This is a genomic window from Cupriavidus sp. BIC8F, from assembly GCF_032465815.1.
Taxonomy (GTDB): Bacteria; Pseudomonadota; Gammaproteobacteria; order Burkholderiales; family Burkholderiaceae; genus Cupriavidus; species Cupriavidus necator.
The window spans coordinates 2144735-2258475 of record NZ_CP136094.1; the positions used below are offsets into that span (position 1 = coordinate 2144735).

Consider the following 113741-nt stretch of genomic DNA (forward strand, 5'->3'; position numbering starts at 1 on the left):
TCTTCAGGGGCCGGGTCATGGACTGTGCTCCTGCGGGCGAATGGCTAGTGGTTAGGCGTATGCGGTTGAGTGGCCTTGCTGAAAGAAATAAGGCTGCAGAGGCGCAACTATCGCGGTGTGTGCACAGGCCACGCCGTCTCGGGAGGGGATCATGTCGGGTCCATTCGAAGTCAGGCTGCTTTCTCTGGTTGTGCCCTGCTACAACGAGTCACAGAGCATCGGGAACTTCTTCGACTGTGTCATTCCAGTGCTCGAGTCCATTGATGCGCTCCGCTTCGAGATTGTGCTGGTCAATGACGGCAGCTCGGACGATACGCTAGACAAGCTCATTACCTTTTCGCACCGGGACGCACGTGTGCGGGTTGTGGACCTGACGCGGAACTTCGGCAAGGAAGCGGCCCTGACGGCCGGTCTCGATGAGGCCTTGGGCGATGCCGTGATTCCCATCGACGCCGACTTGCAGGACCCGCCCTCGCTGATCCCCGAACTGGTCATGCGATGGCGTGAAGGGGCGGAGGTGGTACTCGCGCAACGCAGCAGCCGAGCGTGCGATTCATGGCTAAAGCGTGTGACCGCGGACGCCTACTACCGCATCCATAACAAACTGTCCGACCAGAAACTGCCGGTGAACGTAGGGGATTTCCGCCTGATGGACCGGGTGGTGATCAACGCGCTCAAGCAGATGCCGGAACGGCGCCGCTTCATGAAAGGCTTATTTGCCTGGGTGGGCTTCAATACGGTGATTGTTCCATACGAACGCGAGCCGCGCATCGCGGGCGAGTCGAAGTTCTCCGGGTGGCGCCTCTGGAACCTCGCGCTGGAGGGGATTACCAGCTTCAGCACATTACCCCTCAGGAGTTGGACCTATCTCGGCTCTGCGATTGCGCTCCTGGCCTTCCTGTACGGAACATTCATCGTGCTGCGTACGATGGTATTCGGGGTGGATGTCCCAGGCTATGCCTCCGTGCTATCTCTGCTGCTGTTCTTTGGCGGGGTGCAACTGATCGGCCTGGGCGTGGTGGGTGAGTACATCGGACGTATCTATGACGAAGCGAAGGGACGTCCGATCTACTTGGTTAAGCGCCGGTACCAGGAGACGCGCCCGCAGGGCGGCGTATCGGGCGGCAGGAAGGTAGTCCGGCTTGCCAGTGCGAAGCGTGGATAAGCTGAATGACACGGGATGTCGACCATGGACAAAGCTGAATTCGACAGGTACTCAGACGAGTACACGGCCTTGCACGCTGCGGATATCGCTGCGTCAGAGGAGTCGCCGTCGTTCTTCGCAAGTTACCAGATCGCTGACGCCCTGCAATTGGTCGAGCGACGGCATACTCAGCGTGCTCATATCACCAGTCTGCTGACCGGCTCGTATCTTCGCGAGAGTATCCGCCAAGGTACGCAACTATCTTGCCCGAGTCGGCTTGCTGTTCAACACGCTCCGGAGCGGATTCCAAGTCAAACGGCGCCAGACAATGGCTCGAAAGCGGGAAGTGTCATGGTCACGCTGAATCTGATTGTGCCTTGCTTCAATGAAGAGGCCGTACTGCCAGAGACGGGAAGGCGGTTGCTGATGCTGATGGACCGGCTGGCAGAGGAACAGATGGTGCAAGCGGACAGTAGCATCACTTTCATTGACGATGGCTCCCACGACCGAACTTGGGCCATCATCGAGGCGTTGAACGCGCAGGACGTGCGGGTGCGCGGCATCAAACTGTCACGCAACCGGGGACACCAGAACGCGTTGCTTGCCGGTTTGCTCACTGCTCCCGGGGACGTGCTGTTGAGCCTTGACGCCGATCTGCAAGATGATCTCGACGCCATTCCGGCAATGCTGAAGGCGCATTGCGAAGGAGCAGAGATTGTGTTCGGCGTGCGGTCGCGACGTGATGCCGACTCGTTTTTTAAGCGCGTCACAGCGCAGGGCTACTATCGATTGCTGCGCCACTTCGGTGTGGACGTGCTCCCAGACCATGCTGACTTTCGGTTGATGAGCCGGCGCGCACTAGAGGCGCTGCGGGATTTTCGAGAGGTCAACCTGTTTCTTCGAGGCATCATTCCACTGCTGGGCTTTCGCACAGCCATCGTCGAGTATGCGCGGCATGCCCGCTTTGCCGGAACCAGCAAGTATCCACTGAACAAGATGGTATGTCTGGCATGCGATGGCATCGCATCGTTCTCATCGAAGCCCTTGCTATGGAGCACCCACGTCGGCGCCGCTCTCGCGGGATTCTCTCTGGCAGTAGGAATGTGGGCGCTGTTTGTCCGGCTATTCACAAACACGGCGGTGCCGGGTTGGACATCGACGGTGGTTCCCATGTATTTCCTCGGTGGGCTGCAGATGCTCTTCCTGGGGGTCATTGGCGGATACGTATCAAAGATCTACTCGGAAACTAAGCAACGGCCGAGATTCATCATCGAGAAGACCCTGTAGTCGTAAGAAATGAGTCCACGAGGATGCCATGAGCGAGATCTCGGCCAGTTCAAACTCCATCAGATCCTCCGACGTGGACTGGAAACTGACTGCATTCCGTGCGCTGTTCGTTGGAGTGGTCATGTATGCGGGCTTGATGAATTGGCTCGCACCTCATCCGCCGATGATCGATCTGCCGCAGCATGCGGGGCAGGTCGCGGCGCTGCATGATCTGCTGACGGGCGAATCGCCTTGGGCGGATGTCTTCAGCATCAACCTGTTCACCCCCTACCTTGCGGGCTACGGCCTGGCATTGCTGTTGTCATTTGTCATGCCGGTCGCTGCAGCGCTGAAATTGCTGATTACGGTCGCTTTCTACGCCTTCGTATACCTGTGTGTGTGTTTGCGCAGGCAGGTCGGGGCCGACGAGCGACTTGACTGGCTCTACGTGCCGGGCTTTTTCGGGTTTGCTTATACCTGGGGTTTCGTCACCTTCCTGGTGGCGGCACCAGTCGGGCTCCTGGCAATACTGCTGGCATACCGGTACGCCGGTGAGCCCACGTGCAAGACTGGCACGCGATTGTTCATGGTCAGCGTTGTCCTGTTCTTCTCACATGGCCTGACATTCCTGTTTGCCAGCGCCATTGGCGTGGCATTTCTCGTCTGCAAGTTGAAGCGGGTGGGACGCGTGTTCATGGCCTCTTTGCCTTATGGCCTGGTGGGGGTGGTTTGCCTGCTTTACGTGTGGCATATCCGGAGCATTGAGGCGGAATATGTCTACTCGTCGCCGGAGGTGATATGGGGATGGGACATGAGGCGTTTGCTGCTGTTCTTCCTTGCGCCCTGGGGCGGGTGGTGGGAGGACAGATTCTTCCTGATAGGCGGTCTGCTGATGCTCAGCGTGCCCTGGTTCTTGGGGGGGCGCGTCAATGCTCAGGAACCAGCTGCCTGCATTCCGATGCTTGTTGCACTGGCGGTATGGGTATTTGTGCCACACCACGCGGGTAGAACTACTTTCCTCTATGAGCGTTTTGCATTGTTCATTCTGCCGTTCTACGCGCTGATGTTCCATCACTCACAGGCCGCAGCAAGGCACACGCCGTCCGTGCTGCGCCGGTCGACGATGTGGCAAGCTTTGCTTGCCCTGGCCTGTGTGGCGTATCTAGGCGCGCATACGGCACGCATCGTGGGTTTTGCAACGGAGAGTAAAGATTTTGATGTGCTGCTGGCCGCCGCAGCGCCCGGGAAGAAGGCGCTTACGCTGATGTTCGATGCGAACAGCACCGCGGCTGGTAATCGTGGTGCCTACCTGCACTTCCCAGCCTGGTATCAGGCAGAAAGAAGGGGCCTAGTCGATTTCAGCTTTGCATGGTTTCCACCGCAAGTTGTCCGGTATCGGCCCAGCCGGCTTCCTGCTGTAAGTCCATCCAACCCTCGCGAATTTACTTGGACAAGAAATCGGGGGCAGGAATATCGCTACTACTTCGTTCGCCACACGGAGCCACTGCCGACGACGTTGTTTGAGAATGACCGCTGCCAGGTGTCGCTGCTCAAATCGATGGGCGTGTGGTCCCTGTATGAGAACACCGGATGTCAATAGATGTCGGCTTTTTTGTTTTGCCTGGCGAGTCTGAACTTTATCGTTTCGGATAATTCCATCTGAGCCGCGCTCCGGTGTCATAAGTCATGCATTCGCAACAGAAGGTCTGTGGTGTCGACAATAGATTAAGTCTAGTTATCCATAATTTAAGCGAGCGGGATATTTCATTGTTATGAATAAGATAAATGCCTTGCGCAAATACGACGAAGTCTTTTATCGCTACCAACGCGAAGGGGCTATTTTATCGGCTCGCAACGTGCTGCCTGTGATTAACGCGGAGCTGTCTCCAGCAAGCGTTGTCGATATTGGGTGTGGTGCAGGTGCGTGGCTGAATATACATAGTAAATTGGGTGTCTCAGAAGTTATCGGGATAGATGGCGACTATGTTGATCGATCTGTTTTGCTGTTTGATCATTGTAATTTTATTCCAATGGATATTTCTCAACCGTTTGATATCGGTAGAAATTTCGACCTAGTTCAATGCCTTGAAGTTGCAGAGCATTTGCCTTTGGAGTGTAGTGAAGTTCTGGTTGGGAATTTAGTGCGCCATGGGAAGAAGATCCTATTTTCTGCGGCGGCACCTGGACAAGGTGGGGAGAATCACATAAATGAGCAGCGGTACGATTATTGGCGTGATCTTTTCGCGAGGCGGGAATATTTTCTATTCGACTTTATCAGACCTCGTGTTGCTGGGAACAGTGAGGTGGAACCATGGTATCGATATAACATGCTGTTCTTTGTTCATGTCAGTGAGATCGAGGGTCTCCCTTCTTCGGTGAGGGATTATCGAGTGGAGGGCAACTGTTCCGTGCCAGATATATCTCCTTTGTCTTATCGGATTCGAAAATTCATTCTGAGGCGGCTACCGGTGGGCATTAAAACTAGGTTGGCAGTGTTAAAGAGTCGGCATGTGGTAAGGAAATTAAGATTCCATACGGATGAATCATGAAAGCATTTCTTTACTTCCCGCCACTAGTCGGCTCGATTCTTGCGGCAATGGGTCAAGTGGCATTTAAATTCGGTGCCACAGGCAAGCATTATTTATCGGACTACTTGAATGGTTGGATCTTGCTTGGCCTACTTTTTTATGGTGCCGGTACGGCACTCTGGATTTTTGCTCTCGGTAGGGCCAACTTGACGGTCGTTTACCCGTTTACGGCGCTTACCTTCGTTCTTGTTTATCTTGTGGGGGTTTTTGCACTTGGCGAGCCAACATCGCCACTGCAACTATTCGGCGTGGCCATTATTTTGATTGGTCTTTACGTTATAATGGCAAATTGAAATTATCTGGGGCGCGTTTATTTATTGGCACCCAAAATCATCTCACTGTTCAAAACAAGGCTTTGTCCAGGAATTGTGAGTTTGGGTCACCGGAGCTCAGCCTGCGCCGTGATAAGGCAGCATTCTTGCTGTGAATTTAAATAGCACCCGGCGATTTCTGCACGAACTGGAAGCAACTGGAGCAATCATGGAGGTAACGTAGTGGCTGAAGTATCTGGTGTGGTGTTATACACGGTGTGCCGGCCAGCACGCTGGCCGCAATATGAGTGAATGCTATTCGAGCCTCGAAAGGCGGAATGCACGGGCCGACCTGGCGGTCGGCGCGGGGAAGGCTGCAATTATTGTGGGAAGCGAGCGAAAGGTACACCCTACAGCCGTGCCATGGCGTTGCCGTTGGCATGATTGAAAGGGGAAGTGTGGCAGATACCGCAGGGTCGTTGAACGTACCTCCGCCTGTCTCACTGCCTTCGGGAAGCTTCGCATCCGTTTCGAGCGTCGAATCGACACTCACGTTGCACTGCTCACTTTCGCACGCGCCGTTATCTTCTCTCGATTCGTTGAGCGGTTTTGCCAGGTGGTTTTAACGATACGTCCACCAGCGGTGCAGAACAAAGGTGGTAGGTGGAACCAATAGCAGGATCCAGGCAAGTCCGATCCAGTAGCTGGCTCCGAGTCTTTGCAACGTCCAGGAAATCGAGATCGTTAGCATCAGCCCGAAAAGCGATATGGAGAGAAAGCGCACGAAGTTGCCGCGGTGTGGGCGCGAAGAGAAGCTCCACAGGGTGTTGAGCAGATAGGAGCAGGCTGTCGCGCACACAAAGGCCACGCAGTTTGCCGTGACCGGTGAGGTCGCCAGCGTGGTGACCAGCGTCGCGGTGATGGCGACATGCACGCCCGTCGAGGTGGCGCCCGATACCAGGAATCGCGTGAATCGACGAAGCTCGGGTGCGGTGCTGCCGGCGTTCACGATGCGCGCAAGATGGTCATCAATGAAATGCCGAACGGCAGCGAGCCGCGTGCCAGCCAGTGGCGCTCCGTGCTGAACAGCCGGTGCAACGCCAGGTTGACGGGTGGGGGCGGGAGACCAGCTCCAATTGCCTTCTGGTTGCCGCTCAGCCGGTCGCTGATGCGGGCAGCGACCGCGAGCGGAAACAGCAGCGTATTGAAATAGGACATCCGTTCCACGCGCATGCCGCACCGGGTGGCCAGCGCATGCAGAGACCGCTTGCTATAGCGGCGCTGGTGATGCAGGAAGACATCGTGGGAGCTCCATAGCCATTGATAGGCAGGCACGGTGATCAGTACGGCGCCGCCGGCCTTCAGCATCTTGGCCGTACAGTCCAGTGACCCGGCATCGTCGGCGATATGTTCAAGGCAATCGAGCAGGCAAATCAGGTCGAAGCTGCGCTCCGCGAACGGCATGTCGTCAGGGCACCTGCCACTGCGGATGTCGTAGGCCCCCAGGGTCTTCTCCCGCGCCAGCCGCAGGGCGGTGCCATCCATCTCCACGGCGCTGACGTTGCCGAACCGCGAGAGCATCTCAAGGTTTCCGCCGGTGCCCGCGCCGATCTCCAGGATGGACGCGTCGCGCGGCAGCGCCAGGCCGGACAGGATCGTGCCGACGATTTCGCGCCGCCCCCGGAACCACCAGTGGCAGGCTTCGGTTTCGGCCATTTCAAGGTAGGCATCAGGTGACATCGGTCGGTTCCTCCGCGATGGATCGGCTAGCCCTGCACGCAGATCAACCCCAGATCCCCCTTCTTCACCTGCAGCTTGTAATCCCGCATCAACCTGAACAACGTCACCCGCGAAATCCCCAGCTCTGCCGCCACATCAATCAACCGCTCATGATGCCGCTGCAGCGCCTCGACGATCGCGGTCTGCTCGGCCGCTTCGCGGATGGCCGCGAGCGTGAGCGGGCGGTCGTCGGCGGGGATGGCCAGCTCCAGGTCGTCGGGCTGGATCACGCCGTCTTCGCACATGGCGGCGGCGTGGCGGATGCGGTTGATAAGTTCGCGCACGTTGCCGGGCCAGTTGTGGTGCTGGATCGCGCGCAGCGCCATCGGCGAGAAGCCGCGGATGCGTGCCGGCGACTGCTTGCGCACGTTGTCCAGCACGTGTTCGGCGATCAGCAGGATGTCGCTGCCGCGTTCGCGCAGCGGTGGCTGGCGCACGCGCAGCACGCACAGCCGGTGGTAGAGGTCGCCGCGGAAGCGTTCGGCGGCGATCGCGGCCTCCAGGTCGACGTGGGTGGCGGAGATGAGGCGCACATCCACCTCCACCGATTCGGTGCCGCCCAGCCGCTCGATGCGGCCGGTTTCCAGGAAGCGCAGCAGGCTGGTCTGGCTTTCGATCGGCATGTCGCCGATTTCATCGAGGAACAGGGTACCGCCCTGCGCCATCTCGATACGGCCAGGCTTGCGCTTGGTCGCGCCGGTGAAGGCGCCGCGCTCATAGCCGAACAGCTCTGACATCAGCAGCGTGGGCGGGATCGCCGCGCAGTTGACCGCAACGAAGGGGCGCGAGGCCCGCTCCGAGGCGCGGTGGATGGCATGAGCGGCCAGTTCCTTGCCGGTGCCGGACTCGCCGGAGATCAGCACGGGCGTGTCCCACCGCGACACCTTTTCGATACCGCGGAAGAGCGATTGCATGGCCGGGCAGCTGCCGATCATGCCGTCCGGGCGTGCGGTGCCGGGGCGGGCATGCTGCGCGCCCGGGCGCAGTTGCGCCATGCCGAGCGCGTGGCCGAGCGATTCCGCCAGGCGAGAGTGCTCGATCGGTGCGGTGTAATAGTCGACGAAGTACAGGCCCAGCAGCCGGCGCGCGGATTCGGTCAGGGACTCCTGGCCGGTGATGATGCCGATCCAGCCGATATGCGGCAGCGAGAGCCAGGGCTCGAACGATTCCAGGTCGGCGTCGCTGAAGCCGCCTTGCAGGTCGAGCATCGCCGCAAGCGGCTGGTTGCCCGGGGGCAGCGCGTGGAGGTCTTGCAGGTTGGAGGCGAAGCTGATCTTCCAGCCACGCTGTGCGAGCATCCTGCAGAGCATGGCGTCGTGGTGCTGCGACAGGTACAGCAGCGGGCGGTTGGTGTACGCGCTCATAAAATTTCCCCGGATCTTTTGTTTTTACAAAGCCGGCGGCCTGCTGTCGCGGGTCACTGGTTTCGTTGGCGCTAAGGCTTGCGCCTGCCGCAACATGTCAATGCCGCGGCCTGGCGCTCTCCCAAAATTGCTGCCTGCGGCGCTGCGTTGCGCGGGCCGGTGAACCCGTTTTCGCCGCCGCCGTGACCTTACCCCCCTGGTATCGGTCACGGCGGCTGCCGCTTCGCTTCGCCTGCAAGGCAGACAGTTGCTTCACCCCGTTTCTTGTCCGGATGCGCCGGCTCGGCCGATGCGTCCGTTGTTGTCTGCGTGCCGCCCCGTTTAGCCGTGGCGTGCCGCATAGTCCAGGTACCACGGGCCGCTTTTCGTCCGCTTGCGGCCCGTGTTCCTGAACGACCTCCGCTAATCTTGTCGACGACCCCTGCAACCTGGCCAGCCGATGCAGGCCAGTTCCTGCCGCGTGGCCCACGCTTACAGCGCCAGTGCGAATCCCGCCCTGGGATGCGGGGTCGTCCTGAAACTGATCTTCGGCGAACGCGTGCCAGTGTGTTGCCGCTTCGGTTTCAGACGTCCCCCTGTTCCGGGCTTCTGTTCGCGCGGACATATGTGCGACGAACGTGCCAGATATGGCTAACTCTTTGATAACAAAAGGAAAGGGGAATTTTCAGCTGGCATTTGCCAGCTCTTGGCGATCAATAATGTTCCGCGCCTGATACATGTGGCCGGATTTTTATGCTGCGATGCAGCATTAGACGAATTGATGATGAGATGCATGAATCACAGTGCACGACGGAGAAGTGCCGGAAAGCATACTTTTTGCCGGCAATGCCCATCCGAAGGAGGGAAGGCGAAAATTCAAACGGACAGGCGTCAGGGCTCGGATGCAGCACGCGAGTGAAGCTGCCAGGTAGTTTCATTTCCGTTACAACGATTTGAACTCTGTACATCGGTAGCCACCCCGGTGCGCCGCGGTTGGCCTCAGCCTTTTGGCGCTGCGCGCGCCGTGCGGGCGCGCTTGGGTGGAGGGAATCGACACGTTGACAAGCGTTTGCACGATGCCGGCCAGGGCCGGCCCGGCCGTTTCTCATCTCTTTGGATGGGCCGGGTAGATTTTTCACGGCTGCTGGCACGGTGTGCCGATTGGTTGCATTGGTGAAACTCGGGCAGTTCCGGCAAGGCCGCGGCGCACGCGTATGGCGGGTCATCGGACGGCTTGCGCCATTCGCCAAGCCCTTGATTTCACTGGCCTAGACGAAAATGATTCGTATTGCCAACATCCGCGCTTCAAACGATTTCATGCATGAAACCGCTCGGCGGGCGTGCCGCCGTCGGCGGCAGGGTGGACGTGGCCGGCTTCCTGCCGGACCTGCTCCTGCAGCCATGCATGGAACTGCTGGATGGCCTTCTCGCGCGGATTGCCTTCGCGCCAGGTGACCCAGTAGTGGAGGCTGGACGGGATGCGGGCGGGCCCGATCTGCACCAGTTCGCCGCTGGCCAGGTAATCGTGCGCCAGCTGGGCGCGCGCAGTGGCTACGCCCAGCCCGGCGACGGCGGATTGCAGCATCAGGCCGGCGTCCTGGAAGATCGGGCCGCGTTCGGGCTCGTCGCCTGGCAGGCCGGCGGCTTCGAGCCAGTCGCGCCAGGGGCGCAGCGCAAAGCGCAGCATCGGCATGCGCGGCACGTCGGCCAGTGTGAAGCCGGGGTAGCGCGCCAGCAGCGCCGGGCTGGCCACCGCGATCACATGGTCCTCGATCAGGTTGTGGCATTCAAAGCCGGGCAGGTCGATGCGCTGGTGCCAGATGCCGACATCGACGCTGTACGGGTCGGGCGGCGTGATTTCCGCATGCAGGCGCAGGTGCAGGTCCAGCGACGGCACCTGGGCGTGCAGGCTGGGCAGGCGCCGGATCAGCCAGGCATTGGCCAGGTCGGCCATCACGCTGACCTGCAGCCGGACTACCGGCGGCCCGGCGCTGTTGCCGGCCTCGCGCAGCGCGCTCTCGATGCTGTCGAGCGCGGCGCGCACCTGTTCGGCCAGCCGCGCGCCCACGCTGGTGGGAGTCATCTGGCTGCCGGTGCGCTGGAACAGCTTGGTGCCCAGGCTGGTCTCCAGCGCACGGATATGGTGGCTGATGGCGCTGTGCGTCAGGGCCAGTTCCTCGGCCGCGCGCGAGAAACTGCGGTGGCGCGTGGCGGCCTCGAGCGCACGCAGCGCTTGCAGCGGCGGCAGGTGGACGGGGCGTTGGGCGGGTTTGGCGGGGGAATTGGCCATGGCCGTCAAATTCTACTCACAATTGCCGCGGGTATCTTTCGTTGGCTTTGAATTGCCAGGGGAACGACAATTCGGGCCATCATGACGACTACGACTTCAAACTTGTCTTCTGCGCCCTCGCAAGCGCGACTTGCCTCTGGCGCTGCTGCCGGCGCCCGCTGGCGCGTGCTGGCGGTATTCTCGCTGGGCTTCCTGGTGTCCTATCTGTTCCGCGGCGTCAACCTGGGCTTTGCGCCGCACCTGACGCGCGAACTCGGGCTCAATGCCGGCGACCTGGGCCTGCTCACCAGCTTCTACTTCCTTGGCTTTGCCTGCGCCCAGCTGCCGGCGGGCATCCTGCTGGACCGCTACGGCCCGCGCCGCACCGAGGCGGTGATGCTGCTGGTGGCCGTGGCCGGTTCGATGGTGTTCGCGCTGGCGCCCGGCATGGCCGGGCTGGCCGCCGGCCGGCTGCTGATCGGGGTGGGCGTGTCGGTGTGCCTGGGCGCCACCATCCAGGCGCTGTCGATATGGTTCCCGCTGTCGCGCATGCCATTGCTCAACGGCGTGGTGATGGCCATCGGCGGCCTGGGCGCGGTGCTGGTGGGCGCGCCGCTGTCGTGGCTGCTGTCAGTGACTGACTGGCGCACGGTCAGCATGGGGCTGACCTGCATATCGCTGGCGATGGCGGTGCTGCTGTGGTTCGGCGTGCCCGACAAGCCGCGCGCCGGCAAGGAAAGCCTGCGCGAACAACTGCGCGGCACGCGCCAGATCCTGGCCAGCGAACGATTCTGGCGCGTGGTGCCGCTGACACTGCTCAACCAAGGCGTGTTCATGGCGGTGCAGACGCTATGGGTGGGTGCCTTCCTGCGCGACGTGTCCGGCTTCAATTCGGCCAGCAGCGCACAACTGGTCTCGGTGATCGGCTTTGCGATGATGGCCGGCTGCGTCGGCGCGGGCTGGGCCGCGCGCCACCTGGAGCGTATCGGCGTGAGCCTGTATGCCTTTGCCGGCACTGGCATGACCGCCTTTATCGTGGTCCAGCTGCTGCTGATGGCGCAGGTCCCGCTGCCGCCAGTGCTGCTGTGGGTGGCTTATGGCGTGTTTGGCTCCAGCGGCATCCTGACCTATGCGGTGCTGGCGCGCAGCTTCCCGGATGCGCTGATCGGAAGGGCTACCACTGCGCTGACGCTGACGGTGTTCCTGTCCACCTTTGCCTGCCAGGTAGGTGTTGGTTTCGTGCTGGACCTGTGGCCTGCCACCGGCGGCCATTACCCAAAGGCGGCGCACCTGACGGCATGGGCCGGGCTGGTGGCGCTGCAGGCGCTGGCGGCAGTGTGGTATGCAATGGGCGGGCGGCGCGCGCGCCGCGAGGCGGCTGCTGTCCGCTGAGTTGGAGCGTTCCGGCTAGAGCATGACCGGACGGTCGTCCAGCTCGTTCGGGTTGGGCCCGCCGTCGGACGGGAAGTGCGTGGCCAGCAGTGCATGGATGCGCGCCACCGTGGCCAGCACCGGCCGTACCGACAGGTCCTGCCTGAGTCCCCGCGCCAGTTCGTCGCACAGCTCGCGCCAGGTGGCGGGCCCTACGCAGGCGTCGATGCCGCGGTCGGCCAGCAGCTCGACCGCATGGTCGGCCAGGTTGATATAGAGCAGCACGCCGGTATGGTCCGCGGTGTTCCAGACCTCGAGCGCGCCAAACAGGAAGCGGGCGCGCTCGCGCGGCGTGACGCCGGCCCAGGCATGGCCCACCGGCAGGCTGGCTTCGATCACCACGCGGATCTCGCCGCGGTGGCTGGCTTCGCCGGCATGCACGGCTTCATGCAGCTGTTGCTGGGCTTCGGCCGGAAAGTGCTTGCGGGCTGCGCCGGCCGTGGTGGCGATATGGTGCAGGGCACGTCGGAGATTCGGCATTGTCGTCGTTCCTTGCGCTGTCACCAGTTGCCCGAGGCGCCGCCGCCGTCGAAGCCGCCGCCGCCGCCACCACCAAAGCCGCCGCCGCTGTCACCGCCGCCTCCGCCAAAGCCGCCGCTGCGCCGGCCCCAGTCCTGCCCCACGGTGTAGCCACCCAGGCCGCCCAACCCGCCGGCGACCACGTCGCGCCCGCGCCGGGTGGTGACGATCTGCGGGCCGCGCCGGCGCAGGATGGCACTCAGGAAGAAGAACACGATGATCGCCAGCGGCAGCAGTGCCGGCAGCCACTCGGCCAGCCCGGACGATTGCTGCGCCTTGCGCTGCGGTGCCGCCAGGCCTTCCTTGTCGATGGTGGCCTGGATGGCCGAGATCCCCGCTGCCAGCCCGCCGTAGAAGTCGTTCTGGCGGAAGTGGGGGGCCATCACGTCCTGCAGGATGCGCTTGGACATGGCATCGGTCAGCGACCCCTGCACGCCGCGCCCGACCTCCAGCCGCATCTTGCGCAGCCCGGGCGGGTTGTCCTTGGCGATCAGCACGATCACGCCGTCGTCGATGCCCTTGCGCCCGGCGCGCCAGGCGTCGGCCACGCGGATGCTGTAGGCATCGATCGGCTCGGGATCGGTGGTGGGCACCATCAGCACGAAGATCTGGCTGCCGCGCTGCTGCTCGTATTCCGCCAGCACGTTCTCGAGCGCGACGCGCTGCTGCGGCGTCAGCGTGCCGGTCAGGTCGGTGACCCGCTGGGTCAGCGGCGGCACCGCGACGAAGCCGTCTGCCGCCAGCGCCGGGCCGGCCAGCAATGCCGCCAGCCATAGCAGGGCGGCCGCCAGCCAGGCGTGCCGCCAGGGCGTGCGCAGGGTGTGGCCCATGGTGTGGCCCGCCTCAGAACTTGACTGCGGGCGGCGTGGAGATGGCTTTCTCGTTGTCCACCGTGAACGACGGCTTGACCGGGTATTTGAAGACCATCGCCGTCAGGTTGGTCGGGAAGCTGCGCGCCAGCACGTTGTACTGCTGCACGGCGGCGATGTAGCGCTGGCGGGCCACGGTGATGCGGTTCTCGGTGCCCTCAAGCTGCGATTGCAGGTCGCGGAACGAGGCGTCGGCCTTCAGTTGCGGGTAGTTCTCGGACACCGCCAGCAGGCGCGACAGCGCGCCGGACAGCTCGCCCTGGGCCTGCTGGAAGCGCTTGAAGGCTTCGGGGTCGTTCAGGGTTTCGGGCGAGACCTGGATGCTGGTGGCGGCGGCGCGCGCCTTGGTTACGGCCTCAAGGGTCTCACGCTCGTGCGTGGCGTAGCCCTTGACCGTGTTGACCAGGTTGGGGATCAGGTCGGCGCGGCGCTGGTACTGGTTGATGACTTCGCCCCAGGCTGCCTTGACCGCCTCGTCCTTGGCCTGGAAGTCGTTGTAGCCGCAGGCGGACAGCAGGCTGGCCATGACCGCCAGCAGCAGCCAGCGCAAGACAGGCACCGGCGAGCTGCTGGACAAGGAGGGGGACGAAGAAGCGCGCATCGGAGACTCCGCAGGTTGGACGAAAACCCAAGTGTAGCGCACCGCCCTTGTCGCCAGAGGGGCAGGCGGCGCACGGGGGCGCCGCCTGCCTGGCATGGCCTCAGCCCGCCGCGAACGCCTTGCGCGCGGCGTCGAGCGTGGCCGCCAGGATGGCGTCGTCGTGCTGCGCCGAGACAAAGCCGGCCTCGAAGGCCGATGGCGCCAGGTAGACGCCGTGATCCAGCATGGCGTGGAAGAAGCGGTTGAAGCGCGCGGTGTCGCTCCTGGTCACTTCGGCGAAGCTGCCCGGCACGCCGTCGCGGAAGTAGATCCCGAACATGCCGCCGATGGCATCCGCCGCGAACGGCACGCCCGCGGCCTTGGCGGCCTCGGCCAGGCCGTCGGCCAGCTTGCGGGTCTGGGTGGCCAGGCGCTCATAGAAACCGGGTGCCTGGATCAGCTTGAGCGTGGCCAGGCCCGCGGCCACCGCCAGCGGGTTGCCCGAGAGCGTGCCGGCCTGGTAGACGCCGCCCAGCGGCGCCAGCTTGGCCATGATGTCGCGGCGCCCGCCGAAGGCCGCCGCCGGCATGCCGCCGCCGATCACCTTGCCCAGGCAGGTCAGGTCGGGCCGGATGCCGTAGTGCGCCTGCGCGCCGCCCAGCGCCACGCGGAAGCCGGTCATGACCTCGTCCAGGATCAGCACCGCGCCGTCGCGGGTGCACAGTTCGCGCATGGCCTTCAGGAAGGCATCGGTGGCGCGCACCAGGTTCATGTTGCCGGCCACCGGCTCGACGATCACCGCGGCGATCTCGCCGGCATGCCTGGCGAAGGCCTGTTCCAGCTGCTCGACGTTGTTGTACTCCAGCACCATGGTGTGGCGCGTCACGTCGGCCGGCACGCCGGCCGACGACGGCGCGTTCTGGGTGGTGTCGGCAAAGGTCAGCAGGCCGGAGCCGGCCTTGACCAGCAGGCTGTCGGCGTGGCCGTGGTAGCAGCCTTCGAACTTGATGATCAGGTCGCGGCCGGTGAAGCCGCGCGCCAGCCGCAGTGCGCTCATGGTGGCTTCGGTGCCGGAGGAGACCAGCCGCACCTGCTCGATCGACGGCACCAGCTTGCAGATTTCCTCGGCCATGGTGATCTCGGCCTCGGTCGGGGCGCCGAACGAGAAGCTGTGCGCGGCGGTTTCCTGTACCGCACGCACCACTTCGGGGTGGGCGTGGCCCAGGATCATCGGGCCCCAGGAGCCGATGTAGTCGATATAGCGTTGCCCGTCGGCGTCCCACATATAGGCGCCTTCGGCGCGCGTGATGAAGCGCGGCGTGCCGCCCACCGAGCGGAAGGCGCGCACGGGCGAGTTGACGCCCCCGGGAATGGTCTGCTGGGCGCGGTCGAAGAGCTGCTGATTACGGGACATGGCGTTGAGGTGAGGACAAGGACTGCAGGGATCGTGTGCGGCGGGCCCGGGACTTATCGTTGACATGCGGCAAAAACAGCGGAAATTCGCTGCAATTGCCCGCCAATCAGGCGCTAACAGGGCGCTAACATGCGCGAACACGGCGGATCTGGCACGATTCTGGCGGCCGCCGGCTGGCGCCGGCGGCACGGTTTCGGTACCATCTGCGCTGGATTTTAATGGAGAGTGGCCAGAGCCTGTTATGGAATACAAGACTTGGATGTGCCTGATCTGCGGCTGGATCTACGATGAAGCCGCAGGCGCGCCGGAAGACGGCATCGCCCCCGGAACCCGGTGGGAAGACGTGCCCATCAACTGGACCTGCCCGGAATGCGGTGCGCGCAAGGAAGATTTCGAGATGGTCGCCATCTGAGGCGGCGTCCCCAGAAGAACAATTACCGGGCGCGCGTCGCGCCAATGCGACAGAACGCCGGCCGACCGCGGCCGGACCGGATTGACGGCCCCCCGGCGTCTTGTCACACTCTGTTGCAAAATGACTGCCCGTCCCTCTGCCACTGGCGGGGAGGACGGTAGGCAGGTGCGGGTTCCACGCACCGCCGCTGCCGGGCACAGCCCGGCCTTGGAAGGGAAACAAGAATTGTCGGGGGTCCGTCGGGGCGCGCATGGGGTCGCGCTGCTCCGCACGGGTGTTCTCTAGTGCTTGCCGGCGCTCCGCAAGGGGCAGCTGGTCGCGGGAACAACAATGCGGGTCGCTCAAACAGAAGAAAACCAGCGGGTCAATACCGCCGGCGCCCAGGGTGTGGCGCCTGGCATTTCCATTCCGGACATCACGGCACCGCCGCGCCGCAAGGTGCTGGTCATCGATGATTCCAGCACCATCCGCCGCACCGCGGAGATCTTCCTGTCGCAGGCGGGATACCAGGTGGTGCTGGCCGAAGACGGCTTCGAGGCGCTGGCCAAGGTGGGCGAGCTGCACCCGGACCTGGTCTTCTGCGACATCCTGATGCCCCGCCTGGACGGATACCAGACCTGCTCCCTGATCAAGAAGAGTCCGCGCTTTCACGCCATCCCCGTGATCATGCTGTCCTCGCGCGACGGCGTGTTCGACCGCTCGCGCGGCCGCCTGGTCGGGGCGCACGACCATCTAGCCAAGCCTTTTACCCGCGAAGCGCTGCTGCACGCCGTGCAGGCCTGCCTGCCATGCCAGGCCGCGGGCCACGTGCTGCCTGCCTGAAGCGCATGCACGCGACGCCATGTACGAATCGAAGGAAAACCTCATGACTGCCATCAACAAGATCCTGATCGTCGACGACTCCCCCACCGAAGCCCTGTTCATGTCCGACCTGCTCGGCAAGCGCGGCTTCAAGGTCTCGGTTGCCAGCAACAGCGACCAGGCCTTCGCGCGCCTGCAGGCCGAGAGCTTCGACCTGATCCTGATGGACGTGGTGATGCCCGGCCAGAACGGCTACCAGGCCACCCGCGCGATCAAGCGCGACGACCGCTTCAAGGACATCCCCGTGATCATGTGCACCAGCAAGGGCCTGGACACCGACCGCATCTGGGGCATGCGCCAGGGCGCGTCTGACTACATCGTCAAGCCCGTCGACGGCGAAGAGCTGCTGGGCAAGATCGCCGCGCTGGCGCACTGAGCTGCCAGCGCAGGCCGTACGGGAAGCCACCGCCACCTGTTCCGGGGACCGCCAGATGAACGCGCCACGCCAAGACCTTCGCGCCCGCCAGACTCGCCTGCAGGACTACCAGGCCATGCTGGCCCGGCGCCTGCGCGAGGCGCGCAGCCTGCCCGCGGCCGACAGCTACCTGGCGCTGCAGGTGGGCGCGTGCAACTGGCTGCTGCCGCTGGCCGATACCGGCGAGGTGCTCGACATGCGCCCGCCCAGCCCGGTGCCGCTGACGCAGCCGTGGTACAGCGGCCTGGTCAATGCGCGCGGCAGCCTGCTGGGCGTGATCGATTTCAGCCTGTTCCGCGGCGGCGCGCCGACGCCGCTGCAGCCCGGCAGCAAGATCGTGGTGCTGTCGCGCCAGGTGGAGCGCGCCTGCGCGATCCTGGCCACGCGCGTGACGGGCTTGCGCCATGCCGCCGACCTGAGCCTGCCGCACGGCGATGCGCCACCACCGGCCGGCACGCCGGCATGGGAAGGGCAACGCTTTGCCGACCGCGACGGGCGTGACTGGCAGGTGCTGGACGTGCGCGCGCTGCTGGACGCGCCGGCCTTCCTGCAGGTGGGACGGGTTGCGGCCTGAGGCCCGCCGCCAATTACAAGATACAAGAATGACGCGCAGGCCACGGCCTGCGGCACCCGGCACGAGCCGCCGGGCATGACAACGAAAAAAATGGAAGAGGGTGCCATGGGTTTCAAGAAATTCAGCCTGGGCCGGCGCACGCCGGCAGCCGAAGCAGCCACCGGCCTGGCGGGCGGGCCCGGCATGGCCTATGCCGGCGGCCCGGAACCCGCACCGGCACCCCCATCCGCCGACGGCCTGGGCGCCACGCCAATGGAGCATGTCACGCGCTGGCTTGGGCGCATGCCGTTCTCGTCCCAGCAGCGGCTGCTGACGGTGGGCGTGGTGGTGTCGCTGGTGGCACTGCTTGGCTCGGTGTACCTGGACAACCGCATCGCCAACAACGCCGCCGCGCAGATCGAGATCGCCGGCGACATGCTGATGCACTCGCAGCGCCTGGGCAAGGCCGTGCCGGTGGCACTGCTGGGCAATGCGCAGGCCTTCACGCAGCTGCGTCAGTCGAAAGACGCGCTGGCAGGCGACCTGAAGGCGCTGCAGGAAGGCAGCGACGAGAAGCGCGTGCGCGCCACCTCCGGCGCGGCCGAACCGCTGCTCGAGTCCGCGATGCAATCGTGGAAGCGCTCCGAGAAAAGCGCCGCCGACGTGCTGGCGCAGCAGCCGGTGCTGAACACCATTGGCCAGACGCTGCAGATCTTCAACGCCTCCAACCCTGAGCTGCTGGAATCCGCCGAACAGGTCGCGGCAATCAAGCTGCAGTCCGGCGCCAACGCGCGCGAGGTGGCGGCCTCGGCGCAGCTGGTGATGCTGACGCAGCGCCTGGGCAAGAACCTGAACGAGTTCCTGGCCGGCGAAGGCGTCAACCCCGAAACCGCATTCCTGCTGGGCAAGGACACCAACACCTTCCGCGAAACGCTGGACGGCCTGCTCAACGGCAGCGAGGCGCTGCGCCTGTCGGCGGCCGCCGACGAAGAGACGCGCGGCTACCTGAAGCAGCTGTCGCAGCGCTTTGAAGCGGTGCAGAAGACCACGCAGACCATCCTGCAGAACCTGCCGGGCCTGATTGCCGCCAAGCGCGCGCAGCAGCAGATCTTCAACGACAACGAGGCGCTGCGCGGCGAGCTCTCGGCGCTGCAGCGCGCCTACGCGCAGTCGGCGCGCGTCCGCCCGCTGACGCTGGGCGCGACCGTGGTGTCGGCGGCCATGACGCTGCTGTGCCTGGTGGGCCTGGCGGCACTGTATCTGCGCGATTCACGTATGCGCGCGCTGGAAGCAGAGGCGCGCGAGCGCGAGGCTGAGTCCCGCCGCCTGGACGAAAAGCGCAACAACGACAACACCCAGAAGGCGATTCTGCAGCTGATGAACGAGCTGCAGGACATCGCCGACGGCGACCTGACGCGCCAGGCCACGGTGACCGAGGACATCACCGGCGCCATTGCCGACTCGGTCAACTACACCGTGGAAGAACTGCGCGAGCTGGTCGGCCGGGTGCAGCAGACCGCCGGCGAGGTGACGCAGGCGTCGGGGCAGGTGCAGTCCACCTCGACCCAGCTGGTGTCGACCACCGAAGAGCAGTCGCGCCAGATCCGCCAGACCGGCGAATCGGTGGTGGACATGGCCGACCGCATCACGCAGGTGTCGCGCGGCGCGGCCGAGTCCGCCAACGTGGCGCGCGCCTCGCTGTCTGCCGCGGAGCAGGGCCAGCAGGCGGTGCAGAACGCCATCGCCGGCATGAACGACATCCGCGAGCAGATCCAGGAAACCTCCAAGCGCATCAAGCGCCTGGGCGAGTCGTCGCAGGAGATCGGTGAAATCGTCGAGCTGATCTCGGACATTACCGAGCAGACCAACGTGCTGGCACTGAACGCCGCCATCCAGGCCGCGTCCGCGGGCGAAGCCGGGCGCGGCTTCTCGGTGGTGGCCGAAGAAGTGCAGCGGCTGGCCGAGCGCTCCGGCGAGGCCACCAAGCAGATCGGCGCGCTGATCCGCACCATCCAGACCGATACCCAGGACGCGGTGCACGCCATGGAGCGCAGCACGCAGGGCGTGGTGGAGGGGGCGCGGCTGTCGGACAACGCCGGTGCCGCACTGGTCGAGATCGGGCGCGTGTCGCGCCAGCTGGCCGAGCTGATCGAGCAGATCTCGCAGTCCACCTCGCACGAGGCCGACCTGGCCACCACCGTGGCCCGCCATATCGCGCGCATCCTGCAGGTTACCGAGCAGACCACCACCGGCACGCGCCAGACCGCGCAGTCGGTGCGCCAGCTGACGCTGCTGACCGAAGAGCTGCGCAACTCCGTGTCGCGATTCAAGATCGCCTGAGTGGCCGGATGACGCCTGCGACCGCTTCCGCGCACCGCGGCCTTACCGGGCTTAGCGGCCACGCGCTTCATGCCAACTCCGCGCCTGCCGCCTGTTGCGGCAGGTTGCCCGCGGCCGCCATCCGGGCGCCGCACTGGAAGCCGTCATGTCCCTGAATTTCCCTGTCCCGCGCGATGGCGCCACAGCCGGCGCACCGGCTGACGCCGGCGCCGTGCCCGAGCCGGCTCCGGCGCCGCCGTCCGCGAGCATGCCTGCTGTTTCCGATCCAGGCGCTCCCGCGCGCGACCTGTCCGGCCTGGCGTGGCTTGCGCCCAGCCTGCGCAGCGCGCTGGAAGACGCCGCCGCCGAGCTTGGCCACTATGTCGACGAGGTCCGCCAGGCGCCCGAAGCGCTGGGCGCGCGCGACACCACCTCGCTGCGGCTGGCCGGCCAGCACCTGCACCAGGCCGCCGGCGCGGTGCATATCGTCGGGCTGCGCGGCACCGATCCGTATTGCCAGGCCCTGCGCCGCCTGCTCGAAGCCATCGACGCCGGCACCGTTGCCGCCGGCCCCGAGGCGCTGGCGGTATTCCGCGCCGGCGTGCAGGCGCTGGCCGAGTATGTCGACGACCTGATGGCCGGCGACGATGAAGCGCCGCTGCGCCTGTTCCAGCCCTATGCGGGCGTGCTGGCGCACCTGGGCGAAGAGCGCGTGCATCCGGCCGACCTGTGGCTCGATGAGCTGCAGATGCTGCCCGGCATGCTGCTGCCGGCGCGAGGTCCGGCGGCGGTCATGCGTGCGCGCCAGCAGTTTGAATCGGCCTTGCTCAAGGCATTGCGCCTGCCTGCGCCGTGCACCGACGCGGCGCTGCTGCGCGAAGCCTGGCTGCCGCTGTGCGCGGCGCTGGACGAGGTGCGCGCTAATGAGCAGGAGGCGCGCCGCGCGGCGGATCATCCGGATCGCGGGGTCTGGCATGTGCTGGGGCTGGTGTTCCGCGCGCTGGGCCTTGGCCTGTTGCCTTCCGATCTGCTGGCCAAGCGCTTTGCCGGCCGCGCCAACCTGTTGCTGCGCCAGTACCTGCAGGGCCATGTGCGCGTGCCGCAGGCGCTGCTCAACGACGCGGTGTTCCTGCTGGTTTGCACCGGCCTGGCCCGCGACGGGGCCGGTGACGGCGACGGCGTGGCTGCGCTGCGTGCCGATATTGCGCGCACGCTCGCGGCATTCCGCCTCGATCCCGCGCACGCGCTCGCCAATGCGGACTTCCGCCAGCGCTATTACGGCTGGCTCGACCCGATCGACACGCGCAACCTGCAGCAGGCCGCCGCCGGGATTGAGCACGCCGCCGCCGGCGAACCCACCGGCTGGGAAACCGCGCTGGCCGCGCTGGCCGAAGCCGCGCAGCCGCTTGGGCAGCCGGCGCTGCAGCGCTGCCTGGCACAGGCGGCCATGCACGGCGGGCAGCATCACCGTGGCGAGGCACTCGGCGCCTCCGGCATCGCGATGTTCCTGGCGCGCGCGCTGGCGCTGCCGTGGCGCGTGCACGGGCAATCCGCCCATCCGGCGGCGGCGCGTTTTGCCGCGCAGTGCGAGGCGCTGGCGACGTGCCTGGCCGATCCCGCCGCGAGCGCGCCCGCGTGGCTTGCGGGCATGGTCGACGAGGCGCGCGCCCAGGCGCTGCGCAGCGAGGCCGTGACGCAGCTGCGGGCGCAGCTGGACAGCGGCGAATCGTGGCTGGACAGCTTCGACCGCAACGCGGCCCGCGCCGAAGGCGCCGGCCATCTGCGCGATGCGTGCCAGGCCTTTGCCGCGCTTGGCGCCACGCTGGCGCACTTGCAGTCGTCCGCCGCGCTGCCTGCAGCGCTGGTGGACGATGCCGCGCAGGCCGCCGCCGCGGTGCATTCCGTCAATGCGCGGCTGGCCGATCCGGGCGAACTCGCCGATGCCAGTGCGCGCGCCGCGCTGCTGGGCGAAGTCGCGGCAGAGCTGGGCGCGGTCCATGCCTTCGCCGATGGGCTGGAATTCGGCCGCGTGCGGCGGGCCGATACGCTTGCCGAGGCCGGCGAGCCCGATGCGCCGCGCGCCGCGCAGCATCCGCTCGCCGCCGCGCGCGCCGCCGCGGCCGAGGCGATCCAGGCCGGCCCCGTACCCGATGCGCCGCCAGTGCAGCGCCTGCGTGCCGCGCTGCAGGCGCTGGCCGACCAGGCCACCATCGACGACGATGCCGCGCTGCGCCGCCAGGCCGCCGACGCCACCATGCAATGCAATGCCTGGCTGGCCGGCAGCGATGATGCGGCCGGCAGGCTGGCACTGGCACTGGCCGAGCCGGCGGGGGCTGCGGCACCCGCAGCCGCGCAGCCTGCGGCGCAAGGCCTGCCGGCTGCCGGCGACAAGGCGGCGCTGGACGCCGAACTGCTCGACATCTTCCTGAACGAAGCCGACGAGGTGCTGGGCGGCATCGCCGGCGACCTCGGCTCGGGCGTTGAGGCGCTGCACGAGGCCGATACGCTCAGCCGCGTGCGGCGCGCCTTCCATACGCTCAAGGGCTCCAGCCGCATGGTCGGCCTGCATCGCTATGGCGAAGCGGCCTGGGCGGTCGAGCAGGTCATGAACCTGTGGATTGCCGAAGCGCGCGAGCCGGTGCCCGCGCTGCTGTCGCTGCTGCGCCGCGCGCATGCCGAGCTGTCGGCGTGGGTGGCACAGCTGCATCGCGATGCGGCGACCTGGCACGACATCGCGCCGCTGGTGGCAGCCGCCGAGGCGGTGCGCGACCCGGGCGGCGCGCAGGCCGCGGACGAACTGCCAGTGTTGTTCGGAGCGCCTGCAGAAGCGCCGCCCGAGCCGGCCGCCGAGGCCGCCGATCACACCGGCGCCGATGCCGTCGGGCACGGCGACGACAATGTGATCCCGTTCCGCCTGTCCGGTGGCCTGTCGGACGAGGACGACCACTACAAGGTCATCGGGCCGGTGCGCATCGGCCTGGCGCTCTACAACGTCTACCTGCAGGAGGCCGACGACCTGCTGCGCCAGTTCGCCACCGACATCTCGGAGTGGCGGCATGAAGGCCATCCGTGCCCGAGCGAGCTGGGGCTGCGCGTCGCCCACACGCTGCAGGGCAGTGCGTCCACCGTCGGCCTGGAACCCGTGCGTGAGATCGCCGAGGCGCTGGAGGCCCTGCTGCTGCAGCTGGGCTCGCACCCGGTGTCGATGCACCCGGGCGATTTCCGCCTGCTGGAGCAGGCGGTCGAGCGCCTGCGCGGCATGCTGCACCAGTTTGCCGCGGGCGTCTGGCCGGATGCCGATGCCGGCCTGCACCGCAGCCTGGTTGAGTTCGGCGAGCGCGCGCTGCTGCGTCCGCGCGTGGCGGTGCCCGCGCCGCAGGCGCCGGCCGAGCCGGATGGCTCGGTGGCGCAGCTGCTGGGCCAGTTGCCGCCCGCGCAGGAAGACCAGCCGGAGCCGCCGGCATTGCCCGGGCCGGAGGCCGCACAGCCGCCGGCCACGCCGCATGACGCGGTCGTGATCGCGCTGCCGACCTCGCACCGGGCACCCGTTGCGCCGGTATCGGACGAGGGCGGCGCCCCGGATCCCGCGCTGGTCCAGATCTTCCTGGAAGAGGCGCAAGGCACGCTGCCCGAGCTGGGCAAGCTGCTGCGTGGCTGGGAAGCAGCGCCGGAAGACTCGCGCCACGGCGGCCTGGTGCTGCGCGCGCTGCATACGCTCAAGGGCAGTGCGCGCATGGCGGGTGCCATGGCACTGGGCCAGGCCGCGCATGAAATGGAGACGCTGCTCGACGCCAGCCTGCGCGGGCAGGGCCAGCAGGCCGTCGCGCCGAAGCTGTTCGAGCGGCTCTATGCCTGGTACGACCGCATCCTGGCGCATGTCGAGGCGCTGCCGTCCGGCCGCCTGCTGCCCGCGGACGATCCGGACGTGGTCAACGGCCTGGCCGACGCGCCGGAGGAAGTGCAGGCCGATGAGCCGCTGCCGCAGGCTGATGCCGTCGTTGACGCGGTGCCCGCAGCCAACCTGCCCGCCATGCCGGGGCCGGCAGACGTGATGGTGGCGATGCCGCCGGCCGTGCCCGCCGAGCCGCAACGCGCGCTGGTGCGCGTGCAGGCGCGCGCGCTCGACACGCTGATCAACGAAGCCGGCGAAGTCGGCGCCACGCGCGCACGCCTGGACAGCGAACTGGAGGCGATGCGCGCCTACCTGGGCGAACTGAACGACAACGTCGCGCGCCTGCGCGGGCAGTTGCGCGAAATCGAGATCCAGGCTGAGTCGCAGATGGCGTCGCGCATTGCCGACGCGCAGCACAAGCAGGAATTCGACCCGCTTGAGTTCGACCGCTTCACGCGCTTCCAGGAGCTGACGCGGATGATGGCCGAATCGGTCAACGACGTGGCCACCGTCGAGCAGAACCTGCAGCGCGGCTTTGACCGCGCCGCCGGCGACCTGGCCGCGCAGGCGCGCCTGACGCGCGGCATGCAGCGCGGGCTGATGCAGGCGCGCATGGTGCAGTTCGACGCGCTGGCCGAGCGCCTCTATCGCGTGGCACGCCAGGCCGCGGCCGAGACCGGCAAGGAAGTGCGCCTTCTGATCAAGGGCGGCACGGTGGAAATCGACCGCTCGGTGCTGGACCGCATGGCCGGCCCGATCGAGCACCTGATCCGCAACGCGGTGGTGCACGGCATCGAAGCCGCTGCGCCGCGCCGCGCCGCGGGCAAGGCCGCCACCGGCGCGCTGACGCTGGAGGTGCAGCAGGAAGGCAACGAGGTGGTGCTGCATTTCGTCGATGACGGCGGCGGGCTGGACCTGACGCGCATCCGCGCGCGCGCGGTCGAGCGCGGCCTGATGGCGCCGGACGACGACGCCAGCGAGGCGCGCCTGACCGAGCTGATCTTCGCGCCGGGCTTTTCCACGGCCGACGCGGTGTCGGAACTGGCCGGCCGCGGCGTGGGCATGGACGTGGTGCGCGCCGAGACCGTGGCACTGGGCGGACGCATCACGCTGGAATCGAAGCCCGGGCAGGGCACCACCTTCACCGTGCACCTGCCGCTGACCACGGCAATCACGCAGGTGCTGGTGATCTCGCTGGGCGCGCGGCGCTATGCCGTGCCCAGCGGCATGATCGACCAGGTCCAGCAACTGCGCGCCCCGGCGCTGCTGGATGCCTACAACCAGGGTCGCCTCACGGTGGCTGGCGCCGAGGTGCCGTTCTTCTACTTCGGCGCGCTGCTGGAAGAAGGCAACGCGGTCGCGGCCGGGCGCAAGTATTCGCCGGTGGTGCTGGTGCGCAGCGGCGCCGAGCGCGTGGCGGTGCATGTGGACGATGTGGTCGGCAACCGCGAAGTGGTGGTCAAGCATATCGGCCCGCACCTGGCACGGCTGGAAGGCATTGCCGGCGCGACCACGCTGGGCGATGGCGAGATCGTGCTGATCTACAACCCGGTGGTGCTGGCGCAGCGCTTTGTGCGCGAACGCGGCCAGCCGGTGCCGCAGGCCTTGCCGCAGACGCCGGCGCTACCTGCCGTGCAGGCGCAGATGGGCGCGGTCGCGGAACTGGCGAGCGACGGCACCACCGAGCCGGTGCGCGGCCTGGCCGTGCAGCCGACCGTGATGGTGGTGGATGACTCGCTGACCGTGCGCAAGGCCACCCAGCGCCTGCTGGGCCGCGCCGGCTACCAGGTGGTGCTGGCGCGCGACGGCGTGGATGCGCTCAAGCAGCTGCAGGATGTCATGCCGGACGCGATGCTGGTCGACATCGAGATGCCGCACATGGACGGCTTCGACCTGACGCGCAACGTGCGCTCCGACGCGCGCACCGCGCATATGCCGCTGGTGATGATCACCTCGCGCACGGCCGACAAGCACCGCCGCTATGCCGAGGAGATCGGCGTCAACGTGTACCTGGGCAAGCCTTACAACGAGGATGAGCTGCTGGGCACGCTGCATCGGTTGCTGGGTGAGCGGGCGGCCGGTACGGCGGGGTCGGTGGGGCAGATGCTGGGGGATGGGCCCACAGGCTGAGGGAGCACGCAGTCGGCATGCAAAGGGCAGCGGCTCTCTCAAGGGCCTGCCATGCAAAAAGGCTCGACATCGCAAGATGCCGAGCCTTTTTTCCTCCTCCACGGGCGCGCCGCACGGCGCGCCGTCCCGGCTGATTACCAGCGCATCTGCGCGTTCTTGCCGCCGGTGCTGACCGTCGCGGTCTTGGTCCTGCCCTGGTAAGTCGCCCGCACGTTGTACGTGCCCGACGGCGCCTTCAGCAGGCAGCGCGGACCGTCGGCGATAAAGCTGGCGACTTCCTTGCCGCCGCGCATCAGCTTGACGTCCACGTCGGACAGGTACTCGCCGCGCGCACCCTGCGTGAACAGCAGGCTCATGTTGTACTTGCGCGCCTCCGATTGCAGCGCGACCTGCTCGTCTTCGGCGACACCGCCGCAGATATAGGCGACCGAGCCGGCTGTACGCTGGACCATGGCATCACGCGGCGGCGGCGGGGGCGGCGTGGTCAGCGGCGGGCGTGGCTGCGCGGGCGCTGCCATCGGCGGTGGCGCCGGCGCGGCTGGTGGCGTGCCGGTGGGCGCAGGTGCCGGGGATGCCATCGGCGGCGGTGCTGCCGTGGCAGGCGCCGCTATGCCAGGTGCGGGCTGTGTGGCAGGGGGTATGGTGTCGGCCGGCGGCGCGGGCGGCATCGTGGCACCCGGGGTCGGGGCCATGGTGCTGCCCGGGGCAGCGGGCGCCAGGGCGGCAGGCGCAGGGCTGGCGTCCACCACCGGCGCCTGCGCATGGCTGGCAGCCGGCACCAGGGCCAGCAGCGCGACCACGCCGGCGCTGAGCGCGATCACCAGGCGCTTGACGCGCGAGCGGCGTGCCAGGCGCGCATCGACAATTTCCAGCGAACGGGTAGGGGCAAACGGGAGCAGTTGCGGCATCGTGGCCTCCTTGGGCGAGCTTCGGAATCAGATGCCCCGGAGGACCCCGTGGGATCACTTCGGGTCTCTCCTTTCCATCCTAGGGCCCAAGGGCGAGCGACAGTGCCGGGCTTGGTCCTACATCCGCGTCAGCCGACGGCGCATTGTGGCCCGCAGGCGGCGTGCGAGCGACTTCGCAGGTGCCGGAAGAAAAACGGCCCTTCCCGCAGGGGAAGGGCCGTTGACGGCGTGTGATCCTGGCGGACGGGTTATTTCTGGCTCACCAGCCGCTTGGGCACCGACAGCGTCAGCGCCGCGCCCACCACCAGGCATGCGGCCAGCAGGTACATGCCCGAATCGGTACTGTGGGTCAGGTCCTTGAGCCAGCCCACCGCATAGGGGCTGAGGAAGCCAGCAAGGTTGCCCAGCGAGTTGATCAGCGCGATCCCCGCGGCCGCGCCAGTGCCGGCCAGAAAGGAAGTCGGCAGGCTCCAGAACAGCGGCAGCGTGGTCAGGATGCCGATGGTGGCCAGCGTCAGCGCCACCATTGCCAGCGTGGTGTCGCTATGCCATTGCACAGACAGCAGCAGGCCCAGCGAACCGGCCAGCGCGGGCAGCGCGATATGCCAGCGGCGCTCGCCGCTGCGGTCTGCGCTGTAGGCCACCAGCACCATGCCGACCACCGCGCAGCCATAGGGGATGGCGGTCAGCAGGCCGATATCGAGCGCGCCCTTGACGCCGGTCTGCTTGATGATGGTCGGCAGCCAGAAGCTGACGCCGTACAGGCCCATCACGAAGCAGAAGTAGATCGCGCTCATCAGCCAGACGCGCGGGCTGGACATCACGGTGCGGATCGGCGGGTCTTCCTTGTGCGCATCCTCGCTGGCGATATTGCGCTCCAGCAGCGCTTTCTCTTCCGGCGACAGCCACTTGGCGTGGGCGATGCGGTCGTCCAGGTAGGCCAGCACCCACAGGCCCACCAGGATCGACGGAATGCCCTCAAGCAGGAACATCCACTGCCAGCCGGACCAGCCGTTGTGGCCGTGGAAGGACTGCATGATCCAGCCCGACAGCGGCCCGCCGATCACGCCTGCCAGCGCGACCGCGGTCATGAAGTAGGTGGTGGTGCGCCCGCGCCGGTTGGCCGGGTACCAGTAGGTCAGGTACAGGATGATGCCGGGGAAGAAGCCCGCCTCGGCAATGCCCAGCAGGAAGCGCAGCACGTAGAACATGGTCGGCGTGGTGACGAACATCATCGCCGCCGAGATCGCGCCCCAGGTGATCATGATGCGCGCGATCCAGATGCGCGCGCCCACCTTGTGCAGGATCACGTTGCTGGGCACTTCGAACAGGAAGTAGCCGATAAAGAAAATGCCGGCGCCCAAGCCATAGATGGTCTCGCTGAACTGCAGGTCGTTGAGCATTTGCAGCTTGGCAAAGCCTACGTTGACGCGGTCCAGGTAGGCCACCACGTAGCACAGCAGGAGGAAGGGCACCAGGCGCCAGCTGACCTTGCGGTAGGTGGCGTCTTCAAAGGCGGCGTCGCTGACGCCGGGGTTCACTGCGGTCGTTGTCATGCTGTCTCCTGAGGATCTGGCGTTTCTGTGTGACGCGTTTTACAGCTGCGGTACGACTAAGGGGGAAGGCCGGCGCCGGCTCAGACGCAGCGGCCGCCGTCCACTTCGATGCAGGTGCCGGTGATAAAGGCGGCTTCGTCCGAGGCCAGGTACAGGCAGGCGTTGGCCACGTCCTGCGGGGTCGACATGCGGCCCATCGGGATGGTGGCAAGGAACCTGGCGCGGTTCTCGGGCGTATCGGGCATGCCCATGAATTCTTCGAGCAGTGCGGTGGCGCCGATCACCGGGTTGACGCAGTTGACGCGGATATTGTCCTTGCCGAGTTCCGCGGCCATGGCCTTGCTGGCGGTGATCACCGCGCCCTTGCTGCCGTTGTACCAGACCAGGCCCGGGCGCGGCCGGATGCCGGCGGTGGAGGCGATATTGACGAACACGCCGCCGCCGTGCTGGCGGAAGTGCGGGATAAAGGCGCGCGCCGACCAGTAGATGCTCTTGACGTTGACGACGTAGACGCGGTCGAACTCCTCCTCGGTAACTTCGAGGATGGGCTTGTTGCGATGGGTCGTGCCAGCGTTATTGACCACGATATGCACGTCGCCGAAGGTGGCCAGCGCGGCTTCGCGCATGGCCTCGGTGTCGGCTTCGCGCGAGACGTCGGCGCGCACCGCGCGGGCCCGGCCGCCGGCGTCGCGGATCGCTGCGGCGACGCGTTCGGCGGCTTCCTCGCGCAGGTCGGCGACCACCACGTTGGCGCCTTCGCGCGCAAAGGTGTGGGCAATGCCTTCGCCGAACCCGGAACCGCCGCCGGTGACGATCGCTACCTTGTTGTCCAGTCTCATGGCTTGTCTCCTGGTGTTGTGCTTATGTTCTGGTGATCCGTGCTGCGAGGGGCTCAATGCCAAGTCCACTGAATCACTGAAATTGGTCGGTGCCTGCCATGTCATGCGGGCGCATCGCGTCGTTGCAAATGCTCGCAATAGCCGTGCTATTGCTGCGCTTTGCCCTTGCAGGGCGCACATGCGCTTGCAAGCGCATGTCGCTACGCAGGCGGATTGCAATGCAATCCGAAACCCCTGCTTCGCCCTAGCGCTGCATCCCGCATGACATGTCCTTCACCTCCCATTTCAATGATTCAGTGGACTAATGCGAAAACGGCCCCTGGCCGCGCAGCGCATTGGCAACCATCATCAGTGCCAGCAGGAAGGGCAGTGCCACATACAGGCACCAGTGCACGCGGTCGCCGACGACGTCGCCCCACTTGCGCTTGAAGACCTGCAGCCGCGGCATGCCGGAAGGATTGGTGGCGCGCTTGTTCCGCACATGCCATGCCATCCAGAAAAAGAAGATGGCAAAGGCGACGGACAGGAAATTGATGTTACCCATGTTGGATGGCGATGGTTTTCAGGGTGGTAAATCCGTACAGGGCCTCGAAGCCCTTCTCGCGGCCGTAGCCGGACTGGCCGGTGCCGCCGAAGGGCAGCTCCACGCCGCCGCCGGCACCGTAGTTGTTGATAAAGACCTGGCCCGCGCGCAGCTTGTGCGCCAGGCGCAGCTGGCGCCCGCCGTCGCGCGTCCAGACCCCGGCGACCAGCCCGTAGGGCGTGCCGTTGGCCAGTGCGATGGCCTCGGCCTCGGTGTCGAACGGCATCGCCGCCAGCAGCGGGCCGAACACTTCTTCCTGCGCCAGCCGGTGCGCCGGCGGCACGTCGCGGAACAGCATCGGCACCTGGTAGTAGCCGGCCTCCGGTGCCTCGGCCACGATCTGGCCCTGCGCCATCACCGACACGCCCGCGTGCTGCGCATCGGAAACGAAATCCCACACGCGCTGCTGCTGCTTGCGGCTGATCAGCGGCCCGCATTCCAGGTCGAGCTCGGACGGGCCCACGCGCAGCGACTCGAACACCGACGCCAGCCGGTCGAGCAGCGCGTCATAGACTGGCCGTTCCACCAGCAGGCGGCTGCCCGCCGAGCAGGTCTGGCCAGCATTTTGCACGATGCCGTTGACCACCACCGGCACCAGCGTATCCAGGTCGGCATCGGCAAAGACGATCTGCGGCGACTTGCCGCCCAGCTCCAGCGTGACCGGCACGTGGTTCTCGGCGGCCAGCTGGGCCACCTGCTTGCCGGTCTGGGGCGAGCCGGTGAACGAGATATGGTTGATGCCCGGGTGGCGCGCCAGCGCGGCGCCGGCTTCATGGCCGTAGCCGGTGATGATATTGAGCGCGCCTTCGGGCAGGCCGGCCTCGGCGGCGATCTCGGCCACGCGCAGCAGCGACAGGCAGGCGTCCTCGGCCGGCTTGACCACGCAGGCGTTGCCGGTGGCCAGCGCCGCGCCCACGCTGCGCCCGAAGATCTGCAGCGGGTAGTTCCACGGGATGATGTGGCCGGTCACGCCGTGCGGCTCGCGCACCGTCAGCACGGTGTAGCCGGGGTTGTAGGGGATGGTCTGGCCGTGCAGCTTGTCGACCGCGCCGGCGTAGAACTCGAAATAGCGGGCCACGGCGCGGGCATCGGCGCGCGCCTGGCGCAGCGGCTTGCCGGTGTCGCGGGCCTCGAGCGCGGCCAGCTCGTCCTCGTGGGCGATCAGCGCCACGGCGACGCGGTTGAGCAGGCGCACCCGCTCGGCTGGCGCCATCTGGCCCCAGGCGCCTTCGGCGGCCTGGCGGGCCGCATGGACGGCGACGTTGATATCGGTGGCGTTGCCGCGTGCGATCTCGGCGAACGGCTCGCCGTTGGACGGATCGAAGACCTTGATGCGCAGGCCGTTGTCGGGCGCGATCAGGCGGTTGGCGACGAAGTGCTGGGCGTGCATGGGTGGCTCCGGGGCAGCGGGTGCAACAGGGGGGCAGCGTGGCGGCTGCGCTATTCAGTGACGGCTGAAGAATGCGCCATTATCGCCGACACCGGCCAGCGTGCAATGCGCCGTGCCTGGCCCAGCTGTCAGCCTGCGGTCAGGCATGAGCCGCTATAATGCCCGCCATCCAACAACACCGCGCAGGCATCTGGAGAACCGCATGAGCTTCAACCTCGTAACCCCGGGCAAGGACATCCCCAACGATTTCAACGTCATCATCGAGATCTCGGCCCAGAGCGATCCGGTGAAGTACGAGGCCGACAAGGAAACCGGCCTGCTGTTCGTCGACCGCTTTATCGGCACCGGCATGCGCTATCCGGCCAACTACGGCTATATCCCGCAGACGCTGTCGGGCGACGGCGACCCGGTGGACGTGCTGGTGCTGTCGCCGTTCCCGATCCTGGCGGGCGCCGTGGTGCGCTGCCGTGCACTCGGCATGCTGAAGATGACCGACGAGTCGGGCGTGGACGCCAAGCTGGTCGCCGTGCCGCTGGACAAGCTGTCGCCGGCCACCGCCTACATGAAGGGCCTGTCGGACGTGCCGCAGAACCAGCTGGACCAGATCAAGCACTTCTTTGAGCACTACAAGGCACTGGAAGCCGGCAAGTGGGTCAAGGTCGAAGGCTGGGCCGGCATCGAGGAAGCCCACAAGGAAATCACCGACGGCGTGGCCAACTACAAGAAGTAAGCTGAACCGCCGCTGAAGAAGCCCCGCTGCGGCGGGGTTTTTTGTTGCCGCGCGCTTGACGCACGGCAGTACCCGCGCAAGTGCCTTGCGCTACGCTGTGCGGGTGCTGACAAGAGGAGTCCCCATGCATTCCATCACCGAAATCCAGGCATTGCCGCGGGCCTTGTCGCCGTCGCGCCGCTATGACCGGCTGGCCGTGTGCTTCCACTGGGCGGTGTTCCTGCTGGTGGCGCTGGCCTATGCCGCGATCGAACTGAAGGGCAACTTCGCCAAGGGCACGCCGCCACGCGCGCTGGCGATGACGGTCCATGAATGGGCAGGCGCGCTGGTGCTGGTGCTGGCGGTGCCGCGCCTGCTGTGGCGCCTGGTGCGCGGGGCGCCCGCGCCGGAGCCGGGCGCGCGCTGGATGCAGCTGGCCGGCGAGGCCATGCACTGGGTGCTTTACCTGTATATCCTGGCCCAGCCGCTGCTGGGGCTGCTGGCGATGAACGCCGGCGGCCACCTGCTGGCGCTGCCTTCGCTGGGGATGGAAGTGCCAGCGCTGGTGGCAGCCGACCCGGCGCTGAAGGACACCGTCAAGGCAATCCACGAGACCCTGGGCACCGCCTTCTACCTGGTGATCGGGCTGCATGCGATGGCGTCGCTGTTCCACCACTACATGCTGGGCGACAACACACTGCGGCGGATGTGGCGTTGATCGCTGCGCGGAGTCTTCAGGCGCGGGCGAACGGGTTGCGTTCGCCCAGCTCGTCCAGGTAGGCGTCGATGCCCTGGCGCTCGCGTTCCAGGAAGCGCTCGACGGCATCGGCAAAGGCGGGATGCGCCAGCCAGTGGGCCGAGCGCGTGGCCACCGGCAGGAAGCCGCGCGCCATCTTGTGCTCGCCCTGGGCGCCGCCTTCGAAGGTTCCTATGCCCTGCTCGATGCAGAATTCCAGCGGCTGGTAGTACGCAGTCTCGAAGTGCAGGCAGGCGTGGTGCTCCAGCGCGCCCCAGTAGCGCCCGTAGAGCGTGCTGACTTCAGGCGTATCGTCATAGACCAGCAGCGAGCTGGCGATGGGCTGGCCCTCGCGCTCGGCGATCACCAGCAGCAGGTGCTGCGGCATGGCGGCGCCGATGCGCCGGAAGAAGTCCAGGTTCAGGTAGGGCGTGGAATGATGCTCGCGGTAGGTCTGGCGATAGCACCGGTTGAAGAACTTCCACGCGTCGCCGTCGATCTGCGCGCCACGCAGGCGCCGGAAGGTGATGCCGGCCTGCGCGACCTGGCGGCGCTCGGCGCGGATGTTCTTGCGCTTTTTCTGCGACAGCGTGGCGAGGAAGTCGTCGAAGCTGCCGTAGCCGTCATTGGTCCAGTGGAATTGCACGCCGTGCCGCATCAGCATGCCGGCCTGCTGCATCAGGGCGGCCTCGGCCTCGTCGGGAAACAGGATGTGCAGCGACGACATCTGGCTTTCAGCGGCGAGCGCCAGCGCCATCTGCAGCAGCAGGCGGCGCGCATGGACGTCTTCGGCCAGCAGCCGCGCGCCGCGCACCGGCGTGAAGGGAATTGCCGCCAGCCATTTGGGGTAGTACTCGAGCCCGTTGCGAGCATAGGCGTCGGCCCAGGCCCAGTCGAAGACATACTCGCCATAGGAATGTGCCTTGGCGTAGAGCGGCATGGCCGCGGCCAGCCGTTCCGGGTGGCCGTCCTTGGCCGGCGCCCACAACGTCAGGTAGCGCGGGTTCCACCCGGTTTCGGCGCAGGCGCTGCCGCTGGCGTGCAGGGCGTGCAGGAAGGCATGCTTCAGGAACGGCGTGGCGTCGGCGTGGTGCGCCACCAGGGCGTCCCAGGCGGCGGCATCGATCTCGCCCAGGTCGGAGATGATCTCGGTACGGTATTCGTGCGCAGGGTCGCCTGCCGCCTTGCGCTTGTGCTGTGCCGGCTGGCGCTGGTCCTTGCCCTCGCCGGGCACGCATGATTCAGACTGCATTGCACCAGTTCCCGTCTGTGGATCGATCGAGTCTACCGGAAACGATGCGGCGGTGCCGCGCGGCAGGCGCGGGGCGGCCGTCGTAAAATGGAGCATCCTCGTCACCAGTGCTGCCGAGGCATCCCCGGATGCTTCAGGCGGCCCGCCTGCGCGCGGCATGGTCCGTCCGATAACCAAGGCCCGATATGAAGAACCCGTTTTTCAACCTGTATTCCCACGGCTTTGCGCGTGTCGCGGTGGGCGTGCCCGTCTGCCGGGTGGCCGACCCGGCCTTCAACGCGGCCGAAACCATTGCCCTGGCGGCGCAGGCGGCACAGCAGGGCGCCGTGCTGGTGGCGTTCCCGGAGCTGGGCATCTCTGCCTATACCTGCGACGACCTGTTCCACCAGCGCGCGCTGCTGGACGCCTGCGAGGCGGCGCTGGCCACCATCGTCGAGGCCTCGCGCAAGCTGCCGGCGGCGCTGATCGTCGGCATGCCGCTGCGGGTCGAGCACCAGTTGTTCAACTGCGCCGTGGTGGTAGCGCGCGGGCGTATCCAGGGCGTGGTGCCCAAGTCCTACCTGCCGAACTACTCGGAGTTCTACGAGGCGCGCCAGTTCAGCGCCGCCGACAACGCCGCGGTCGAGTCGATCCGGCTGCTGGGCCAGGACGTGCCGTTTGGCGCCGGGCTGCTGTTCGATGTCGAGGACATCCCCGACTTCCGCTTCCACGCGGAAATCTGCGAAGACGTCTGGGTGCCGATCCCGCCGTCGTCGTTCGCGGCGCTGGCCGGGGCCACGGTGCTGGTCAACCTGTCGGCCTCGAATATCGTGGTCGGCAAGGCCGGCTACCGGCACCAGCTGGTCTCGCAGCAGTCGGCGCGATGCCTGGCGGCCTACCTGTACACCTCGGCCGGCAAGGGCGAGTCCTCCACCGACCTGGCCTGGGACGGCCAGGCGCTGATTTGCGAGAACGGCGAGCTGCTGGCCGAATCCGAGCGCTTTGCCGATACCTCGCACCTGCTCTGCGCCGATATCGACGTCGAGCGGCTGTCGCGCGAGCGCATGCACCAGGTGACCTTCGGCCACTCGGTGCGGCGGCACAAGGCAGAAGTGGACAAGTTCCGCGTGGTGCGCTTCCCGCTCGACCTGACGCCGGAAAAGTCGCTGCCGCTGGCGCGCAACGTGGCGCGCTTCCCGTACGTGCCGGCCGATCCGCGCCAGCGCGACGAACGCTGCATGGAGGTCTACAACATCCAGGTGCAGGCGCTGGTGCAGCGCCTGTCGGCGAGCAAGATCAGCAAGGTGGTGATCGGCGTGTCGGGCGGGCTGGATTCCACCCACGCGCTGCTGGTCTGCGCCAAGGCGATGGACCGCCTGGGGCTGCCGCGCGCCAATATCCTGGCCTACACCATGCCGGGCTTTGCCACCAGCGACCGCACGCTGCTGCAGGCGCGCCAGCTGATGCAGGTGGTGGGCTGCACCGCGACCGAGATCGATATCCGCCCGTCGTGCCTGGCCATGCTGAAGGACCTGGGCCACCCGTACGCCGCCGGCGAAAAGGTCTATGACGTGACCTTCGAGAACGTGCAGGCCGGCGAGCGCACCAACCACCTGTTCCGGTTGGCCAACTTCCACCATGCCATCGTGATCGGCACCGGCGATCTGAGCGAACTGGCGCTGGGCTGGTGCACCTATGGCGTGGGCGACCACATGTCGCACTACAACGTCAACGCCAGCGTGCCCAAGACGCTGATCTCGCACCTGGTGCGCTGGGTGGCCGAGACCGGGCAGGTGGGCGAGGGCGGTTCCGACGTGCTGCTGGCCGTGCTCGACACCGACATCAGCCCCGAGCTGGTTCCGGGCGACAGCAATCACGGCCCCGAGCAGAAGACCGAGAGCACCATCGGCCCGTATGAACTGCAGGACTTCAACCTCTACTACACGCTGCGCTTCGGCTTCACGCCGTCCAAGATCGCCTTCCTGGCGCTGCACGCCTGGGGCGACCGCGAGCGCGGCGCCTGGCCCAATGGCCCGCATGTGGTGCGCAACCAGTACGGGCTGCCGGAGATCAAGCGCAACCTGGCGATCTTCCTGGACCGCTTCTTCCGCACCAGCCAGTTCAAGCGCTCATGCATCCCGAACGCGCCCAAGGTGGGCTCGGGCGGATCGCTGTCGCCGCGGGGTGACTGGCGTGCGCCGAGCGATTCAGAGTCGGTGGTGTGGCTGGCGGACCTGGAGAAGGTGCCGGATTGAGCGCGGCGCCGGTCGTGCCCCGGCGCTTGGGTGGCGGCTTGTGCACAGTTTCTCCAGTGACTGTCCACAGGTTTATCCACAGGGCCGGGGCGTGCCCGGATGCGCGCTAGCCAACGCTGCGGCCGCGCTGGCTGTGGGGTAGGCGGAAATGCAAGCGGCCAAGGGCTGGTAAAATGCCAGCCGGAGAGCGCCGCGACCGCGGCGATGCGCCGCCAGGCGTGTGAACAAACGATAAACAGGGGCCAGTCATGAAGCAGATTACCGCCATCATCAAACCGTTCAAGCTCGACGAGGTGCGTGAAGCCCTGGCCGACGTCGGCGTGACCGGGCTGACGGTGACCGAAGTGAAGGGATTTGGCCGCCAGAAAGGGCATACCGAGCTCTACCGTGGCGCCGAGTACGTGGTCGACTTCCTGCCCAAGATCAAGATCGAAGTGGTGGTGGCCGAGAACCAGCTGGACACCGTGCTGGACGCCATCGTCAAGGCCGCCCACACCGGCAAGATCGGCGACGGCAAGATCTTCGTCACCGAGATCGAGCGCGTGATCCGCATCCGCACCGGCGAGCAGGACGAAGCCGCGGTCTGAGCCACGGGCCTGGACAGAAAAACGCCGCCTTGCAAGGCGGCGTTTTTGTTGGCGGGGCGGCGTTCAGCTGGGCAGCTTCCACCCGTAGCGCACCGACACCAGCCGCATGGCGATGATCGCCACTGCCCCGGTCAGCAGCGCCGCTTCCTGCTGCACCGCCAGCCAGCTCATGCCGACATAGATCCAGCAGCCGATAAAGGAGCAGGTGGCATAGGGCGAGCGGTCGCGCAGGATCATCGGCACCTCATTGCACAACACGTCGCGCACCACGCCGCCGAACACGGCCGAGATGATGCCCATCATCACCGCCACGGTGGGCGTCATCTGCGCCACCAGCGCCAGCGAGGCGCCGGTCACCGAGAACAGCCCCAGCCCGATCGCATCGGCCACGATCATGGCCCGGTCCGAGGCCACGCGGCTGACCACGCGCAGCACGAACGAGGCGCCGAATGACATCACGAAGATCAGCAGCACGTAGCCTTCGTGGTCGACCCAGTAGAACGGGCGCCGGTCCAGCAGCACGTCGCGCACGGTGCCGCCGCCAAAGGCGGTGGCAAACGCCACCACGAAGGTGCCGACCACGTCCAGGCGCTGCTTGCGCGCGTCGACCACGCCCGAAACCGCAAAGGCGAGCACGCCGATCACCTCCATGATGTGGAGGATCAGGGGCAGCCGCCCCATCAGCAAATCAAGCGGAACGTGCATCCGTGGCGAGGCGTCAGGTGCGCGGCTGGCGCAGCAGCACCATCAGTGCGCCGGCGCCGCCTTCGGCCTCGCGCGCCTGCGCGAAGGCGAGCACTTCCTCCTTCTGCGCCAGCCAGCTGCGCACCTTGCCCTTGAGCACCGGCAGCTTGTCGGGCGAGCCCAGGCCCTTGCCGTGGATCACGCGCACGCAGCGCACGCCGTTGCGCACCGAGCGGCGCAGGAACTCGGCCAGCGCCTCGCGCGCCTCGTCGCTGCGCAGGCCGTGCAGGTCGACCTTGTCCTGCGGCACCCATTCGCCGCGGCGCAGCTTGCGGATCACGTCCATACCGATGCCGGGCCGGCGGAACGACAGGGTCTCGTCGGTTTCCAGCAGGCTTTCCACGTCGAAATCATCGGACAGCGAGGCCGCCAGCACGGCTTCGTCGTTGCGGCGCGACTGCACGGGCACCGGGGCGGGCTTGCTGGCGGGCACGGGGGCGCGGTTGCGGTCGCGCAGCTGGCTGACCTGGCCCACGCTGGTGCGGAAGACGTCGGCCTCCTCGCGGGCGCGCTGGGCGGCCTGCTCGGCGGCCACGCGCTCGGCTTCGCGGCGCTCGGTATCGGCCTTGAGGGTGTCGCGCAGCCTGGCAAGGTCGTTCAGGCCGAATCGTTGGGGCGGTCGGTCGGGTTTGCGGGCGCCGTGCGTCATTGAGAATCTCCGGGGGCTCGGCGCCGATTATATCGACTGGCGGGGCGGCAGGAGGGTGGCACGAGATGCCGAGGGGACGCGCCGGCGGGCCGTGGCGGCCCGGCCGGCGGAGGGGGCTGTGCTTACTTCAGGGCTTCGACAAAGCGCTGGGCGTCCAGCGCAGCCATGCAGCCCGTGCCGGCGCTGGTGATGGCCTGGCGGTAGACATGGTCCTGCACGTCGCCGGCGGCAAACACGCCCGGCACGCTGGTGGCGGTGGCGTCGCCCTGCAGGCCCGACTTGGTCACCAGGTAGCCGTTTTCCATGGCCAGCTGGCCTTCGAACAGGTCGGTGTTGGGCTTGTGGCCGATGGCGATGAACACGCCCGCCAGCTTCAGGTCCTCGGCCTGGCCGGTCTTGGTGCCGCGGATGCGGATGCCGGTCACGCCGGATTCATCGCCCAGCACCTCGTCCAGCACGCTGTCGTAGCGGATCACCACGCGGCCTTCCTTTTCACGCTGCAGCAGGCGGTCGACCAGGATCGGCTCGGCGCGGAAGCTGTCGCGGCGGTGGATCACGGTGACCTTGCTGGCGATGTGCGACAGGTACAGCGCCTCTTCCACGGCGGTGTTGCCGCCGCCGACCACGGCCACTTCCTGGTTCTTGTAGAAGAAGCCGTCGCAGGTGGCGCAGGCCGACACGCCGCGGCCCATGAAGGACTCTTCGGACGGCAGGCCCAGGTACTGCGCCGAGGCGCCGGTTGCGATGATCAGCGCGTCGCACGTATATTCACCGGCGTCGCCGATCAGGCGGAACGGGCGGGCCGGCTGGCCGTTGTCGTCCACCAGCTTGGCGGTGTGGATGTGATCGAAGATGATTTCGGTCTTGAATTCCTCGGCATGCGCCAGCATGCGCTGCATCAGTTCAGGACCCTGGACGCCCTTGGCATCGCCCGGCCAGTTCTCGACGTCCGTGGTGGTCATCAGCTGGCCGCCCTGTGCCAGGCCGGTGATCAGCACCGGTTCCAGGTTGGCGCGGGCCGCGTAGACCGCGGCGGAATAGCCGGCGGGACCAGAACCGAGAATCAGCACTTTTGCGTGTTTTGCCATGATGCGTTCCTGTGGCCGGTGCGGCATGCTGCCCACCGGCATTGCTCGAAAGCGACATTATAAGAGGAGCCGCATTTGCTCACTGTTGCAAATTCCAATGAGTGCGATAGTCTCGGGCCACGTTAAAATGGCCGCCACGATGACCGTCAGTCACCCGGTGAGTGACCACTGACCGATGCCGGCATCGGCCCTGAATGCACCCGATCAGCATCCGGAATCACCTTACACGCGAGTCTTAACCAGGCATGGCCCGAGCTACCACGACCACCCGCACCGATCCCTCAGCCTTGCCATCCCGCATCGGCAAACTGCTGGGCGAGGTCCGCTGGTTCCTGCTGCTGGCCGTCACGCTGGGCTTCCTGTGCGTGCTGGCCAGCTACAGCAAGACCGATCCCGGCTGGTCGCATGCCAACCAGGTGGCCGATATCCACAACCTGGGTGGCCGCGTCGGCGCCTGGGTGGCCGACGTGCTGTTCTTTATCTTCGGCTTTTCCGCCTACTGGCTGGCGGTGCTGCTGGTGCGCCGCTGCTGGCGCGGCTGGCGCACGCTGACCGCCGAGCTGCCCGAGCGCGCTGACCACGGCCTGCACCGCCAGGGCGTGACCGTCAGCTGGATCGGCTTTGGGCTGACCCTGTTCTCCAGCATGGGCCTGGAGGCGATCCGCATGTACCCGCTGCGCGCCGCGCTGCCGCGCGCGCCGGGCGGGGTGCTGGGCGACCTGCTGGGCGGCTGGCTGCAGGTGGCGCTGGGTTTCACCGGCGCGACCCTGCTGCTGTTGCTGCTGCTGGCGATCGGGCTGTCACTGTTTTTCCATTTCTCCTGGCTGACCGTGGCCGAGCATGTCGGCGGCTTTGTCGAGACCCTGTTCCTGGGCCTCAAGGCCCGCCGCGAGAGCAAGCAGGACCGCATCATCGGCGAGGCCGCCAAGACCGAGCGCAAGGAAACCGTCGAGGTGCAGCGCGTGCGCATCGAAGAGGCGGCGCCGGTGCAGATCGTGCGCCCGCAGGCGGTGCCCAAGCATGAGCGCGTCGAGCGCGAGAAGCAGCAGCCGCTGTTTGCCGATATCCAGGACTCGGACCTGCCGCCGCTGTCGCTGCTGGACCCGATCCCCCCGCACCAGGAAACCGTCAGCGCCGAGACCCTGGAATTCACCTCGCGCCTGATCGAGAAGAAGCTCAAGGACTTCGGCGTCGAGGTCAAGGTGGTGGCGGCCTACCCGGGCCCGGTCATTACGCGGTATGAGATCGAGCCGGCCACCGGCGTCAAGGGCAGCCAGGTGGTGAACCTGGCGCGCGACCTGGCGCGCTCGCTGTCGCTGGTGTCGATCCGCGTGGTCGAGACCATCCCGGGCAAGAACTACATGGGGCTGGAACTGCCCAACCCGAAGCGCCAGACCGTGCGCCTGTCGGAAATCCTTGGCTCACAGGTCTACAACGAGAGCTCGTCCAGCCTGACCATGGCGCTGGGCAAGGACATCGCCGGCAAGCCGATGGTGGCCGACCTGGCCCGCATGCCGCACTGCATGGTGGCCGGCACCACCGGCTCGGGCAAGTCGGTCGGTATCAACGCGATGATCCTGTCGCTGCTGTACAAGGCCAAGGCGGAAAGCGTACGCCTGATCCTGATCGACCCGAAGATGCTCGAAATGAGCGTCTACGAGGGCATCCCGCACCTGCTGTGCCCGGTGGTGACCGACATGCGCCAGGCCGGCAATGCCCTGAACTGGGCGGTCGGCGAGATGGAGCGCCGCTACAAGCTGATGAGCAAGCTGGGGGTGCGCAACCTGGCCGGCTACAACAAGAAGATCGACGAGGCCGCGGCCCGCGAAGAGAAGATCCCCAACCCGTTCAGCCTGACCCCGGACGCCCCGGAGCCGCTGGACCGGCTGCCCACCATCGTCATCGTCATCGACGAGCTGGCCGACCTGATGATGGTGGTCGGCAAGAAGGTGGAAGAGCTGATCGCCCGCATTGCGCAGAAAGCGCGCGCGGCCGGCCTGCACCTGGTGCTGGCCACCCAGCGCCCGTCGGTGGATGTGATCACGGGCCTGATCAAGGCCAACGTGCCGACCCGGATCGCGTTCCAGGTCAGCAGCAAGATCGACTCGCGCACCATCCTCGACCAGCAGGGCGCCGAAGCGCTGCTGGGCATGGGCGACATGCTCTACCTGGCGCCGGGTACCGGCCTGCCGGTGCGCGTGCACGGCGCCTTTGTCTCGGACGAGGAAGTCCACCGCGTGGTGGAAAAGCTCAAGGAATCCGGTGAAGCCAACTACATCGAGGGCATCCTCGAAGGCGGCCTGACCGATGACGCCGGCGGTGGCGACGGGTTTGGCGGCGGTGCCGGCATTGGCGGTGGCGGCGGCGAGGCCGATCCACTGTACGACCAGGCAGTCGAGGTGGTGCTGAAGAACCGGCGCGCGTCGATCTCGCTGGTGCAGCGCCACCTGCGCATCGGCTACAACCGTGCCGCGCGGCTGCTCGAAGACATGGAAAAGGCCGGGATGGTCTCGGCCATGTCGGGTAACGGCAACCGCGACATCCTGGTGCAGGGCGCGGGTGCCGCCCGCGAAGATGACTGAGCGCCGCTCGCGCAGCCCTCGTAATATCCGGTTACCCGCCGGCGTGCGGCGCGCGGAATCCCCGGGCCGCCGGCGGCTCTAAAAGGACAGGTTGCCCGTGCCCGACGGCGCAGGCAACGCACCTTACAACTACCAGGACCCGAACCATGCGAAACCGCATCCTCGTGTCGGCTTGCGCCGCGCTGGCGATGTTTGCCCTCCAGGCGCCGGCCCATGCCGCCGCCACCGACCAGTTGCAGAGTTTTGTCACCGGCGTGAAGAGCGCGCGCGGCGAGTTCACGCAGCGCCAGGTCAAGGGGCAGGGCCCCAATGGCAAGGTGACCGGCACCTCCAGCGGCACCTTTGTGTTCTCGCGCCCGGGCAAGTTCACCTGGCGCTATACCAAGCCCTACGACCAGCTGCTGCAGGCCGACGGCCAGACCCTGTACATCTACGACAAGGACCTGAACCAGGTCACCGAGCGCAAGCTCGACGGTGCGCTCGGCTCTAGCCCGGCGGCGATCCTGTTCGGCAGCAATGACCTGGAAAAGAACTTCGTGGTCAAGAACGGCCCGACGCGCGATGGCGTAGAGTGGCTGGAGCTGACGCCCAAGGCCAAGGACACGCAGTTCGAGCGCATCGGCATCGGCTTCAAGGCCGGCAATCTTGAAGCCATGGAGCTGCGCGACGCATTCGGCAACACCACCCTGCTGACCTTCACGGGCATGCAGAAAAACCCGCCGCTGGCGGCCGATGCATTCCGGTTCACGGTGCCCAAGGGCGCCGATGTGATGAAGCAGTGAGGCCCGCCATGAACGATCCGCAGGAAGGTCCCGCAGTCACCATCCGTTCCCGGCGCCGCGAGCGCGCCGTGCTGCTGGCCAGTGCCGGCGCGCTGCTGTTGGCGGCATGCGCCAGCAGCGGCGGCGGCGCCAGCAAGTTCGATGTCGATTCCTTCTTGCGCGCATCGGACTCGGCGTTGCCCGAAGTGCTGGGCAATGGGGCCTTCCTCAAGGCCACGCGCGTGCCTGCCACCGACTGCGCGGTGATGCTGCAATCGGCCAGCACCGGCGTACTGGAAGACCTGCCGCCGAGCAGCAGCGCGCGCGGCCCGGCCTGGCTGTTGCACCCGAAGGACAAGCCCGGCGAGGTGTGGCTGGTGGTCAGCGAGTCCGGCGGCGAGCGCACCTGCCACGGCCCGTTGCCGGCCGACGCCATGCAGGCGCTGACCGCCCGGGCCAAGGGCTGAACCTGAGGCGCCGCCGTCAGTGCGGTTTGATGGCGATCTTCAGCACGCCGTCGCGCTGGTTGGCGAACAGGTCGTAGGCCGCGACGATGTCGTCCAGCTTGTACTGGTGCGTCACCAGCGCTCCCAGGTCGACGCGGCCCGACTCGATCACATTGATCAGCCGCCGCATGCGTTCCTTGCCGCCGGGGCACAGCGCGGTGTTGATCTTGTGGTCGCCCAGCCCCGCGGCGAAGGCCGACAGCGGAATGGTCAGGTCGCTTGAATAGACCCCCAGGCTGGACAGCGTGCCGCCGGGCTTGAGCACGCGCAGCGACTGCTCGAAGGTTGCCTGCGTGCCCAGCGCCTCGATCGAGGCGTCGACGCCGCGCCCGCCGGTCAGCTTCATGACCTCGTCCACCACGTCGCAGTTGCGGAAGTTCAGGGCCACGTCCGCGCCCATCTTGCGCGCGATCTCCAGCCGGTGGTCGTTGCCGTCGATGGCGATGATGGTGGTGGCGCCGCACAGCCGCGCACCGGCGGTCGCGCATAGCCCGATCGGGCCCTGCGCGAACACGGCCACGGTGTCGCCGATGCGGATATTGGCGTTTTCCGCGCCCTTGAAGCCGGTGGACATGATGTCAGGGCACATCAGCACCTGCTCGTCGGTGAGGCCATCCGGGATCGGCGCCAGGTTGGCCTGGGCGTCGGGCACCAGCACGTATTCCGCCTGGGTACCGTCGATCATGTTGCCGAAGCGCCAGCCCGCGGTCGCCTTGTAGCCGTGGCAGCCACACTGCCCGCTGGCCATCAGGTAGCTGCCATCCTGCGAGGCCACGCCGTCCTGCGCCGTGTAGGAGTTGAAGTTGGGGCAGATTGCGCCGGCGATCACGCGCTGGCCTTCGCGGTATCCACTCACCGCGCTGCCGAGCTTTTCGATGATGCCGACGGGCTCATGGCCCACGGTCAGGCCCTTTGCCACCGGGTACTCACCCTTGAGGATGTGCACGTCGGTGCCGCAGATGGTGGTGGTGGTGATACGCACCAGGGCATCGTTGGGGCCGATATCCGGGATGGGCTTGTCTGCCAGTTCGATCCGGCCAGGCTCGACAAAAACGGCGGCTTTCATCATTGCGGTCATGCGTTGCTCCCAGGGAAGGCGCAGGGGGATGCGCGGTGGGTGGAGTGGTGCGGGACGTTGCCGGCCCGCTTACTCACTGATAGCACGCATGGGTTATCGCCCGGTTTATCCAGATCAAGCCGACGCCACACGGAAAATGTGCACAATAGATGGCAATGCGACAAAAGTTTCGTGTCGGCGTGCAAGGAAGCTGAACGCCGCGGGGCGCCGCGTGTCCCAGCATCCTCATACTCGCCATACCCATCAGGAGAACGACATGATTGCGATGCGAACCATCCGCCGTTGGACGCGCCAGGCCGCCACACTGGCGGCGGGCGGGGCCCTGCTGGCGGCTTGCGCGGCGCAGCCGCCGGCGCCCGCGCCGACCGGCCCGCAAGGCGCGCGTGGCACGCCCGAGGGCTGTGCCGCCGACAAGCTGGCCGACGATGCCCTCGTCGGCAAGACCGAGGCCGAGGTCATCGGCCTGCTGCAGGGCTGCGCGTGGCGCCTGGGCGAGCGCGACGGCCAGCAGTTCCCCGGCACCATGGACTACAACCCGCAGCGCCGCACCCTGGGCGTCAAGGCCGGCAAGGTAGTCTGGGTGCGCCGAGGGTGAGGCCGGGCGCGCATCCTGCTGGCATTGTCCTGTCAACGGCCGTCAACATGACGGAATTGTAATTTGACGGCCTGAACAAGAATCAATATTGTTTCCCGTTGACCGGAATCCAATAACCGGGCGGCCCCGGGGTCCCCGGCGGCTGCCCAAACCATGCTGGGGAGCCATCCGCGTGAAGACCACTATCCGAACCTTACTGCCGCGCGCTGCGGCGCTGGCCCTGCTGACCCTGCCGCTCGCCGCGGCGGCGCAAGAAAAGGTGCTCAACCTCTACACCGCGCGGCACTACCAGACGGACGAAGCGCTGTACGCCAACTTCACCAAGCAGACCGGCATCAAGATCAACCGCATCGAAGGCCAGGAAGACCCGCTGCTGGAGCGCATCCGCAATGAAGGCGCCAACAGCCCGGCGGACGTGTTCATCACGGTGGATATCGGCCGCCTGTGGCGCGCCCAGCAGGCTGGCGTGTTTGCGCCGGTAAAGTCGAAGGTGCTGGAATCGCGCATCCCGGCCAACTACCGGGACGCCAATGGCGAATGGTTCGGCTTCTCGGCGCGCGGCCGCGTGATCGCCTACAACAAGACCGCAGTCAAGGCCGGCGATATCGCCAGCTATGAAGACCTGGCCGATCCCAAGTGGAAGGGCAAGGTCTGCACGCGTTCCAGCGGCCATGTCTACAACCTGTCGCTGGTTTCCAGCCTGATCGCCCATGATGGCGAGGCACGCACCGAGCAATGGGCGCGCGGCGTGGCCGCCAACCTGGCGCGCGTGCCCAAGGGCGGCGACACCGACCAGCTCAAGGCGGTTGCCGCTGGCGAGTGCGATGTGGCCATCGCCAACACCTACTACATCGCGCGCCTGCTGAAGTCGACCAAGCCGGAAGACAAGGCCGTGGCCGACAAGCTGGGCGTGCTGTGGCCGAACCAGTCGAGCCAGGGCGTGCACATGAATGTCTCGGGCGGCGGCATGCTCAAGCATGCGCCCAACAAGGAAGCGGCGGTCAAGTTCCTGGAGTACCTGGCCAGCGACGAAGCGCAGCGCTACTTTGCCGACGGCAATAACGAATGGCCGGTGGTGCAGGGCGTGAAGGTCAGCAACCCGGCGCTGGAAGCGCTGGGCACGTTCAAGTCCGACACCATCAACGTGGCCGAACTGGGCAAGTACCAGCCGCAGGCACAGAAGCTGGTGGACCGCGCCGGCTTCAAGTAAGCCGCCACGGCCTTTGCAGCAGGGCGGTTCCTGCTACAGCAGGAACCGCTTGTTCCCCGTCACCTGCGTGGGCTCCAGCTTGCGGAACGTCAGCTTCACGCTGCTGTTGAGCCGCCGCCCCGCCTGGCGCCGCACCAGTGCCCGGTGCAGCAGGCCCTTGTGGCCGACCGTGCCTTCGGCATAGGTCTGGTCCGGCGTCCCGCCCAGCGTCATCGCGGCCAGTGCCTGGTTGCGCTGCGCCGCACTCTTTTCCAGCAGCTTGTCCAATGCCATGCGTGCGCGCACCTGCGCCGCCAGCGCTGTGTCGCCGGGATTGGCGCGGGCGCGCTCGGCGTCCCACGGCAGCTGCACCTTGCCGGCAAGGCGGCGCAGCGCGGCGCGCAGTTCGGCGCCATCCATCCGGGTTTCCTGCACGATCCAGACGGCGTCATGGCGCAGCACCGCTTCAGCATCGGCCATGCGGCGCACCAGCGCGGGCTGCAGTTCGGGCGACGAGAACTGCCGCGCGCGGCGGATCGCGTTGAGCGCGATGCGGCGCACCTGCGGGTTGGCATGATCGAACAGGTCAGCGATGACGCGTGCGGCCGTGTCGGCCGAATCGACCATCTCCGCCAGTTGCCCGGCCAGCGAGACTTCTTCCACGCCGCTCAGCTTGTTGCGGCTGAGCCGGTTCAACTTGAACAGCAGGATGTGATATCGCAGCATAGGTTCTTGCGCGGCAGGCATGCCGCTGTTCGCTCCCGGGCGAACGCCGGGCCATAAAAGGCTATCGGCGCGCGGCAGCGCGACTTTAGGGCAAGAAGCGTGGCGGGCTCAGCACTGTGCTTCGCGCCGGATCGTGCGCGACAGCACGATCACCGGCAGCAGGCCCACGGCGACGATCACCAGCGAGGCGGTGGCGGCCTCGGCCAGGCGCTCGTCGGCGGCGAGGTTGTAGGCCTGCACGGCCAGCGTATCGAAGTTGAACGGGCGCATCACGAAGGTGGCCGGCAGCTCCTTCATCACGTCGACAAAGACGATCAGTGCCGCGGTCAGCAGGCTGCCGCGCAGCATCGGGAAATGCACGCGCCGCAGCGTGGCGCCGGGGCCGTGGCCCAGGCTGCGCGCGGCGGCGTCCATGCTGGGCGTGATCTTGCCCAGCCCGGCATTGACGGTCTGCAGCGCCACGCCCAGGAAGCGCACCAGCAACGCATAGACCAGCGCGGCGATGCCGCCGGTCAGCAGCAGCCCGGCCGAGAGCCCGAACTGCTGCTGCAGCCAGGCCGACAGCGCGTTGTCGAGTCGCGCCACCGGCACCAGCACGCCCACGGCAATGACCGAGCCCGGCAGCGCATAACCCATGCCGCACAGCCGCGTCAGGCCGCGCATCAGCCAGCTGCGCTTGCCGTTGGCCGCGCGCGCGGCGTAGCCCACCGCCAGCGCGACCGCCACCGCGGCCAGCGCGGTGGCACTGGCCAGCAGGAAGCTGTTGCGCACCAGCCCGACAAAGCGCGGGCCGAACTGCGCATCGCCGTCGGTGAAGGCCATGCGGCACAGCATCAGCGCGGGAACCAGGAAGCCCAGCAGCACCGGCACCATGCAAACGGCCAGCGCCAGCCAGCCGCGCGCGCCGTCCAGCGCCCAGGCCGCGGCGCGGCGCTGGTTGCCGTAGACCTGGGCGCGGCCGCGGCTGGCGCGCTCCATCAGCAGGATGGCGGCGACGAACAGCAGCATGCATGCCGACAGCTGCGCCGCGGCGTTCTTGTCGCCAAGCGAAAACCAGGCGCGGAAGATGCCGGTGGAGAAAGTCGGGATGGCAAAGTAGGCGACGGTGCCGAAGTCGGCCAGCGTTTCCATCATCGCCAGCGCGGTGCCGGCAACGATGCCGGGGCGCGCCAGCGGCAGCACCACGCGCCAGAGCCGGCTCCAGGTGCCGTGGCCGAGCAGGCGCGCGGCCTCCAGCGTGTTCTGGGTCTGCTGCAGGAAGGCGGCGCGCGCGGTCAGGTAGACGTAGGGGTACAGCACCAGCGAGAACAGCGCGATGGCTCCGCCCAGCGAGCGGATATCGGGGAACCAGTACTCGCGCGCCTTCCAGCCGGTCAGCTCGCGCAGCCAGCCCTGCACCGGCCCGGCAAACTGCAGCGCATCGGTGTAGGCATAGGCGATGACGTAGGCGGGCATCGCCATCGGCAGGACCAGCGCCCATTCCATCACGGAGTGGCCCGGGAAACGGTAGGTCGATACCAGCCAGGCGGTGGTCACCCCCAGCAGCAATACCCCCACGGCGACGCCGCACAGCAGCCAGACGGTATTGAGCACGTATTCCGCCAGCACCGTGTCGATCAGGTGGCGCCAGGTGTCGCCGGCGGGCAGCAGCACGGCCGAGGCGATTACCAGCACCGGCACGGCGATCAGCAGCGCCATTGCCAGGGTGGCCAGGGTCAGGGGATGGAAGCGGCGGCGGCTGGACAGGAGCATGCGTCGGAAAGTGGGCGGAAGCGCCGCGCACAGCGTGCGGGCTGCCGCATTTTAGCAATGTGGGGCACCCTTTCACCCCGAAAGGCGGTCCCGGCCCCGGCTGCGTCCCTATAATGCGCACATGCGAACCGATTCCTATTCACGCTTGCCCGGCGCCCAGGCCCGCAGCCGGCCGGTGACCCGCGCAGGCGCTGCTGACGTCACTGGCGCTGGCGCCGCTGTCATCGAGGTCGACCATATCCGTCACGCCTTCGGCCGCCATGCGGTGGTCAAGGGACTGTCGTTCTCGGTGGCGCGCGGCAATATCGCCTGCCTGCTGGGTCCCAGCGGCTGCGGCAAGACCACGGTGCTGCGCGCCATCGCCGGTTTCGAGCCGCTGCAGGATGGCCGCATCGTGCTGGACGGGCAGGTCGTGTCGTCGTCCGGGGCGATGCTGGCGCCGGAGCAGCGCCGCATCGGCATGGTGTTCCAGGACTATGCGCTGTTCCCGCACCTGGACGTGGCGACCAATGTGGGTTTCGGCCTAGTGCGGGCCAGCCGCGCCGGACGCGCGGCGCGCGTGGACGAGGTGCTGCAGCTGGTCGGCCTGGCCGGTGCGGGCCACAAGTATCCGCATGAGCTGTCCGGCGGCCAGCAGCAGCGCGTGGCGCTGGCCCGCGCGCTGGCACCGCGCCCGGAACTGCTGCTGCTCGACGAGCCGTTCTCCAACCTCGACGTCGACCTGCGCGAACGCCTGAGCCTGGAGGTGCGCGCAATCCTGAAGGCGCAGGGCGCCACCGCGATCCTGGTCACGCACGACCAGCACGAGGCCTTTGCCATGGCCGACGAGATCGGCGTCATGCACGACGGGGTGATCGAGCAGTGGGGCAGCGCGCACAACCTGTACCACCGGCCGACATCGCGCTTTGTCGCGGGCTTTATCGGGCAGGGCGTGCTGATGGCGGGGCGGCTGCGCGGGCCTGCGGAGATTGAACTGGAACTGGGCCTGCTGCGCCCCGCGGCGCCGCTGGCGTTGCCCGCGGGCGCCGCCGTCGACGTGCTGGTGCGCCCCGACGACATCATCCACGACGACGCCAGCCCGATGCGCGCCGAGGTGGTCCACAAGGCCTTCCGCGGCGCCGAGATCCTGTACACGCTGCGCCTGGCCAGCGGCGGCCGCGTGCTGGCGCTGGTGCCGTCCCACCACAACCATGCCGTGGGCGAGCGCATCGGCATCCGTGTCGAGATCGAGGATGTGGTGGCATTTGCCGCCTAGCCTGCCACGCAGGGGCAGGGCGCCGATGGTCTACACTGTGGCGTTCTGCATTCACAAGGCTTGAATACCGTGGCGGACACGCTGTTTTCCGATACTCCCGACCGTTCCCGGCAACCGCTGGCCGAGCGCCTGCGCCCGCGCACCATCGACGAGGTGATCGGGCAACAGCACCTGCTGGGTGCGGGCAAGCCGCTGCGCGTGGCGTTCGAGTCCGGCGAGCCGCATTCGATGATCCTGTGGGGCCCGCCGGGCGTAGGCAAGACCACGCTGGCGCGGCTCATGGCCAGTGCCTTCGACGCCGAGTTCATCGCGCTGTCGGCGGTGCTGTCGGGGGTCAAGGACATCCGCGAGGCGGTCGAGCGCGCCGAGCAGTTCCGCGCGCACGGGCGGCGCACGCTGGTGTTCGTCGACGAAGTCCACCGCTTCAACAAGAGCCAGCAGGATGCCTTCCTGCCGCATGTGGAAAGCGGGCTCTTCACCTTTATCGGCGCCACCACCGAGAACCCCTCGTTCGAGGTCAACGGCGCCTTGCTGTCGCGCGCGGCGGTCTATGTGCTCAAGAGCCTGGACGATGCCGAGCTGACGCAGTTGGCGCTGCGCGCCAGCGAAGAACTCGGCGGACAGGCGGGCGGCCTGAGCTGGCAGGACGAAGCGCTGCAACTGATCGTGGCCTCGGCCGATGGCGACGGGCGCAAGCTGCTGAACAATATCGAGATCGTGGCGCGCGCCGCGCGCACCGCCGGCGCCGCGCAGATCGATACCGCGCTTCTGGGCAGCGCGCTGTCAGAAAACCTGCGCCGCTTCGACAAGGGCGGCGACGCCTTCTACGACCAGATCAGCGCGCTGCACAAGTCTGTGCGCGGCTCGGACCCCGACGCGGCGCTGTACTGGTTCTGCCGCATGATCGACGGCGGCGCCGACCCGCGCTACCTGGCGCGGCGCATCGTGCGCATGGCGTGGGAGGATATCGGCCTGGCCGATCCCCGTGCCGCCCGCATCACGCTGGACGCGGCCGAGACCTATGAGCGCCTGGGGTCGCCCGAGGGCGAACTGGCGCTGGGCCAGGCCCTGATCTACCTGGCCGTGGCGCCCAAGTCCAACGCTGGCTACAACGCCTACAACGCGGCGCGCGCCTTCGTCGGCAAGGACAAGTCGCGCGCGGTGCCGGTGCACCTGCGCAACGCGCCGACCAAGTTGATGAAGGAGCTTGGCCACGGCCACGCCTACCGCTACGCGCACGACGAGCCCGAGGCCTACGCCGCCGGCGAGCACTACTTCCCGGACGACCTGAAGGCCCAGGGCTGGTACCAGCCGGTGCCGCGCGGGCTGGAGGGCAAGATCGCCGAGAAGCTGCGCCACCTGCGCGAGCTGGATGCCGCCTGGCATCGCGAGCAGCGCGTGGCCAAGGCAAAGGACGGCGGCAAGGGCGGGGAGTGAGCGGTGGCGTGAGCCGGCAACACGGCGGCGGCCTGGCCTCGCCCGGTTCGCGCCGGACGGGGCCGGTGCAGTAAAATGGCGGGTCCGCCGGCATGTCGCTGGCCCAGCACTTCACCTTAGCAACATGCTCGACATCCAGCTGTTCCGCAAAGACATCGACGCCGTGGCGCAACGCCTTGCCACGCGCGGCTACCAACTCGACGTTGCGGCGTTCCAGGCACTTGAGGCCGAACGCAAGCAACTGCAGACCCAGACCGAGGAACTGCAGGCCCGCCGCAACAGCCTGTCCAAGCAGATCGGCATGCTCAAGGGCAAGGGCGAGGACGCCTCGGCCGTGATGGCGGAAGTGGGCGGCATCGGCGACACGCTCAAGGCCTCGGCCGCGCGGCTGGACGAGATCCAGGCGCACCTGGCTGAACTGATGCTGGCTATCCCCAACCTGCCGCATGAAAGCGTGCCGGTGGGCAATGACGAAACCCAGAACGTCGAAGTGCGCCGCGTGGGCGAGCCGCGCCAGTTCGATTTCGCCGTGCGCGACCACGTCGACGTGGGCGAGAAGCTCGGCCTGGATTTCGACACCGCGGTCAAGGTCACCGGTTCGCGCTTCTCGATGCTGCGCGGCGGCCTGGCGCGCATGAACCGCGCGCTGGTGCAGCTGATGCTCGACACCCATACGCAGGAACACGGCTACACCGAGATGTACGTGCCGTACATGGTCAATGCCGCGTCGATGCGGGGCACCGGCCAGTTGCCCAAGTTCGAGGAAGACCTGTTCAAGGTGCCGCGCAAGGTCGGCAGCGAGGAAGGCGAGCGCATCGAGAACTTCTACCTGATCCCGACCGCCGAGGTGCCGCTGACCAATATCGTGCGCGACGCCATCGTCGCCGGCGAGAAGCTGCCGCTGCGCTTTGTCGCGCATACGCCGTGCTTCCGCTCGGAAGCCGGCTCGTACGGCAAGGACACGCGCGGCATGATCCGCCAGCACCAGTTCGACAAGGTCGAGCTGGTGCAGGTGGTGCCGGCCGGGCAGTCGTTCGATGCGCTGGAGCAACTGACCGGCCACGCCGAGGCGATCCTGAAGAAGCTGGATCTGCCGTTCCGCACCATCGTGCTGTGCACCGGCGACATGGGCTTCGGCAGCACCAAGACCTATGACCTGGAAGTGTGGATCCCCGCGCAGAACACCTACCGCGAGATCAGCTCGTGCTCGAACATGGGCGACTTCCAGGCGCGCCGCATGCAGGCGCGCATGCGCACGGGGCAGGGCAAGCCGGAGCTGGTGCACACCCTCAATGGCTCCGGCCTGGCCGTGGGCCGCACGCTGGTGGCGATCCTTGAGAACTACCAGAACGCAGACGGCTCGGTCACGGTGCCGGCCGCGCTGCAGCCGTACATGGGCGGCATCACCCTCCTGAAGCCGGAGCTGTAAAGCGAGCTGAAAAAATCCGCTGCCAGCCTCTTGCATCGGCTGGCTGGACATGGCTATAATCTCGGTTTCGCCACACGGCAACAAGTTACCGGAGAGGTGGCAGAGTGGTCGAATGTACCTGACTCGAAATCAGGCGTACCGGCGACGGTACCGTGGGTTCGAATCCCACCCTCTCCGCCAAAACAAGAAGCTGCCCGGCTCGACCACCGGACAGGCAAAAACAGTGTAGTAAAACTCAGGCCGACGCCCACGAAAGTGCGCGTCGGTTTTGTTTTTTCCGCGGCCGGTTTTTCATGCGGCGGGCATGGGCCGCCGCACTGACCTGCGTACCGGACGCGCTGCCGGGTGCACTATCATGGCGATCCGCAACGCAGGATGCCGCACCATGACACAGCCACCCGCCAGCCAACCCCCAGCACCGGTCTTCCACGGCGATCCAGCCGAACTGCCGGCCGACCCCAACCTGGTCGCCGGCATGCCGTACCTGCATTACAAGGGCGGCGCCTACACGGCGGTCGGCATCGGCCGCCTCGAGGCCGATCTCGCGCCGGTGGTGGTCTATCGCGCGATGCGCGATCCCTCATTGCTGTGGGTGCGCCGTGCCGATGTGTTCAGCGAACCGGTGGCCACGCCGCAGGGCGAGGTGCCGCGCTTTGCGCCCGCCTGGCCCGCGGCGCTGGCTTGCCTGGACTTCCTGCCGCGCCAGGCGGTGCTCGATGTGCTGGCGCTGCACGACACGCCGTACCGGTACTACCACGACCGCCGCCATATCCTGGAGATGTTCGAGACCGCCCACGCGCGCGGCATTGCGCTGGACCGCGCGCAGGCGCTGGCGGTGCTGTGCCACGACGCGGTCTATGTGGCGGGGTGCGAGCACAACGAGGCGGCGTCGGCGGCGCTGATCGAAACAGTGGCGCCCGGCGAGGACCGCGCGGTGCTGGACCGTGCCGCGCAGATCGTGCTCGATACGCGCGGCCATGGCCCGAGCATTGCCGGCGCCGAGACCGTGCTCGATCTCGACCTGCTCAGGCTGGCCGCGACGCCGGAAAGATTCGATGCCCATAGCCTGGAGGTGTTCGCCGAGAACCGCGCCTTACTGGCCGCGCGCACCGGTCTGCAGGGGGAGGCGCTGGAGACGGAATTCATGCGCCGCCGCGCGGCGTTCCTGGGCAAGCTGGCGCAGCGCCCGCAACTTTTCCTGAGCGAAGCTTTTGCCGACTGCGAGGCGCCGGCTCGCGCCAATATCGCCCGCATCGTCGGCGCGGCGGGCGCGTCCCGTGATTGACGTGCCGGCACGCGCGGGCGCCTTCGCCGAGGCCTGGCTCACGCCGGGCACGGCGCTGGGGCTGCTGGCGCTGTTCACGCTGGTGACGGTGCTGCTGCTGAGCCTGGTGCCGCTGCTGGTCGTGCTGTTGCGGCCGGTGGTGCGCTGGCTGGACCGGTGGCGCGTGAGGGGGGGCGGCGCACTGTCCGCGCGCGTGGCCGCACAGCCGCGCCGGCTGACCACGCTCACGCTGCGCGTGCTCGAGCGCGACATGGCCGAGCTGCTGGTGGTGCTGCTGGCCGGCGCCGTGCTGCTGGCCTGCGGCAGCGCCCTGTTCTGGCTGGCCGGTGAGGTCGCCGAAAGCGGGGGCGTGGTGCGCATCGACCAGATCGTGTTTGCGTGGCTGCGCGCCTTGCGCACCGACTGGCTCGATATCGCGATGGTGGCCGTGACCGAACTGGGCGGCGCGCGCATTTCCGTGGCGGTGGGCGTGGCGGTGTTCGCGTGGCTGTGCTGGCGGCGCGCCTGGACGGTGGCGCTGTACTGGGCCGCCGCGCTGCTGGGTGCGCGCGCCTGCGTGATGGCGCTCAAGCTGGGCATGGCGCGCGTGCGCCCGGCCAGCATCTACAGCGGCCTGGAATCGTATTCCTTCCCGAGCGGCCACGCCACCAGCAGCATGGTCACCTATGGCTTCCTGGCCTTCCTGATGTGCCTGCGCCAGCCGTGGCGCGTGCGCGTCCCGGTGCTGGCGCTGACCGTGGTGGCGGTGGCGGCGATCGGGGTGTCGCGGCTGTACCTGGGCATGCACTGGCTGTCGGATGTCGCCGCAGGCTATGCGCTGGGGCTGGCATGGATCGCGCTGCTCGGTACGGCTTACCGCACGCTGCATGTGCCGGCGCCGAGGGAGTCGGTGGCGCCATGGCGGCTGGGCGTGGTGGCCGCGGCAGCGGTGGTGGTGGCGTTCAGCTATGTGGCATGGTTCCGGCTGCCGGAGACGCTGGAGCGCTACCGGCAGGCCGGCGATCCTAAGCCAGCGGCGCTGGCGCTTCAGTCTCCGGCGCTTGCGGCAGGCGCGACACCAGCAGCTGGTCGATCTTGTGATGGTCGATGTCCAGCACTTCGAAGCGATAGCCAGCCACGGTGATCGACTCGGACTTCTTCGGGATGCGCTTGAGCGCGTAGATCACCAGCCCGGCCGCGGTGTCGACATAGTCTTCTCCGGGCAGGGTGTCGAGATCGAGCGCCTTCTTCAGGTCCACCAGCGGCGTGAGGCCGTCGACCAGCCAGGAGCTGTCGTCGCGCCGCACGATCTGCTCGTCCTCGCTGGAATACAGGATGTTTCCCATCAGCGCGCCGACGATATCGTCCAGCGTGACGATGCCTACCACCAGCCCGTACTCGTTCATCACCACGGCAAAGTTCTGGTGCATCTCACGGAAGCGCGTGAGTGCCTCGGACAGGGTCAGGGTGTCGGGGATCACCAGCACGTTCTTGTCGTGGTGGCGGCCGATATTGCCGATTGCGGCGGCGCTTTCATCGGCCAGCAGCAGTTGCAGGATGTCCTTGGAATCGATATAGCCCTGCACGTCGTCGAGGTCGTGCCCGCACACGGGGTATTGCGCGTGCGGCTGGCTGACCAGCTTGCGGCGCACGCTGTCGGCGGCTTCGTCGAGACTCAGGTAGACCACGTCGTCGCGCGGCGTCATGATCGCGGTAATGCTTTTGAACTCGAGCTCGAACACGTTCTCGATCAGGTGGAGCTCGTGCTTGTGCAGCACGCCCGCCTCGGCACCGGCATCGACCATCGCGGCGATGTCCTCGGTGGTGATCTGGTCGACCGGCTTGGTCGGCAGGCGCAGCAGCCGCAGCGTGGCATCGGCGGCGGCGTTGAAGATCCACACCAGCGGCTTGAGCACGCGCAGCAGCGTCAGCATCGGGTCGATCACCGCCACCGCGCACCGCTCGGGGAAGGTCATGGCGATGCGCTTGGGGATCAGGTCGGCAAACTGGATGAACAGCAGCGTCACGATCAGGAACGAGCCGATATTGGCCGCGCGCTGGGCGTGGACCACCTGCATATAGGGCGACAGCGTCTCCAGCAGCAGGTCCGACACATGCTTCTCGCCGAGGATACCGGCCAGGATGGCCACGCTGTTGACCCCGATCTGCACGATCGTGAAGAAATTCCCGGGCTCTTCCTTGAGCCGCAGCACGCGCGTGGCGCGGCCGTCGCCGCGCTCCGACAGGACTTGCAGCTTGGTGCGGCGGGCGGCGGTCAGCGCGATCTCGGAGACCGAGAAAAAGGCGCTGACAAGGACAAGGGCGATCAGGATCAGGACGAACATAGGCGGTTTGGCGCATGCAGCTTGTGCCTGCAGGCGGCTTGATGATGGTGCACGGCGCGCGCGGCTGTCAATCAGGCATCAGGCAGACCTCGATCGCGGCTCCGGGGCGCGGCGTCAAAGCTGGCGGCCGGGGCTTCCAGCCGCTGCGGCAGCGTCGCGGCCAGTTCCCCGGCGGCCAGCGCAAACTGCGCGCGCAGGTCGTCGGCCAGGCTGGAGCCGGCGCGGTGGCTGGCGCGCAGCATCTGGATCTCGAACGGCAGCACCGGCGCCACGTCATGCAGCGCGACCCGCTCCGGGCTGGCGCTGAGCGCGGTGTACTGGTCCAGCAGGGTCACGCCCAGCCCGGCATCGACCAGGGCCAGCGCCAGCGAATAGGTCTGCACTTCCAGCGTCGAGCGCGGCTCCAGCGCGTGCCGGGCCAGGGTCTGGCGCACCAGCAGCCCGAGCGAGCTGTTGTCGTCATAGCCGATGAAAGCGCGCTCCATCAGCCGCTGCATCGGCACCACCTGGCGGCGCCCGCCGGCAGGCAGCGGCTGGCCGCGCGGCACTGCCAGCAGCATGCGGCCGCTGGCCACGGGCTCGCTGGAGATGGCCTCGTGGCCCGGCGGCGCAAAGGCAAAGCCCAGGTCGATCTGGTTGGCGAGCAGCGCCCCGACGATCTCGTCGGTATGGTGGGTCAGCACCTGCACCTGCGTGTCCGGGTGGCGCGCGCAGAAGCGCCGCACCGCCGGCACCAGCAGCGGGTTGGCCAGGCTGGGGGTGGCGGCCACGCGCAGCCGCCCGGCGCCCTTGTGGCGCAGGCTTTCCGAGACCCGGCGCACGCGCTCGATCTCGCCATATAGCCTTTCGACATCGCCATAGAGCGCATTGGCCTCGGGCGTGGCCTGCAGCCGGCCGCGCACCCGTTCGAACAGGCGGAAGCCGAGCGAGGCCTCGGCATGCTGCAGCACGCGCGTGACCACCGGCTGGGACACGTGCAGCAGGCGCGCGGCCTCGCTGACGGTGCCGGTCAGCATCACGGCGCGGAAGACTTCAATCTGGCGCAAGCGCATGGCAATCCGGGAAGCGGGCAGGCATCCATAGCCTGATGACATATTCTGGCACGTATTCGCATTGGGCAATCCGCGCCGCCTGCGCTACGCTTTGCCGGATCGGGATGAAGCAATCAAGGGATGGCAATGCAGGTAGTGATCGTGGGCGCCGGCGTGGTCGGCATGACGACGGCATGGCGCCTGGCCGAGGACGGCCACCAGGTGACGGTGCTGGAGCGCCACGACGGGCCGGCCGAAGAGACCAGCTTTGCCAATGGCGGGCAGCTCAGCTACAGCTATGTGGCGCCGCTGGCCGGGCCGGGCGTGATGTCCAAGGTGCCGGGCTGGCTGCTGCGGCGCGATTCGCCGATGCGCTTCCGGCCCGCTGCCGACCCGGCGCAGTGGCGCTGGCTGGCAGCCTTCATGGGCGCCTGCAATGCCGCCACCAGCGAAGCCACCACGCGCAAGCTGCTGCGGCTGGGGTTCTATTCACGCGACCTGATGCAGGCCTTCGTGGCCCGGCACCAGCATGATGATGTGGGCGCCGGCTTCGATTTTGCGCGGCGCGGCAAACTGGTTGTGCACCGCGATGCGGCGGCGTTCGGAGCGGCCTGCCGGCTGCTGGACTACCAGGCCAGCCTGGGTTGCGAGCAGCAGGCGCTGGACCGCGATGCCTGCGTGGCGCTGGAGCCCGCGCTGGCCGGCATCCGCAACGAGATTGCCGGCGCCATCTACACGCCGAGCGAGGAAGTGGGCGACTGCCACCGCTTCTGCCTGTCGCTGGCACGGTTGCTGCAAGACGGGGCGCACGCCGGCGTGTCGATGCGCTTCGGCACCGTCGTGCAAGAGCTGGTGCAGCAGGGCGGGCGCGTGACCGGCGTGCGTACCGCCAGCGGCGTGGTGCCGGCCGACGTGGTGATCGTGGCTGGCGGCATCGGCAGCGTGCCGCTGCTGCGGCCGCTGGGCGTGCGGCCGATGCTGTGGCCGCTCAAGGGCTACAGCATCACGGTGCCGCTGGCCAGCAGCGCGCACGCGCCGCATATCAGCGTGACGGACTTTGCCAACAAGATCGTCTACGCGCGCATCGGCAATACCCTGCGGGTGGCGGGCATGGCCGACCTGGTGCGCGGCGGCACCCGCATCGACCCGGAGCGGGTCGGCACGCTGGTGGCACAGACACGCGCGCTGTTCGAGGGCATCATGCCCGAGCTGCCGCTGGCGCAACTGCAGCCGTGGGCCGGGCTGCGCCCGGCCACACCGGACGGCCTGCCGCTGGTGGGGCCGTCGCGGGTGTCCGGCCTGTGGCTGAACCTGGGTCACGGCGCGCTCGGTTTTACGCTGGCGATGGGCAGCGCCGGCCTGCTGGCCGACCGGCTGGCAGGGCGCCGTCCGGCCATCGAAGCAGAGGATTTTGATGCTGCGCGCGCATAGCGCCGCAGGCAAGTGTTGGTTCATGCCGTACCCGTGCGTCCGCAATCCACGACGCCGTTCACGAAACATGCCTCAATGACCAAGCCCCACTACAAGGAGCGCCACATGAAATCACTGCACCCCCACCGATCCGCCACCCGCCACGCGCTTGCGGCCGCCACGCTGCTGCTGGCCGCCGGCGCCGCCCATGCCGCCGATGGCGACACGCTGAAGAAGATCAAGGACAGCGGCGTGATCTCGCTTGGCTATCGCGAATCGTCGATCCCGTTCTCATACACCGACGGCAAGGAGGTCATGGGCTATTCGCACGAGATCCTGCTGCAGATCGTCGACAAGGTGAAGAGCGAACTGAAGATGCCCAGCCTGCAGGTGCGCCTGACTCCGATCACCTCGCAGAACCGCATCCCGCTGGTGCAGAACGGCACCATCGACATCGAATGCGGCAGCACCACCAACAACCTGGAGCGGCAGAAGCAGGTGGCGTTCTCCAACAGCCTGTTCGTCTACGGCATCAAGATGCTGACCAAAAAGGATTCGGGCGTGAAGGAGTTCACCGACCTGAAGGAGCGCAACGTGGTCACCACCGCCGGCACCACCGGCGAGCGCCTGCTGGTCAAGATGAACGGCGAGAAGGCCATGAACATGAACCTGATCAGCACCAAGGACCACGGCCAGTCCTTCCTGATCCTGGAGACCGGCCGCGCCGCTGCCTTCGTCATGGATGAGCCGCTGCTGTATGGCGAGCGCACCAAGGCCAAGAGCGCGGGCGACTGGGTGGTGGTCGGCGCGCCGCTGCAGACCGAGAACTACGCCTGCATGTTCCGCAAGGACGATCCCTCGTTCAAGAAGCTGGCCGACGGCGTGATCGCAGACCTGCAGACCAGCGGCCGTGCCGAGAAGCTGTACAACAAGTGGTTCATGTCGCCGATCCCGCCGCGCGGCATCAACATGAACTACCCGCTGTCGGCCGACATGAAGGCGCTGTTCGCGGCGCCCAACGACAAGGCCTACCAGTAAGGGCAGGGCGCCACCGCCGGGTCGGCGTCAGGCCCGGCGGTTATTTAGCCATAATGAATCAATATTTAGCGTTCGATAGTGTTTGCGGTAGTGTTGAGCCCGATATAGGCTCATAGCAGCACAACTGGCCGGCGGCCCTCACAAGCGGCCTCCGGCGCTGTCTGCCCCCCCACACTGCTTATCCGCATCCACTGGAGAACATATGCGATCGATTCGTACTGGCTGGCTCAAATCCCTGCTGGCTGCCTCGCTGCTTGCCGGCGCCGGGCTGGCGTCCACCGCGGCGCAGGCCGCCGACCTGCTCGATACCGTCAAGCAGGCCGGCGTGCTCAAGATCGGCCTGGAGGGCACGTATCCGCCGTTCGGCTTCCGCGGCGCGAAGAACGAGCTGGAAGGGTTTGACGTGGACGTGGCGCGTGCGGTGGCGGGCAAACTGGGCGTGAAGCCGGAGTTCGTCACCACCGAATGGAGCGGCATCATTGCCGGCCTGCAGGCGGGCAAGTTCGACGTGATCGTCAACCAGGTCAACGTCACGCCTCAGCGCCAGCAAGTGCTGGACTTCTCCACGCCCTACGTCTACTCGGATGCGCAGCTGATCCAGCGCAAGGACGACAACCGCCAGTTCAAGTCGCTGGAAGACCTGAAGGGCCACAAGCTCGGCGTCAGCCTGGGCAGCAATTTCAACGACCTGGCCAAGTCGGTGCCGGGCATCGAGGTCAAGACCTATCCCGGCGCGCCTGAGTACCTGCGCGACCTGGCGGCACAGCGTGTCGACGCCGCGCTGAACGACCGGCTGATGGTCGCCTACCTGGTCAAGACCGCCAACCTGCCGCTGCGGCAGGGCGCAATCGTGGCGGGTGCCACCACGCAGGTGGCCATCCCGTTCCGCAAGGACAACCCCAAGTTCGCGCAGGCCATCAACCACGCGCTGGACGACCTGGGCAAGGACGGCACGCTTGGCAAGCTCTCGGTGAAGTGGTTCGGCACCGACGTGACCAGGCCCGCCGGTAAGCCAATCAAGTAAGCCAGTCAGGTAAGCCGGCCAGCAAGCCGGGCGGTATCATGTCGCGGCGCCGCGGCCTGCATGGCCGCCGCGCCGCTTTCTTTTTCATTCTTCTGCCGCCGCCACGCCCATGTCCGCTCTCCAGCTTGTCACCGATTCCCTGCCCGTGCTGCTGCAGGGCACGCTGCTGACCATCAAGTTCGCGTTATGGTCGATGGTGTTCGGGCTGATGCTGGGCACGGTGGTGGCGCTGATGGGCATCAGCCATAGCCGCGTGCTCAAGGCGGTGGCGCGCACCTACGTCAGCATCATGCGCGGCACGCCGCTGCTGGTGCAGATCTTTGTCGTCTACTACGGGCTGCCGGGCGTCGGCATCGCGCTGGAGCCCACGCCCGCGGGCGTGCTGACGCTGAGCCTGAACGTCGGCGCCTACCTGTCCGAGAGCATGCGCGGGGCCATCCTGGGCGTGTCGCGCGGGCAATGGCTGGCGGCGTACAGCCTGGGCCTGACGCCGGTGCAGGCACTGCGCTACGTGATCGGCCCGCAGGCGCTGCGGCTGGCGGTGCCGAGCCTGTCCAACAGCCTGATCAGCCTGATCAAGGACACCTCGCTGGTATCGGTCATCACCGTGACCGAGCTGCTGCGCACGGCGCAGGAGGTGATCGCGGCCACCTACCAGCCGTTGCCGCTGTACCTGGCAGTGGCGGCGATCTACTGGGTGCTGAGCACGGGGCTGTCGGGCGTGCAGCATATGCTGGAGCGGCGCTTGTCGCTGCCCGGGCGCCACTGATCGGTGCCACAAAGTAAAAGGCCAGCTCCGCGGAGCTGGCCTTTTTTATCGCCGGGCCGGTCAGCCCTGCGCGATGCGGCTGGCGATATGCCCCAGCGCCTCTTCCACCTGGTCCACCAGGACCAGGCACAGGTCGCCCGGCTGCAGGTGCGACAGCGCGGTATCGATGGCGAGGAACTCGCCACGGATCTCCTCGACCTGGCCGGCGCGTTGCGCGCCTTGCAGGCCCTCGCGCAGCAGCGCCAGCACCTCGCCGTCGGCGCGGCCGCGCTGGCACTGGTCCTGGTACAGGATGACTTCATCGAACACGCCGCCCAGGATCTGGGTCTGGCGGCGGATGTCGTCGTCGCGGCGGTCGCCCGCGCCGCTGATCACCACCACGCGCCGCTTGGCGGGGATGGTCTCGACAGCGTTGCACAGCGCCAGGATGGCATCCGGGTTGTGGCCGTAGTCGGCGATCAGCGTGGCGCCGCGGTAGTCGAACACGTTGAAGCGTCCCGGGGCGGTTTGCGCGTCGTTGACGAAGGTGGCCAGGCCGCGGCGGATGATCGACCAGTCGATGCCCAGCGCCCACGCGGCCGCGATCGACGACATCGCGTTATCGACCTGGAAGCCGATGGTGCCGTTGCGCGTCAGCGGGATCTCGGCCAGTGCGATGCGCACTACGGTATCGCCTTCGGATACGACGATGTCGGCGCCGTCCACGAACACCACGCGCTTGCCCTGCGCGCGGTGCGTGGCCATGGCCGGCTGGTTGGGATCGTGCGCGAAGAAGGTGACGCTGCCGGGGCAGGCGTCGGCCATGCGCACCACCATCGGGTCGGCCGCGTTCAGGACCGCCATGCCGTGCGGCGCGACGTTCTGCACGATCACGCTCTTGAGCACCGCCAGGTCTTCCACCGAGTTGATGAAGGACAGGCCCAGGTGGTCGCCCTCGCCCACGTTGGTCACCACCGCCACGTCGCAGCGGTCGAATGCCAGGCCTTCGCGCAGCAGGCCGCCGCGCGCGGTTTCAAACACGGCGGCGTCCACGTCCGGGTGCAGCAGCACGTTGCGCGCGCTGCGCGGGCCGCTGCAGTCGCCGGTGTCGATGCGCTCGCCGTGGACATATACGCCGTCGGTGCCGGTCATGCCCATGCGCAGGCCGCTGGTGGCCATGATGTGGGTGATCAGCCGGACCGTGGTGGTCTTGCCGTTGGTGCCGGACACGGCCACCACCGGGATGCGGCCATCGTCGCCATCGGAGAACATGGTCGAGACAATGGCTTCGCCGACCGCGCGGCCCTTGCCGTACGACGGCTGCAGGTGCATGCGCAGGCCCGGCGCGGCGTTGACTTCGACGATGCCGCCGGCCTGTTCCTCGAACGGCTTGAGCATGGTCTCGCACACGGCGTCGACGCCGGCGATGTCCAGGCCCACCATCTGCGCCGCCGCCACGGCGCGCGCGGCGATGTCCGGGTGGACGTCGTCGGTCACGTCGGTGGCGCTGCCGCCGGTGGACAGGTTGGCATTGTTGCGCAACACCACGCGCGTGCCGTTGGCCGGCACGGAATCGGCGGTCAGGTTCTGCTTGGCCAGCGTGGCCAGCGCGATATCGTCAAAGCGGATCTTGGTCAGCGAGGTCGCATGGCCTTCGCCGCGGCGCGGGTCGCGGTTCACTTCCTCGACCAGCTGGCGCACGGTATGCACGCCGTCGCCGATGACCTGCGGCGGGTCGCGGCGCGCCGCCGCCACCAGTTGCTTGCCGACCACCAGCAGGCGGAAGTCATGGCCCGGGATATAGCGTTCGACGATCACATCCGAGCTGATGTCCGAGGCGACCTCATAGGCCGTCATCACTTCCTTGCGGGTGCGGATGCGTACCGCCACGCCCTTGCCCTGGTTGCCGTCGCGCGGCTTGACCACCACCGGGGCGTCGATTTCCTGCGCGGCGGCCCAGGCCTCTTCGGCGCTGCGCACCGAGCGGCCCAGCGGCACCGGCACGCCGGCGGCGTGCAGCAGGGTCTTGGTCAGGTCCTTGTCCTGCGCGATCGATTCGGCCACGGCGCTGGTGCGGTCGGTCTCGGCGGCCTGGATGCGGCGCTGCTTGCTGCCCCAGCCGAACTGCACCATCGAGCCCTGCGTCAGGCGCCGGTAGGGGATGCCGCGCGCCATGGCGGCGTAGACGATGGAGCCGGTGCTCGGCCCCAGGCGCACGTCCTCGTCCAGCTCGCGCAGGCGGTGCAGCGCGTCGGCCAGGTCGAACGGGGTGTCGTTGCGTGCGGCGCGGCACAGGGCCTCGGCCAGCTCGAATGCAAGCCGGCCGACTTCTTCCTCGCTGTATTGCACGATCACCTGGTAGGTGCCGGGCTCGACCGTCTGCGCGGTGCGGCTGAAGGTGACCGGGCAGCCGGCGGCGGCCTGCAGGCGCAGCGCCGTCACTTCCAGCACGTGGGCCAGCGACAGCTCGCCCGATTCCTCGTCCGGGCGCAGCGGCCCGATCTCAGGAAAACGGGCGCGCAGCCGGTCTTCAAAACCGGGCAGCGCCGACAGCATGTTGGTGGCATCCTGGCAAGCCACGATCGCCTCGATGGCGGTGTGGCGGCACCACAGGTTCGGGCCCCGCAGGGCCCGGATACGTGAGACTTCCATAGAACGGTTTCCGTGTCTTCTATGCGCGGTTGAGCTTGGGGCCGCGTCAGGCGCGGCGCGCAGGCTGGCCCATCCAGTGGTGCACCAGGTCGACGGTGGCGCCGGTGGCGGCCTCGTCGCACTGCAGTACCAGCAGGTCGCCCGGCACCAGCTGGCTCAGGGCGGTTTCAATGGCGCTGGCACGCGTGCCCTCGTCGATGATCTTGGTCACGCGCCGGCCTTCGTACAGGCCCTGCTTGAGCAGCGCGCGCGCCTCGGCATCGGGCAGGGCGCGCTTGACGCTGCGGTCCTCGCACAGGAACACGCGGTCGAAATGCTGGCCCAGGACCTTGCCCTGGCGCACCAGGTCTTCGTCGCGGCGTTGCACGCCGGCGCCGTAGACCACCATGCGGCGCTCGGCCGGGAAGCGCTCCAGCGCGGTCGCCAGTGCTTCCAGCGCGGGCGCGTTGTGGGCGTCGTCGACCACCACGGTAGCGCCGTTGCGCTCGAACAGCGTGAAGCGGCCCGGCACGTCGACCTGGCCGACATCGAAGGTCACCACGCCGGCGCGGATCAGGTCGTTGGAAATGCCCAGCGCCCAGCCCGCGGCCACGGCCGCCAGCACGTTCTCGACCTGGAACGCGACGCGTCCGGCATAGGTCAGCGGCACCGCGGCCACGTCCACCAGCGCGGTTTCGCTGCTGCCGGTGGCCAGCACGATCTTGCCTTCGCGCAGGTACACCGCGCGCTTGCCGGCGGCGCGGTGCGACACGATCGCGGGCAGCTCCGGCGTCAGGCCGAAGAAGATCACGTCGCCGTCGCACAGCCCGGCCATCTCCACCAGGCGTTCGTCGCGCGCGTTGAGCACGGCCGCGCCGGTCTCCAGCACCACGTCGACCTGCGTGCGCAGCACGTTGTACATGCGGTCCTCGTCCTCGACGTAGTAGTCGCCGAGGTGGTCGGGCTGGTCGAAATTGGTGACCACGCCGACCTGGCAGCGGTCATAGACCAGGCCTTCGGAGAGGATGCTGCCGCTGTCGTTCTCGAACACGGCGGCCTCGACCGCGCGGTTCATCAGGATGCGATGGCCAGATTCCCAGTTGGCGCGGTCGCCGCTTTCCACCTGGCGGCGGTCCAGGAACAGCCCGTCGCTGCAGGCCAGGCCGGTATGCTTGCCCGACAGCTGCAGCAGGCGCGCCACCAGGCGCGCCACCACGGTCTTGCCGTTGGTGCCGGTCACGCCCACCACCGGGATGCGGCCCTGGTCGTCATCGGACTCAGGGAACAGGTGGTTGACGATGGCGCGGCCCACCGGGCGCGGCGTGCCTTCGGCCGGCTTGATATGCATCAGCAGGCCGGGGCCGGCGTTGACTTCGACGATGGCGCCGCGTTGCTCGGCCAGCGGGCGCGAGATGTCCTCGGCCACCAGGTCCACGCCGGCGATGTCCAGCCCGACCACGCGCGCGGCCAGCGCCGCATGCGCGGCGACGCTCGGGTGCACGCGGTCGGTGACGTCGAAGGCGACGTTGCCGTTGCGCTGGATCAGCACCGAGCGGCCTTCGGGCGGGACCGTGCTGGCGTCCATGCCCTGGCGCTTCAGTTCCAGGCGCGCGGCCGAGTCCAGCCGCACACGGTTCAGCGGATGGTCCTCGGTGGTGCCGCGGCGCGGATCGGAATTGATCTGCAGTTCGATCAGCTCGTCGATGGTCGACTTGCCGTCGCCGACCACGCTGGCGGTTTCGCCCATGGCGGCGGCCACCAGGCGGCCGCCCACCACCAGCAGGCGGTGCTCGTTGCCGGGGATGAAGCGCTCGACGATGACGCCGTTGCCTTCGTCGATGGCCACGCCGTAGGCGGTCTCGACTTCCTCGCGGGTCATCAGGTTGGTGAACACGCCGCGGCCGTGGTTGCCGTCATAGGGCTTGACCACCACCGGCACGCCGATGTCCTCGGCGGCATCCCAGGCGTCCGCCGGGGAATCGACCATGCGGCCCTCAGGGACCGGCACGCCGCAGGACTCCAGCAGGCTCTTGGTCAGGTCCTTGTCGCGCGAAATGCTTTCGCCGATGGCGCTGGTGCGGTCAGTCTCGGCGGTCCAGATGCGGCGCTGGCGCGCGCCGTAGCCCAGTTGCACCAGGTTGCCGTCCGACAGGCGGATTGCCGGGATGTCGCGGTCGTCCGCGGCATCGACGATGCAGGCGGTGCTGGGGCCCAGGCAATGCTCGTCCACCAGGCGGCGCAGGTTGTCCACGGCGGCGGGGACGTCGAAGGGACGGTCCTCGATCGCGGCCATGACCAGATCGCGGGCGGTGAACAGGGCGACGCGGGTGACTTCCTCGTGCCAGGCACGCACGATCACCTTGTAGACGCCGCGCACCGGGGTCTCGCGCGCCTTGCCGAAGCCGCCGGGCATGCCTGCCAGGTTCTGCAACTCAAGCGTCACGTGTTCCAGGATATGGCCGGGCCAGGTGCCTTCCTTCAGGCGCTGCAGGAAGCCGCCGCGCTCGCCGATACTGCAGCGATGCTCGATCAGCGATGGCAGCCAGGCCGACAGGCGCTCGTAGAACCCCGGAATCGTGTTGGAGGGAAAGTCCTCCAGTTCCCCGATATCGACCCATGCCTCCAGGACGGGCCGATATGTCCACATATTCGGGCCGCGCAGCGACATGACATCGAAAATCTCAATGTCCTTCTTTTTCATTGAATTAGCTTGAGGCAGTGGGCGGAACCGCCCGAGAAATGGAAGCCTAACCTTTCAGTAACGTTACAGCACAGAGCGGGTTGACTTTCTTCGTGTAAAAGTGATTGTGCAGTGCATCAGGAGTACCCGCGCGTTCGTCGTTATGTATACTGCGGGCGAATTCGCGGGCCGCCAGAGCGTGCCCGGCCTAAATTTGTTTCAAGTTATGTCCGTACCCCCTGGACGCACGCCGCGCCATCCATGACCCAGTCCTCCCTGCCTGTCCCTACCGCCCCTGCTGCCGACGAACCCTGGCGGGCTGAATCCGGATCGTGGCTCCGACCCGGCGAGACCGTCCTGACCGGACTGGCTCTGGACCTCGACGCGAAGCTGCATTTTACCCAAGGGTGGCTGGTTGTGACCGACCAGCGCATCGTTGCCCGGGCTCCCGGTGAAAAAAATGTGCGGGAATGGAACATCGGGCCCACCCTGCGCCTGTCGCACACCGACCACGCGGGCGTGGGCGCGCTGGAACTGAGCGGCCCGGAGGGCCGGCTGGCCAGCTGGCGATATACGCTTGGTTACAATCCGGCCGCGCTGCGGCTGGCCGACCAGTTCGAAGCGCAGCGCGATGCCGCCGGCGCGCGCCCGGCCGGCGAGGCGGGCGAGGTGCTGTGCCCGACCTGCAAGGCGCCGCTGCCGCCGGACGAGGAGCAGTGCCCCCAATGCAGCCGGGAGCTGGAAACCCCGCCGTCGACCTGGGCGCTGCTGCGCCTGTGGCGCTTTGCCCGGCCATACCAGTGGCAGCTGCTGGCGGGCTTCGTGCTGACGCTGCTGTCCACCGCGGCCACGCTGGTGCCGCCGTACCTGACCATGCCGCTGATGGACAAGGTGCTGATCCCGTTCCAGAACGGGGTGCCGATTGACTACGGCCTGGTGCGCCTGTACCTGGCGGGACTGCTGGGTGCGGCGCTGGTGGCCTGGTCGCTGGGGTGGGCGCGCACCTACCTGCTGGCGCGCGTATCGGAGCGCATTGGCGCCGATCTGCGTACAACGACTTACGAACACCTGCTAAAGCTGTCGCTGGAATACTTTGGCGGCAAGCGCACCGGCGACCTGATGGCGCGCATCGGCTCGGAAAGTGACCGCATCTGCGTCTTCCTGTCACTGCACCTGCTGGACTTTGCCACCGACGTGCTGATGATTGTCATGACGGCGGTGATCCTGGTGTCGATCAATCCGTGGCTGGCATTGGTCACACTGGTGCCGCTGCCCTTCATCGCCTGGATGATCCACCTGGTGCGCGACCGCCTGCGCCACGGCTTTGAGAAGATCGACCGGATCTGGTCCGAGATCACCAATGTGCTGGCCGATACCATCCCCGGCATCCGCGTGGTCAAGGCCTTTGCCCAGGAAAAGCGCGAGGTGTCGCGCTTTCGCGAGGCCAACAAGCACAACCTGGCGATCAACGACCGCGTCAACGCGGTATGGTCGCTGTTCACGCCGACGGTCACCCTGCTGACCGAGATCGGCCTGCTGATCGTGTGGGTGTTCGGCATCTGGCAGGTGTCGCAGAGTGCCATCACGGTGGGCGTGCTGGTGGCGTTCCTGACCTATATCAGCCGCTTCTATACCCGGCTGGATTCGATGAGCCGGATCGTCTCGGTGACGCAGAAGGCCGCGGCCGGCGCCAAGCGCATCTTCGACATCCTCGACCATGTGTCGAGCGTGCCGGAGCCGGTGCGCCCGGCGAAGCTGGACAAGGTCGAAGGCGCCATCGACATGAGCGACCTGGGCTTCCGCTACGGCAACCGCGCGGTGATCCGCGGGCTGAACCTCTCGATCGAGCCGGGCGAGATGATTGGCCTGGTGGGACACAGTGGCTCGGGCAAGAGCACGCTGGTCAACCTGATCTGCCGTTTCTACGATGTTTCCGAGGGCGCGATCCGCGTCGACGGCGTCGATATCCGCTCGCTGCCGGTGTCGGAGTACCGCCGCCATATCGGCCTGGTGCTGCAGGAGCCGTTCCTGTTCTTCGGCACGATTGCCGACAACATTGCCTACGGCAAGCCCGACGCCACGCGCGATGAGATCATCGCCGCCGCGCGCGCCGCGCATGCGCACGAGTTCATCCTGCGCCTGCCGCACGGCTATGACTCGCTGGTCGGTGAACGTGGCCAGGCGCTGTCGGGCGGCGAGCGCCAGCGCATCTCGATCGCGCGCGCGCTGCTGATCAACCCGCGCATCCTGATCATGGACGAGGCCACCTCGTCGGTCGACACCTCCACCGAGAAGGAAATCCAGAAGGCGCTCGACAACCTGGTGCAGGGCCGTACCACCATCGCCATCGCGCACCGCCTCTCGACACTGCGCAAGGCCGACCGGCTGGTGGTGATGGACCGTGGCCAGATCGTCGAAGTCGGCAGCCACGATGAGCTGCTGTTGCGCGAAGGCGCGTACTACAAGCTGTACCAGGCGCAGGCGCGCAATGTCGACACCGAGGACGGTGATGGCGAGGACGAAGCCGTTGAAACGCCGGAGGCCGCCAATGCCCAATGACATCTCCGCCACCACGCCGACGCCCATGTTTACGCTAGATCGCAATCGTTTTGGCCGCCTGGTCCTGATCGCCGGGGACGGCACCATCCACGAAGGCGTGGTGCCGGTGCGCGCCTTCCCGATTTCCGCGCCGCAGGGCGGCATCGGCCTGATGAGCACCGACGGGCATGAGGTGGTGTGGATTCCGCGGCTGGAGGATCTGCCGCAGGCAGAGCGCGACATGATCGAAGCGGAACTCGCCTCGCGCGAGTTCATGCCGGAGATCGAGCGTATCGTCGGCGTGTCGACCTACGCCACTCCTAGCGTGTGGACGGTGCAGACCGATCGCGGCCAGACCGAACTGGTGCTGCGCGGTGAAGAGGCGATCCGGCGCCTGGCCGGCAGCACGCTGCTGATTTCGGATACGCACGGCATCCACTACCTGATCCGCGACTTGATGGCGCTGGACAAGCACAGCCGCAAGATCCTCGACCGCTTCCTCTGAGGCGTCGCTGGCGACGCTGAAACCCGGGCCGGAGCTCTGCCGGCCCGGTTCCTGATCCTAGTGCAACATCTCGGACGCGTCGTCTTCGTCGTCCCAGTCATCGTGCATGACCGGCGCGTCAGGCGCCATGTCGAACACCATCGAGTGGTAGCGCACGCTGAACCACTCGCGGAACATCTGCAGCGACAGTTCTTCGGGCCACATCGAGTCGTCGAACCACTCGCCCAGCATGAATTCAAAGAACGCCTGCCAGCGCTTCTCGACCCAGCGCACGGCGTTGTCGTGCGTATCGGCCAGTTCTTCGGGCAGCAGGAACACGCTCTGGTCCTCGCGCACCTGCTCTAACGTGAGGCCGGCCACCGGCTGGGGATCGACCGCCTGGATCCAGTCCAGGAACGGCTGTTCCGGGACCAGGGCGACCATGGAACGGTTGATGGTGAAGCGGGGATGGTCAGACATGGCGAAAGCCTTCAAGGACTGCAGCCGGCTATTGTAGTCCTTCGGCGCGCCGCTTCCATGCGGGCTACTGATAATCCATGGTAAAGACCATCGCGCTCGACACCATCCCCGGAGAGGGCGTGCCGCCCAGGCCGACGTAGCGCGCGCCGAAGCGGTACGTGGCGGGGACGTTGGGCGCGATGCTGCCCATTGCGTTGCGCACCTGCAGCGGAACGGGCGCGGTGCCGCTCGCATTGACGATCTGCACGCCTGCGCCACTGGCCGTGCCGCCCGTCCCGCCACCGCTGATGCCGAGTATGCCGGTTGCGGCCGAGGCCACGGGTGTGCCTGCGGCGCCGTCGAGTGTCATGCCGACTATGGCCGCGCCGCTGCAGGTCAACTGGATGGCGAATGGTGTGTTGCCACCCGCGCGCCCGCTCGCGAGCGTGCTGGCGCTGATCGTCGGCAAGTTGACCACCGTTGGGTAGTTGAGATTGCAGGCAATTTCCCGGGGGGTCACATTGCCGGAGAAGCCGATGTAGTTGTTGGGAGAGCCGCCTAGCGCGCCGGCCACGCTGCCCTTGTAGACACCGAAGCCGAACTCGGTCTGGCTTGGATTGAGATTGCCTGAGGTGATCGGGCCGGTCTTGACAAATTCCACCGATACCGACACGGCATAGTTCAGGTTTGCGTCCAGGTTTCCCAGGTTCGCGCTGCGGGTATCGCACCAGACACCAGCGGCATTCGTCATGGGCTGGCCAGAGGCATTGCGCAGCCGGATGCCGATGCCGGCGACGCCGGTGGAATAGACGCCGGGCATGACTTCAGTGCCGCTGCCGTAGTAGCAGGAGATGATCGGAGCGCCGGCCACCACGTACGGCGGCACGTTGGCACAGGTGCCGCTGAATGAGTAGTAATGCACCGTTCCGGGAATGGTGCTGCCAACGGCAAGGTTGGCGGCGACTGCCATGTTGCTGAGTGCCTGCAGATATGGCATTGCCGGCGTGGAAGTGCAGGCCGCTTGAGCGAAATGCGGGACCGCAAGAAGAGCAAGTACCACCAGCCAGTGGCGCAGGGTGCTGATTAGTTGTTTTCCGTTCATAGCGGGGGTCGCCGTGATGGCATGCGCGGCGTGCACAAACGGCCAGGTTGTGGGCCGGCCCTCCGGCTTTCCGGCATGCCGGTTGAAGTTACGCTACTACGATAGGTGTGGCGTATTCCGGCAGCCATAAGGCTTGCCTTAATCCTGGGTCAAAGATTTCATTCCACCGGAACGGAAGAACTGCCCAACAACCCCATGATCCACACCGTGCCGCAAGGCTCTGTGATCCGGACTTCCCGCTTTCGTGCAGCCATTGAGGAAAACGACAAGCGCATTGCCGCCGATTGCTGGCTATAGTCTGCGAGGGGCTGCAGGCAGGCCATGCCGTCTGATGCGTGCAAGGCATGAATCGATTCTTGTCTGTCATGAATCGGGCGCCTGCCGACAAGGCACAGGCCCGACGAGGAGAAGTCATGGATACGTATGTCGACCTGCAGCGGGCCATCCTGAACAACATACCCGACCAGGCCTGGCTGAAGGACGCCGGCTCCCGCTACGTCCTGGTCAATGACGCCTTCATGGCCGCATGCGGGCGGTCCGAGGCCGAGATCGTGGGCAGCACGCCGGACCAGGTGTGGTCGGAGGAATGGGGGCAGGTCTACCTGGACACCGACAACGCCGTGGTGGCCAGCGGCATCCGCCGGCGCTATGAGGAATGCCGTCACGGCCAGGACGGCAGCCTGCGCTGGTTCGATACGATCAAGATGCCGATTCGAGGCCAGGACGGCGCGGTCGTCGGCACGGTCGGCATCTCGCGCGACATTACCGACCGCAAGCGCTCCGAGCAGGAACTGCTGGACTCGCGCGCGCAGCTGCGTGAGTTGTCCGCCTACCTGCAGTCCGTGCGCGAGGCCGAGCGCACCCGGATCTCACGCGAGCTGCACGATGAGCTTGGCCAGTCCCTGACGGCATTGCGCCTGGGTCTGAGCTTTATCGAAGCGCAGCAGGGCCCCGATGCCGACGACGCGTGCCGCAAGCATTTGCAGATGCTCAAGCAGATCGCGGATTCGACGGTGGACGCGGTGCAGCGCATCGCGGCAGACCTGCGCCCGCCGCTGCTGGATGAGCTGGGGCTGACCGCGGCGATCGAGTGGCTGGCCGAGTCTTTTTCCGAGCGTGGCGGCATCGCCTGCGAGCTGGCGCTGCAGCCCGTCGGCGAGCTCGGCGCCGAGCTCAGCACCGCGGTCTTTCGCATCGCGCAGGAAGCGCTGACCAATGCCTGCCGTCATGGCCGCGCCGATCGCGTGCGGGTGGAACTGAGCGAGGCCGGCGGAACCTTGCGGCTGGTGGTTGCCGACAACGGCCGCGGCATCGATGCGTCCAGGGCCGGGCATCGCCGCAGTCTGGGTTTGCTGGGGATGCGCGAGCGTGCGCTGATGCTGGGCGGCAAGCTGACGGTAACCAGCGAGAAGGGCGGCGGCACCCGGGTCGAGGCGCAGATCCCCAATGCCGGCGCTGCCGGCAACGAAGGGGCAAGATGATCCGCCTGATGCTTGCAGACGACCACACCATCATCCGCGACGGGCTCAAGAAGATCTTCTCCACCGTGCCCGACATGCAGGTGGTGGCCGAAGCCGCCGACGGCAGCGAAGTGTTGGCGCTGCTGCGCGCGCAGGCGCCGGACGTGCTGCTGCTGGACATGTCGATGCCGGGGCGCAGCGGCATTCTGCTGATCCAGCAGATACGGGCCAGCCATCCGGCGCTGCCGATCCTGGTGCTGAGCATGTACCGCGAGTCGCAGTATGCGGTGCAGGCTATCCGCGCGGGCGCGGCGGGCTACCTGACCAAGAATGTCGAGTCCGACCAGCTGCTTGGTGCCATCCGCAAGGTGGCGCGCGGCGGTACCGCGGTCTCGCCGGCGATTGCCGACAAGCTCGTCAGCCAGGCGCGGCAGCCGGATGCCATGTTGCCGCATGCACGCCTGACGGCGCGTGAACTGCAGGTGTTCCAGATGCTGGCCGAGGGGCAGGGCATCAACGAGATCGCCGCGGCGCTGTCGCTCAGCGCCAAGACGGTGAGCACCCACAAGGCCAATATCCTCGGCAAGATGGATATCGCTTCGACTGCCGGGCTGGTGCACTACGCCATTCGCCACGGCCTGCTCGCCGAAGCCGGGGACGCCGCCTAGTCTGCTGCGGTGCGTCTAGGAAAATCCTTAGGTCGAATTCAGCCAATCCTGATGCAGTGATGCCGCCCCGGCACCTACGCTTCAGGTAGCGAAGCCCTGACTTCGCCGGCATAACAAGACCTGAGGAGACAAGCCATGCAGCTGGATCTGCTGATCCGGGACGCCTGCGTTCGCGACGACGCGCCCCTGACCGATATCGCCATCCGCGACGGCCGCATCGCCGCCATCGAGCCCGGCATCGACGTGCCGGCGCATGAAGTGATCGAGGCCGGCGGCCGCGCGGTCATCCCGGGGCTAGTGGAAGCCCATCTGCACCTGGACAAGGCGCTGCTGCACGGCCGCCTGCCGGCGCGCTTCGGCACGCTGGACGAAGCCATCCGCGTCACCGGCATCCTGAAAAGCAAGCAGCAGCGCCAGGATGTGCTGGACCGTTCGCGCCAGGTGCTGGACATGGCGGTCAGGAACGGCACGGTGGCGATCCGCGCCCATCCCGATGTCGACCTGATCCAGGGGCTGATCGGGGTGGAGACGCTGCTTGAACTGAAATCGGAGTACCACGACCTGCTCGACCTGCAGATCGTGGCCTTCCCGCAGGAGGGCATCCTGAAATCGCAGGGCACCCGCGAGCTGATGACTGAGGCCATGGACATGGGCGCCGATGTGGTCGGCGGCTGCCCCTACAACGAGCTGAGCTGGGCCGACACCATGAGCCATATCGACATGGTCTTCGAACTGGCGCAACGCTATGACGCGCCGGTCGACATGCATGCCGATTTTGCCGACGACACCGGCGACCAGCGCTTTGCCGCAGTGTCATATATCGCGCAGAAGACCATCGAAGCCGGCTACCAGGGGCGCGTGTCGCTGGGCCATGTCACGAGCCTGGGCGCGCTTGACGCGGCGCAGTTGCAGCCGCTGATCGAGCAGATCCGCGAGGCCGGCATCAGCATCGTCACGCTGCCCGCGACCGATCTCTATCTCGGCGGCCGCAAGGACGTCCAGAACCAGCGCCGTGGACTGGCGCCGGTGAAGGCCCTGCACAGCGGCGGGGTCAACGTGGCGTATTCCTCGAACAATATCCGCAATGCCTTCACGCCGTTTGGCAAGGCCGACATGCTGCAGATCGGCAACATGCTGGCGCACGTGGCCCAGTTCGGCGTGCCCGAACACCAGCTCGCGGTGCTCGACATGGGCACGCACAACGCCGCGCGCGCGATCGGCCTGCACGACACCTATGGCCTCAAGGTAGGGCGCCAGGCGGACCTGGTCGTGCTCGATACCTTCCAGGTGGCCGATGCGCTGATCGACATCCCGCCGCGGCTCTGGGTGGTGAAGCGCGGCAAGATCACCGTGGTCACGCAGCATCGCTGCGAGATCCATCGGCACCGGTGCTGCCCGCACTGACAGCAATGCCCGTTCCCCGTCCATCAAGGAGTTGATCATGAGAAAGCTGCCTGCCGAAGTCGTGGCCTCACTGCTTGCCATCACCACTGTTCCCATCGCCGCGCATGCCTCGCACCTGCCGCCATGGGCCATCTTCATCAGCTGGGCCGCGACCTTTGCCATGGGCGGTCCCACGCCGGAGAACCTGAAGAAGATCTGGCCGACGCTGCCGGTGGGCTCGCTCTTTGCCTTTGTCATCGTGCTTTGCTTCCGCCAGGCAGCCGAGCAGTTCTCCGGCCCTGCGCTGATCGTGGCGGAGATGGTGATCCTGTTCACGCTCAACGCTTCGATGATGTACCTCGCGCGCGTGTTCGTCATGCTGCGCTTCATCCCCGGCATGTTCTTTGGCTTTGCCTCGTATTTTGCAACGCTGTTCGGCGGCTTCGGCCCGGTGCCGGGCGATCCCGTTGCCGCGCTCGGCGCGGTGATCGCCATGAATGCGCTCGGACCGGCCTATGCCTGGATCAAGCATCACTACGCCGCGCCGGAATCCGTTGCCAAACGCCCATGGCAGGGCTGGAAGACCGAGGCCTGAGCCGACGCGTCCTGCCGGGTTTGCGTGCCAGGCGCAGCGTGACCCGGCGCCATCATCGAATCGTTATCGCGGCTGCCAGCGTCGGCCGGCCGCCGCGTATCCGGGGGAAGTGGGTATGGAATTTCTGAGTGAAGTGGATCCTTGCTGCACCGGCACGTCGCGCCGGGCATTCCTGGCCGGGTCGGCCGCGCTGGCGGGCAGCACGGTATTGCCTGCCGTCGGGCAGGAACTGGCGCAGGAGCCGGCGCAGTCCGGGCGCGCGGGGCTGGCGAATTCGTCCACGGGCATGGTCACGAGCCCGCATGGACTGGCCAGCCAGGCGGGGCTGGAGGTATTGAAGGCCGGGGGCAACGCCATCGAGGCGGCGATTGCCATCGGCGCGGTGCTGAGCGTGACATACCCCCACTTTACCGGCCTGGGAGGCGACGCCTTCCTGGTGGTCAGCGACCGCGGCGGCAATGTGCGCACGTTCTCCGGCATCGGCCAGGCTGCGTCCGAGACCTCGGGCTATGCCGGCACCATTCCGCTGCGGGGCCCGGCAGCGGCCCTCACTGCCGCCGCCACCGTTGCGATCTGGGACCGCGCCTTCGCCTTCAGCCGGGACCAGTGGGGCGGCACGCAGTCGTGGTCGGCGTTGCTGGCGCGGGCCACCGAGTACGCCGCCAACGGATTCCCCGTCACGCCGTCACAGTGCTTCTGGCAGGAGTTCCGCTCGGCGGACCTGTCAGGCTGGGATGGCTTCGGACAGGTCTTCATGCCAGACGGCCGCATACCCAGGCCCGGTGAAATATTCCGCCAGCCCGAACTGGCCCGCACCCTGGACCGGGTGGCGACCCAGGGCGGGCGCGAATTCTATGAAGGCGACCTCGCAGGTCGCCTTGCCGCCGGGCTGGCCAGGGCCGGCTCGCCGTTGCGCGAACAGGACCTGGCGCGATGCCAGGCGCGCGAAGAAGTGCCGCTGCGCGTCGCCTACCGCGACGGCGAACTGCTCGGCCTGCGTCCGCCCACGCAAGGCGTGACCACGCTGGAGATCATGGGCATCCTCGATCGGTTCGATCTGTCCGGCATCCCGGAAGGCAGCCCGGACTATTACCACCTGCTGGTCGAGGCGGTGAAGCTGGCGTTCCTGGACCGCAACCGCTACGTCGCCGATCCCGATTTCGTCGACGTGCCGCTGGACCGGCTGTTGTCCAGGTCTAATCTCGACGCCCACGCGCGCCGCATCCGCATGGACCGCGCCATGGCGTGGCCGCATGTGTTCAAGCCCGGCGACACGGTCTACATCGGCGCCGCCGACCGCGAGGGCCGCTGCGTGAGCATGCTGCAGACCGTCTATTTCGACTGGGGCAGCGGCCTGGTCGTCGGCGACACGGGGGTGCTCTGGCATAACCGCGGCGCATCGTTCAGCCTCGATCCCGCCAGCCCCAACGTGCTGCGCGGCGGCAAGCGGCCATTCCATACCCTCAACCCCGGCATCTACCTGAAGCAGGGCCGGCCGCACCTGCTGTACGGCACGCAAGGCGCCGACGGCCAGCCGCAGACACTGGCCGCGGTGCTGACACGGATGATCGACTACGGCATGGATCCGCTGACGGCACTGCGCCGCCCGCGCTTCCTGCTGGGCAAGACCTTCTCGGACAGCCGCGACAGCCTCAAGCTGGAACAGGATGCCGGCCTGCCGGTGTTCAGCGAGCTTGCCGCGCGCGGCCATCAACTGAGCCCGATCCCTGCGCAAAGCCAGCTGGCCGGGCATCCGGGCGCGATCCGGATCGATGCCGGCGGGCAGCTTAGCGGCGCGCACGACCCGCGCAGCGATGGCCGGGCGCTGGGGGTATAGCGCGCGGCGCCCAGAGCCAGCGGCGCTTCCCGGTGACGCTGCGCTGGACCGGAGCGTCATCCAAGAAAAAGCCCTCGGCCAGGGAGGACGAGGGCCACAAGTGGTAGCGGGCGAGTCGCAGTACGCCCGCATGCCATGATGGTGCCGCCACGCGATCCGGGCATCCCCAATTCTGGGGATGTCGTTTTCCACTGCGCGCTGCTAGCACCAGCCATCAATGGAGCAAAGGGGCGTGCAATTCCCTGAAATCGAACGCGTCCGATTTGTCATTGATGCCGTGAATCGTCAGGACGGCATCGTGGGTCATCGCCAGCTGCAGGCCTGCGGCAATCGCGGCATCGCGGGACGGGTAGACCGGTCCCGGGTTATCGGGGTCGTATTCGAGGGCCCACTGCGCGTCTCGCGTTAGGATGATCTCGATGGACTTGATTGGCATCGCCAACTCCGTTTCTTGTGGACGATGTGCGGTCGCGCGGGCGTGGAGAAAGGGCCTGGCAACGGGCAGCCGGTGCCAGGCCAGTCCGCCTGTGGAGCACTGTGATGCTGACGCCGTGCGTGGCCTGGCCTGCAGCAATTCCAGCGTAGGCCAGGGCTGGGGACATGACTGCAAACAACTGCAAAGGCGGCGTCCTGGAAAACAGATAGCGGTGGATCCGGCTGCCAAAGAAAAACCCGCGAAGCCTTGGGGCTTTCGCGGGTTTCTAGGCCTGCAGGTACTGTATCGGACTGAATACTGGTGGAGCCGGCGGGAATCGAACCCGCGTCCGTAAGCCCTCCACAGAGAGTTCTACATACTTAGTTCTGTCATTTGATTTAACCGGCGCATCGCGGACGAACACGCTCTACGACGGCGAGTCACTAAGTTTTCGTCCCCGGCTTCGTGACCCTTCCGGAGCTTATCTGACGTAAATGACCTCGCGTGGTCTTGCGACCCTAGCCCGTCAGCGAGCCAGTGCGAGGACGGCCGCAATTAAGCGGCCAGTGCGTAACGTTCGTCGTTAGCAGTTATTGCATTCCCATTGATTAACGAGGTGACGGGTCCTCGGTATGCCCTCCACTGCTTTGTAACCCACGTCGAAACCAGGTCGGCCCCAGTGAGGAAGCTGGATTGTACCCGGTTGGACGCAAGCTGTCCCGGGGAGTTCCTGGCACGTCAGGATACCCCTGCCACACAATCAGGCGACCGCGGCGGGCACCAGCAGCGGGATCAGCTCGGCCGGGTGGCGGATCAGGTGGTCGGCGCCCCAGGTCTCGGGCGGTTCGCCGTCGCCGCAATAGCCGTAGGCGGCGGTGACGGTGATCATGCCGGCGGCCTTGCCGGCCTGGATGTCGCGCAGGTCATCGCCCACGTAGACGCACTGGCGCGGGTCGACGCCGGCGCTTGCCGCGGCGTGCAGCAGCGGGGCGGGGTGCGGTTTGGCGTGGGGCGTGGTGTCGCCGCTGACCACGGCGCTGGCGCGCGGGGCCAGGCCGATCGCGGCGACCAGCGGCACGGTGAAGCGTGCGATCTTGTTGGTGACGATGCCCCACGGGATGCCCGCAGCCTCGAGCGCGGCCAGCACTTGCGGCATGCCGTCGAACAGGCGCGTGCGGACCGCGATGTCGGCCTCGTAGTAGTCGAGGAAGACGTCGCGCAGGGCCGGGAACTCAGCATCCTCGGGGCGCAGGCCGAAGGCTGCACCCAGCAGTCCGCGTGCGCCGTGCGAGGCGACGGGACGCAGTTTTTCATAGGCTACCGGCGCCTGGCCGCGTTCGACGACCAGCCGGTTGGCGGCAGCCGCCAAGTCCGGCGCGGTGTCTGCCAGCGTGCCGTCCAGGTCGAAGAAGACCCCTGCGATGCCGCCCGTCATGCTGCCACCCGGCGGAACGCCATCATGTAGTTCACATCGGTGTCGCGGCCCAGCGCATATACCTGCGACAGCGGGTTGTAGGTCATGCCGCGCATTTCCACCAGGTCCAGCCTGGCCTGGCGGGCAAAACGCGCCAGCTCGGAGGGCGTGATGAACTTGTCGTAGTCGTGCGTGCCGCGCGGCAGCATGTTGAGCACATATTCCGCGCCGACGATGGCCAGCAGGTAGGCCTTCAGGTTGCGGTTGATGGTCGAGAAGAACACATAGCCGCCTGGCTTCACCAGCGTGGCACAGGCTTGCACGATCGACGCCGGATCGGGCACGTGTTCCAGCATCTCCATGCAAGTCACCACATCCACGCTGGCCGGTTCACGCGCGGCCAGCGCTTCTGCGGCGATCTCCTCATAGGTCACGGCAACGCCGGACTCCAGGCTGTGCAGGTCCGCCACCTTCAGTGCCTTGGTCGAGAGATCGATACCGCGCACCGTGGCGCCCAGGCGCGCCATGCTTTCGGACAGGATGCCGCCGCCGCAACCCACGTCGACCACGCGCTTGCCAGCCAGGTCGGCGATGCCGTCGATCCAGCCCAGGCGCAGCGGGTTCAGCTCATGCAGCGGCTTGAACTCGCTTTCCGGGTCCCACCAGCGGTGGGCCAGTTCGCTGAACTTGTCGATTTCCTTCGGATCGGCATTGCGGCGCGGCAGGTCCTGATTGGCGGCGTCGGATGCGGAAAGGGTTTGCGATTGCAACGTCATCGTATGCGGGGCCGGCGGAGCTAGCCGCACCGGCGGTGTGAAGGGAAGAGAGGGACAGTCCGGGCAACTGTACCAAAAAAAAAGCCCAGCTTGCGCTGGGCTTTTTTCATCGGAAGGAATCCGATTAACGTGCGCTGCGGGTGCCGACCACTTCGACTTCCACGCGGCGGTTCGGCTGCTGGCAGGCGATCTGGGACTTGCGGTTGCCCTTGCACGACTTCGGGTCGACCTTCAGCTGGCGCTTGCCCTTGCCTTCGGTGTAGACACGGTTGGCTTCAACGCCCTTGCTCACCAGGTAGGCCTTGACCGATTCAGCACGGCGGATCGACAGGCGATCGTTGTACTTGTCCGAACCGAACGAGTCGGTGTGGCCAACGGCGATGATGACTTCCAGGGTGATGCCTTGCAGCTTCGAGACCAGGTCGTCCAGCTTGGCCTTGCCTTCCGGCTTCAGGACAGCCTTGTCGAAGTCGAACAGGGTGTCAGCAGCGAAAGTGACCTTCTCGCTCGAGACGACCGGCGGGGCCACCGGAGCCGGTGCCGGTGCCGCTACGGCCGGGGCCAGGGCGCCGTCGCACAGCGCGTTGGCCGTGGCCGGGGTCCAGGAGCTGTCGCGCCAGCAGAGCTCGTTCGTGCCATTCTTCCACACGTACTCGCTCGTACCGTTGCCCCAGTTGTCGTTCACTGCCTTCTTTTCATAAGGGACGGACTGAGCTTGAGCGGATGCAGCCATTACTGCGGTAGCTGCAACGAGCGCGAGCTTGGCAAATTTTTTCATATTTCTCCTCTCAGGATGAGATCACCGCAGGGTTACTGCGAGCAAATGGACGAAAACAAGTCATACATTCTTCGGAGTATAACATTCTCGATGTGGTGGATGCTCCACTTCGAACAATGTCTGGCTCTTCGCTGGGGAATTGTGCCACAAGGGTCGTTTCCTAAGAAGTAAATATATTCGATTCGCCGCATGGGTTTTGGGCCTGTGGTGTTTGTGCAACATGGGTCTTGTGTCGCCCGCAAAGCCTTGTGGCATCAGGGATTCCGGGTTTCAGTCAGGGCCTCGGGAGGTGTGCGCAAGGGCTGTCCGGAGAGCGGGAGGCGGGGGGTGGCGGCATGTTAGAATGGCACGTTGCCCAGCCGTCAGGCGCCCTCTGTGCCGCGCGCTAAAGGGCCTGTCATTCGCTTAAACCTGCCGCATAAACCACGCCGCAATGGATCCATTCGCAAAAGAAACCCTTCCGGTCTCCCTCGAAGAGGAAATGCGCCGCTCCTATCTTGATTACGCCATGAGCGTGATCGTGGGCCGGGCGCTTCCTGATGTGCGGGACGGCCTGAAACCGGTGCACCGGCGCGTGCTGTTTGCGATGCACGAGCTCAACAACGACTGGAACCGGGCCTACAAGAAGTCGGCCCGTATCGTCGGTGATGTGATCGGTAAGTATCACCCGCACGGCGATACCGCAGTCTACGACACCATCGTCCGCATGGCGCAGAATTTCTCGCTGCGCTACATGCTGGTCGACGGCCAGGGCAATTTCGGTTCGGTCGACGGCGATAACGCCGCGGCCATGCGTTATACCGAAATCCGCCTGGCGAAAATCGCCCACGAGATGCTGTTCGACATCGACAAGGAAACCGTCGATTTCGACAGCAACTACGACGGCTCTGAAAAAGAGCCTTCGATTCTGCCGGCGCGTATTCCCAATCTGCTAATCAACGGTTCGTCCGGTATTGCGGTGGGCATGGCCACCAATATCCCGCCGCATAACCTGAATGAAATCGTTGACGGCTGCCTGCACCTGCTGCGCAACCCGCAGGCCACGGTGGATGAACTGATTGAATTGATTCCGGCGCCGGATTTTCCGACCGCCGGGATTATCTATGGCATCCAGGGCGTTCGCGAAGGCTATCGCACCGGCCGCGGCCGCGTGGTGATGCGGGCCAAGACGCACTTCGAGGACATCGACCGCGGCCAGCGCCAGGCCATCATCGTCGACGAGCTGCCCTACCAGGTCAACAAGCGCACCCTGCTTGAGCGCATCGCCGAACTGGTCACTGAAAAGAAGGTCGAGGGCATTTCCGACATCCGCGACGAGTCGGACAAGTCCGGCATGCGCGTGGTGATCGAGCTCAAGCGCAACGAGGTGCCTGAGGTTGTTCTCAACAACCTGTATAAGAACACCCAGCTGCAGGACACCTTCGGCATGAACATGGTGGCGCTGGTCGATCGCCAGCCGCGCCTGCTGAACCTGCGCCAGATGCTGGAGTACTTCCTGGCGCACCGCCGCGAAGTCGTCACCCGCCGCACCGTGTTCGAGCTGCGCAAGGCGCGCGAGCGCGGCCATGTGCTGGAAGGCCTGGCCGTGGCGCTGGCGAACATCGACGAATTCATCGCCATCATCAAGGCCGCACCGACTCCGCCGATCGCCAAGCAGGAACTGATGGCGAAGGCATGGGATTCGGCCCTGGTCCGCGACATGCTTGCACGCGCCGAAGGCGAGACGCCGGGCGGCCGCGCCTCCTATCGTCCCGACGGGCTGCCGCCGGTATTCGGCATGCAGGCGGACGGCCTGTACCGGCTGTCCGATGGCCAGGCGCAGGAAATCCTGCAGATGCGCCTGCAACGCCTCACCGGGCTCGAACAGGACAAGATCGTCCAGGAATATCGCGACATCATGGCGGTAATTGCCGACCTGCTGGATATCCTGGCCCGGCCGGAGCGTATTACTACCATCATCATCGACGAACTTACTGCGATCCGCGCCGAATTTGGCGATGAACGCCGTTCGCAGATCGAGATGAACGCGACCGAGCTGGACACCGAAGACCTGATCACCCCGCAGGATATGGTGGTTACGCTGTCGCACAGCGGCTATATGAAGAGCCAGCCGATCTCCGAGTACCGCGCGCAAAAGCGCGGCGGACGCGGCAAGCAGGCGGCAGCGACGAAGGAAGACGACTGGATCGACACGCTGTTCGTGGCCAATACCCACGACTACATCCTGTGCTTCTCCAACCGCGGCCGGCTCTACTGGCTGAAGGTCTACGAGGTGCCGCAGGGTTCGCGCAACTCGCGCGGGCGCCCGATCGTCAACATGTTCCCGCTGTCCGAAGGCGAGAAGATCAATGTGATCCTGCCGGTCAAGCAGTTTGACGCCGAGCACTTCATCTTCATGGCCACCGCCCGCGGCACGGTCAAGAAGACCGCGCTGACCGAGTTCTCCAATCCGCGCAAGGCTGGCATCATCGCGGTCGACCTGGACGAGGGCGACTACCTGATCGGCGCGGCCGTGACCGATGGCCAGCACGATGTGATGCTGTTCTCCGACGCCGGCAAGGCGGTGCGCTTCGACGAGAACGACGTGCGTCCGATGGGCCGCCAGGCGCGCGGCGTGCGCGGCATGAACCTTGAAGACGGCCAGACCGTGATCGCCATGCTGGTGGCGCCGGCCGAGACCGCCGAAGAGGCTGAGGCGGGCATGCGCGGCAGCGTGCTGACCGCGACCGAGAACGGCTACGGCAAGCGTACCCCCATTGCTGAGTACACTCGACACGGCCGCGGCACCAAGGGCATGATTGCGATCCAGACGAGCGAGCGCAATGGCCGTGTGGTGGCGGCAGCACTGGTTTCGCCCGAGGACGAGATCATGCTGATCACCACCGGTGGCGTACTGATCCGTACCCGCGTGGCCGAAATCCGCGAAATGGGCCGCGCCACGCAGGGTGTCACGCTGATCAACGTTGACGAAGGCACCAAGTTGTCCGGGCTGCAGCGCATCGTCGAAAGTGATGCCGACAACGGCGCCGGTGGCGAAGAGGCTGAAGATGCCGACGGCGCAGAAGGTGCTGCCGGGGCCGACGCGGACGCCAATCCGTAAGACAAATCGTAAATTGTTGCAACAATAGGACGCCAGCCGGAACTCGCCTCGCGGCTGTCCGGACTAAAACGGACGTATTTACCAGGGAGTCACAATGCTCAAAACCTATCGACGTATCGCAATTCTGGCTGCTTTCGTTCCGACCTTCATGATGGCGCAGCATGCCCACGCGCAGGATGCGGAAAAGACAGCAGCCATCAAGGAACTGCTTTCCGTCATGCAGGCAGACCAGGCCGTCAAGGGCCAGGCCGAAAACTGGCAGCAAGGCGCCAAGCAGGAAGCTCCGCTGGTGCTGGAACAAGTGCTGGTCGAGAATAAGACCCTGAACGACAAGCAGAAGCAGGCCGCTGTCGAAAAGCTGAAGAAGAACGGCGCGGTCCAGCGCATGGTTGATGGTGCCGGTTCGGCGTTCAGCACTGATGGCTTCCGCAAGGACGCGATTCAGGCGCACTACGATGCCTTTGGCAAGTACTACTCGACGGCGGAACTCAAGGACCTGACCACCTTTCTGAAGTCGCCGACCGGCCAGAAGTTCATGGCCAACCAGGGCAAGGCGACCCAGGAGATCTGGGGCTCGATGATGCAGAAGTACGGCCCGCAGGTCGGCAAGTCGATGCGCGACGCCGCCGAGAAGGAAATCACCGCAGCTTCGAAGTGATGCTGGCGTGATCCGCGACTGAATCAGACCGCCGCCCGCCTGCAGCCTTGCAGGCCGGTGCGGCACCGGGGCCAGGCCCCGGGTGCCCAACGGGGCGCGGGTTTTGAGGGATAATGGCTGCTTGGGTAACACCGGCAGCCATTTTTCCATTCTCCGTCTCATGAACGATCCCCAGAATCCCGCTCTTGCCGGCATGATGCAGCGTGCATTGGCCGAACGCGTCTACAACTTCTCGCCCGGTCCGGCTGTGCTGCCTGCCGAAGTGCTGCAACAGGCTGCCGAGGAGATGCTGTCCTGGCGCGGGACCGGGGTTTCGGTGATGGAGATGAGCCACCGTAGCCGCGAGTTCGAAGGCATCCAGGCTGAAGCGATCGCGGACCTGCGCGAACTGCTGCATATTCCGTCCAACTTCCATGTGCTGTTCCTGCAGGGCGGCGCCATCGGCGAGAACGGCATCGTGCCGCTGAACCTGATGCGCCTGCGCAGCGCCGACGCGCCCAAGGCTGACTTTGTCGTCACCGGCACCTGGTCGGTCAAGACCGAGCAGGAAGCCCGCCGCTATGGCGCGGTCAATATCGCGGCCACCAGCGAGGCGCAGAAATTCCACCGCATCCCCGAAGTCGCGGACTGGAAGCTGTCGGACGATGCCGGCTACGTGCACCTGTGCACCAACGAAACCATCGTCGGCGTGGAGTTCCAGGACATTCCCGATATCGGCCAGGTCAAGGGCGACCGCATCGTGGTTGCGGACGCATCCAGCCATATCCTGTCGCGCCCGATCGACTGGTCGCGCGTGCAGGTGGTCTACGGCGGCGCGCAGAAGAATATCGGCCCGGCCGGCGTCACCATCGTGATCGTGCGCGACGACCTGATCGGCCATGCCCACCCGCTGTGCCCGTCGGCATTCAACTGGCGCCTGGTGGCCGAGCACAACTCGATGTACAACACGCCGCCGACCTATGCGATCTATATCGCCGGCCTGGTCTTCAAATGGCTCAAGCGCCAGGGCGGCGTGCCCGCGATCGAGCAGCGCAATATCGCCAAGGCGTCGGCGCTGTACAACTACCTGGACCAGAGCGATTTCTATCGCAACGAGATCCATCCGAGCTGCCGCTCGCGCATGAACGTGCCGTTCTTCCTGGGCGACGAATCGCGCAATGAGGCGTTCCTGCAGCAGGCGCGGGCCAACGGCCTGGTGCAGCTCAAGGGACACAAGACCGTGGGCGGCATGCGCGCCAGCATCTATAACGCGATGTCGCTGGAAGGCGTGATGGCGCTGGTCGATTTCATGCGCGAGTTCGAGCGTACGTCCGCCTGACGCGCATTCCCGCTAGCTGCCCGCGCACGTCAGGCACAGTGCGCCGGCAGGCAGCGGTCAGTTTTTCTCCGGCCGCCGCGCCCCGGCGGCCCACCGGATTCATACAAAATGACAAGCCAAGACCGCACCCCAGCGCGCGAGGAGACGCCGCCCAACGACAACCACCTGAGCGAAGCCGAGCGCAAGCTGTCGGTCGAGCTCAGCCCGCTGCGCGAGCAGATCGACACCGTTGACCGCGAGCTGCTGGCGATGCTGAACCGCCGCGCCAAGCTGGCGCTCGAGGTCGGCGAGGTCAAGAAGAAGTACGGCGCGCCGGTGTTCCGCCCGGAGCGCGAGCTGCAGGTGATCCGCAAGGTGCAGGGTGCCAACCCCGGCCCGCTGCTGGGCGAAAGCGTGGCGGCGATCTGGCGCGAGGTGATGTCCGCCTGCCGCGGGCTGGAAAAGCCGTTGGAAGTGGCTTTCCTCGGCCCGGCCGGCACGTTCTCCGAGCAGGCGCTGTATGCGCACTTCGGCCATGAGGTGTCGGGCGTGCCTTGCCCGAGCATCGACGAGGTGTTTCGTGCCGTCGAGGCGGGCACGGTCGAGTACGGCGTGGTGCCGGTCGAGAATTCCACTGAGGGCGCGGTGTCGCGCACGCTCGACCTGTTCCTGCAGACCTCGCTGAAGATCAGCGGCGAGATCGCGCTCAAGGTGCACCACAACCTGATGGCATCCACGCCCGACATGCAGGGCGTCACGGTGGTGCGCGCGCATGCGCAGGCACTGGCGCAGTGCCAGCACTGGCTGACCGCCAACTATCCACACCTGGAGCGCCAGGCGGTGTCGAGCAATGCCGAGGCCGCGCGCATGGCAAGCGAAGACCCGACCGTGGCTGCGATTGCCGGCGAGTCCGCCGCCAACCGCTATCACCTGCATATCGTGCGCACGCATATCCAGGACGATCCGCACAACCGCACGCGCTTTGCCGTGATCGGCCGCTATGAGACCGAGCCGTCGGGCAGCGACCAGACCTCGATGATCCTGTCGGTGCCCAACAAGGCGGGCGCGGTGTACCAGTTGCTGGCGCCGCTGGCGGAGAACGGCGTGTCGATGTGCCGCTTCGAGTCGCGCCCGGCGCGCAGCGGCGCGTGGGAGTACTACTTCTACGTCGATGTGGAAGGGCACCAGCATGAGCCGGCAGTGGCGCGAGCCATCGAAGAACTGCGCCGCAACGCGGCCTACCTGAAGGTGCTGGGCTCGTATCCGTCGAGCAAGTAAGGCAGCCAGGCAAGAACAAGGAGACGAGATGGCAGAGCAGGGTAAGCAAGGCGGCACGGTGTTCGGACCCGGCTATGTGCGGGCGATTTCGCCGTACGTGGCCGGCAAGCCGATTTCGGAAGTCGCGCGCGAGTTCGGCCTGGACGAGGCCGGCATCGTCAAGCTCGCCTCCAATGAGAATCCGCTTGGCATGCCCGAGTCGGCCCGCCGCGCGGTGGCCGATGCGGTGGCTGAACTCGGCCGCTACCCGGATTCCAACGGCTTTGCGCTGAAGGGCGCGCTGTCGGCGCGCTTCGGCGTGCCCGCCGACTGGCTGACGCTGGGCAATGGCAGCAACGACATCCTGGAGCTGGCCGCGCATGCGCTGGTGGAGCCGGGCCAGTCGATCGTCTATGCCGAGTACTCGTTCGCGGTCTACGCGCTGGCCACGCAGGAGATCGGTGCACGCGCCATCGAAGTGCCCGCGCGCGACTACGGCCATGACCTGGAGGCGATGGCCGCGGCGATCGCGCCGGATACCCGCCTGGTCTTTATCGCCAACCCGAACAACCCGACCGGCACGTTCGTGCCGGCGGCGCAGATCGAAGCCTTCATACAGCGGGTGCCGGCCAGCGTGGTGGTGGTGCTGGACGAGGCGTACAACGAATACCTGGATGCGGACCAGCAATACGATTCGCTCGCCTGGGTGCGCCGCTATCCGAACCTGATGGTGTCGCGCACGTTCTCCAAGGCCTATGGCCTGGCGGGCCTGCGCATCGGCTACGCGGTGGCGCAACCGGAGTTGTCGGACTTGCTGAACCGCATCCGCCAGCCGTTCAACGTCAACAGCGTGGCGCAGGCGGCGGCCATCGCCGCGCTGGGCGATGCCGATTTCCTGCGCCGCAGCGCCGAGCTGAACCGTGCCGGCAAGCGCCAGCTGACCGATGCCTTCGACCGGCTTGGGCTGGAATACGTGCCGTCGTCCGGCAACTTCGTGATGGTGCGCGTGGGCGATGACGACGGCGCCGGCGCGCGCGTCAACCTGGCGTTGCTGAAGCAGGGCGTGATCGTGCGGCCGGTGGGCAACTACAACCTGCCGCGCTGGCTGCGCGTCACCATCGGCCTGGCCGAGGAGAACGCGGCCTTCATCGCGGCGCTGGAGCGGGCGCTGGCGTGAGCGCGGCTACAATCGCGGCGTTCCGCAGCGTGTAGCGGCGGGCTGCTTGCCTGCCGCTTTGCCAATCATCGATTTACCTCGGCCTGGTCCGAGCCACTGCCCCTAGCGGCCTGAGATTGTGAGTGCATTGCATTTTTCCCGTGTTGTCATTGTCGGTGTCGGCCTGATCGGCGGCTCGCTCGCGCTGGCGCTCAAGCGCGCCGGCGTGGTGGGCACGGTGGTCGGGGTGGGGCGCTCGCCGGCGTCGCTGCAGAAGGCGCTGGATCTTGGGGTGATCGACGAGGCCGCGACGCTGGCGGATGCCGCGCGCGGCGCCAGCGTGATCGTGCTGTGCGCGCCGGTGGCGCAGAACTTTGCGCTGCTGCACGCGCTGGAGCCGCACCTGCAGCCGGGCACTATCGTCACCGATGCCGGCAGCACCAAGTCAGACGTGATCATGGCGGCCAAGACGGCGCTGGGCGACAAGGTCGCGCAGTTCGTGCCGGCACACCCGATCGCCGGACGCGAGCTCAATGGCGTGGAGGCGGCGCTGCCGGACCTGTACGCTGGCAAGAAGACCGTGCTGTGCCCGCTGCAGGAAAACTCGCGCGCCGATGTCGCCGCGGTGCGCGCCATGTGGGAAAGCGCCGGCGCAGAATGCCACGTGATGTCGGCGGTGCAGCACGACGCGGTGTTCGCCGCGGTCAGCCACCTGCCGCACGTGCTGTCGTACGCGCTGGTGGCGCAGGTCGCCAATGCGGAAGATGCGGCGCTGAAGCTGGGCTTCGCCGGTGGCGGCTTCCGCGATTTCACGCGCATCGCGGCCTCGTCGCCGGAGATGTGGCGCGATATCTGCGTGGCCAACCGCGACGCGCTGCTGCGTGAGCTGAATACCTACCAGTCGGTGCTGGCGCACCTGAAGGCGCAGATCGAGAAGGGCGACGGCGACGCGCTCGAACGCATCTTCGCGCGCGCCAGCAAGACCCGGCTGGCCTGGGGCGCAGAGCGTGCCGCGGGCAACCATACCGAACCCTGAACCAATCGCCTGACCGCGGCGCCCCGGCGCCCACGAAAACCATGGAACACCTGACGCTAGGCCCCCTGACCCGCGCCACCGGCACCGTCCGGCTGCCGGGCTCGAAGAGCATCTCCAACCGCGTGCTGCTGCTGGCCGCACTGGCCAATGGCGAGACCCGCGTGCGCGACCTGCTCGATTCGGACGATACCCGCGTGATGCTGCAGGCGCTGCGCACGCTGGGCGTGGCCTGGCGGCAGGAGGGCGCCGACTATATCGTCACCGGCGCCGGCGGCAACTTCCCGAACAAGTCGGCCGAGCTGTTCATGGGCAATGCCGGCACGGCGATCCGCCCGCTCACCGCTGCGCTGGCGCTGCAGGGCGGCAGCTACAAGCTGTCGGGCGTGCCGCGCATGCATGAGCGGCCAATCGGCGACCTGGTCGACGGCTTGCGCCAGGTGGGCGCCGTGATCGACTACCTGGGCAATGAAGGCTTTCCGCCGCTGCATATCCAGCCGGCCGGTATCCGCATCGATGCGCCGATCCGCGTGCGCGGCGATGTGTCGAGCCAGTTCCTGACCGCGCTGCTGATGAGCCTGCCGATGGCGCAATCCGACAGCGGCCGCATCGAGATCGAGGTGGTGGGCGAGCTGATCTCCAAGCCGTATATCGAGATCACGCTGAACCTGCTGGCGCGCTTCGGCATCCAGGCGGAACGCCAGGGCTGGGAACGCTTCGTGCTGCCGGCCGGTGCCACTTACCGCTCGCCGGGCGAGATCTTTGTCGAGGGCGATGCGTCGTCTGCTTCTTATTTCCTGGCGGCCGGTGCGATCGGCGGCGGCCCGGTCCGGGTGGAAGGCGTGGGCATGGCCAGCATCCAGGGCGATGTGCGCTTCGCCGAGGCGCTCAACCGCATGGGCGCCAATGTGATGGCCGGCGACAACTGGATCGAAGTGCGCGGCACGGAACGCGACGACGGGCGCCTGCACGGCATCGAACTGGACTGCAACCATATCCCCGATGCGGCGATGACGCTGGCGGTGGCGGCGCTGTTTGCCGAAGGCACGACCACGCTGACCAATATCGCCAGCTGGCGCGTCAAGGAAACGGACCGTATCGCGGCGATGGCGACGGAACTGCGCAAGCTCGGCGCAGTCGTGGAAGAAGGGGCAGACTACCTGCGGGTGACGCCGCCGCAGCCTTGGCAGACTCCGGCCGAAGGCATTGGCACCTATGATGACCATCGCATGGCGATGTGCTTCTCGCTGGCGGCCTTCGGGCCGCTGCCGGTGCGGATCAATGATCCGGGCTGTGTGGCGAAGACGTTCCCGGATTACTTCAGCGTGTTTGCGGGCGTGACCGGCTAAGCGCTGGCCAGGTTGGCGTTGTCGGGCTGCGCCGGGGCGTGGTCGCGGGCAGCCCCGGCCTGGCGGCGCTCGCGCTTCTCCCAGTAGCGATCGAAGAAGTAATGGGCCACGGTATTGACGGCCGGTTCGATGAAGGTGATGGCACCGCTGATGGCGAGGCTGCCGGTCAGCGCATACGTCACGCTGAACGCGATGCTGAGGTGCATGATGCCGAACGTCAGGGTTTTTGCCATGGTAGATTGCCTCGCGACTGGACGGAAAGGGCACCGTGCTGCGGCTTCGGTGAAGTGCCATGAATCAAATGATAATGATTCTCAGTTGAATTCACAATCAATCGTTTCTCTTGGTTTTATAAACAATGACTATCGTCAACGTCATCGCCATTGACGGGCCGACTGCCTCGGGCAAGGGCACTGTCGCGCACAAGGTCGCGGATGCCGTGGGCTTTCACTTGCTCGACAGCGGCGCCCTGTACCGGCTCGTGGCGCTGGCCAGCGACCGCGCCGGGATTGACCTGGCGGACGTGGACGCCCTTGCAAGAATCGCTTCCCGCCTCGATGTGAAGTTCGGCCCTGACCGCGTCTGGCTGCAAGGCGAGGAAGTCAGCCTGGCAATCCGCGCCGAGGCGATCGGCAACCGGGCCTCGGCCATCGCCGTGCACCAGCCGGTGCGCGATGCGCTGACCCAGCTGCAGCGCAGCTTCCGCAAGCTGCCGGGGCTGGTGGCCGACGGCCGCGACATGGGCACCGTGATCTTCCCGGATGCGCCGCTCAAGGTGTTCCTGACCGCAAGTGTTGAGGCGCGCGCTCGCAGGCGCTATAAACAATTGATTGATAAGGGAATTTCTGCTAATATTGAAGACCTTTTGCGTGACCTTGAAGCGCGCGATGTACGGGATCGCACCCGCACTGCCGCGCCGCTTCGTCCCGCCGAGGATGCAAAGCTGCTGGATACCTCCGATATGACGGTGGACCAGGCAGTGGCGCAGGTGCTGGAGTGGTTTGCCGCTGTGCGGCCCGATGCATGAGATGCATGCGGGCGCATCAGTAGAAGCGGCGTACCCCGACGGCACCAGATAGCGCCAGCCCGGGCAAGACTTGTGGCTGGCTTGTGTCAAACCTGACCCCGCTGCACTGGCAGACTGAGCGCGATAGTCGCGCCGGCCAGCGTACTGCGGATTTCACCTTACGTTTATGTCCGACCTGCAAACTAACGAATCCTTTGCCGCACTGTTCGAGGAATCCGTCGCCCGCTCCAATATGAAGGCTGGCGAAGTGATCTCCGCTGAAGTCGTGCGCATCGACCACAATTTCGTGGTCGTCAATGCCGGCCTCAAGTCCGAGGCATTCGTGCCGGTGGAGGAGTTCCTGAACGACCAGGGCGAACTCGAAGTGCAGGCCGGCGACTACGTCTCCGTGGCCATCGATGCGCTCGAGAACGGCTATGGCGACACCATCCTCTCCCGCGACAAGGCCAAGCGCCTGGCATCGTGGCTGAACCTCGAGAAGGCGCTGGAAGACGGCGAAATTATCTCGGGTACCGTGACCGGCAAGGTCAAGGGCGGCCTGACGGTGATGGTCAACGGCATCCGCGCGTTCCTGCCGGGTTCGCTGGTTGACGTGCGCCCGATCAAGGACACCACCCCGTACGAAGGCAAGACCCTGGAATTCAAGGTCATCAAGCTGGATCGCAAGCGCAACAACGTGGTGCTGTCGCGCCGCGCCGTGGTCGAAGCGACCCTGGGCGAAGAGCGCCAGAAGCTGATGGAAACCCTGAAGGAAGGTGCCATCGTCAACGGTATCGTCAAGAACATCACCGACTACGGCGCGTTCGTGGACCTGGGTGGCATTGACGGCCTGCTGCACATCACCGACCTGGCCTGGCGCCGTGTCCGCCACCCGAGCGAAGTGCTGTCGGTTGGCCAGGAAATCACCGCCAAGATCCTCAAGTTCGACCAGGAAAAGAACCGCGTCTCGCTGGGCGTGAAGCAGCTGGGCGAAGATCCGTGGGTCGGCATCTCGCGCCGCTACCCGCAAGGCACCCGCCTGTTCGGTAAGGTGACCAACCTGACCGACTACGGCGCGTTCGTCGAGATCGAAGCCGGCATCGAAGGCCTGGTGCACGTGTCGGAAATGGACTGGACCAACAAGAACGTTGCTCCGTCCAAGGTTGTCCAGCTGGGCGACGAAGTCGAGGTCATGGTGCTGGATATCGACGAAGACAAGCGTCGTATCAGCCTGGGCATGAAGCAGTGCAAGGCCAACCCGTGGGACGATTTCTCGCGTAACCACAAGAAGGGCGACAAGCTGGCCGGCCAGATCAAGTCGATCACCGACTTCGGCGTGTTCATTGGCCTGCCGGGCGGCATCGACGGCCTGGTGCACCTGTCCGACCTGTCGTGGCAAGAGACTGGCGAAGAAGCGGTGCGCAAGTACAAGAAGGGCGACGAAGTCGAAGCCGTGGTCCTTGGCATCGACGTCGACAAGGAGCGCATCTCGCTGGGCATCAAGCAGCTGTCGGGCGATCCGTTCAACAACTTCATCTCGGCCAACGACAAGGGTTCGCTGGTTCAGGGCACCATCAAGGCCGTTGACGCCAAGGGCGCCGTGGTCCAGCTGGCTGACGATGTGGAAGGCTACCTGCGTGCATCGGAAATCTCCGCTGACCGCGTGGAAGACGCCCGCAACGTGCTGAAGGAAGGCGAGCAGATCACCGCCCTGGTGGTGAACGTCGACCGCAAGTCGCGCAACATCAACCTGTCGATCAAGGCCAAGGACAGCGCAGAGCAGCAAGAAGCGATGCAAAAGTTCCAGGCTGACACCGGCACGGCTGGCACGACCAACCTCGGCGCCCTGCTGAAGGCCAAGCTCGGCCAGGACAACCAGTAATCGCAGGCCCCCGCGCTTGCGCGTATGCCCATGACCAAGTCGGAGCTCGTCGAAAAACTGGCTGCCCGCTTCCCCCAGCTGCTGCTGCGGGACGCGGACATCTCGGTCAAAACGATACTCGACGCGATGTCCGAGGCGCTGGCCGACGGCCATCGCATCGAGATCCGCGGATTCGGCAGTTTTGGTCTGAACAAGCGTCCGCCTCGCGTGGGGCGCAATCCCAAGTCCGGCGAGCGTGTGCTGGTGCCCGAGAAACGGGTGCCGCACTTCAAGGCGGGCAAGGAATTGCGCGAACGGGTTGACCGTAGCCAGCCGGTGCCTGCGGGCGTCAATGGCAACGGCCATTCCGGCGGCGCGGTGCAAGCCGCGCCGGGCAAGGCTGGCCAGGGTGCGGCTCCCGCCACACCGGCGGGATTGCATGAGAGCGGGCTGAATTTTGTCCGCTCTTGATTGTCCGGGCTTTGCCTGCTGCTTGTGTTGTCTGAGAAAAGCGCCCTGTTGGGGCGCTTTTTCTATTTCTGCCGGCCTCGCGAGCGTGCCGATGCAGGTGCCGCATCGTGCCCAAGCGCTTTGCCAGCGTCTGACGGCGGCGCCGCATCAGACCCCGTCAGGGCCGCAGTCAGGGCCGCGTTAGCGCCCGGTTACCGATTAGGTGAAGTGTATCCGTTACAATGCCGGGGTCTTAGCCGGACCTCGCGCGAGTGCGCCGGTGCCGCTTCCACGTCACGCTGACACTCTGCCAACCGCATGAAACTGTTCGCCTGGATCGTCCGTATCGTCGTATTCGTGCTGCTGTTCGTGCTGGCGCTGCGCAATACCGCCGAAGCCTCGCTGCAGCTGTTCTTCAATGCCGTCTGGCATGCGCCGCTGATCCTGATCCTGTTCGCCGCCTTCGTGCTGGGCGCGGTGGCGGCACTGGCATCGGTCGCGCCCGGGTTGATGCGCCAGCGCATGGAGGTGGCGAAGCTGCGCCGCGCGGCCGCGGAGGCGCAGGCACCGGCGTCCGCCGCAGCCGCAGCGTCGTCGGCGGCCGCATCCGCGCCGCGTGACGGCAAGCCTGTTCCCTATAACGTAGTCGGCCCGAAAGTCTGATCCATGATGTTTGAAACCTGGTGGCTGCTGGCGCTGCCACTTGTCTTTGGCCTTGGCTGGATGGCGGCGCGTTTCGACGTGCGCCAGCTCATCAGCGAACAGGGTGCCTTGCCGCGCTCGTACTTCAAGGGCCTCAATTTCCTGCTCAACGAGCAACCCGACCAGGCCATCGATGCCTTTATCGAGGTGGCCCGGCTGGACCCGGAAACCACCGAGCTGCATTTTGCGCTGGGCGCGCTGTTCCGCCGCCGCGGCGAAACCGAGCGCGCCATCCGCGTGCATCAGAACCTGGCGACCCGCCCCGACCTGCCCGAGCCCGAGCGCGAGCATGCCTTGTTTGAACTGGGCGAGGACTTCCTGCGCGCCGGGCTGTTGGACCGTGCCGAGGAATCGCTGCGCCGGCTGATGTCGGGCCCGTACGCGGCGTCGGCCAAGCGCGTGCTGCTTGAGCTCTATGAAGTGGAAAAGGAGTGGCAGAAGGCGATCGAGGCCGCGCGCGAACTGCAGACGCTGGAGCAGACGAGCTACAGCCTGCAGATTGCCCAGTTCTGCTGCGAGTTGGCGCAGGACGCGCTGCAGCGCAAGCGCCCCGAAGATGCGGTGAAGTGGCTGAACCAGGCCGTTGCCGAGAATCCTGCCAACGTGCGCGCCCCGATCCTGCTGGGCGACGTGGCAGCGGCCGCGGGCGACGCCCGCGCGGCGCTTGGCCACTGGCTTGGCATCGAACGGCAGGATGCATCCTTCCTGCCGCTGGTGGCGGACCGCGTGGTCAAGGCCTACGCCAGCCTGCAAGAGGGGGGCGCCGCGCTGGAATGGCTGCGCGGCCTGCTCAAGGGCAAGCTGGCGCCGGAGGTGCTCGATACCGCCTACAAGGCAGAACTGGACGTGAACGGCCCGGAAGCCGCCGCGCGCCTGATGCGCGAGCAGCTGCGCCGCCAGCCCACGCTGCTGGCGCTGACCAAGTATTTCGAGGCGCAGGCGGCGGTGGCCGCGGCCGGCGCCCCGTCCGCGCAGCCGGCGGGTGCCGATGCCCCGGCAGAGGGTGCCGAGGGCGCCGACGGCAACAACGAGCAAGCGCAGGAAACCACGGCCATCCGTGACCTGCTGCAGCTGCGCACGCGCAACCTCGCGCGCTATACCTGCCGCGAGTGCGGCTTCCGCGCCCGGCTTTTCTATTGGCAATGCCCGGGATGCAACCGCTGGGAAACCTACGCCCCGCGACGCTCCGAGACGCTCGGCTGATCCCGGGCGGTCCTGTGCAAACAGAATTGAATTAACGCTATGAAAGTCACCATCATCGGCAGCGGCTATGTCGGCCTTGTCACCGGCGCCTGCCTGGCGGAACTTGGCAATGACGTGTTCTGCCTGGACCTGGACGAGCAGAAGATCGCGCTGCTTAACGCGGGCGGCGTGCCGATCTACGAGCCGGGCCTGCAGGAACTGATCCAGCGCAACCGTGCCGCCGGGCGGCTGACCTTTTCCACCGACGTGGCGGCCAGTGTCGAGCACGCCGACGTGCAGTTCATCGCCGTGGGCACGCCCCCGGACGAAGACGGCTCTGCCGACCTGAAGTACGTGTTGGCGGCGGCGCGCAATATCGGCCGCCATATGACCGGCTTCAAGGTCGTGGTCGACAAGTCCACGGTACCGGTGGGCACCGGCGACCGCGTGGCCGCCGCGATCCGCGAGGAGCTGGTTGCGCGCAGCCTGGAAGACCTGCAGTTCTCGGTCGTGTCGAACCCCGAGTTCCTGAAAGAGGGCGCCGCGGTCGAGGACTTCATGCGCCCGGACCGCATCGTGCTGGGCTGCAACGCCGACGTCGCCGGCCGCCACGCGCAGGCCACCATGCGCCAGCTTTACGCGCCGTTCAACCGGCACCACGAGCGCACCTTCTACATGGACGTGCGCTCGGCCGAGTTCACCAAGTACGCGGCCAATTCGATGCTGGCCACGCGCATCTCGTTCATGAACGAGCTGGCCAACCTGGCCGACGAGGTTGGCGCCGATATCGAACTCGTGCGCATGGGCATCGGTTCGGACCCGCGCATCGGCTACAGCTTCCTGTATGCCGGCGCCGGCTATGGCGGTTCATGCTTTCCCAAGGACGTGCAGGCGCTGATGCGCACTGCCGCCGATCATGGCAAGCCGATGCGCGTACTGGAGGCGGTGGAAACGGTCAACGGCGCGCAGAAGCGCGTGCTGGGCGACAAGGTTGTGCGCCGCTTCGGCGATGACCTGACCGGCCGCACCTTTGCCGTGTGGGGCCTGGCCTTCAAGCCCAACACCGACGACATGCGCGAGGCGCCGTCGCGGGTGCTGGCGCGCGAACTGGTGTCGCGCGGCGCGTCGCTGCGCATGCACGACCCGGTGTCGATGGCCGAAGCCCGGCGCGTGCTGGATGCCGACCTGGCCGACCTGCCGGGCGGCGCCGCGCGCGTGAGTTTCCACGAGAACCAGATGGATGCGCTGGACGGCGCCGACGCGCTGGTGATCGTGACGGAATGGAAGGTGTTCCGCAGCCCCGATTTCGGCCAGATCAAGCGGCGCCTGAAGACCCCGGTGATCTTCGACGGGCGCAACCTGTATGAGCCCGAGGCCATGGTCGAGAACGGCGTGGAGTACCACGCCATCGGCCGCCCGACCCGGCCGGCCGTGAACGAATGAGGCGCCGGCGGGTCAACGGACTCATCAACCGATAAGCTATCGCGACGGCTGCGGCCTTCGCGATATTGCCAAGGATCTTCATGAACAAGACCGTCATTCCGCAGGAGCAGATCCGGCAGTCCCATATCCTGGTGGTTGGCGACATGATGCTGGACCGCTACTGGTTCGGCGATGTGGAACGCATCTCGCCGGAAGCGCCGGTGCCGGTGGTGCAGGTCAAGCGCAGCGACGAGCGCCTGGGCGGCGCCGCCAATGTGGCCCGCAATGCCGCGGCGCTGGGCGCACGCGTGGGCATGCTGGGCGTGGTCGGCGACGACGAGCCGGCCCGCACGCTCGAAACGCTGCTGGGCGAGAGCCACGTGCAGCCCTACCTGCACCGCGATCCCAAGCTCAACACCACCATCAAGCTGCGCGTGGTGGCGCACCAGCAGCAGTTGCTGCGCGTGGATTTCGAGAGCGCGCCGGCGCATGAAGTGCTGGCCGCGGTACAGGACCGCTTCCTGGCCCTGATCAACGACTACCAGGTGCTGGTGCTGTCCGATTACGGCAAAGGCGGCCTGACCCACGTCACGCGCATGATCGACGCCAGCCGCGCGGCCGGGCGCAAGGTGCTGATCGACCCCAAGGGCGACGACTACTCGCGCTACCGCGGCGCCACCCTGATCACCCCCAACCGGGCCGAGATGCGTGCCGTGGTCGGCGCCTGGAAGACCGAGGCCGACCTGACCATCCGTGCGCAGAACCTGCGCCGCGGGCTGCAGTTGGAGGCACTGCTGCTGACGCGCTCGGAAGAGGGCATGACGCTCTACACCGAGGCCGAGGTGCTGCACGTCTCCGCCCAGGCGCGCGAGGTCTATGATGTATCGGGTGCGGGCGATACCGTGATCGCCACGCTCGCCACCATGCTGGGTGCCGGCGTGCCGCTCAAGGAAGCCGTGCAGCATGCCAATCGTGCCGGCGCCATCGTGGTGGGCAAGCTTGGTACCGCCGTCGTCTCCTATTCTGAATTGTTCGGCGCTGCCCCGTGAGGCGTGGCGCCCCCATCCTGATCCGACCATGACCATCATCGTCACCGGCGCCGCTGGCTTTATCGGCAGCAACCTCGTCAAGGGCCTGAACGACCGCGGCGAGACCAACGTCATCGCCGTCGATAACCTGACCCGTGCCGACAAGTTCCACAACCTGGTCGACTGCGAGATCTCCGACTACCTGGACAAGCAGGACTTCCTCGCGCGCTTTGCCCGCGGCGAGTTCGGCAAGGTGCGGGCGGTATTCCATGAAGGCGCGTGCTCCGACACCATGGAGACCGACGGCCGCTACATGATGGAGAACAACTACCGTTACACGCTGTCGCTGATGGAGAGCTGCCTGGAACAGGGCACGCAGTTCCTGTACGCGTCGTCGGCGGCCACCTACGGCGCCTCGCAGGTGTTCCGCGAAGACCGCGAGTTCGAGCGCCCGCTGAACGTGTACGGCTACTCCAAGTTCCTGTTCGACCAGATCGTGCGGCGCCGGCTGCCGTCGGCGCTGTCGCAGATCGTGGGCTTCCGCTACTTCAACGTGTACGGCCCGCGTGAAACGCACAAGGGCCGCATGGCCTCGGTCGCCTTCCACAACTTCAACCAGTTCCGCGCCGACGGCACGGTGAAGCTGTTCGGCGAGTACGGCGGCTATGCCCCGGGCATGCAGAGCCGTGACTTCGTCTCGGTCGAGGACGTGGTCAAGGTCAACCTGCACTTCTTTGACTATCCGGACAAGTCCGGCATCTTCAACCTCGGCACCGGCCGCGCGCAGCCGTTCAACGACATCGCCGCGACCGTGGTCAACACCCTGCGCGAGGCCGAAGGCAAGCCGCGCCTGTCGCTGGAAGAACTGGTGCAGGAAGGCCTGCTCGAGTACGTCAAGTTCCCCGATGCGCTGCGCGGCAAGTACCAGTGCTTTACGCAGTCGGATGTGTCGAAGCTGCGCAGCGCCGGCTACAGCGAGCCCTTCCTGTCCGTCGAGGAAGGCGTGGCGCGCTACTGCCGCTGGCTGATCGAACGCGCCGGCTGATACCGGCGCGCAACCGGCCGACACGCTTTCGTGCGGCCGGTGTCAACTTTTGTTGCCGCCTGGGCCGCCGCTGCGGCCCGCCCCTATCCTGACCTGACCTCGCCGCCCCGGCGGGGGTGGTACCTCAGACGATCCACAGGAAAGGAGAGCCTTTATGTTCAAGCATTGGGTCCGGCAACTTGCCCGGCGTTTTTCCCTGGTTTCCCTCGCTGCAACCATCTGCCTGTTCGCGGGCGGTGCCGCGCTTGCCGCCATCGATGTCAATACGGCGGACGAGGCGGCGCTGACCTCGGTCAAGGGCGTTGGACCGGCCACCGCCCGCAACATCATCGACGAACGCAACAAGCGTGGGCCCTACAAGGACGCCGCGGACCTGGCCGAGCGCGTCAGCGGCATCGGGCCGAAGTCCGTGGCGAAGCTGCAGGACGCTGGCCTTGCCATCGGCACGAAGGGAGCCGCAGCAGCGGCGCCGGCCCCGGCCCCGGCACCGGCCAAGGCGGGTAAGGCAGCGCCCGCGGCGGCGGCCAGGCCGGCGCGCTAGCAGGCTCAGAGACTGGCGCCCGGCTGTCGCGTGGCCGGGCGCTCTCCTTGCTGGTATGGGTTGTGCTAGACCCTTGCCGCTTCGCACGCCCCGTGGCGGCGGAGTATCATGCGGACGCCGCGCTGGCAGGATCTGCCGCGCGCGGCTGCCGACAGGCACGCATCTACCAAACAACCAGGCGCAAACGCGGCGGCTGCCGACCAGGCGGCCAGCCCCGGACCACAGGGAGCAGAACAATATGGCGAATGGCGAGGACGCGGGATTCCTGCCGCAATGGCGGCTCAAGACCGAAGGTGTGATCGGGCCGGATGAGCGGCTGCCCGCCGGGCAGACGCTGCTGGCCGGCATCCAGCACGTGGTGGCGATGTTCGGCTCGACTGCCATTGCACCGATCCTGATGGGTTTCAACCCGAATATCGCCATCCTGTTTTCCGGCATCGGCACGCTGATCTTCTTCCTGTGCGTGCGCGGGCGGGTGCCGAGCTATCTTGGCTCCAGCTTCGCCTTCATCGCCGTGGTGATCGCTGCCACCGGCTACGCGGGCAGCGGCCCCAACCTCAATATCCCGGTGGCGCTGGGCGGCATCATCGCGGCCGGCGCGTTGTACACGGTGATCGGCCTGATCGTGCAGGCGGTGGGCTACGCCTGGGTCGAAAAGCTGATGCCGCCGGTGGTGACCGGGGCCATCGTCGCGGCCATCGGGCTGAACCTGGCCCCGGTGGCGGTCAAGGCGGTCAGCGGCGCGGCCCTAGATACCTGGGTGGGCCTGCTGACGGTGGTGGCCGTGGGGCTGGTGGCGGTGCGCGCGCCCGGCATGATCGGGCGCCTGCCGGTGCTGATCGGCGGCCTGGCCGGCTACCTCGCCTACTACCTGGGCACCAACGTGATGGGGCTGGGCAAGCCGATCGACTTCTCGGCCGTGGCAGCGGCCAGCTGGTTCGGGCTGCCGGCGTTCACCGCGCCGACCTTCGAGTTCAGCGCCATGCTGCTGATCGCCCCGGTGGCGATTGTGCTGGTGGCGGAGAACCTGGGTCATATCAAGGCCATCGGCGTGATGACCGGGCGCAACCTGGACCCGTATATCGGCCGTGCCTTTATCGGCGACGGCATCGCGACCATGCTGTCGGCCAGCGGCGGCGGCACCGGCGTGACCACTTATGCCGAGAACATGGGCGTGATGGCGGTCACCAAGATCTACTCGACGCTGATCTTCGTGGTGGCGGCCGCGGTGGCCATCCTGCTGGGCTTCTCGCCCAAGTTCGGTGCGCTGATCCTGACCATCCCGGGCCCGGTGATCGGCGGGCTGACCATCGTCGTGTTCGGCCTGATCGCGGCGACGGCGGGCCGGATCTGGGTGCAGAACAAGGTGGACTTCTCCAGCTCGCGCAACCTGATCACGGTTGGCGCCACGCTGACGGTGGCCGCCGGCGACCTGACGCTGAAGCTGGGCGGCATGACGCTGGGTGGCATCGGTACCGCCACCTTCGGCTGCATCCTGCTGTACCACCTGCTGGGCGAAGGCAACCACGAAGAAGGCTGAGCCACGGCAGGATGGGCGCAGGTGGGCGGGTGGCAGCGTAAATCCCGCCTGCCGGCGGGGGATAGGTGTCTGGATTACAATGGCCGGCGAATTGGAATCCCCCGTTTGCGACCCCCTTTCGCGACCCCTCGCCCCATGGCCTACAAGACAATTGAAGACACCATCGGCAATACGCCGCTGGTCAGACTGCAGCGCATCCCCGGTGCCGCCAACGACGCGCGCGGCAATGTGATCCTCGGCAAGCTCGAAGGCAACAACCCGGCCGGCTCGGTCAAGGACCGCCCCGCGGTGTCGATGATCGCCCGGGCCGAGGCGCGCGGGCGCATCAAGCCGGGTGACACCCTGATCGAGGCGACTTCCGGCAATACCGGCATCGCGCTGGCCATGGCAGCCGCCATCCGCGGCTACAAGATGGTGCTGATCATGCCCGAGGACCTGAGCCTCGAGCGCCGCCAGAGCATGGCGGCCTACGGTGCCGAGATCATCCTGACCCCGGTCAAGGGCGGCATGGAGTACGCCCGCGACCTGGCGGATTCGATGGAGCGCGACGGCAAAGGCGTGATCCTCGACCAGTTCGCCAACCCGGACAACCCGCAGGCCCACTACGAGGGCACCGGGCCGGAGATCTGGCGCGATACCGACGGCCGCATCACCCACTTCGTTTCGGCGATGGGCACCACCGGCACCATTACCGGGGTGTCGCGCTACCTGAAGGAACAGAACCCGGAGATCCAGGTCATCGGCGCGCAGCCGGCCGAAGGCTCGCGCATCCCGGGCATCCGCAAGTGGCCTGAGGCGTATCTGCCCAAGATCTACGATGCCAGCTACATCGACCGCACCGAGCCGGTGAGCCAGGGTGATGCCGAGCACATGGCGCGGCGCATGGCGTCCGAAGAGGGCATCTTCTGCGGCATTTCGGCGGCGGGCGCGCTCTGCGTGGCGCTGCGCATTGCCGAGGAAGTGGAGAACGCCACCATCGTCTTCGTGGTGTGCGACCGCGGCGACCGCTACCTGTCGACCGGCGTGTTCCCGGCGTGACCTGAACCGGTGCCAACAAGAAAGGCCTCGCAAATTGCGAGGCCTTTTTGCTTTGGCGGGCAGCTGGCGTCAGCCCATCGCCGCCTTGACCGCCTCGCCCAGCTGGTACACCGCCAGCGCATAGAAGAAGCTGCGGTTGTAGCGCGTCAGCACGTAGAAGTTGCGCAGGCCGAGCAGGTACTCGGTCGGCTGGTCGGGGGTGGGCAGGTCCACCACCAGCACGCCGGTCTCGCCTTCGCGCACGGGGTCGATCGGCTCGTCCACGCGCAGGCCGGCGCGGGTCAGCTGGTTAAGCGTGCGCGTCGGCCACGGCTCGCCGTCGGCCGCCGCCGTGGCGACACCCAGGCTGCCGGCGTCGCCAGCAATGCGCCACACCACCGGGCGGCCCGGCTCCCAGCCGTGCAGCTGCAGGAAGCGCGCGACACTGCCGATGGCATCGGTAGGGCTGTTGCGCAGGTCGATGCGGCCGTTGTTGTCGTAGTCGATGGCGTATTCGCGCAGGCTGGTCGGCATGAACTGCGGGATGCCGATCGCGCCAGCGAAGGAGCCCAGCACCGAGTACACGTCGGTGCCGGTGTCGCGGCACCACAGCAGGTAGTCGGCCAGCTGATTGCGGAACAGCGTGCTGCGGGCTTCGCGGTTGGGCGTGTCCGGGTAGTCGAAGGCGAGCGTGGACAGCGAATCGAGCACGCGGAAGGTGCCCATGTCGCGGCCATAGATGGTTTCCACGCCGATGATGCCGACGATGACCGAGGCCGGCACGCCGAACTCGGCTTCGGCGCGGCGCAGCGTGTCGCGGTTGTCCTGCCAGAAGCGCACGCCCGCATTGATGCGGATCGGCTCGATAAAGCGCGAGCGGTAGGTGCGCCAGCTTTTGCGGCCGGTGGTGGCGGGCGGCATGATCAGGCGCACCACGGTGGCGGAATAGACCGCCTGGCTAAACCACTCCTGCAGCATGCCGCGGTCAAGGCGGTGGCGGGCCACCATCTCGTCGATAAACGCGCGGGTCTGCGGATTGTCGCGGTAGCGGCCGGGTTCGATCTCTTCCTCGCGCATGCTGACGCGGCGCTTGCCCGCGGCGAGCAGGCTGGGGGAGAGGCCGCAGAGTCCGAGTGCGGCAGCGGAAAGCGCGGCGCCCAGCAGGGGGCGTCGCAGTGAGCGCTGGGTGTCGGTCATGATGTCCTTTGCAAGTCGCACCGAGTATAGCGGATGCCACTGCGGCAACTACGGGCAAGCCGTCACGACATGGCGCGCCGGCGCCGCTGGGTGGCTTGGGCTGGCGTGTGCTAACGTAGCGATTGGAGACAACATTGCGACGATAAGAGATGCCGACAGGCTATTACACGCACCCCGAGTTCCAGCGGCACGAGATGGGGCATTTCCATCCGGAGTGCCCGGAGCGCCTGCAGGCGATCGAGGATCACCTGATTTCGCACGGCCTGGACGGGCTGCTGGAGCGCCGCGAAGCCCCGCCCGCCACGCGCGAGCAGCTTGAGCGCGTGCACCGTCCCGACTATGTCGATTCGCTCGAACGCGCCAGCCCGGCCAGCGGCTATCACGCGATCGATCCGGATACCTCGATGAACTCGCACACGCTTGCCGCCGCCACGCTGGCCGCGGGCGCGGCGGTGGCGGCCACCGATGCGGTGATCGCCGGCGAGTTCGAGAACGCATTCTGCTGCGTGCGCCCGCCCGGTCACCACGCCGAGCCCGACCGCGCCATGGGCTTCTGCTTCTACAACAACGTCGCCATCGCCGCGCGCCACGCGCTGCGGGCGCACGGTCTGGAGCGCGTGGCGATCATCGATTTCGACGTGCACCACGGCAACGGCACCGAAGCGGCGTTCCGCGGCGACGAGCAGGTGATGATGTGCAGCATCTTCCAGCACCCGTTCTATCCGTACAGCGGCACCGAGCATCTCGCGCCCAATATGGTCAACATCCCGCTGCCGGCCTATACCAACGGCATGGCCGTGCGCGAAGTGGTCGAGACCATCTGGCTGCCGCGGCTCAATGAATTCCGCCCGCAGATGCTGTTTATCTCCGCCGGCTTTGACGCGCACCGCGAGGATGACCTGGGCCAGATGGGCCTGGTGGAGCAGGACTACGCCTGGATCACCGGCCAGCTGGTGGACCTTGCGCGCGCCCATGCGCAGGGCCGCATCGTCAGCTGCCTGGAGGGGGGCTACAACCTGAGCGCGCTGGGCCGCAGCGTGCTGGCGCACCTGAAGGTGCTGCTGGAGCGATAGGAGAGCATGGCCATGGCCGAGAACGATGCGCGCGTGGACGCTCCGCTGCTGACCGAATCGCGCGACGCCGCGGGCGTGGTGCGACTGACCATGAATCGGCCGCAGGCGTTCAATGCACTGTCAGAAGGGCTGCTCGACGCGCTGACCGAAGCCCTTGGCCGGCTGGCGTCGGACCACACCGTGCGCGTGGTGGTGCTGGCCGGCGCCGGCAAGGCCTTCTGCGCTGGGCACGACCTGCGCGAGATGCGGGCCTCGCCGTCGCACGACTACTACCGGCGCTTGTTCGACCGCTGCACGCGCATGATGATGGCGATCCAGAAGATGCCGCAGCCGGTGCTTGCGCGTGTGCAGGGCATCGCCACGGCGGCGGGCTGCCAGCTGGTGGCCATGTGCGACCTGGCGGTGGCCGCCGACGATGCGCGCTTTGCGGTGTCCGGCGTCAACCTGGGGCTGTTCTGCTCGACGCCCGGGGTGGCGCTGTCGCGCAACCTGCACCGCAAGCAGGCAATGGAGATGCTGCTGACCGGCGACATGATCGACGCCGCAACCGCCCGTGAGCGCGGGCTGGTGAACCGGGTGGTGCCCGCTGGGCAGCTGGACGAAGAGATGGCCCGCCTGGCCGCCAGCATCTGCGCCAAGCCGGCTGCCGCGGTGGCCGCCGGCAAGGGTCTGTTCTACCGCCAGCTGGAAATGGGCATCGAGGCCGCCTACCAGTTGGCCGGCCAGACCATGGCCTGCAACATGATGGACGAGTCGGCGCTGGAGGGGGTGCAGGCCTTCATTGACAAGCGCTCGCCGTCATGGCGTGGCTCATAGCCGACTTTTCTGCGTCTTATATGCCGGGAACGTATAAAGACATCGGTAAAAAGTCGTTTATGGTATGAAGCGAATCGCATAAAATACGCGCTTCAGAAAAATAACGAGCGGCAACAGCGCTGGAGATCCCTCGCCTGTTGCCGTTTTCTTTTGGTCACCTTTCCATGATCGAACTGCAAGGACTGTCGCAGCGCTTCCCGGGCGCGTCTGGCGACGTGCATGCATTGCGTGACGTCAGCCTGTCGATAGCGGCGGGCGAAGTCTTCGGCATTATTGGCCGCAGCGGCGCCGGCAAGAGCACGCTGGTACGCGCCATCAACCTGCTGAACCGGCCTTCGAGCGGCCGCGTGATCGTCGCGGGCCAGGAACTGACAGCCCTGGACACGGGCGCGCTGCGCCTGGCACGCCGCGAGATCGGCATGATCTTCCAGCACTTCAACTTGCTGTCGTCGCGTACGGTGTATGAGAACGTGGCGCTGCCGCTGGAACTGGCCGGCAAGCCCAAGGCTGAGATCGCCGCGACGGTGCTGCCGCTGCTGGACCTGGTGGGCCTGTCGGCGCTGAAGGACCGCTATCCGGCGCAGATCAGCGGCGGGCAGAAGCAGCGCGTGGGCATTGCGCGCGCACTGGCCAGCAAGCCCAAGGTGCTGCTGTCGGACGAGGCCACTTCCGCGCTGGACCCGGAAACCACCCGGTCCATCCTGGAACTGCTCAAGCAGATCAACCGCGACCTGGGCCTGACCGTCGTGATGATCACGCACCAGATGGAAGTCATCAAGCAGGTCTGCGACCGCGTGGCCGTGCTTGAAGCCGGCCAGGTGGTGGAGACCGGGCGCGTGATCGACGTATTCCTGCGCCCGCAGCACGACGTCACCCGCGCCATGATCGGCGACGTCATCTCGCAGGAACTGCCGGCCAGCGTGCTCAAGCGCGTGGAAAGCCGGCTGGGCAACGGGCGCGACCACGTCTACCGCCTGGCCTTCACCGGCGAGGGCGTGGACCAGCCGGTACTGGCCCAGGCGATCCGCCGCTACGGGCTGGACTTCAACATCCTGCACGGCCATATCGACGAGATCCAGGGCCAGGCCTTCGGCTCGCTGGCGATCATGGCCACGGGCGAACTGGCCGACGTGAAGGCGGCGATGGAATACCTGCAGGCGCAAGGCGTCGTGGTGGAGGAGTTCGAGCATGTGGTCTGAAATGTTTGACCTGTTCCTGACCTCGTTCAACGAGACCCTGCTGATGGTGGCGATCTCGGGCGTGGTCGGCTCGCTGCTGGGCGTGCCGCTGGGCGTGCTGCTGCACCTGACCAACCGCGGCGGCGTGCTGTCGCACCCGCTGTTCAACCGCAGCATCGGCGTGGTGGTCAACGCGGTGCGCTCGATCCCGTTCATCATCCTGCTGGTGGTGGTGATCCCGTTCACGCGCTTTATCGTCGGGTCGTCGATCGGCACCACCGCGGCGATCGTGCCGCTGACCATCGCGGCGATCCCGTTTATCGCGCGCCTGGTGGAAAGCGCGCTGCGCGAGGTCGACAAGGGCCTGGTCGAGGCGGCACAGTCAATGGGTGCCACCACCCGCCAAATCGTGTGGAAGGTGCTGCTGCCCGAGGCCATGCCCGGCATCGTCGCCGGCCTGACCATCACCTTTGTGAGCCTGGTCGGCTATTCGGCCATGGCCGGCGCGATCGGCGGCGGCGGCCTGGGCGACCTGGGCATCCGCTACGGCTACCAGCGCTATATCACCGAGGTCATGGTGGCGGTGGTGGTGATCCTGATCGTGTTCGTGCAGGCCGTGCAGAGCTTCGGCGACTGGCTTGTCCGCCGCATCAGCCACCGCTAATCAGCCAACGCCAAGCCAATTATTTTCTGAAACAGGAACGCATATCATGCAACGTCGCAACCTGCTGCAATGGATTCTCGGCGCCGCGCTCGGCGCAACGCTGGCAACGGGCGCCGTCGCCCAGGAAAAGCCGATCAAGATCGGCGTGACCGGCGGCCCGCACGCCCAGATCATGGAACAGGTGAAGAAGGTCGCCGCCAAGGACGGCCTGAACATCCAGGTGGTCGAGTTCAGCGACTACATCCAGCCCAACGCCGCGCTGGCCGCGGGCGACCTGGACGCCAACAGCTACCAGCACCTGCCGTACCTGGAAGCCCAGATCAAGGACCGCGGCTACAAGTTCACGCATATCGCCTATACGGTGACCTTCCCGATGGGCGTGTACTCCAAGAAGATCAAGTCGCTCGACCAGCTCAAGCAGGGCGCGCGCGTGGGTGTGCCCAACGATCCCACCAACGGCGGGCGCGGCCTGTTGCTGCTGCAGAGCAAGGGCGTGATCAAGCTCAAGCCCGATGCCGGCCTGAAGGCCACGCCGCTGGACATCGTCGAGAACCCGAAGAAGATCCGCATCGTCGAGCTGGACGCCGCGCAGCTGCCGCGCTCGCTGGATGACCTGGATGCCGCCGCCATCAACGGCAACTACGCGGAATCGGCCGGCCTGTCGCCCGTCAAGGACGCCATCGCCATCGAAGGCCCGAAGGGTCCGTACGCCAACCTGATCGCGATCCGCGAGGCCGACAAGAGCAAGCCCTGGGTGGCCAAGCTGGTGAAGGCCTACCACTCGCCGGAAATCAAGCAATACGTCACATCGACCTTCAAGGACTCGGTCATTACCGCTTGGTAAGCCCGACGTCACTTTGAGGTTTTCATCCAATCAGACGATGCCCGCAAGCCCCGGTTTGCGGCACAATCGCTGGACGGCTGGGATCTGCCGGGCTATGCCCGGCATCATTTTGCCGATAAAATAGTACGATCGTTCGAAAAACAGGAGAGCCGCCAACCCGGTGGTTATAATGACGAGCGAACAAAATTTCTGACTATCAGCTATCAGTGGAGTGAGCGCATGAAAGTACTCGTCGCAGTCAAGCGGGTGGTGGATTACAACGTCAAGGTCCGCGTCAAGGCGGACGGCAGTGGCGTCGATCTGGCCAACGTGAAGATGAGCATGAACCCCTTCGACGAAATCGCCGTGGAAGAGGCCGTGCGCCTGAAGGAAGCCGGCGTTGCCACCGAAGTGATCGCCGTCTCGTGCGGTGTCACGCAGTGCCAGGAAACCCTGCGCACCGCGATGGCCATCGGTGCCGACCGCGGCATCCTGGTGGAATCGAACGAAGACCTGCAACCGCTGGCCGTGGCCAAGCTGCTGAAGGCGCTGATCGACAAGGAACAGCCGCAACTGGTGATCCTGGGCAAGCAGGCCATCGACGATGACTCCAACCAGACCGGCCAGATGGTGGCCGCGCTGGCTGGCCTGCCGCAAGCCACGTTCGCCTCCAAGGTGGTGGTTGCCGACGGCAAGGCCTCGGTGACGCGTGAAGTCGATGGCGGCCTGGAAACGCTGTCGCTCAAGCTGCCGGCCGTGGTCACGACCGACCTGCGCCTGAACGAGCCGCGCTATGTCACGCTGCCCAACATCATGAAGGCCAAGAAGAAGCAGCTCGATACCGTCAAGCCGGAAGAGCTCGGCGTCGACGTCAAGCCGCGCCTGTCGACCCTGAAGGTGGTCGAGCCTGCCAAGCGCAGCGCGGGTGTGATGGTGCCGGACGTCGCGACGCTGGTGCAGAAGCTGAAGAACGAAGCCAAGGTTATCTGAGCGCGGGGGAGAAATAACATGACTGCACTCGTCATTGCTGAACACGACAATCAATCGATCAAGGCCGCCACGCTGAACACCGTGACCGCCGCTGCCCAGTGCGGCGGCGACGTGCACGTGCTGGTGGCTGGTTCCAACGCCAAGGCCGCGGCCGACGCCGCCGCCAAGATCGCCGGCGTGACCAAGGTCCTGCTGGCCGACGCACCGTACTTCGGTGACGGCCTGGCCGAGAACGTGGCCGAGCAGGCTCTGGCCATTGCCAACGACTACTCGCACATCCTGGCTCCGGCCACCCCGTACGGCAAGAACATCCTGCCGCGCGTGGCTGCCAAGCTGGACGTGGCCCAGATCTCGGAAATCTCCAAGGTCGACGCCCCGGACACGTTCGAGCGCCCGATCTACGCCGGCAACGCCATCGCCACGGTCAAGTCGGAAGACAAGATCAAGGTCATCACCGTGCGCGGCACCGCCTTTGACGCCGCTGCCGCCGAAGGTGGCTCGGCTGCCGTCGAGACCCTGCCGGCCGTGGCCGACGCGGGTGTTTCGCAGTTTGTTTCGCGCGAAGTGGCCAAGAGCGACCGTCCGGAACTGACCGCCGCCAAGATCATCGTCTCGGGTGGCCGTGGCGTGGGTTCGGGTGAGAACTACACCAAGGTGCTGACGCCGCTGGCCGACAAGCTGGGCGCCGCGCTGGGTGCCTCGCGCGCCGCCGTGGACGCCGGCTTCGTGCCGAACGACTACCAGGTCGGCCAGACCGGCAAGATCGTCGCGCCGCAGCTGTACATCGCCGTCGGTATCTCCGGCGCGATCCAGCATCTGGCCGGCATGAAGGACTCCAAGGTGATCGTCGCGATCAACAAGGATGCCGAAGCCCCGATCTTCTCCGTGGCCGACTACGGCCTGGTCGGCGACCTGAACACCGTGGTGCCGGAGCTGGTGGCAGCACTGGGCTGATGCCTCGCCGGCCGCCCGGCGGCCGGCACGGGTAGCAAGTACGAGCCGTTCCGGGGGTAACCCGCGAACGGCTTTTTCATACATGTTGGGAGACATCGATGACTTACCGTGCGCCGATCAAGGACATGCTGTTCGTCATGAACGAGCTGGCCGGGCTTGAGGCCGTCAGCAAACTGCCGGGCTTCGAAGAAGCCACGCCGGAAACGGCCGAGGCCGTGCTGGACGAGGCTGCCAAGTTCAACGAGCAGGTGGTCGCGCCGCTGAACCGCGCCGGCGACCTGGACCCGAGCAGCTGGAAGGACGGCGTGGTCACCACCACGCCCGGCTTCAAGGAAGTATTCCGCCAGTTTGGCGAGGGCGGCTGGCAGGGCGTGCTGCATCCGCAGGAGTTTGGCGGCCAGGGCCTGCCCAAGCTGATCGCCACCGCCTGCAACGAGATGCTGAACAGCGCGAACCTGTCGTTCGCGCTGTGCCCGCTGCTGACCGATGGTGCCATCGAGGCGCTGCTGACGGCCGGCACGGATGACCAGAAGGCCGCCTTCCTGCCGAAGCTGATCTCGGGCGAGTGGACCGGCACCATGAACCTGACCGAGCCGCAGGCCGGCTCGGACCTGGCCGCGGTGCGCACCCGCGCCGAGCCGCAGGGCGACGGCACCTACAAGGTGTTCGGCACCAAGATCTTCATCACCTACGGCGAGCACGACATGGCGAAGAACATCGTCCATCTCGTGCTGGCCCGCACGCCCACCGCGCCCGAGGGCGTCAAGGGCATCTCGCTGTTCATCGTGCCGAAGTTCATGGTCAACGCCGACGGCAGCACCGGTGAGCGCAACGACGTGCATTGCGTGTCGATCGAGCACAAGCTGGGCATCAAGGCGAGCCCCACGGCCGTGCTGCAGTTTGGCGACCATGGCGGCGCCATCGGCACGCTGGTCGGCGAGGAGAACCGTGGCCTCGAGTACATGTTCATCATGATGAACTCGGCACGCTTCTCGGTCGGCATGCAGGGCATCGCAGTGTCCGAACGCGCCTACCAGCAGGCGGTGGCCTTTGCGCGCGAGCGCGTGCAGAGTCGCCCGGTCGATGGTTCGGCGCGCGAGGCGGTGACCATCATCCACCACCCGGACGTCAAGCGCATGCTGATGACCATGCGCGCGCTGACCGAAGGCGCACGCGCCGTGGCCTACGTGGCCGCGGCCGCCAGCGACGCGGCGCACCAGCATCCCGACGAGGCCGTGCGCAGGCAGAACCAGGCCTTCTATGAGTTCCTGGTGCCGGTGGTGAAGGGCTGGAGCACCGAGCTGTCGATCGATGCTACCAGCCTGGGCGTGCAGGTGCACGGCGGCATGGGCTTTATTGAGGAGACCGGTGCGGCGCAGCACTACCGCGATGCGCGCATCCTGCCGATCTACGAAGGCACTACCGCGATCCAGGCCAACGACCTGATCGGCCGCAAGACCATGCGCGACGGCGGCGCCGTCGCGCGCGCGATCTGCGCGCAGATCGCCGAGACCGAGGCCGCGCTGGGCAAGCATGGCTGCGCCGCGTTCACCGCGGTGCAGGCGCAACTGGCCAAGGGCCGCGCGGCGCTGGAAGACGTAGTGGCATTTGTCGTGGCCAAAGCCAAGTCGGACCCGAACGCCGTCTTTGCCGGCAGCGTGCCTTACCTGAAGCTGTGCGGTATCGTGTTCTCCGGCTGGCAGTTCGGCCGTGCGATGCTGGCTGCCGATGCCAAGCGCGCCGAGGATCCTGCCTTCCACGATGCCAAGATCGCGACCGCGCATTTCTTCGCCGAGCACATTCTGTCGCAGGCGTCGGCATTGCGTGATGCCGTCGTCAGCGGCGGGGCGCCGGTCAATGCGCTGACCGCCGAGCAGTTCTGATCGGCAAGCGCTGAGCGCAGACGTAAAAAGGGCGACCCTTTCGGGGTCGCCCTTTTTGCTATGCCTGGGTCAGGCGGCAGCCGGGCGCGGCGCCAGATGCTGGCGCGCCGGCTTCAGGTAGCGGCCAACCGACAGGTCGTCGGCGCGGATCGCGGGCGACTTGCCCGAGACCAGGTCCGACAGCAGCTTGCCCGAGCCGCAGGCCATGGTCCAGCCCAGCGTGCCGTGGCCGGTGTTCAGCCACAGGCCGCGCACCTGGGTCGGGCCGACGATGGGCGTGCCGTCCGGGGTCATCGGGCGCAGGCCGGTCCAGAAGGTGGCCTGGCTGACATCACCGGCGCCCGGGAACAGGTCGGTCACCACGTGTTCGAGCGTGCGGCGCTTGGCCGGATCGAGGCTGCGGTCATAGCCGACGATCTGCGCCATGCCGCCCACGCGGATGCGGTCTTCGAAGCGGGTGATGGCGACCTTGTAGGTCTCGTCCAGCACCGTGGAAACCGGGCTGCGCGAGGCATCGGTCATCGGCACCGTGATCGAGAAGCCCTTGAGCGGGTAGACCGGCAGATTGGACATGCCCGACAGGAACGGCTTGACCAGCTGGGTCGACCAGCTGCCCAGCGCCACCACCACCAGGTCCGCGGCCATCGGCTCGCCGTTGACCACGGCGCCGGTGACGGCGTCGCCCTGGGTCATCAGGCTGTCGATCGAGCGGTTGTACAGGAACTTGACCCCAATCGCCTCGGCCATGTCTGCCAGGTGCTGGGTAAACAGCTGGCAGTCACCGGTTTCATCGTTGGGGAGGCGCAGGCCGCCGGCCAGCTTGTGGCGGACGGCGGCCAGCGCCGGTTCGCTCGCGGCGAGTTCCTCGCGCGAAAGCAACTGGTAGGGCACCCCGGCTTCTTCCAGCACGGCGATGTCCTTGGCCGCGCCTTGCAGCTGCTCTTCGGTGCGGAACACCTGCAGCGTGCCTTGCTGGCGGCCTTCGTAAGCGATGCCGGTTTCCGCGCGCAGTGCGCGGATGCAGTCGCGGCTGTATTCGGCCAGCCGCACCATGCGCTCCTTGTTGACGGCGTAGCGCCCTGCGCTGCAGTTCAGCAGCATCTGCCACATCCATTGCAGCTGGAAGAGGGTGCCGTCCGGACGGATGCTGAGCGGCGCGTGTTCCTGGAACATCCACTTGATCGCCTTGAGCGGCACGCCGGGCGCGGCCCACGGCGACGCATAGCCGGGCGAGATCTGCCCCGCGTTGGCAAAGCTGGTGCCGAGCGCGGGACCAGCCTCGCGGTCGACGACGGTCACTTCGTGACCGGCCTTGGCCAGGTACCACGCACTGGTGACGCCAATAACGCCACTGCCAAGTACGAGAACGCGCATGTCCGGGGGCTCCAACTGCGATGACAAGTTGATAGAGGATTTATCTCTATACTATTGAATCCAATCCAGTCATTGTTATCGAATTTCTCAGGAAAACAGGAAAAACTCATGAGAACGAGTCGCCAGCCCATGCGCACCCTCGACCGGCTCGACCGCAAGATCCTGATGGCGCTGCAAAGCGACGGCAGGATGTCGATGAAAGACCTGGCCGAAGCGGTCGGGCTGACCATTACGCCCTGCATCGAGCGCGTCAAGCGCCTGGAGCGCGATGGTGTCATCATGGGCTACTACGCACGGCTGAACCCGGCGCTGCTAGGCAGCGCGCTGCTGGTGTTCGTCGAGATCTCGCTGGGCAACAAGTCGGGCAATATGTTCGAGCAGTTCCGGCGCGAGGTGCTGCGCATCCCGGAAGTGCTGGAATGCCACCTGGTCTCGGGCGATTTCG

Annotated in this window: 97 protein-coding genes, 1 tRNA gene, 1 other RNA gene and 1 pseudogene (1 of these 100 cut by a window edge); 66 read left to right on the forward strand and 34 right to left on the reverse strand. The window is 66.6% G+C overall.

What is annotated here, in order from left to right; genetic code table 11:
- Nucleotides 1–151 precede the first annotated feature (151 nt).
- From RS901_RS10035 to RS901_RS10060, 6 genes and pseudogenes are all read left to right on the forward strand, one after another.
- A complete protein-coding gene (locus RS901_RS10035; RefSeq protein WP_316153339.1) occupies nt 152–1165 on the forward strand; it encodes a glycosyltransferase family 2 protein in 1014 nt (337 codons plus the stop codon).
- Between the two features lie 24 nt (nt 1166–1189).
- Nucleotides 1190–2431 carry a glycosyltransferase family 2 protein gene (locus RS901_RS10040; protein WP_316153341.1) on the forward strand — a complete coding sequence of 414 codons (1242 nt, stop codon included), beginning with the start codon at nt 1190–1192 and terminating at the stop codon, nt 2429–2431.
- Nucleotides 2432–2459: 28 nt separating this feature from the next.
- Entirely contained in the window at nt 2460–4010 is a 1551-nt protein-coding gene (locus RS901_RS10045; protein ID WP_316153343.1) for a hypothetical protein, read from the forward strand.
- Between the two features lie 172 nt (nt 4011–4182).
- Entirely contained in the window at nt 4183–4959 is a 777-nt protein-coding gene (locus tag RS901_RS10050) for a class I SAM-dependent methyltransferase (protein WP_316148612.1), read from the forward strand.
- Nucleotides 4956–5291, forward strand: coding sequence for an EamA family transporter (locus RS901_RS10055; RefSeq protein ID WP_316148613.1), 336 nt, complete (start codon nt 4956–4958; stop codon nt 5289–5291). Before RS901_RS10050 ends, RS901_RS10055 begins: the two co-directional genes overlap by 4 nt.
- A 424-nt stretch (nt 5292–5715) precedes the next feature.
- Nucleotides 5716–5862, forward strand: a pseudogene (locus tag RS901_RS10060) (IS5/IS1182 family transposase); the annotation flags it as partial.
- Nucleotides 5863–5871: 9 nt separating this feature from the next.
- On the opposite strand, the gene RS901_RS10065 reads toward RS901_RS10060, so the two are convergent.
- From RS901_RS10065 to RS901_RS10080, 4 genes are all read right to left on the reverse strand, one after another.
- Nucleotides 5872–6258, reverse strand: a complete 387-nt coding sequence (locus RS901_RS10065) for a GtrA family protein (RefSeq protein WP_316148614.1) — start codon at nt 6256–6258, stop codon at nt 5872–5874.
- A complete protein-coding gene (locus RS901_RS10070; RefSeq protein WP_316148615.1) occupies nt 6255–6989 on the reverse strand; it encodes a class I SAM-dependent methyltransferase in 735 nt (244 codons plus the stop codon). The genes RS901_RS10065 and RS901_RS10070 overlap by 4 nt, the downstream gene beginning before the upstream one ends.
- 26 nt (nt 6990–7015) lie before the next feature.
- A complete protein-coding gene (locus tag RS901_RS10075; protein WP_316148616.1) occupies nt 7016–8392 on the reverse strand; it encodes a sigma-54 dependent transcriptional regulator in 1377 nt (458 codons plus the stop codon).
- Between the two features lie 1294 nt (nt 8393–9686).
- A complete protein-coding gene (locus tag RS901_RS10080; protein WP_316148617.1) occupies nt 9687–10661 on the reverse strand; it encodes a LysR substrate-binding domain-containing protein in 975 nt (324 codons plus the stop codon).
- Nucleotides 10662–10742: 81 nt separating this feature from the next.
- On the opposite strand from RS901_RS10080, the gene RS901_RS10085 reads away from it, so the two are divergent.
- Nucleotides 10743–12032: an MFS transporter gene (locus tag RS901_RS10085; RefSeq protein WP_316148618.1), complete on the forward strand. Its 1290-nt coding sequence runs from the start codon at nt 10743–10745 to the stop codon at nt 12030–12032.
- Nucleotides 12033–12047: 15 nt separating this feature from the next.
- Here RS901_RS10085 and RS901_RS10090 read toward each other — a convergent pair whose 3' ends face one another.
- From RS901_RS10090 to hemL, 4 genes are all read right to left on the reverse strand, one after another.
- Entirely contained in the window at nt 12048–12551 is a 504-nt protein-coding gene (locus RS901_RS10090) for a TPM domain-containing protein (protein WP_114131329.1), read from the reverse strand.
- Between the two features lie 20 nt (nt 12552–12571).
- Nucleotides 12572–13420: a YgcG family protein gene (locus tag RS901_RS10095; RefSeq protein ID WP_316148621.1), complete on the reverse strand. Its 849-nt coding sequence runs from the start codon at nt 13418–13420 to the stop codon at nt 12572–12574.
- A 13-nt stretch (nt 13421–13433) separates the two neighbouring features.
- Entirely contained in the window at nt 13434–14060 is a 627-nt protein-coding gene (locus tag RS901_RS10100) for a LemA family protein (RefSeq protein ID WP_316148622.1), read from the reverse strand.
- 100 nt (nt 14061–14160) lie between these two features.
- Nucleotides 14161–15453, reverse strand: a complete 1293-nt coding sequence (hemL, locus tag RS901_RS10105) for a glutamate-1-semialdehyde 2,1-aminomutase (RefSeq protein WP_316148623.1) — start codon at nt 15451–15453, stop codon at nt 14161–14163.
- 241 nt (nt 15454–15694) lie between these two features.
- Between hemL and RS901_RS10110 the strand changes: the two genes are divergently transcribed.
- The 6 genes from RS901_RS10110 to RS901_RS10135 all read left to right on the forward strand — a co-directional run bounded on the left by RS901_RS10110 (nt 15695) and on the right by RS901_RS10135 (nt 26035).
- Nucleotides 15695–15865, forward strand: coding sequence for a rubredoxin (locus tag RS901_RS10110; protein ID WP_010813017.1), 171 nt, complete (start codon nt 15695–15697; stop codon nt 15863–15865).
- A gap of 330 nt (nt 15866–16195) precedes the next feature.
- Nucleotides 16196–16687 carry a response regulator gene (locus RS901_RS10115; protein WP_316148633.1) on the forward strand — a complete coding sequence of 164 codons (492 nt, stop codon included), beginning with the start codon at nt 16196–16198 and terminating at the stop codon, nt 16685–16687.
- Nucleotides 16688–16730: 43 nt separating this feature from the next.
- On the forward strand, nt 16731–17102 hold the full coding sequence (locus RS901_RS10120; RefSeq protein ID WP_010813015.1) for a response regulator: 372 nt from the start codon (nt 16731–16733) through the stop codon (nt 17100–17102).
- Between the two features lie 55 nt (nt 17103–17157).
- On the forward strand, nt 17158–17715 hold the full coding sequence (locus RS901_RS10125; RefSeq protein ID WP_316148635.1) for a chemotaxis protein CheW: 558 nt from the start codon (nt 17158–17160) through the stop codon (nt 17713–17715).
- A 105-nt stretch (nt 17716–17820) separates the two neighbouring features.
- A complete protein-coding gene (locus RS901_RS10130) occupies nt 17821–20034 on the forward strand; it encodes a methyl-accepting chemotaxis protein (protein WP_316153455.1) in 2214 nt (737 codons plus the stop codon).
- Nucleotides 20035–20179: 145 nt separating this feature from the next.
- Nucleotides 20180–26035, forward strand: a complete 5856-nt coding sequence (locus tag RS901_RS10135; RefSeq protein WP_316148637.1) for an Hpt domain-containing protein — start codon at nt 20180–20182, stop codon at nt 26033–26035.
- A 134-nt stretch (nt 26036–26169) separates the two neighbouring features.
- On the opposite strand, the gene RS901_RS10140 is transcribed toward RS901_RS10135, so the two are convergent.
- The 5 genes from RS901_RS10140 to RS901_RS10160 all read right to left on the reverse strand — a co-directional run bounded on the left by RS901_RS10140 (nt 26170) and on the right by RS901_RS10160 (nt 31311).
- Nucleotides 26170–26553, reverse strand: coding sequence for a hypothetical protein (locus RS901_RS10140; RefSeq protein WP_410054172.1), 384 nt, complete (start codon nt 26551–26553; stop codon nt 26170–26172).
- Between the two features lie 638 nt (nt 26554–27191).
- Complete coding sequence (locus tag RS901_RS10145) at nt 27192–28499, reverse strand: MFS transporter (RefSeq protein ID WP_316148639.1); 1308 nt, start codon at nt 28497–28499, stop codon at nt 27192–27194.
- 80 nt (nt 28500–28579) lie between these two features.
- Nucleotides 28580–29338: an SDR family oxidoreductase gene (locus tag RS901_RS10150; protein ID WP_316148641.1), complete on the reverse strand. Its 759-nt coding sequence runs from the start codon at nt 29336–29338 to the stop codon at nt 28580–28582.
- 301 nt (nt 29339–29639) lie between these two features.
- The gene (locus tag RS901_RS10155; RefSeq protein ID WP_013955797.1) at nt 29640–29882 is read right to left on the reverse strand and encodes a hypothetical protein; all 243 of its coding nucleotides are present in this window, start codon (nt 29880–29882) and stop codon (nt 29640–29642) included.
- Nucleotides 29875–31311, reverse strand: coding sequence for an aldehyde dehydrogenase family protein (locus tag RS901_RS10160; protein WP_153954860.1), 1437 nt, complete (start codon nt 31309–31311; stop codon nt 29875–29877). Before RS901_RS10160 ends, RS901_RS10155 begins: the two co-directional genes overlap by 8 nt.
- A 202-nt stretch (nt 31312–31513) precedes the next feature.
- On the opposite strand from RS901_RS10160, the gene ppa reads away from it, so the two are divergent.
- Complete coding sequence (gene ppa / locus RS901_RS10165; protein WP_010813006.1) at nt 31514–32041, forward strand: inorganic diphosphatase; 528 nt, start codon at nt 31514–31516, stop codon at nt 32039–32041.
- A 124-nt stretch (nt 32042–32165) separates the two neighbouring features.
- A complete protein-coding gene (locus RS901_RS10170) occupies nt 32166–32738 on the forward strand; it encodes a cytochrome b (RefSeq protein ID WP_316148644.1) in 573 nt (190 codons plus the stop codon).
- A 16-nt stretch (nt 32739–32754) separates the two neighbouring features.
- Here RS901_RS10170 and RS901_RS10175 read toward each other — a convergent pair whose 3' ends face one another.
- Nucleotides 32755–34008 (reverse strand): GNAT family N-acetyltransferase, encoded by a 1254-nt coding sequence (locus RS901_RS10175; RefSeq protein WP_316148645.1) that lies wholly within the window; start codon nt 34006–34008, stop codon nt 32755–32757.
- Between the two features lie 185 nt (nt 34009–34193).
- Between RS901_RS10175 and RS901_RS10180 the strand changes: the two genes are divergently transcribed.
- Nucleotides 34194–36242 (forward strand): NAD(+) synthase, encoded by a 2049-nt coding sequence (locus RS901_RS10180; RefSeq protein WP_316148646.1) that lies wholly within the window; start codon nt 34194–34196, stop codon nt 36240–36242.
- A gap of 248 nt (nt 36243–36490) precedes the next feature.
- Nucleotides 36491–36829, forward strand: a complete 339-nt coding sequence (glnK, locus tag RS901_RS10185; RefSeq protein ID WP_006162803.1) for a P-II family nitrogen regulator — start codon at nt 36491–36493, stop codon at nt 36827–36829.
- A gap of 63 nt (nt 36830–36892) precedes the next feature.
- Here the strand turns inward: glnK and RS901_RS10190 are convergent, their stop codons facing one another.
- The 3 genes from RS901_RS10190 to trxB all read right to left on the reverse strand — a co-directional run bounded on the left by RS901_RS10190 (nt 36893) and on the right by trxB (nt 39310).
- The gene (locus RS901_RS10190) at nt 36893–37534 is read right to left on the reverse strand and encodes a trimeric intracellular cation channel family protein (protein WP_013955807.1); all 642 of its coding nucleotides are present in this window, start codon (nt 37532–37534) and stop codon (nt 36893–36895) included.
- 13 nt (nt 37535–37547) lie between these two features.
- Complete coding sequence (locus tag RS901_RS10195; RefSeq protein ID WP_316148651.1) at nt 37548–38222, reverse strand: Smr/MutS family protein; 675 nt, start codon at nt 38220–38222, stop codon at nt 37548–37550.
- Nucleotides 38223–38344: 122 nt separating this feature from the next.
- Nucleotides 38345–39310 (reverse strand): thioredoxin-disulfide reductase, encoded by a 966-nt coding sequence (trxB, locus tag RS901_RS10200; protein WP_316148652.1) that lies wholly within the window; start codon nt 39308–39310, stop codon nt 38345–38347.
- A 245-nt stretch (nt 39311–39555) separates the two neighbouring features.
- On the opposite strand from trxB, the gene RS901_RS10205 reads away from it, so the two are divergent.
- From RS901_RS10205 to RS901_RS10215, 3 genes are all read left to right on the forward strand, one after another.
- Nucleotides 39556–41892 (forward strand): DNA translocase FtsK, encoded by a 2337-nt coding sequence (locus RS901_RS10205; RefSeq protein WP_316148653.1) that lies wholly within the window; start codon nt 39556–39558, stop codon nt 41890–41892.
- A 146-nt stretch (nt 41893–42038) separates the two neighbouring features.
- A complete protein-coding gene (gene lolA, locus RS901_RS10210) occupies nt 42039–42674 on the forward strand; it encodes an outer membrane lipoprotein chaperone LolA (protein WP_316148654.1) in 636 nt (211 codons plus the stop codon).
- An 8-nt stretch (nt 42675–42682) separates the two neighbouring features.
- Nucleotides 42683–43120: a hypothetical protein gene (locus tag RS901_RS10215; protein ID WP_316148656.1), complete on the forward strand. Its 438-nt coding sequence runs from the start codon at nt 42683–42685 to the stop codon at nt 43118–43120.
- Between the two features lie 16 nt (nt 43121–43136).
- Here the strand turns inward: RS901_RS10215 and RS901_RS10220 are convergent, their stop codons facing one another.
- Nucleotides 43137–44237, reverse strand: coding sequence for an NAD(P)-dependent alcohol dehydrogenase (locus RS901_RS10220; RefSeq protein WP_316148658.1), 1101 nt, complete (start codon nt 44235–44237; stop codon nt 43137–43139).
- 256 nt (nt 44238–44493) lie between these two features.
- Between RS901_RS10220 and RS901_RS10225 the strand changes: the two genes are divergently transcribed.
- Complete coding sequence (locus RS901_RS10225) at nt 44494–44832, forward strand: hypothetical protein (RefSeq protein WP_316148659.1); 339 nt, start codon at nt 44494–44496, stop codon at nt 44830–44832.
- A 172-nt stretch (nt 44833–45004) separates the two neighbouring features.
- Complete coding sequence (locus RS901_RS10230; RefSeq protein ID WP_316148660.1) at nt 45005–46042, forward strand: Fe(3+) ABC transporter substrate-binding protein; 1038 nt, start codon at nt 45005–45007, stop codon at nt 46040–46042.
- A gap of 33 nt (nt 46043–46075) precedes the next feature.
- Here the strand turns inward: RS901_RS10230 and RS901_RS10235 are convergent, their stop codons facing one another.
- Nucleotides 46076–46747 (reverse strand): hypothetical protein, encoded by a 672-nt coding sequence (locus tag RS901_RS10235; RefSeq protein WP_316148661.1) that lies wholly within the window; start codon nt 46745–46747, stop codon nt 46076–46078.
- Nucleotides 46748–46855: 108 nt separating this feature from the next.
- A complete protein-coding gene (locus RS901_RS10240) occupies nt 46856–48499 on the reverse strand; it encodes an iron ABC transporter permease (protein WP_316148662.1) in 1644 nt (547 codons plus the stop codon).
- Nucleotides 48500–48620: 121 nt separating this feature from the next.
- Between RS901_RS10240 and RS901_RS10245 the strand changes: the two genes are divergently transcribed.
- The 6 genes from RS901_RS10245 to RS901_RS10270 all read left to right on the forward strand — a co-directional run bounded on the left by RS901_RS10245 (nt 48621) and on the right by RS901_RS10270 (nt 55028).
- Complete coding sequence (locus RS901_RS10245; protein WP_316148663.1) at nt 48621–49754, forward strand: ABC transporter ATP-binding protein; 1134 nt, start codon at nt 48621–48623, stop codon at nt 49752–49754.
- 69 nt (nt 49755–49823) lie between these two features.
- Nucleotides 49824–51191, forward strand: a complete 1368-nt coding sequence (locus tag RS901_RS10250; protein WP_316148664.1) for a replication-associated recombination protein A — start codon at nt 49824–49826, stop codon at nt 51189–51191.
- A 124-nt stretch (nt 51192–51315) separates the two neighbouring features.
- A complete protein-coding gene (gene serS, locus RS901_RS10255) occupies nt 51316–52620 on the forward strand; it encodes a serine--tRNA ligase (protein ID WP_316148665.1) in 1305 nt (434 codons plus the stop codon).
- A 90-nt stretch (nt 52621–52710) separates the two neighbouring features.
- A tRNA-Ser gene (locus RS901_RS10260) sits at nt 52711–52800 on the forward strand.
- Nucleotides 52801–52975: 175 nt separating this feature from the next.
- A complete protein-coding gene (locus tag RS901_RS10265) occupies nt 52976–53905 on the forward strand; it encodes a DUF1653 domain-containing protein (RefSeq protein WP_316148666.1) in 930 nt (309 codons plus the stop codon).
- A complete protein-coding gene (locus tag RS901_RS10270; protein ID WP_316148667.1) occupies nt 53898–55028 on the forward strand; it encodes a phosphatase PAP2 family protein in 1131 nt (376 codons plus the stop codon). Before RS901_RS10265 ends, RS901_RS10270 begins: the two co-directional genes overlap by 8 nt.
- Here the strand turns inward: RS901_RS10270 and RS901_RS10275 are convergent.
- Together RS901_RS10275 and RS901_RS10280 are read right to left on the reverse strand one after the other, a co-directional pair.
- Nucleotides 54910–56229, reverse strand: a complete 1320-nt coding sequence (locus tag RS901_RS10275; protein ID WP_316148668.1) for a hemolysin family protein — start codon at nt 56227–56229, stop codon at nt 54910–54912. The genes RS901_RS10270 and RS901_RS10275 overlap by 119 nt on opposite strands.
- A 71-nt stretch (nt 56230–56300) precedes the next feature.
- Nucleotides 56301–57281 (reverse strand): LysR substrate-binding domain-containing protein, encoded by a 981-nt coding sequence (locus RS901_RS10280; RefSeq protein ID WP_316148669.1) that lies wholly within the window; start codon nt 57279–57281, stop codon nt 56301–56303.
- A 126-nt stretch (nt 57282–57407) separates the two neighbouring features.
- On the opposite strand from RS901_RS10280, the gene RS901_RS10285 reads away from it, so the two are divergent.
- From RS901_RS10285 to RS901_RS10300, 4 genes are all read left to right on the forward strand, one after another.
- On the forward strand, nt 57408–58691 hold the full coding sequence (locus RS901_RS10285; RefSeq protein WP_316153456.1) for a D-amino acid dehydrogenase: 1284 nt from the start codon (nt 57408–57410) through the stop codon (nt 58689–58691).
- 105 nt (nt 58692–58796) lie between these two features.
- A complete protein-coding gene (locus RS901_RS10290; RefSeq protein ID WP_316148671.1) occupies nt 58797–59708 on the forward strand; it encodes a glutamate/aspartate ABC transporter substrate-binding protein in 912 nt (303 codons plus the stop codon).
- Between the two features lie 202 nt (nt 59709–59910).
- The gene (locus RS901_RS10295) at nt 59911–60732 is read left to right on the forward strand and encodes a transporter substrate-binding domain-containing protein (protein WP_035822372.1); all 822 of its coding nucleotides are present in this window, start codon (nt 59911–59913) and stop codon (nt 60730–60732) included.
- Nucleotides 60733–60841: 109 nt separating this feature from the next.
- Nucleotides 60842–61501: an amino acid ABC transporter permease gene (locus tag RS901_RS10300; protein ID WP_316148672.1), complete on the forward strand. Its 660-nt coding sequence runs from the start codon at nt 60842–60844 to the stop codon at nt 61499–61501.
- A gap of 60 nt (nt 61502–61561) precedes the next feature.
- Here RS901_RS10300 and cphA (RS901_RS10305) read toward each other — a convergent pair whose 3' ends face one another.
- The gene (cphA, locus tag RS901_RS10305) at nt 61562–64132 is read right to left on the reverse strand and encodes a cyanophycin synthetase (protein ID WP_316148673.1); all 2571 of its coding nucleotides are present in this window, start codon (nt 64130–64132) and stop codon (nt 61562–61564) included.
- A gap of 46 nt (nt 64133–64178) precedes the next feature.
- Entirely contained in the window at nt 64179–66812 is a 2634-nt protein-coding gene (gene cphA, locus RS901_RS10310; protein WP_316148674.1) for a cyanophycin synthetase, read from the reverse strand.
- Nucleotides 66813–67052: 240 nt separating this feature from the next.
- On the opposite strand from cphA (RS901_RS10310), the gene RS901_RS10315 reads away from it, so the two are divergent.
- Together RS901_RS10315 and RS901_RS10320 are read left to right on the forward strand one after the other, a co-directional pair.
- The gene (locus RS901_RS10315; protein WP_316148675.1) at nt 67053–69350 is read left to right on the forward strand and encodes an ABC transporter ATP-binding protein; all 2298 of its coding nucleotides are present in this window, start codon (nt 67053–67055) and stop codon (nt 69348–69350) included.
- The gene (locus tag RS901_RS10320) at nt 69340–69834 is read left to right on the forward strand and encodes a DUF1854 domain-containing protein (RefSeq protein ID WP_316148676.1); all 495 of its coding nucleotides are present in this window, start codon (nt 69340–69342) and stop codon (nt 69832–69834) included. The genes RS901_RS10315 and RS901_RS10320 overlap by 11 nt, the downstream gene beginning before the upstream one ends.
- Before the next feature lie 57 nt (nt 69835–69891).
- On the opposite strand, the gene RS901_RS10325 is transcribed toward RS901_RS10320, so the two are convergent.
- Nucleotides 69892–70293: a hypothetical protein gene (locus RS901_RS10325; RefSeq protein ID WP_316148677.1), complete on the reverse strand. Its 402-nt coding sequence runs from the start codon at nt 70291–70293 to the stop codon at nt 69892–69894.
- Between the two features lie 64 nt (nt 70294–70357).
- Complete coding sequence (locus RS901_RS10330; RefSeq protein ID WP_316148678.1) at nt 70358–71374, reverse strand: fimbrial protein; 1017 nt, start codon at nt 71372–71374, stop codon at nt 70358–70360.
- A gap of 413 nt (nt 71375–71787) precedes the next feature.
- On the opposite strand from RS901_RS10330, the gene RS901_RS10335 reads away from it, so the two are divergent.
- From RS901_RS10335 to RS901_RS10355, 5 genes are all read left to right on the forward strand, one after another.
- Nucleotides 71788–72855: a PAS domain S-box protein gene (locus RS901_RS10335; RefSeq protein ID WP_316148679.1), complete on the forward strand. Its 1068-nt coding sequence runs from the start codon at nt 71788–71790 to the stop codon at nt 72853–72855.
- Nucleotides 72852–73502 carry a response regulator transcription factor gene (locus RS901_RS10340; protein WP_316148680.1) on the forward strand — a complete coding sequence of 217 codons (651 nt, stop codon included), beginning with the start codon at nt 72852–72854 and terminating at the stop codon, nt 73500–73502. The genes RS901_RS10335 and RS901_RS10340 overlap by 4 nt, the downstream gene beginning before the upstream one ends.
- A gap of 135 nt (nt 73503–73637) precedes the next feature.
- Nucleotides 73638–74906 carry an amidohydrolase family protein gene (locus tag RS901_RS10345; protein ID WP_316148681.1) on the forward strand — a complete coding sequence of 423 codons (1269 nt, stop codon included), beginning with the start codon at nt 73638–73640 and terminating at the stop codon, nt 74904–74906.
- A gap of 37 nt (nt 74907–74943) precedes the next feature.
- Nucleotides 74944–75480, forward strand: coding sequence for a DUF1097 domain-containing protein (locus RS901_RS10350; RefSeq protein WP_316148682.1), 537 nt, complete (start codon nt 74944–74946; stop codon nt 75478–75480).
- A gap of 115 nt (nt 75481–75595) precedes the next feature.
- Nucleotides 75596–77317, forward strand: a complete 1722-nt coding sequence (locus RS901_RS10355) for a gamma-glutamyltransferase family protein (protein ID WP_316148683.1) — start codon at nt 75596–75598, stop codon at nt 77315–77317.
- Nucleotides 77318–77531: 214 nt separating this feature from the next.
- On the opposite strand, the gene RS901_RS10360 is transcribed toward RS901_RS10355, so the two are convergent.
- From RS901_RS10360 to ompA, 5 genes are all read right to left on the reverse strand, one after another.
- Complete coding sequence (locus tag RS901_RS10360; RefSeq protein WP_316148684.1) at nt 77532–77753, reverse strand: DUF2188 domain-containing protein; 222 nt, start codon at nt 77751–77753, stop codon at nt 77532–77534.
- Between the two features lie 298 nt (nt 77754–78051).
- Nucleotides 78052–78410: a transfer-messenger RNA gene (gene ssrA, locus RS901_RS10365) on the reverse strand.
- An 82-nt stretch (nt 78411–78492) separates the two neighbouring features.
- A complete protein-coding gene (gene gph / locus RS901_RS10370) occupies nt 78493–79167 on the reverse strand; it encodes a phosphoglycolate phosphatase (RefSeq protein WP_316148686.1) in 675 nt (224 codons plus the stop codon).
- Nucleotides 79164–79922: a bifunctional 2-polyprenyl-6-hydroxyphenol methylase/3-demethylubiquinol 3-O-methyltransferase UbiG gene (gene ubiG, locus RS901_RS10375; protein ID WP_316148687.1), complete on the reverse strand. Its 759-nt coding sequence runs from the start codon at nt 79920–79922 to the stop codon at nt 79164–79166. The genes gph and ubiG overlap by 4 nt, the downstream gene beginning before the upstream one ends.
- 124 nt (nt 79923–80046) lie before the next feature.
- Nucleotides 80047–80700, reverse strand: coding sequence for an outer membrane protein OmpA (gene ompA, locus RS901_RS10380; RefSeq protein WP_012352078.1), 654 nt, complete (start codon nt 80698–80700; stop codon nt 80047–80049).
- Nucleotides 80701–81133: 433 nt separating this feature from the next.
- Between ompA and gyrA the strand changes: the two genes are divergently transcribed.
- The 7 genes from gyrA to aroA all read left to right on the forward strand — a co-directional run bounded on the left by gyrA (nt 81134) and on the right by aroA (nt 90550).
- Nucleotides 81134–83800 (forward strand): DNA gyrase subunit A, encoded by a 2667-nt coding sequence (gene gyrA / locus RS901_RS10385; protein WP_316148694.1) that lies wholly within the window; start codon nt 81134–81136, stop codon nt 83798–83800.
- Between the two features lie 94 nt (nt 83801–83894).
- A complete protein-coding gene (locus RS901_RS10390) occupies nt 83895–84458 on the forward strand; it encodes a DUF2059 domain-containing protein (RefSeq protein ID WP_114132322.1) in 564 nt (187 codons plus the stop codon).
- Between the two features lie 160 nt (nt 84459–84618).
- Nucleotides 84619–85776 carry a 3-phosphoserine/phosphohydroxythreonine transaminase gene (serC, locus tag RS901_RS10395; protein ID WP_316148695.1) on the forward strand — a complete coding sequence of 386 codons (1158 nt, stop codon included), beginning with the start codon at nt 84619–84621 and terminating at the stop codon, nt 85774–85776.
- 108 nt (nt 85777–85884) lie between these two features.
- Complete coding sequence (pheA, locus tag RS901_RS10400) at nt 85885–87033, forward strand: prephenate dehydratase (RefSeq protein ID WP_114132320.1); 1149 nt, start codon at nt 85885–85887, stop codon at nt 87031–87033.
- Between the two features lie 28 nt (nt 87034–87061).
- The gene (hisC, locus tag RS901_RS10405; RefSeq protein ID WP_316148697.1) at nt 87062–88189 is read left to right on the forward strand and encodes a histidinol-phosphate transaminase; all 1128 of its coding nucleotides are present in this window, start codon (nt 87062–87064) and stop codon (nt 88187–88189) included.
- Nucleotides 88190–88307: 118 nt separating this feature from the next.
- Nucleotides 88308–89204, forward strand: coding sequence for a prephenate dehydrogenase (locus tag RS901_RS10410; protein ID WP_316148698.1), 897 nt, complete (start codon nt 88308–88310; stop codon nt 89202–89204).
- 41 nt (nt 89205–89245) lie between these two features.
- Nucleotides 89246–90550 (forward strand): 3-phosphoshikimate 1-carboxyvinyltransferase, encoded by a 1305-nt coding sequence (aroA, locus tag RS901_RS10415; protein ID WP_316148699.1) that lies wholly within the window; start codon nt 89246–89248, stop codon nt 90548–90550.
- Here the strand turns inward: aroA and RS901_RS10420 are convergent.
- Nucleotides 90547–90783 carry a DUF2061 domain-containing protein gene (locus tag RS901_RS10420; protein WP_316148700.1) on the reverse strand — a complete coding sequence of 79 codons (237 nt, stop codon included), beginning with the start codon at nt 90781–90783 and terminating at the stop codon, nt 90547–90549. The two genes, aroA and RS901_RS10420, sit on opposite strands and share 4 nt — an antisense overlap.
- Nucleotides 90784–90908: 125 nt before the next feature.
- Here RS901_RS10420 and cmk point away from each other — a divergent pair, with 125 nt between their 5' ends.
- The 11 genes from cmk to cysM all read left to right on the forward strand — a co-directional run bounded on the left by cmk (nt 90909) and on the right by cysM (nt 102365).
- Nucleotides 90909–91577 (forward strand): (d)CMP kinase, encoded by a 669-nt coding sequence (cmk, locus tag RS901_RS10425; RefSeq protein ID WP_316148701.1) that lies wholly within the window; start codon nt 90909–90911, stop codon nt 91575–91577.
- A 166-nt stretch (nt 91578–91743) separates the two neighbouring features.
- Nucleotides 91744–93438 (forward strand): 30S ribosomal protein S1, encoded by a 1695-nt coding sequence (gene rpsA / locus RS901_RS10430; RefSeq protein ID WP_010812954.1) that lies wholly within the window; start codon nt 91744–91746, stop codon nt 93436–93438.
- 30 nt (nt 93439–93468) lie between these two features.
- Nucleotides 93469–93888, forward strand: coding sequence for an integration host factor subunit beta (locus tag RS901_RS10435; RefSeq protein ID WP_316148702.1), 420 nt, complete (start codon nt 93469–93471; stop codon nt 93886–93888).
- A gap of 297 nt (nt 93889–94185) precedes the next feature.
- Nucleotides 94186–94530 carry a LapA family protein gene (locus RS901_RS10440; protein ID WP_114132315.1) on the forward strand — a complete coding sequence of 115 codons (345 nt, stop codon included), beginning with the start codon at nt 94186–94188 and terminating at the stop codon, nt 94528–94530.
- Between the two features lie 3 nt (nt 94531–94533).
- Complete coding sequence (gene lapB / locus RS901_RS10445) at nt 94534–95772, forward strand: lipopolysaccharide assembly protein LapB (protein WP_316148703.1); 1239 nt, start codon at nt 94534–94536, stop codon at nt 95770–95772.
- A 39-nt stretch (nt 95773–95811) separates the two neighbouring features.
- Complete coding sequence (locus tag RS901_RS10450; RefSeq protein ID WP_316148704.1) at nt 95812–97194, forward strand: UDP-glucose/GDP-mannose dehydrogenase family protein; 1383 nt, start codon at nt 95812–95814, stop codon at nt 97192–97194.
- Between the two features lie 80 nt (nt 97195–97274).
- Entirely contained in the window at nt 97275–98222 is a 948-nt protein-coding gene (gene rfaE1, locus RS901_RS10455) for a D-glycero-beta-D-manno-heptose-7-phosphate kinase (RefSeq protein WP_081623962.1), read from the forward strand.
- Between the two features lie 28 nt (nt 98223–98250).
- Nucleotides 98251–99246 (forward strand): ADP-glyceromanno-heptose 6-epimerase, encoded by a 996-nt coding sequence (gene rfaD, locus RS901_RS10460; RefSeq protein WP_316148706.1) that lies wholly within the window; start codon nt 98251–98253, stop codon nt 99244–99246.
- Between the two features lie 154 nt (nt 99247–99400).
- Nucleotides 99401–99787 (forward strand): helix-hairpin-helix domain-containing protein, encoded by a 387-nt coding sequence (locus RS901_RS10465; protein WP_316148707.1) that lies wholly within the window; start codon nt 99401–99403, stop codon nt 99785–99787.
- 238 nt (nt 99788–100025) lie between these two features.
- Nucleotides 100026–101327, forward strand: coding sequence for a solute carrier family 23 protein (locus RS901_RS10470; protein ID WP_316148708.1), 1302 nt, complete (start codon nt 100026–100028; stop codon nt 101325–101327).
- A gap of 135 nt (nt 101328–101462) precedes the next feature.
- On the forward strand, nt 101463–102365 hold the full coding sequence (gene cysM, locus RS901_RS10475; protein ID WP_010812945.1) for a cysteine synthase CysM: 903 nt from the start codon (nt 101463–101465) through the stop codon (nt 102363–102365).
- Between the two features lie 69 nt (nt 102366–102434).
- Here cysM and mltB read toward each other — a convergent pair whose 3' ends face one another.
- Nucleotides 102435–103541 carry a lytic murein transglycosylase B gene (gene mltB, locus RS901_RS10480; protein WP_316148709.1) on the reverse strand — a complete coding sequence of 369 codons (1107 nt, stop codon included), beginning with the start codon at nt 103539–103541 and terminating at the stop codon, nt 102435–102437.
- Between the two features lie 149 nt (nt 103542–103690).
- On the opposite strand from mltB, the gene RS901_RS10485 reads away from it, so the two are divergent.
- The 8 genes from RS901_RS10485 (at nt 103691) to RS901_RS10520 (ending at nt 111922) form a co-directional block, all read left to right on the forward strand.
- A complete protein-coding gene (locus RS901_RS10485; RefSeq protein ID WP_316148710.1) occupies nt 103691–104614 on the forward strand; it encodes a histone deacetylase family protein in 924 nt (307 codons plus the stop codon).
- A gap of 12 nt (nt 104615–104626) precedes the next feature.
- On the forward strand, nt 104627–105430 hold the full coding sequence (locus RS901_RS10490; protein ID WP_316148711.1) for an enoyl-CoA hydratase: 804 nt from the start codon (nt 104627–104629) through the stop codon (nt 105428–105430).
- 164 nt (nt 105431–105594) lie between these two features.
- The gene (locus tag RS901_RS10495) at nt 105595–106629 is read left to right on the forward strand and encodes a methionine ABC transporter ATP-binding protein (protein ID WP_316148712.1); all 1035 of its coding nucleotides are present in this window, start codon (nt 105595–105597) and stop codon (nt 106627–106629) included.
- Nucleotides 106619–107272, forward strand: a complete 654-nt coding sequence (locus RS901_RS10500; RefSeq protein WP_010812940.1) for a methionine ABC transporter permease — start codon at nt 106619–106621, stop codon at nt 107270–107272. Before RS901_RS10495 ends, RS901_RS10500 begins: the two co-directional genes overlap by 11 nt.
- A 46-nt stretch (nt 107273–107318) precedes the next feature.
- Nucleotides 107319–108116, forward strand: a complete 798-nt coding sequence (locus RS901_RS10505; protein ID WP_316148713.1) for a MetQ/NlpA family ABC transporter substrate-binding protein — start codon at nt 107319–107321, stop codon at nt 108114–108116.
- Between the two features lie 219 nt (nt 108117–108335).
- Entirely contained in the window at nt 108336–109085 is a 750-nt protein-coding gene (locus tag RS901_RS10510) for an electron transfer flavoprotein subunit beta/FixA family protein (RefSeq protein ID WP_316148714.1), read from the forward strand.
- An 18-nt stretch (nt 109086–109103) separates the two neighbouring features.
- Nucleotides 109104–110039, forward strand: coding sequence for an electron transfer flavoprotein subunit alpha/FixB family protein (locus RS901_RS10515; RefSeq protein ID WP_013955866.1), 936 nt, complete (start codon nt 109104–109106; stop codon nt 110037–110039).
- Between the two features lie 98 nt (nt 110040–110137).
- Nucleotides 110138–111922 carry an acyl-CoA dehydrogenase gene (locus RS901_RS10520; protein WP_316148716.1) on the forward strand — a complete coding sequence of 595 codons (1785 nt, stop codon included), beginning with the start codon at nt 110138–110140 and terminating at the stop codon, nt 111920–111922.
- A gap of 69 nt (nt 111923–111991) precedes the next feature.
- Here the strand turns inward: RS901_RS10520 and RS901_RS10525 are convergent, their stop codons facing one another.
- Nucleotides 111992–113296 carry a D-amino acid dehydrogenase gene (locus tag RS901_RS10525; RefSeq protein ID WP_316148717.1) on the reverse strand — a complete coding sequence of 435 codons (1305 nt, stop codon included), beginning with the start codon at nt 113294–113296 and terminating at the stop codon, nt 111992–111994.
- A gap of 108 nt (nt 113297–113404) precedes the next feature.
- On the opposite strand from RS901_RS10525, the gene RS901_RS10530 reads away from it, so the two are divergent.
- Nucleotides 113405–113741 carry the 5' portion of an Lrp/AsnC ligand binding domain-containing protein gene (locus tag RS901_RS10530; protein WP_316148718.1) on the forward strand. It continues 167 nt past the right edge of the window, so only the first 337 of its 504 coding nucleotides appear in the window; the start codon lies at nt 113405–113407; its stop codon lies off the right edge, out of view.

What these genes read in the sequence shown, in the direction of transcription:
- gyrA (WP_316148694.1), top strand. Translation starts at nt 81,134, where the DNA reads ATGGATCCATTCGCAAAAGAAACCCTTCCGGTCTCCCTCGAAGAGGAA.
- RS901_RS10280 (WP_316148669.1), bottom strand. Translation starts at nt 57,281, where the DNA reads ATGCGCTTGCGCCAGATTGAAGTCTTCCGCGCCGTGATGCTGACCGGC.
- RS901_RS10220 (WP_316148658.1), bottom strand. Translation starts at nt 44,237, where the DNA reads ATGACCGCAATGATGAAAGCCGCCGTTTTTGTCGAGCCTGGCCGGATC.
- cphA (WP_316148674.1), bottom strand. Translation starts at nt 66,812, where the DNA reads ATGAAAAAGAAGGACATTGAGATTTTCGATGTCATGTCGCTGCGCGGC.
- RS901_RS10215 (WP_316148656.1), top strand. Translation starts at nt 42,683, where the DNA reads ATGAACGATCCGCAGGAAGGTCCCGCAGTCACCATCCGTTCCCGGCGC.
- RS901_RS10320 (WP_316148676.1), top strand. Translation starts at nt 69,340, where the DNA reads ATGCCCAATGACATCTCCGCCACCACGCCGACGCCCATGTTTACGCTA.
- RS901_RS10245 (WP_316148663.1), top strand. Translation starts at nt 48,621, where the DNA reads ATGCGAACCGATTCCTATTCACGCTTGCCCGGCGCCCAGGCCCGCAGC.
- RS901_RS10520 (WP_316148716.1), top strand. Translation starts at nt 110,138, where the DNA reads ATGACTTACCGTGCGCCGATCAAGGACATGCTGTTCGTCATGAACGAG.
- RS901_RS10355 (WP_316148683.1), top strand. Translation starts at nt 75,596, where the DNA reads ATGGAATTTCTGAGTGAAGTGGATCCTTGCTGCACCGGCACGTCGCGC.
- RS901_RS10085 (WP_316148618.1), top strand. Translation starts at nt 10,743, where the DNA reads ATGACGACTACGACTTCAAACTTGTCTTCTGCGCCCTCGCAAGCGCGA.
- RS901_RS10040 (WP_316153341.1), top strand. Translation starts at nt 1,190, where the DNA reads ATGGACAAAGCTGAATTCGACAGGTACTCAGACGAGTACACGGCCTTG.
- RS901_RS10120 (WP_010813015.1), top strand. Translation starts at nt 16,731, where the DNA reads ATGACTGCCATCAACAAGATCCTGATCGTCGACGACTCCCCCACCGAA.
- RS901_RS10500 (WP_010812940.1), top strand. Translation starts at nt 106,619, where the DNA reads ATGTGGTCTGAAATGTTTGACCTGTTCCTGACCTCGTTCAACGAGACC.
- RS901_RS10195 (WP_316148651.1), bottom strand. Translation starts at nt 38,222, where the DNA reads ATGACGCACGGCGCCCGCAAACCCGACCGACCGCCCCAACGATTCGGC.
- RS901_RS10055 (WP_316148613.1), top strand. Translation starts at nt 4,956, where the DNA reads ATGAAAGCATTTCTTTACTTCCCGCCACTAGTCGGCTCGATTCTTGCG.
- pheA (WP_114132320.1), top strand. Translation starts at nt 85,885, where the DNA reads ATGACAAGCCAAGACCGCACCCCAGCGCGCGAGGAGACGCCGCCCAAC.
- RS901_RS10070 (WP_316148615.1), bottom strand. Translation starts at nt 6,989, where the DNA reads ATGTCACCTGATGCCTACCTTGAAATGGCCGAAACCGAAGCCTGCCAC.
- cysM (WP_010812945.1), top strand. Translation starts at nt 101,463, where the DNA reads ATGGCCTACAAGACAATTGAAGACACCATCGGCAATACGCCGCTGGTC.
- RS901_RS10180 (WP_316148646.1), top strand. Translation starts at nt 34,194, where the DNA reads ATGAAGAACCCGTTTTTCAACCTGTATTCCCACGGCTTTGCGCGTGTC.
- RS901_RS10155 (WP_013955797.1), bottom strand. Translation starts at nt 29,882, where the DNA reads ATGGGTAACATCAATTTCCTGTCCGTCGCCTTTGCCATCTTCTTTTTC.
- rpsA (WP_010812954.1), top strand. Translation starts at nt 91,744, where the DNA reads ATGTCCGACCTGCAAACTAACGAATCCTTTGCCGCACTGTTCGAGGAA.
- RS901_RS10265 (WP_316148666.1), top strand. Translation starts at nt 52,976, where the DNA reads ATGGCGATCCGCAACGCAGGATGCCGCACCATGACACAGCCACCCGCC.
- RS901_RS10160 (WP_153954860.1), bottom strand. Translation starts at nt 31,311, where the DNA reads ATGCACGCCCAGCACTTCGTCGCCAACCGCCTGATCGCGCCCGACAAC.
- rfaE1 (WP_081623962.1), top strand. Translation starts at nt 97,275, where the DNA reads ATGAACAAGACCGTCATTCCGCAGGAGCAGATCCGGCAGTCCCATATC.
- RS901_RS10235 (WP_316148661.1), bottom strand. Translation starts at nt 46,747, where the DNA reads ATGCTGCGATATCACATCCTGCTGTTCAAGTTGAACCGGCTCAGCCGC.
- mltB (WP_316148709.1), bottom strand. Translation starts at nt 103,541, where the DNA reads ATGACCGACACCCAGCGCTCACTGCGACGCCCCCTGCTGGGCGCCGCG.
- RS901_RS10510 (WP_316148714.1), top strand. Translation starts at nt 108,336, where the DNA reads ATGAAAGTACTCGTCGCAGTCAAGCGGGTGGTGGATTACAACGTCAAG.
- RS901_RS10090 (WP_114131329.1), bottom strand. Translation starts at nt 12,551, where the DNA reads ATGCCGAATCTCCGACGTGCCCTGCACCATATCGCCACCACGGCCGGC.
- RS901_RS10420 (WP_316148700.1), bottom strand. Translation starts at nt 90,783, where the DNA reads ATGGCAAAAACCCTGACGTTCGGCATCATGCACCTCAGCATCGCGTTC.
- lolA (WP_316148654.1), top strand. Translation starts at nt 42,039, where the DNA reads ATGCGAAACCGCATCCTCGTGTCGGCTTGCGCCGCGCTGGCGATGTTT.
- RS901_RS10490 (WP_316148711.1), top strand. Translation starts at nt 104,627, where the DNA reads ATGGCCGAGAACGATGCGCGCGTGGACGCTCCGCTGCTGACCGAATCG.
- RS901_RS10335 (WP_316148679.1), top strand. Translation starts at nt 71,788, where the DNA reads ATGGATACGTATGTCGACCTGCAGCGGGCCATCCTGAACAACATACCC.
- ppa (WP_010813006.1), top strand. Translation starts at nt 31,514, where the DNA reads ATGAGCTTCAACCTCGTAACCCCGGGCAAGGACATCCCCAACGATTTC.
- rfaD (WP_316148706.1), top strand. Translation starts at nt 98,251, where the DNA reads ATGACCATCATCGTCACCGGCGCCGCTGGCTTTATCGGCAGCAACCTC.
- RS901_RS10435 (WP_316148702.1), top strand. Translation starts at nt 93,469, where the DNA reads ATGACCAAGTCGGAGCTCGTCGAAAAACTGGCTGCCCGCTTCCCCCAG.
- RS901_RS10170 (WP_316148644.1), top strand. Translation starts at nt 32,166, where the DNA reads ATGCATTCCATCACCGAAATCCAGGCATTGCCGCGGGCCTTGTCGCCG.
- RS901_RS10495 (WP_316148712.1), top strand. Translation starts at nt 105,595, where the DNA reads ATGATCGAACTGCAAGGACTGTCGCAGCGCTTCCCGGGCGCGTCTGGC.
- aroA (WP_316148699.1), top strand. Translation starts at nt 89,246, where the DNA reads ATGGAACACCTGACGCTAGGCCCCCTGACCCGCGCCACCGGCACCGTC.
- RS901_RS10075 (WP_316148616.1), bottom strand. Translation starts at nt 8,392, where the DNA reads ATGAGCGCGTACACCAACCGCCCGCTGCTGTACCTGTCGCAGCACCAC.
- RS901_RS10340 (WP_316148680.1), top strand. Translation starts at nt 72,852, where the DNA reads ATGATCCGCCTGATGCTTGCAGACGACCACACCATCATCCGCGACGGG.
- RS901_RS10035 (WP_316153339.1), top strand. Translation starts at nt 152, where the DNA reads ATGTCGGGTCCATTCGAAGTCAGGCTGCTTTCTCTGGTTGTGCCCTGC.
- RS901_RS10300 (WP_316148672.1), top strand. Translation starts at nt 60,842, where the DNA reads ATGTCCGCTCTCCAGCTTGTCACCGATTCCCTGCCCGTGCTGCTGCAG.
- RS901_RS10100 (WP_316148622.1), bottom strand. Translation starts at nt 14,060, where the DNA reads ATGCGCGCTTCTTCGTCCCCCTCCTTGTCCAGCAGCTCGCCGGTGCCT.
- RS901_RS10135 (WP_316148637.1), top strand. Translation starts at nt 20,180, where the DNA reads ATGTCCCTGAATTTCCCTGTCCCGCGCGATGGCGCCACAGCCGGCGCA.
- RS901_RS10295 (WP_035822372.1), top strand. Translation starts at nt 59,911, where the DNA reads ATGCGATCGATTCGTACTGGCTGGCTCAAATCCCTGCTGGCTGCCTCG.
- glnK (WP_006162803.1), top strand. Translation starts at nt 36,491, where the DNA reads ATGAAGCAGATTACCGCCATCATCAAACCGTTCAAGCTCGACGAGGTG.
- RS901_RS10360 (WP_316148684.1), bottom strand. Translation starts at nt 77,753, where the DNA reads ATGCCAATCAAGTCCATCGAGATCATCCTAACGCGAGACGCGCAGTGG.
- RS901_RS10350 (WP_316148682.1), top strand. Translation starts at nt 74,944, where the DNA reads ATGAGAAAGCTGCCTGCCGAAGTCGTGGCCTCACTGCTTGCCATCACC.
- RS901_RS10390 (WP_114132322.1), top strand. Translation starts at nt 83,895, where the DNA reads ATGCTCAAAACCTATCGACGTATCGCAATTCTGGCTGCTTTCGTTCCG.
- RS901_RS10240 (WP_316148662.1), bottom strand. Translation starts at nt 48,499, where the DNA reads ATGCTCCTGTCCAGCCGCCGCCGCTTCCATCCCCTGACCCTGGCCACC.
- gph (WP_316148686.1), bottom strand. Translation starts at nt 79,167, where the DNA reads ATGACGGGCGGCATCGCAGGGGTCTTCTTCGACCTGGACGGCACGCTG.
- RS901_RS10325 (WP_316148677.1), bottom strand. Translation starts at nt 70,293, where the DNA reads ATGTCTGACCATCCCCGCTTCACCATCAACCGTTCCATGGTCGCCCTG.
- RS901_RS10125 (WP_316148635.1), top strand. Translation starts at nt 17,158, where the DNA reads ATGAACGCGCCACGCCAAGACCTTCGCGCCCGCCAGACTCGCCTGCAG.
- RS901_RS10045 (WP_316153343.1), top strand. Translation starts at nt 2,460, where the DNA reads ATGAGCGAGATCTCGGCCAGTTCAAACTCCATCAGATCCTCCGACGTG.
- RS901_RS10190 (WP_013955807.1), bottom strand. Translation starts at nt 37,534, where the DNA reads ATGCACGTTCCGCTTGATTTGCTGATGGGGCGGCTGCCCCTGATCCTC.
- cmk (WP_316148701.1), top strand. Translation starts at nt 90,909, where the DNA reads ATGACTATCGTCAACGTCATCGCCATTGACGGGCCGACTGCCTCGGGC.
- RS901_RS10285 (WP_316153456.1), top strand. Translation starts at nt 57,408, where the DNA reads ATGCAGGTAGTGATCGTGGGCGCCGGCGTGGTCGGCATGACGACGGCA.
- serS (WP_316148665.1), top strand. Translation starts at nt 51,316, where the DNA reads ATGCTCGACATCCAGCTGTTCCGCAAAGACATCGACGCCGTGGCGCAA.
- RS901_RS10115 (WP_316148633.1), top strand. Translation starts at nt 16,196, where the DNA reads ATGCGGGTCGCTCAAACAGAAGAAAACCAGCGGGTCAATACCGCCGGC.
- cphA (WP_316148673.1), bottom strand. Translation starts at nt 64,132, where the DNA reads ATGGAAGTCTCACGTATCCGGGCCCTGCGGGGCCCGAACCTGTGGTGC.
- RS901_RS10290 (WP_316148671.1), top strand. Translation starts at nt 58,797, where the DNA reads ATGAAATCACTGCACCCCCACCGATCCGCCACCCGCCACGCGCTTGCG.
- RS901_RS10140 (WP_410054172.1), bottom strand. Translation starts at nt 26,553, where the DNA reads ATGGCAGCGCCCGCGCAGCCACGCCCGCCGCTGACCACGCCGCCCCCG.
- RS901_RS10205 (WP_316148653.1), top strand. Translation starts at nt 39,556, where the DNA reads ATGGCCCGAGCTACCACGACCACCCGCACCGATCCCTCAGCCTTGCCA.
- RS901_RS10345 (WP_316148681.1), top strand. Translation starts at nt 73,638, where the DNA reads ATGCAGCTGGATCTGCTGATCCGGGACGCCTGCGTTCGCGACGACGCG.
- RS901_RS10080 (WP_316148617.1), bottom strand. Translation starts at nt 10,661, where the DNA reads ATGGCCAATTCCCCCGCCAAACCCGCCCAACGCCCCGTCCACCTGCCG.
- RS901_RS10440 (WP_114132315.1), top strand. Translation starts at nt 94,186, where the DNA reads ATGAAACTGTTCGCCTGGATCGTCCGTATCGTCGTATTCGTGCTGCTG.
- RS901_RS10515 (WP_013955866.1), top strand. Translation starts at nt 109,104, where the DNA reads ATGACTGCACTCGTCATTGCTGAACACGACAATCAATCGATCAAGGCC.
- RS901_RS10145 (WP_316148639.1), bottom strand. Translation starts at nt 28,499, where the DNA reads ATGACAACGACCGCAGTGAACCCCGGCGTCAGCGACGCCGCCTTTGAA.
- RS901_RS10505 (WP_316148713.1), top strand. Translation starts at nt 107,319, where the DNA reads ATGCAACGTCGCAACCTGCTGCAATGGATTCTCGGCGCCGCGCTCGGC.
- hemL (WP_316148623.1), bottom strand. Translation starts at nt 15,453, where the DNA reads ATGTCCCGTAATCAGCAGCTCTTCGACCGCGCCCAGCAGACCATTCCC.
- RS901_RS10175 (WP_316148645.1), bottom strand. Translation starts at nt 34,008, where the DNA reads ATGCAGTCTGAATCATGCGTGCCCGGCGAGGGCAAGGACCAGCGCCAG.
- RS901_RS10485 (WP_316148710.1), top strand. Translation starts at nt 103,691, where the DNA reads ATGCCGACAGGCTATTACACGCACCCCGAGTTCCAGCGGCACGAGATG.
- serC (WP_316148695.1), top strand. Translation starts at nt 84,619, where the DNA reads ATGAACGATCCCCAGAATCCCGCTCTTGCCGGCATGATGCAGCGTGCA.
- RS901_RS10465 (WP_316148707.1), top strand. Translation starts at nt 99,401, where the DNA reads ATGTTCAAGCATTGGGTCCGGCAACTTGCCCGGCGTTTTTCCCTGGTT.
- RS901_RS10275 (WP_316148668.1), bottom strand. Translation starts at nt 56,229, where the DNA reads ATGTTCGTCCTGATCCTGATCGCCCTTGTCCTTGTCAGCGCCTTTTTC.
- RS901_RS10330 (WP_316148678.1), bottom strand. Translation starts at nt 71,374, where the DNA reads ATGAACGGAAAACAACTAATCAGCACCCTGCGCCACTGGCTGGTGGTA.
- RS901_RS10315 (WP_316148675.1), top strand. Translation starts at nt 67,053, where the DNA reads ATGACCCAGTCCTCCCTGCCTGTCCCTACCGCCCCTGCTGCCGACGAA.
- ompA (WP_012352078.1), bottom strand. Translation starts at nt 80,700, where the DNA reads ATGAAAAAATTTGCCAAGCTCGCGCTCGTTGCAGCTACCGCAGTAATG.
- lapB (WP_316148703.1), top strand. Translation starts at nt 94,534, where the DNA reads ATGATGTTTGAAACCTGGTGGCTGCTGGCGCTGCCACTTGTCTTTGGC.
- RS901_RS10095 (WP_316148621.1), bottom strand. Translation starts at nt 13,420, where the DNA reads ATGGGCCACACCCTGCGCACGCCCTGGCGGCACGCCTGGCTGGCGGCC.
- ubiG (WP_316148687.1), bottom strand. Translation starts at nt 79,922, where the DNA reads ATGACGTTGCAATCGCAAACCCTTTCCGCATCCGACGCCGCCAATCAG.
- RS901_RS10450 (WP_316148704.1), top strand. Translation starts at nt 95,812, where the DNA reads ATGAAAGTCACCATCATCGGCAGCGGCTATGTCGGCCTTGTCACCGGC.
- RS901_RS10050 (WP_316148612.1), top strand. Translation starts at nt 4,183, where the DNA reads ATGAATAAGATAAATGCCTTGCGCAAATACGACGAAGTCTTTTATCGC.
- trxB (WP_316148652.1), bottom strand. Translation starts at nt 39,310, where the DNA reads ATGGCAAAACACGCAAAAGTGCTGATTCTCGGTTCTGGTCCCGCCGGC.
- RS901_RS10470 (WP_316148708.1), top strand. Translation starts at nt 100,026, where the DNA reads ATGGCGAATGGCGAGGACGCGGGATTCCTGCCGCAATGGCGGCTCAAG.
- RS901_RS10130 (WP_316153455.1), top strand. Translation starts at nt 17,821, where the DNA reads ATGGGTTTCAAGAAATTCAGCCTGGGCCGGCGCACGCCGGCAGCCGAA.
- RS901_RS10110 (WP_010813017.1), top strand. Translation starts at nt 15,695, where the DNA reads ATGGAATACAAGACTTGGATGTGCCTGATCTGCGGCTGGATCTACGAT.
- RS901_RS10150 (WP_316148641.1), bottom strand. Translation starts at nt 29,338, where the DNA reads ATGAGACTGGACAACAAGGTAGCGATCGTCACCGGCGGCGGTTCCGGG.
- RS901_RS10525 (WP_316148717.1), bottom strand. Translation starts at nt 113,296, where the DNA reads ATGCGCGTTCTCGTACTTGGCAGTGGCGTTATTGGCGTCACCAGTGCG.
- hisC (WP_316148697.1), top strand. Translation starts at nt 87,062, where the DNA reads ATGGCAGAGCAGGGTAAGCAAGGCGGCACGGTGTTCGGACCCGGCTAT.
- RS901_RS10225 (WP_316148659.1), top strand. Translation starts at nt 44,494, where the DNA reads ATGATTGCGATGCGAACCATCCGCCGTTGGACGCGCCAGGCCGCCACA.